We start from the raw sequence: 115,343 nt of genomic DNA on the forward strand, positions 1-115,343 counted from the left end.
CTGGTGGAGGTCGGTGTCGGGGACCACGGCGACGAACCGCGCGACGTCGCGGCCCGCGACCGTGGTGTCCCCGGTGTAGCGCAGGGGCACGGTGCGCCGGGTCGTCACGTCGAAGAAGGTGTGGTCGGCGGTCGACACCCCGAACGGCATCAGGTACGTGTAGCCGTCGCGGTCGGGAACGCGGACGGGTGCCGAGTTGTTGTCGTACTGGATCTCCGAGCTGCCCTGCTGGCCGGCGGCGGCAGTCAGATCCGGGAGCGCGGTGACCCGATCGAGGGTGATGCGGTCGCGTACGGCACCCATGATCGGATCGGTGCACGACGACGCGCCCGCCGCCGGTTTGGCGTCGCTGCCCGCACGCGGGGCCTCGGGATCGACCTCACGGCCGTCGATCGTCAGGTGTTCGGCCCGCACCGACGTCCCGGCCTGCAGCGTCACCCGGTCCGCGTCGGCGGGGCGCACCGCCACGAAGCGTTGCTGCCGGGTCAGGTCGGCGTCGACCACGCGGGCCGTCGGGGAGGCCAGCGAACACCGGTCCAGGACCCGCGCCGGTGAGGTGGCCGGTGCGACGGTCGTGACGTCGGTGCTGAGCGGGATGGTGCGCAGGTTGTCGACAAAGAGCGTCGGGAGCGCGATGGCGGCCGCCAGCAGGAATCCGCCGACGAAGATCAGCACCGGTCCCACGAGGTCCTTGGTCGAGAGTCGGTTCGGTCCGGATGGCGTCAGATCCTCCGCTGACGACGCGCTTTCCGGCGACGACAGACCATCTGGCGACGACGTTTCCCCCGCTGACGACATAACGGCGAGCGTACTGGCCGCCCCGACGAGCACCCCAACCCGCCGATCGTGCCCAGTTCCGCGCCGATCGTGCGCAGTTTCGCGCCGATCGTGCGCAGTTTCGCGCCGATCGTGCGCAGTTTCGCGCCGATCGTGCGCGGCCGGTCGATCCGACGACGCGGGTCGGTACCCTGGTTGACCAGCATGACCACCACCGCCAGCAGTGCCGACCACACTCCCGACGTCGTCGGCGAGACCCGACGCTTCTTCCCGCAACTCGAGGGGATGCGCGCCCTCGCCGCCATCGGGGTGCTGACCACGCACGTCGCCTTCCAGACACGCGCCGTGGAGTTGCCCGCCGTCGGTCCGGCGCTCGGTCGCCTCGACCTCGCGGTGGCGCTGTTCTTCGGGCTCTCGGGGTTCCTGCTCTGGCGGCCGTGGGTGGCCGCCGCCAACACGACGCTGCCGCGGCCTGCGGTCGGCCGTTACCTCGCCCATCGGGTGATCCGGATCTGGCCCGCCTATGTCGTCGTGGTGGTCCTGGTCCTGACGCTGTTGCCGGACGCGAAGAACGCCGACCTCACGGTCTGGCTGGCCAACCTCACGCTGACGCAGGTCTTCGTCCCGCTGTCGCTGACGGCAGGGCTCACGCAGATGTGGAGCCTGTCGGTGGAGGTGGCGTTCTATGCGCTGCTCCCGCTGATCGGCTTCGCCCTCGTCCGGCTCCGGGTGCGCGACGACGGCGTCGGGCGGGTCCGCCTGCGGATTCCGGCGCTGTTCGTACTCGGGCTGCTGAGTCTCGGCTGGGCCTGGGTGGCCATGACACTGCCCGTCCCCGCCGGCGTGGAACCGAAGAACTGGGTGTTCGGACACCTGCCGTGGTTCATCGCCGGGCTGATCCTGGCCGAGCTCGTCGGGGCGATCGAGCTGCACGAGCATCGGCCGGTGGCGCGGTGGATGCGCGTCGTGGCACGCCTCGGTGCGCGACGATGGCTGATGGCGGCGGTGCTGGTGGTGACGTATGCGCTGGCCTGCACTCCGCTCGCGGGACCGACCGGGCTGGGGGACCTCTCGTCGCTGCAGTTCGCCACGAAGATGGTGCTCGGCGCGATCTGCGGCCTGGCGATCCTGGCGCCACTGGTGATGTCGCGCGGTCCGTTCCGGCTGCTGAACTCGCCGCCGATGCTGGCCCTCGGCCGCTGGTCCTACGGGATCTTCATCTGGCATCTCGCCGTGCTCGCGGTGGTGTTCCCGCTCTTCGGCATCGTCCCTTTCGGCGGCGACTTCCTGCTGGTGTGGACCATCACGGTGGCCCTGACCATCGGTGTCTCGGCCGCGAGCTATGCCTTCGTCGAAGAACCGGCGCGCCGATGGCTCCGCAGCCGCGAGAGAAGACGCGTCCGCACGGATTCACCATCGAGCGTGACCAACCAGACCGTCAGCGACACCGCGATCAACGCCGGAAGCTGAACCCACCAGTCGAAGCCGTGGTAGCCGCCCGTCGCGTGCCATGGCCCGCTCGCCAGGCCCAGGGTCGCGAGCAGCATGGCGGCGAACACCGCCGTGACACCGATCCGCGGGCGCAACCACAGGGAGACGCCGCCCACCAGGACCGATACCGCCAGACCCCACCAGCCGGTGAGGAGCCAGGAGGCGCCCAGCCACGACACGACCGCGGTCGCGGTGACCCACGCCGGGGTCGCTCGGTCCGCCGGGTGGTCGTCCGGCGACTCGACGCCGCGGCGTGGCCACCAGGCGAGCGCGAGGAGGAGCGCGACCAGCGCCAGCCCGACCCCGAGCGACCACCGGTAGAGCGAGTCGAAGCGATACGTCAGCGTGACGGTGCCCGCCGCGCCGGGCGGGACCAGCCAGCCCTGCTGCCAGCCGTTCATCACGACGGGCTTCAGCGACCGGCCGTCGAGACTCGCCTGCCATCCGTCGTTGGTGCTCTCTGGCACGACCAGGACACGCTGGCGTGCACCGGATTCCACCTGCACGGTGCGGTGCGTCGACGACCAGTCGGTGACCTTCGGGACCACCGGCGACGACCCGCTGTCGTCGGCCGCGCCGTGGACCGGTAGGGCCACCTGGTCGACGGTGAACGCCGACCCCGGGTTGACCGACAACTCCTGCTCGCCGCCGCCGAGTTTCAGCGTTGCGGGCGAGCACGGCCGCGCGACCACCGGTTCACCGGCCCGCAGCGCCGCCGCCGTGGTGCGCACCGACATCCCGATCACCTGTCCCGAGACGGTGAGACCGATGCCTGCGTCACAACCGATCTCGACGACCCGATCGTCGGTGGGCGGTGCCTGCGGTGCCGGGCTGATCTGCACCTCGCTGATCCCCGCCGGTGCCGGCCGGGCGAACCCCAGATTGTTGACGTCGATGAGGTCGGCGGTCTTGGTCACCGTGAGGTCGATGCGGTCGGTGACCGTCGGGTCCAGCTCGACCACACCGTCCCGCCCGACGTCGCGGACCTGGGGCCCGGTGCCGAGGTCGATGCTCACCCGCCGCGGGGCCGCGGGATAGCGCTCCGGCGCGACGATGCGCAGCCGGTCGACGCGCTGCGCGTGCGGGAGGCGGATCACCAATTCCGGTTTGTCGCTGCGCTTCTTGTCCCCGGAGGCCCGGTCCGTCGAGGAGCCGGAGGACGTTTCCGGTGCGGTCCACGTGGTGCCGACGTCGCCGTCGACCGCGGCGCCTGCATTGCCGCGCGGGTCGTCGACCCCGGTCGGTCCGTCTGCGGTGATCTGCCCGGGTGCGGAGATCAGACCGCGCAACGCGTCCCCGGATTTCGGGCGTAGCACCACACTCGGGTCGACCTCGGTCGGGGCGGGCACCGACAACGAGCGGGTGAAGATCCCCGGCGTCTCCGGGTTCAGACCGAGACCGGGAGCGCATCGCTGCGAGTCGCCGTCGGCCACACACGCCGACCGGCCACCGAGTTCTTCACCGAGCAGCCACCCCGACACCCTGGTCCCGGCGGGTGGCGGTGGCAGCACCACACGATGCCGGATGGTGAGTGGCGTGTGGCTCGACAGATCGGCCAGCGACAGCTCGCCGATGGCGAACTGGTTGCCGCCCCGGCCATCTGCGGTGCTGATCGCCCGGATCTGCATCCATCGGGTGGGACCGCTCGGCGCCGTCACGGTGACCGGCTTGCCGGGCTCGACGCCCTGCGTGACGGAACTGCCTGCCTCGGTGGACACCAGGATGCCGCTGACGTCGGAGCCGAGGGCCTTGCTCGTCGTGATGTTCACCGCGAGGTCGGAGCGCGGCTCGGTGAAGTCCAGTCGCATCCAGCGGCCGACGGCCGAGTCGAGGCCGCTGCTCACCCAGGCCGTGTCCGGATCGCCGTCGAATGCCGAGGCCGGCGAGTTGGCCGGCGACGTCTGTCCCAATTGTGTTGCATCCGAGGCTGACCCGGACGTCGACACCCGGACCTGTCCCGGCTGGTTGTTCAGGAGCCACTGGCCCTCGACGAGGGGTTGACCGGCGACCGGGTAGTCGGGTGCCGCATTCTGGGTGCGTCGCGAATCCCCGTCGGCGCGGATCGCCGAGCTGTGGTCGTCGACCCGGCCGAAGTCGGTTTCCCGGTCGGTCGGGGTGTCGGTGAGCAGGACGCCGCGGCCGTCGGCGAGGCCCGCCCGGCGCGCGTCGGCGTCGAGGACTGCCGGACCCAGTGGTGGGAGTCCCGTGCGGGCGCGCTGTTCCTGCACGGCGGCAAGTGCTTCCGGTCCACCGGCCACCCGCGGCGTCGCGTCGGCGTCGACGAGGACGGGACCGGTACCGGGGAATCCTGTCGGGCTGTGCACCGCGTAGATCTGGATCGCCGGCAGGAGCGGCCGTAAACCGTTGTCGCGCACCACCCCCGGCACGCTCGGCTGGCCCACGTCGGCGCCGAAGGTCGCTACCCGGTCCAGCCCGGGCGAGTTGTCGACGGCCTGCTGGGCGACGAGCGGTCGTGCGGATCGGGACGTGTCCGGATCGAGATCGGCACGCAGCACCACATATCCGATGCCCTGTTGGGCGAGGGTGGCGGCGAGGCCAGGGGAGCCCCGGCCGTCGGCGATGTCGCGCTGTACGGAGTCGAGGGCCCGGATCGCGCCCGGCGGGGTGAGTGGGATCGCGTCGCGCACCGCCCACGGGTCCTCGGCGAGGGGTTGCATCGGTTCGTCGCGGGTGAGGCCCCAGAGTTGGTCGGCGAACGGCGCGCCGGGGACCACGAGGCTGCGGACCGGTGCGGTACTACCCGGTGGGCTGCCGTGTGCGGACAGCCATTTCGACGCAGCCGACCAGTGATCGGGGATCGCGCGGTAGGTGCCGGCAGGCGCCAGTTGTCCGGTCCAGATCAACGAGCCCGCGCCGATGGCGGCAACCGCCACGACGATCGCGGCGGCCACCGGACGGGAACGCTGCGGGTGGGCGAAGGCCGCCGACATCTCTCGCAGGGAGGCCGTGCCGGGCAGCGGTACGCGGGCGAGCAGGTGCGCGGTGCCCAGGACCAGCGGGATACGGATGAAGGGTTCGAACTTGTGGATGTTGCGCAATGGCGCGCCTGCACCGTCGAGGAACACGCGGACCGGTTCGGCGATCGGCGAACCGAGCTCGCCGGCGAATCCAAGGCACATCAGCAGCAGGCCGATCACCAGCACGGTGACCAGGCGCCCGCGGAACGGCATGTGCCGCATACACAATCCGACGAGACCGGCGGCGGCGAGTACGCCGGTCGCCAGCACGGCGGCCGGCTGGTCCACCAGCACCGCGCCTGCGACGCGTTCCGGCGACACGAACGGGGTCCACGAACTGGTGCCCCGCAACACCTCGGTGAGGGAGGTCCACTCGGTGGTGACCCGCGACGACTCGATGAAGTCGAGGAACGGCGGGCTCACCCGCGACAGGATGAGCAGCGGCACCACCCACCAGGCGCACGCCATGGCCATTCCGAGGGCCCACCACGCCCCGAACCGCCACCAGCGCCCCGGGGCGACAGAGCTGAGGGCGGGCGCGTGCAGCAGCCACCACACGACGCCGACGCCGAGCGCGGCGAGTGTCGCCACCGCGTTGACGGCGCCCATCAGCGCGACCGCCGCAGCCGACTGCAATGCAGGCCGCCAGAGCGGTCCGCGGGCGCGGTGCAGGACGCGGACCAGGGGCACCAGCACCCACGGAGCCAAGACCATCGGCAGCGTCTCCGACGAGATCGAGCCGATGGTGGTGAGGACGCGAGGGCTCAGCACGAAGATGAGTCCGGCGATCACCCGCGATCCCGGCGAGCCCACGCGGAGCGCCTCGGCGAGGCGCACGATGCCGACGAAGCCGATGACGAGGAGCAGCGCCCACCACGTGCGCTGGACGATCCAGGGCGGGATGTGGACGAGGTCGCCGAGCGCGAAGAAGGCGCCGTGCGGAAAGAAGTAGCCGTAAGCCTGGTTCTGCACCTGACCCATCGGCGCATTGGGGGTCCACAGATGCGCGGCGCGGCTCAGGAAGCCGATCGGATCGGCGGTGAGATCGAGCTTGGTGTCGGCGGCGATCCGCCCGGGAGACTGCAGGAACGAGACGACGAGCGCGCAGACCGTGGCGACGGCGACGCCGCGCTTCGACAGCGTCCGGTCGAGGGCGGGATCGCGGATCCGTGCCGGGTCGGACCGATCGACCGCGGTGGTCAGGTCAGGCCCGAAGGTCAGTTGTCGGCCCCGGCATCGCCCCGGGTGCCGTAGTCGACCGAGCCCTGGACGAAACCGCTGTTCGGATTGACGCTGTTGACGTCCGTCGACGGGCTCGTCTCGGTGGACAGGAACCCACCGAGGAACACGGCGCCGAGTCCCACCAGGATGCCGGCGACTCCGGCCACGGCTCCGGCGACGAGGCGGTTGTTGGTCATGGCGACGAAAATACCATTCGGTGCTGATCATCTGATGAGGACGGCGTGGGTTCGCGACCATGGATTGTCCCGGATGCGCGGAGTAGCGTCGTGGCCACGCGCCAGGCGAATCGAGGCACGATGCACGAAATGGCGATAACGCAGGCTGTGGTCGACGCCGTGTGTGAGCATGCCGCCGGCCGCCGCGTCCACCAGGTCACCGTCGAGGTCGGCGCGCTCTGCGCGGTGGAACCCGATGCCATGGATTTCTGCTTCTCCCTCGCGACCGACGAGACGGTGGCCGACGGCGCGGTGCTCGACATCGTCGTCACTCCCGGACTCGCACGATGCCGGGCATGTCACGCAGAGCTGACCCTCGAGGGCCTGATCCTGTTGTGTCCCTGCGGTAGTGCCGATCTCGACGTGACGTCTGGTCGCGAGCTCCGGATCAAATCGATGGAGGTGAGCGACGAATGTGCGCAACATGCGGGTGCGGCGACGACGCGCAACCGGTGATCACGGTTCCCCATCAGCACGACCATCCTGACCAGCACGACCATCCCGACCATCCCCACCGGCACGACCATGACGGGCACCACCACCACGACCACGCGGCCGTCACCGAGACGGTCACCCTCGAACAGAAGGTACTGGCCAAGAACGACCTCATCGCCGAACGCAATCGCGCCTGGCTGCACGAGCGCGCCATCGTCGCCCTGAACATGACGAGTTCGCCCGGTGCGGGCAAGACCTCACTGATCGAACGAACCATCCGCGAGATGTCCGGTCGGTTTCCCGTATCGGTGATCGAAGGCGACCAGGCGACACTGCTCGATGCCGATCGCATCGCGGCGACGGGCTGCGACGTGGTGCAGGTCAACACGGGCGCCGGCTGTCACCTCGATGCACAGATGGTCGGTGACGCGATCGGCGAGCTCGATCCACGGCCGGACTCGCTACTGCTGATCGAGAATGTCGGCAACCTCGTGTGTCCGGCGCTGTTCGATCTCGGCGAACGCCTGAAGGTGGTGGTCATCTCGGTGACCGAGGGCACGGACAAACCGGCGAAGTATCCGCACATGTTCGCCGCCGCCGGTCTGGTGGTGATCAACAAGATCGACCTGTCGCCGTACGTCGACTTCGACGAGGCGATATGTCGGGCCCACATCGACTCCCTGAATCCCGGGGTGCCGGTGCTGGCACTGTCGGTGACCAGCGGGATCGGGATGCCGGAATGGTACGCATGGCTTACGACATCGTTCGAGGTCACGGCGGGGACGGGCCGCGATTGACATAACCTCCACTGCGGCGTAAACCGAGTGACTAACGTCACACAAGCGTGCCGATGGTCGACTCCGGTGACGTGAGGGGTCGGTGCCGGACCCCGGGAAGTGGCATTTCATGCCTACCGATGCTGCGCTGAAAGCGGAAGAAACGCTGATCCACGTTCTCTGGATCAACGCAGGACTCAGTTGTGACGGGGATTCGGTCGCGCTGACCGCGGCCACCCAACCCAGTATCGAGGAGATCGCGCTCGGTTCGTTGCCGGGCCTGCCGCGGGTCGCGGTCCATTGGCCGCTGATCGACTTCGAATGCGGTCCCGCCGGGGGCGCCGACGACTTCCTCGAGTGGTTCTGGAAAGCCGACCGCGGGGAACTCGAACCGTTCGTTCTCGTCGTCGAGGGATCGATCCCCAACGAACAGCTCCACGACGAGGGCGGGTATTGGTGCGGCTTCGGGAACAAGCCGGGCACGGATCAACCGATGACCACCAGCGAGTGGCTCACCCGGCTGGCCCCCAAGGCCACTGCGATCGTCGCGGTGGGCACCTGCGCGACCTACGGCGGTATCCATGCCATGGCGGGTAATCCGACCGGGGCGATGGGCGTGCCGGATTTCCTCGGCTGGGACTGGAAGAGCAAGGCGGACATCCCCATCGTGTGCGTTCCAGGATGCCCGATCCATCCCGACAACCTGTCGGAGACGCTGACCTATCTGCTGTACATGGCGACCGGTCAGGCTCCGATGATCCCGCTCGACGAATCACTGCGTCCCACCTGGCTGTTCGGTGCCACGGTCCACGAGGGGTGTGATCGCGCCGGCTATTACGAGGAAGGTGATTTCGCCACCGAGTACGGCTCGCCGAAATGCATCGTCAAGCTCGGGTGCTGGGGACCGGTCGTCAAATGCAATGTGCCCAAGCGGGGTTGGATCAACGGGGTCGGAGGGTGTCCCAACGTCGGCGGGATCTGTATCGGGTGCACGATGCCGGGCTTCCCCGACAAGTTCATGCCGTTCATGGATGAGCCCCCGGGCGGCAAGCTCTCGTCGACGGCGTCCGGACTGTACGGAACAGTGATCCGGAATCTGCGACATGTCACCGGGAAGACCGTCGAGAAGGAACCGCGGTGGCGTCACAAGGGTGAGCTGCTGGAAACCGGAGCAACCCGCACCTGGTAGGAGCAAGCGACGATGACAACCATCATCCCCGACCCGTCACACAAGAAGATCGAGCCCGACAGTCTCGTCGAGATGGCGTGGGACCCGATCACCCGAATCGTGGGCAGCCTCGGCATCTACACCAAGATCGACTTCGAGAATCGTGAGGTGGTCGAGTGCCACAGCACGTCGTCGATCTTTCGCGGGTACTCGATCTTCATGCGTGGCAAAGATCCTCGCGACGCGCATTTCATCACCAGCCGGATCTGCGGGATCTGCGGGGACAATCACGCGACCTGCTCGTGCTACTGCCAGAACATGGCCTACGGGGTGAAGCCGCCCCACCTCGGCGAATGGATCGTGAATCTCGGCGAGGCCGCAGAATACATGTTCGACCACAACATCTTCCAGGAGAACCTGGTCGGCGTGGACTTCTGCGAGAAGATGGTCGCCGAGACCAACCCGGGGGTGTTGGCGAAGGCGGAGAACACCGAGGCGCCCCACGCGGGAGATCACGGTCACCGCACGATCGCCGACATCATGCGGGCACTGAACCCGTTCACCGGCGAGTTCTATCGGGAGGCACTGCAGGTCAGTCGGTACACCCGAGAGATGTTCTGTCTCATGGAGGGTCGTCACGTCCACCCGTCGACGCTCTATCCGGGCGGTGTCGGCACGGTGGCGACCATCCAGCTCATGACCGATTACATGACCAGGCTGATGCGCTACGTGGAGTTCATGAAGAAGGTCGTCCCCATGCACGACGACCTCTTCGACTTCTTCTACGAGGCACTGCCGGGGTACGACAAGGTCGGGCTGCGCCGCACCCTACTGGGCTGCTGGGGATCGTTCCAGGATCCTGAGGTCTGCAACTTCGCCTACCGGGACATGGAGGAGTGGGGGCGCAAGATGTTCGTCACCCCCGGCGTGGTGGTGGACGGCAAGCTGGTCACCACGTCGTTGGTCGACATCAATCTCGGAATCCGAATCCTCTTGGGGAGTTCGTATTACGACGATTGGACCGACCAGGAGATGTTCGTGAGGAACGACCCGCTGGGAAACCCGGTCGATCGTCGGCATCCGTGGAACCAGCACACCAACCCGAAGCCTGCCAAACGCGACATGGACGACAAGTACAGCTGGGTGATGTCACCACGCTGGTTCGACGGCACCGATCACCTCGCGCTGGACACCGGCGGTGGGCCGCTCGCGAGGTTGTGGGCCACGGCGCTCGCCGGACTCGTGGACGTCGGGTATGTGCAGTCCACCGGTCACAGCGTCAAGATCAACCTCCCGAAGACAGCGCTCAAGGGCCCGGTCGAGCTCGAATGGCACATCCCCGCGGCGGGCAGCAACACGATCGAGCGCAACCGCGCACGCACGTACTTCCAGGCATATGCGGCCGCGTGCGCACTGCACTTCGCGGAGAAGGCCCTCGAGGAGATCAGGGCCGGGCGAACCAAGACCTGGGAGAGCTTCGAGGTCCCCGACGAGGGCATCGGATGCGGCTTCACCGAGGCCGTCCGAGGGGTGCTCTCCCACCACATGGTGATCCGCGACGGCAAGATCGCGAATTACCATCCGTATCCGCCGACTCCGTGGAATGCGAACCCGCGCGACAGTTTCGGGACGCCAGGGCCCTATGAGGACGCGGTACAGGGACAACCGATCTTCGAGGAGAACGGCCGCGACGACTTCAAGGGCATCGACATCATGCGTACGGTGCGCAGTTTCGACCCCTGTCTGCCGTGCGGCGTGCACATGTACCTCGGCAAGGGGCAGACCCTGCAGAAATTGCACTCACCCACGCAGGCGTTGACCGGGGAATGACCCGGCACCGCCGACCTGACAACCGCGAGGAGGAGGCGATGCCGGACAGCTCGGGACCCGCGGAGGTCGACGAGGGTCGATGGCGCGCGGCAGGCGACCGGATCGAGACCCTGCTGGATGCATCGGCGACCGGTGGCGCCGTGGCCCGGGAACGAGCGGAATCACTCGTCCGGGAGGTGGCCGACCTGTACGGCGAGGGCCTCGCGCGCATCCTCTCCCGCCTGGACCGCGAGAGCGTCGAATCCCTCACCGCCGACGAACTGATCGCGAGTCTGCTGCTCGTGCACGGCCTCCATCCGCACGATGTGCGCACCCGGGTCGACGGGGCGATCGAGAGCGTGCGACCGTATCTCGGATCGCATGGTGGAGACGTGCGGGTCCTGGGGGTGTCCGACGACATCGTGCGGCTCGAACTCGAGGGCAGTTGCCGAAGCTGCCCGTCGTCGTCGGTGACCCTCGAACTCGCCGTGCAGGAGGCGATCCGGGCGGCGGCGCCGGAGATCGTCTCGATCGAGGTCGTCGCGGCAGAGCCGGCGCCGGCCGGACTGATCCCCGCAGACAGCCTGCTCAGTCGCGTCCACGAGGTCGAGCGGCCCGGCGCGCAGTGGGAGCCGGTTCCCGAACTCGCGGATCTGAAACCGGGTGAGGTGGGCGGCTATGCGGTGGCCGGACTGCCGATACTGGTCTGCCGCCTCGCCGACGGCTTCTTCGCGTACCGCGATCATTGTCCGGTCTGCCAGAACTCGCTGGCCGGCGTCGTGATGCACAGTTCACCCCAGGGTGTCGCGATCCTGCGTTGCCCCACCTGCGGTGCGCGCTTCGACGCCGTGCATGCCGGCACACAACTCGACGGCGACGACCACCTGGAGCCGCTGCCTTTGCTCACCCGCGACGGCACCCTCGCCGTCGCGGTGCCGTCCGGAGCGGTCCGATGACCACCCCTTTCGACGTGATCCGGCGGATCACCACGACTCGCCCCGCGACGGCGGGCGGCGAGCGCTGCGAGATGTGCGCCGAATCGATCGGCGACGACCACCGGCATGTGGTCAACACCGAGGGGCGCGCGCTGATGTGCGTCTGCCGGGGCTGCTACCTGCTGTTCACCGATCAGGGAGCGGCGCTGCGCTATCGCGCGGTCCCTGACCGCTACCTCAACTTTCGTGATCACGCGATCGACCACGCGGACTGGGAGTCCCTCGAGATCCCGGTGAACCTGGCCTTCTTCTTCCGCAACTCCGGACTGGGACGGGTGGTGGCCTTCTATCCGGGTGCAGGCGGCGCGATCGAGTCGGATCTGTCGCTGGCGGCCTGGGATTCGCTCGTCGCCCGCAATCGGGCACTCGAGATGCTGACCGACGATGTCGAGGCGGTGCTCATCCGCATGCCGGAACGCGGCGGTGACGGGGGAAACGGTGACGGGGACGGTACGGCGACCGGTTGCCTGCTGTTGCCGATCGACGTCTGCTACGAGTTCGTCGGTCAGGTCCGAATGCGATGGCGTGGCTTCGACGGCGGAGCCGACGTCCACAACTACATGGATGAGTTCTTCACGTCGATGTCGGCGCGAGCGAGGGCCGTGGGGTCGCGATGATCGAGGCCATCGACGACATCGACATCCGGGTGATCGACGTGAGCCCCGAACCATATGCGTTGAGCCCGACGCTGATCGCACGAACGCAGCTCACCCTGCCGGACGGTGCAGGAGCACACGCCGTGGCGTTGCGCGCGCAGGTCCGCATCGAACCGACGCGCCGCCCGTACACGGATGCCGAGGCGGCCGGACTCGTCGACCTGTTCGGCCTTCGGGAGCGATGGTCGGCGACCCAACGCGCCTTCCTGTGGATGCACAGCACCACGATGGTTCCCGGATTCACCGGCGACACGGTCGCTGATCTGCCGCTTCCGTGTACCTATGACTTCGAGGTGAGTGCGTCGAAGTACCTCCATGCGTTGGCCGATGGCGCGATTCCGCTGCTCTTCCTTTTCAGCGGGACAGTTTTCGTCAAGGGCACCCCCGGACTCACGGTGCAGCAGATCCCCTGGGACCGCGAGGCACGCTTCGAGCTCCCGGTCCGGGTGTGGCGAGATCTGATGGCGATGTGTCACCCGGGTACCGGATGGTTGCGGCTGCGCGGCGAGACCATCTCCGCGCTGACGGACTACAAGTCGGCGCACGGACTGCTCGACTACGACGAGGCAGTGACCGCCCTGTTGTCCGCGGCGGTGGCCCGATGACCGTCCATGACGTCCGGGCGGTCGCGGACGCGGTGCTGTACGAGGGATATCTGCTCTATCCGTACCGGTCGACCTCCGCGAAGAACCAGTCGCGCTGGCAGTTCGGGGTGCTGGGCCCCGAGGGTGCCGCTCGGGCCGGACTCGGCGAGGAGTCGTCGTTGTCCGCGCAATGTCCGGTGCGCGGCGGTGACCGGGCCTCGCTCACCTTGGCCGTCCGCTTCCTGCAGTTGCAGCACCGGCAGGTGCGCGACGCCGGGTCCACACCTGTCGACGACCTCGTGCTGGACGGGCAGCTGTACGTCACGTGGGATGAGGCCGTCGCCCACGACCTGCCGATCGGGCCCCTGGAGGTATCGCAACTGTTGCGCGAGAACATCGTCCGGTCGATCGACGTCCCGGCCGCGGAGGAGACCGAGGAACTCCCCGGTGGGACTCTGGTCCGGACTCGCGCGGCCCTGCACGGACGGGTCACCGTGTTCGCGCGTCGAGACGGTGACGCCATTGTTCTCACCGTCTCGGTGACAAACGTCGGGGCACCACCCATCGACCGCGACGCCGCCATCGCGCGGTCGTTCATCGGGGCGCACGTGATCATCGAGCTCGACGCAGGCTCGTTCACCTCGCTGATCGACCCTCCCGCTGCGGCGATCGCCGAAAGATGCTTGCACCACAGGGTGTTCCCGGTCCTGGCCGGATCGCCGGACACCGATCACGTGATGCTGCTGTCACCGATCATCCTCTACGACCACCCCGAGGTCGCAGCCCAGAGTGAGGTGGCGCTCTTCGACGCCACCGAGATCGACGAGATCCTCACCCTGCGCGTGCTGACGATGACCGACGAGGAGAAGGCGCAGGCCCGGGCGACCGATGCCCGCGCCGCCGAGATCCTCGACCGGTGCGAGTCGATGTCCCCGGACGCGTTGGCACGCTTGCACGGGGTCCGCCGAGACCCGGCCGATGTCGCGACGCCGTCGTCACGCACCGCGGCGGATCCGGCCGCGCGCCTCGTGCCGGAGATTCCGGACGGCGTGGACTGGTGGGAACCGCAGGCCGACGACGCGGTCGAGCCGGAGTCCGATGCCGTGCTGGTCGACGGTGTCACGGTGTCCCGCGGCAGCCGCGTCCGCCTCCGGCCGTCGCGCCGGGCCGACGCGCACGACCTGTTCTTCGCGGGAATGGCCGCACGTGTGATGACGGTGCACGCCGACGTCGACGGACAGACACACGTCGGCGTGGTGATCGAAGACGACCCCGCCGCCGACCTCCACGAATCCTACGGGCGCTATTTCTATTTCGCGCCCGACGAAGTCGAGCCTCTCGACAGCCGGTGAGGCAGGAAGGAAGTGCACCATGCGCAGAATCGGACAGGTGGCCACCCTGGTCGGGCTCGCGGCGGTGGTCGCCGGCCTGATCGTCGGCATTCGCTCGATCCCGGACCTCGAGCGGTATCTACGGATGCGTCGAATGTGAGATGACCACTGCGGCGCCGACCGCGACCGTGCTGGTCGCCGGGATCGGCAACATCTTCCACTCCGACGACGGCTTCGGGCCGGAGGTGGTGCGGCGACTGCCGCGCGCCCCGGAGTCGGTGCGTGCCGTCGACTACGGCATCCGGGGACTGCACCTCGCCTACGACCTGCTCGATCCATGGGACGCCCTGGTCCTGGTGGATGCGATACCCGACCGGGGCGACCCCGGCCAGGTCGAGGTGATCCGGGTGGACCCCGCCGTCGACACGAGCGGCGTCGAACGAGGTGGCCCCGACCTCGATGGGCACGGGATGGATCCGGCGGCGGTGTTCGCCGGGGTATGGGCACTGGGCGGCACGCTGCCACCGACCTACGTCGTCGGCTGTCAGATCGAGTCCGTGGCCGAGGGCATCGGGCTCTCGGGTCCGGTCGCCGCCGCGGTGGAAACGGGCGTCACGGCGGTTCTCGACGTCGTGGAGCGGCTGACCGGCGAGCGGCGGGAGTGAGCCGATGTGTCTGGGTATCCCGGGACAGGTCATCGAGATCCTCGACGGCTACGGTGGTCAGATCGCGCTGGTCGACGTCACCGGGGAACCGCGCAAGGTGAACATCGGTATGCTGGAGGAGGATTCGGCACTCGACGCGGGCGACTGGGTGATCATCCACATGGGCTTCGCCGTGGAGAAGACGAACTCGGACGGCGCCCGACAGGCGCTCGCGGGCCTGAAACTGATGGGGCGAGGTGACGCTCCATGATCGCCGAACGGGTGCGTCGCCGCCTGCTGGTCACCGGCCTGGTCCAGGGTGTGGGTTTCCGGCCGTTCGTCTATGCGACGGCGACCGAGCTGGCGCTCTCGGGCGGCGTCCACAACGACTCGTCGGGCGTCGTCATCGAGATCGAGGGAAGTGCCACGGCAGCAGACGCTTTCGTCGATCGTCTGCGGATCAGCCCGCCGCCGCTGGCGGTGATCGACACCGTCATCGAGACGTCTGTCGACATCTGTGGGGGCACGGGTTTCCGCATCGACGTGACCAGCGACGGCCGGCCCGGCCGGACCCTCGCCTCCCCGGACGTCGCGATCTGTCCCGACTGCGTTGCGGAGCTGCGGGACCCGGCGAACCGGCGCCACCGGCACCCGTTCATCACCTGCACCAACTGCGGGCCCCGGTTCACCATCATCGAACGGCTGCCGTACGACCGTCAGAACACGTCCATGGCCGACTTCCCGATGTGTGCGGCCTGCGCCGCGGAGTACACCGACCCGGCCGACCGTCGATTCCATGCGCAGCCCATCTCCTGCCACGACTGTGGTCCGTCGCTGCGCTACGAGGGGCCGGGCGCGGGACCGGACCCGATCGGCGCGGCGCGCTCGCTGCTCGGTGCGGGAGGCATCCTGGCGGTGAAGGGGATCGGCGGCTACCACCTCGCCTGCGACGCCCTCGACGACGACGCGGTCGGTCGATTGCGCTCGCGAAAACGCCGCGGCGACAAGCCGTTCGCCGTGATGGTCGCCGACCTCGATTCGGCGCGTCGGCTGGTGGCGGTCCACGGCGCCGCCTGCGCCCTGCTGAACAGCCCGCAGGCGCCCATCGTCATCCTGCCGCGGTCCGACGATCCGGTGGCCGCCGCGGTGGCTCCCGGCAACCCGGACCTCGGTGTGATGCTGGCCCACAGTCCGCTGCACCTGCTCCTCTTCGGGCTCGGTGACGATCCACCCGGGCCGCGGGTCCTGGTGATGACGTCGGGGAATCTGGGTGGCGAGCCCATCTGCTACGAGGACGACCAGGCCCACAACCGGCTGGCGGACCTCGCTGACGGGTTGCTCCGACATGACCGGAGGATCGTCGTGCCCTGCGATGACTCGGTGATCCGGATGGTGGCCGGGGAGACGATACCGATCCGTCGCTCCCGAGGGTATGCACCGATGCCGCTGGCACTTCCGGTGCGGTCGGCGCCGATGGTGGCCGTCGGAGCCGACCTCAAGAACACCTGTGCGGTGGCCGACGGGCGGTATGCGTGGTTGAGTCAGCACGTCGGCGACATGGACGATCTCGCCACCCTCGATGCGTTCGGCGCCGCCGAACGCCATCTCGAGGCGGTCACCGGTGTCACGCCGCAACTGCTGGCCGCCGATGCGCATCCTGCCTACCGCTCGGCGGCGTGGGCGCGTCGGCATGCGGCGGGGCGCGAGGTCCGCGCCGTGCATCACCACCACGCGCACGTGTCGGCGGTGATGGGTGAGCACGGGATGGGTCCGGAGGACAGCGTCGTCGGAATGGCCTTCGACGGAACCGGATTCGGCACCGATGGTGCGATCTGGGGTGGGGAGGTGCTGCACGCGAGCTACAAGTCGTGCGAGCGGCTCGCGCACCTGCGGTATGTACCGTTGCCCGGTGGTGACATGAGCGTCTATCGCCCGTACCGAATGGCACTGGCGCACTTGTGGTCCGCCGGGATCGACTGGTCGGATGCCCTCCCGCCGGTGCGGGCCTGTCCGGTTGGCGAACGTCGCGCGCTCGCTCATCAGCTCGAGACGGGGTTCGGATGTGTTCGGACGTCGAGTATGGGCAGGCTCTTCGACGCGGTGTCCGCACTCGCCGGGATTCGACAGGTCGTCGATTTCGAGGCGCAGGCGGCGATCGAGCTCGAGGCAGCGGCACGCGGAAACGACGGCGCCGGCATCCACTACCGATTCGCCGTGTCGGACCACCGGGGCGTGGACGAGCTCGCTACGGTGATCGATCCGTCTCCGGTGATCGCCGCCGTCGTGAACGATGTGCTCGCCGGGGTGATGTCGCGGGTGATCGCCGCCCGGTTCCACGCGGCGGTGGCATCGATGGTGCTCGAGGTCGCGCGTCTCTTCGGTGAACGGTCCGAGAAGGTCGCCCTCACCGGCGGGGTTTTCCAGAATGCGCTGCTGCTGTCGTCGGTGCGGACCCTGCTGAGCGACAACGACTTCGAAGTGATCACCCATCGACTCGTGCCGCCGAACGACGGCGGTGTGGCATTCGGGCAGCTGCTCGTTGCCGGTGCGGGATGAACGGAAGGAGGAGGGCTGATGTGTCTGGCGGTACCGGGCAAGGTCGTGTCCATCGATGACGACGCCGACACCCTCATGTCGATCGTCGACTTCGGCGGGCTCCACAAAGAGGTGTGTCTGCAATACATTCCGGACGCCGCGATCGGCGACTACGTGCTGGTGCACGTCGGTTTCGCCATCCAGCGCCTCGACGAGGAGTCCGCCCTCGCAACGCTTGCGGAGTTCGAGCACCTCGGCGTGCTGTCCGAGGAATTCGGTGACGGCTTCGCCCGCGCCGCCGAACAGGCCGGGGTGGCCGACCCCCGGCGAACAGATGGCGACCGCGACGAGACAGAGGTGACACGATGAAGTATCTCGACGAGTTCAGCAACCCGGACCTGGCGGCCAAGCTGATCGAGGAGATCCGCGCGGCGACCGATCATCGGTGGGCGATCATGGAAGTGTGTGGTGGTCAGACGCATTCGATCGTCCGCCACGGGATCGACCAACTGCTTCCCGAGCAGATCGAAATGATCCACGGGCCCGGCTGCCCGGTCTGTGTGACGCCGCTCGAGGTGATCGACAAGGCGCTGGAGATCGCAGCGACCCCCGGGGTCATCTTCTGCTCGTTCGGAGACATGCTGCGGGTACCGGGTACCGAACGTGACCTGTTCGCGGTGAAGAGTGCCGGCGGCGATGTCCGGGTCGTGTACTCACCGCTGGACGCGCTCACTCTCGCCAAGGAGAACCCTGAACGGGAGGTGGTGTTCTTCGGTATCGGATTCGAGACGACCGCACCGGCGAATGCGATGACCGTCTTCCAGGCCCGGCGTCAGGGCATCACCAACTTCTCGATGTTGGTGTCGCATGTGCTGGTGCCGCCGGCGATTGCTGCGATCATGGAGTCGCCGACGTGCCGGGTGCAGGCCTTCCTCGCGGCCGGCCATGTCTGCAGTGTGATGGGCGTCGGCCAGTATCCGCCGCTGGCACAGCGGTATCGGGTGCCCATGGTGGTCACCGGTTTCGAGCCGCTCGACATCCTCGAGGGGATACGGCGGACCGTCATCCAGCTCGAGGCCGGACGGTACGAGGTGGAGAACGCCTACCGTCGCGCGGTCCCGGCGGAGGGGAACCCGGCCGCGCAAGCGATGCTGGCGGATGTCTTCGAGGTGACCGATCGGACCTGGCGAGGCATCGGGATGATCCCGGACAGCGGCTGGCGCCTGTCGGCCCGATATCGGGACTTCGACGCGGAGTACCGGTTCCACGTGGACGGGCTGCATGCCGAGGAGTCGGCGATCTGCCGGTCGGGCGAGGTCCTGCAGGGGCTGATCAAACCGCACGAGTGCGCGGCGTTCGGCACCGAGTGCACGCCGAGACATCCACTCGGCGCGACGATGGTGTCGTCGGAGGGCGCGTGTGCGGCCTATTACCTGTATCGCCGGCTCGATCTCCCGGCCGACGCGGCACATTCGGCGGCGTCGCATGCCTGAGGCGATCCGGTCGACGGCCCGGCACGCACGCAACGTCGACATGGAGAACTGGGTGTGCCCCCTTCCGCTGCGCGACTCCCCGAATGTGGTGATGGGACACGGTGGCGGGGGTGCGATGTCACAGCAACTCATCGAGCATCTGTTCCTGCCGTCCTTCGGCGCGGCCGCCGACGCGGGCATGGGGGACTCCGCCGTCCTCGACGTCGGCGGTGTCCGCCTGGCGTTCTCGACGGATTCGTTCGTGGTACAGCCGCCGGAGTTCCCGGGCGGGTCGATCGGCGAACTCGCCGTGAACGGCACGGTGAACGATCTCGCGATGGCCGGTGCGCGGCCGCTGGCCCTGTCGACGGCATTCATCCTCGAGGAGGGGACACCGCTCGCCGACGTCGCACGCGCCGCCGAGGCGATGGGGAGCGCGGCCCTTGCCGCGGGCGTCTCACTCGTGACCGGTGACACGAAGGTGGTGGACTCGGGCTGCGGTGACGGCATCTACATCAACACCGCGGGCATCGGGATCATCGACGACGGCGTCGACATCGGACCCACCCGCGCGCGCGTCGGTGACGTGGTGATCGTGAGCGGGGACATCGGTGTGCACGGCGTTGCGGTCATGAGCTGTCGTGAAGGGCTGGAGTTCGGCACGTCGGTGCGCAGCGACACGGCGTCGCTGGGCGGCCTGGTCGCGGCGATGATCGCCACCGGCGCGGACATCCACACACTGCGCGATCCGACCCGCGGCGGACTGGCCGCCGGGCTGAACGAGATCGCGACCACGGCCGACGTCGGAGTGGTCCTGCAGGAGAGCGCGATTCCCGTACCCCAGGAGGTTCGCGATGCGTGTGGTGTGCTCGGCCTCGACCCGATGTACGTGGCCAACGAGGGAAAGCTGATCGCATTCGTCGCACCCGAACACGCCGAGTTGCTCCTGGCCGCGATGCGGGCCCATCCGCTGGGCGCCGGTGCGGCCGTCATCGGCGACTGCGTACCCGACCACCGGGGGATGGTGGTGGCGCGGACCACGCTCGGCGGCACCCGGGTGGTCGATCTGCCAGTGGGCGAGCAGCTGCCGAGAATATGTTGACGCCCGACCGTCGGACTCGTCGCGTCGATGATCCCGGTGTCACCACGTTCGCGCGGTATGCCTTCGCGCCCAACGAGCTCGGCTATTGCGGCCCCGAGGATTTCGTCGAACTGCTGCACGGGGAACCCAGTCGGATTGCCGAACGCGCGAACGAGTTCGAGGGTGCCTGGGCGTATCTCGTCACCCTCGCCGAGGCGATCGGGAACCGGGATCCACTGGATGCGGCCATCGTGCACGCCTATTGGGTCGGCGACGACCTGCTGGCGCAGGTCGATCCGCAGGTCCTGTTGGACAATCTCCGGGCTCGCATCCGGGGACCGGCGACCGGGCTCCTGCATTCCGTCGCCGCCGCGGCGAAACCACCCGCACATCACAACTTCCACGTGCTGGCCGTGTATCCGTGGGTCACGCTGCTCCATGTCGACGACACCACGCCGCTGTCGATCCTGCAGAACTGCTGTATCCGAGCGGGGGAGGTGGAGTCGGTGCACGGCGACGTCGCCCGGGTCTCGCGACGGGAACTGTCCTTTGACGGGGCGCACCTCTCGCTGGGCAGCCCGACCACCGCACCGGCACGCTGGCGGCTCCCAGGCCACGAGATGATCGCCGAGCCGGTCGCGGGACTATCGGTGTCGCTGCACTGGGACTGGATCTGCGGGGTGCTCGAGCCGTCCGAGGCCGCGCAACTCGAGATGATCACGCAGCGCGTCCTCGACATCGTCAACCCATGTCTGGATGCACTGCGGGACGGTCGGCGCACAAAGTGACCTCGGCAGGGATGACCGTTCAGAGGGTCAACGGGGGTTGCTTCTCGCATTGGGCGGGCACGATGAACACCGGACGATGGCAATGCTTCAGCACGGCCTCGGCCACGCTCGACCGCAAGAGCGCCTTCAGTCCCGAGGCCCCGCGTGTCCCGGTGACCAGCAGATCCACGTCGAGAGCATCGGCGGCGGCGACCAGCGCTGCCCATACCGTCGACTCCACCTCGACCAGTGATCCGTGCGCATCCATCCCGACCGAGACGGCCAGTTCCACACCGGTCTTGTTGAGGGTCTCCGCTTCTTCCTTGAGCGCGTGGTCGACGCCGGCCTCGAGCTGGGTGTCGAGGAATGGCTGCATCCCGCCGGAGAGCGTGGACAGACGTGCCGGCGACATCCCGCCGGGCTGCCAGGCGGTCACCACGTGCGCCGTCTCGGCGCGGAGGAATTGTGCGGCGTAGCGGATCGCGCGATCGGCATTCGGCGAGCCGTCGTAGGCGATCATCAGCGTCTGGTGGACACCCTGGTCCATGGGCCCAGATTACATGCCAGACTCGAGGCATGGGCTCATCTCAGCGAGGTCGAGGAGTGCGTGGCGTACTGGCGGTGATGACGGTCGCGGCCGTCGTCGTAGCCGGTGCGGGTTGCGCGTCGGAGCAGTCACCGGGTTCCGCGGACAGCGCGACGTCGGCGTACAGCAGTTCGTCGGCGGCCTCGTCGCCGTCGTCAAGCGCCGTAGCCGCGCCGGTATCAGTCTGTGGCACAGCAGAACTCGCAAAGATGACCTTGCGTCAGAAGCTTGCGCAGATGCTCGTCGTCGGGGTCACCGGGGCGGCCGATGCGCAGGCCATCGTGAACAAGGAACAGGTCGGCGGGATCTTTGTCGGCAGCTGGACCGACATGTCGATCCTGTCCAGTGGCGCGGCCGCCCGGATCTCGCGGAACAGCAAGATCCCACTGATGGTCACCGTCGACCAGGAGGGCGGGCGCGTATCGCGCTTGTCGTCGCTGGGTATCGACAGCCCGTCGGCCCGCGAACTCGCGCAGACGAAGACCCCTGCCCAGGTCCGGGCGCTGGGTCAGTCGATCGGTAGGCAGTTGCGGCAGATCGGCGTCACCGTCGACTTCGCGCCCTCAGCGGACGTGAGCGCCGAGGCCGACGACGAAGTGATCGGCGACCGGTCGTTCAGCAACGATCCGGCCGTCGTGACCGAGTACGCGGGGGCCTTCGCCGCGGGTCTGCAGTCGGCGGGGATCACCCCGGTGTACAAGCACTTTCCCGGGCATGGACACGGTTCCGGCGACTCGCATCTCGGCGTCGTAGTGACGCCGCCGCTGTCGTCGCTGGAGAAGAGCGACCTGGTGCCTTATCGCACGTTGCTCAAGAACCCGGGCAATGCGGCCGTGATGGTCGGCCACCTGATCGTCCCGGGGCTGACCGGCCCGGAGACCCCGTCCAGCATCAGCCCGCGGGCGATCGGCATGTTGCGGACCGGGCAGCCCTACGGCGGACCGCCCTTCAACGGCGTCGTCTTCTCCGACGACCTGTCCGGCATGGCCGCCATCAGCGCTCGTTATCCCATCGAGCAGGCGGTCCCGATGGCCATCAAGGCGGGCTCCGACATCGCGTTGTGGCTGGCGACCGACCGCGTGAGCTCCGTTCTCGACTCTTTGCAGCGCGAGGTCGCGGCCAAACGGCTCACCGTGGACCGGGTGAACCGCTCGGTGGTGCGGATCTTGCGGTCGAAGGGTGTTCTCACCTGCTGAACTTACCGGCTGGTAAGTAATCCGGTAAGCTTCTGACACTCAAGGGTGTGTGGGTGTGGGTGTCGAGGAGGAGTGATGGCAGGCGGGACCAAACGGTTGCCCCGCGCGGTGCGGGAGCAACAAATGCTGGACGCCGCCGTCAAGGTCTTCTCCGAAAACGGCTTCCGCGAGGCGTCGATGGATTCCATCGCCGCGCAGGCCGAGATCAGCAAGCCGATGCTGTACCTCTATTACGGCTCCAAGGACGAGCTGTTCAGTGCCTGCATCGCGCGTGAGTCCGGCCGCTTCATCGATGCGATGAGCGTCGGTTTCGATCCGTCGTTGCGCCAGCGCGAGCAGGCCCGCACCGTCGTCAAGGAGTTCCTGCGCTACGTCGACGAGAACCGGCAGTCGTGGAAGGTGCTCTATCGCGTCGCGGTCGGCACCGCGAGCTTCTCCCACTTCGTCTCCGACAGTCGGGCCCGCGTCACCGAGATGGTCACCGAACTGATCCGCGCAGGCACCACCGTCGAGGGTGCCCGCGACATCGACTTCGAACTCACCGCCGTCGCGCTGGTCGGCGCGGGTGAGGCCGTCGCGGACCGGATCACCGAGGGCGACGTCGACCTCGAGACGGCGACGGATCTGCTGGTCGGTATCACTTGGCGCGGTCTGAAGGGTGTGGGGACCGCCGACGTCGTCGCGGAGTGAACCGCTCTCTCCCCCGCAAGCTGTCCCCCGCAAGCTGTCCCCCGCGAGAACACCCAGGTCAGTCTCGCGAGGCGTCAGCCCGAATGTCACACCCACATCAGAACGGCGGCGGATTCTCCGCGTTCCAGCGGTCGATTTCACGTTTGTCGGCGCGTTTCACCGATTCTGCACGGCGTGAACGTATCTGGGCGATGCGTTGTCGCGCGAGGTGGTCCGTCGGTTGGTCGGGCGGTGCGAGACTGGTGAACAGATCGCGGCCGGTGTAGGCGTTGCCCTGGTACATGTGGCCGTCCGGTGATTGGAAGAACACGGTGCCCATCTCGTCTTGGTAGTCGCGCCATCCTGAGTCGAAGGTTTTGAATCTGTGGTGGAATCTGCACAGCGGCTTGAGGTTTCGCCGGATGGTTTTGCCGCCGGCCTTGCCGTGGGGTGTTGTGTGGTCGAGGTCGGCGCGCCAGACGGGGTTGGTGCATCCGGGGAAGGTGCAGCACAATTCGCCGCACCTGATCAGTTCGGCCAGCTTGCGGCCCGGCTTGTAGCGACGTGCGGCCCTCGCACGCCGGGCGTGAGCAGGATTGTGCCAGTGATCGTCCGTGTCCGTGTCCTTGTGTCTGTGGTCGTCGGTGTTGCTGTGGTCGGTGTGGACGTAGGACCGGTGGGCCTCGGCCAGCAGATCGCGAGCGGTCTCGGCGTCGATGACACCGTGCCCGTCGAGGAACGCCGGGTTGTCGTCGCGTCCGAGCAGGGTGGACAGATTCACGACGATGTGGAATGTGGGTCGCGGTGCGCCGTCAGGCGGTTGGGTCGAGGATGCATCAGGCTCCGCGACTGTGCCGTCGGCGGGCGTCGGCACGCCCGTTGTGGCGTCGAACGATTCGGTCGCGTCGAACGGGTCGACGGTGTCGGGTGCACCGCTCACGCAGTCCTGGCAACGGCATTCGAGCACCGTGTGTCCGGCTGCCAGGGCCACGAGTCCGTCGAGGCGCCGTTGCGCTTTGGTACGCGGGTCATCGTCGTGGACGCCGGCGGCCATCGCGTCGAGTTTCGCGTTGACGGCAGCAGCATGTTCGGCGGGTAGCGTTGCCGACATCCGCGACTGGCCCGGCGTGTGCCGATCCGAGCGCACCGTGATCGCCCGATCCTTGGCGACAACCTCGCGACGTTTGCGGGTGGCACCGGCATCGGTCCGGGCGATCGTCGCGTCGAGCATCGTCAGGAAACGTGTCATCGACATCGGTGGACGATTCTCGATCTCACCCACCAATGCCGTATCGAGTGCCCCCATCTTCTCCTGATCGACCGGCTCGCTGCGTTTGACGACCATCAGGAACCGCGGCAGGTCGATGCGTCCGATGGCCAACATGCCACCGACGAAGGGCAACTGATTGCGCATCACACTGCCTCCGACGATCAACTCCCGCGCCCGCGCGGGTGTGACGGTCAGGGCCGCACCGACTTCGGCGATTGTCCTTTCCAGCCCGTTGGGGCCGTAGCGTCCGCGCGGGTCGTCGCCGGCACGGCCGAGCATCGCGGTGGCCGCGACGGTCTGTGGGTCGGCCTCACCCGAACCGACCGCGGCGGCCACCGTCGCGAGGTAGTCCTCCTCGTGCTCTTCATGAATCAGGCTGATGGCCTGCAACATTCGGAAGTCGGCAGAGGCGCTCACCGCCACGCAGTGGTGTAACACCTCGATCAACTCGGCAGCGCAATGATCCTCGTCGGTACGCAACTGCTCGAGCAGCATTCCCTGGGACATGAATCGAACGTACATTCGACCACCGACAGGTTTTGTTTGCCCTGTCGTAGCCGGGATCCGAGCTGCCTGTCATCTCGCCGGCGGATTTCCCACGCCGGATTTAGCAGATTTGTACCTCTCCTTTATTCAGAAGATTGATCAACAAGGGGGAGCAATGTCGGATCTGGTGGTCGATCCAGCTGCCGTCGGTTCGGCGGCGACGGAGATATCACGTTGCGCCTCGCGGCTGATGGCGCTCGAACTCACGTCGTACGCGGGCCTCGAGGGGACCACGTCGACTTTCAGCCAGCTGGCGGGACAGTTCGAGGGCGCGACGAGCGATATGTCCGCGGTCGCCGCGACCGCGGACCAGAAGATCTCTGCGTCACTGGCTAACGCGTCTGGCGCGGTTTCGGCGTTCTCGGAACTGGTCGTCGGCTTCAAGAACACGACTGTCGACACCGACGAGCAGAACGCGGGAAGGCTGCGGGATGCCGTCCCGTATCCCGCTTGTCAGGGGCAACAGACAGACCGTACGGTCCCGATCGACGTCTTGCTCTCGGTGAAGTAGCGAATGCCACCCAGCTACAACGAGGTGATGGCATGGAATCCTGACGTCCTGACCTCGATCGCACACGGAATCGTCAAACTTCAGGCCCATCTCGAGGTCGAAGCGCCGAAGGCCGGAAACCCGGTCCTCGACCTGACGGCCACACAGTGGGCGGGGGAGGCACGCGGGCCCGCCGACAATCGGGCCGCCGGGATCACCCGATGGCTCAAGGGAGTGGCCGACGAGTACGGCGACCTGGCTGCCGCGCTCAACGCGGGCGCGCCCGAGATTCGCGGGGCGATGACCGCACTGGCGAATCGGACGACGCTCGCCGATGCGGATGGCTACATCCTCGACCGAGGCAGCCGTAGCTACACCGTGAGTTTCCAGCCCGATCGCGCGCCCGACGGCGCCGAGTTCGACGCCGGCACGGCACATGAGCATCAGACGGCCCTGCACAACCTCGGCACTGCTGCGGATACCGCCGTGACGAACGCCAGGAATGCGATCAACGCGGCGCTCTCTGAAATCGGGGGCATCACGCCGGCCTCGATCGCCGCCAACCGCGGAGCGATCGACCCCACGCTGGCCGCCGGTGACAGCGAGGCAATCCGCAATGGCACCGCCACCCCACAGCAACGCGGACGATTCGCTCGAGCGATGAGCCTCACCCCTGAGCAGTTGACCAAGCTGCAGGCGGGCGAGCCGGTCGACATCGATCCGTCACGGCTGGCCAACATCAAGAATGCGTTGGCGGCGGACCCTGGGAACGGTGATCTGGCGAGCCCGGCAGTGACGGCGGCCATGGCTGCCGCTGAACAGCGAGGTAAAGATATCCGCGATGCCTATAGTCGGCCCAGGAGGTCGGTGGGTCAGGCGGGGATGAGTGCTGACGATATCGCCCGGCTCAATGGACTGGGTAAAACCATGGCGCGCGGTTCTGGTCTCCTTGGAGTAGCCGTCACAGGGTTTGACGAATTCAGCAAGTACGACAGGGGTGAGCAGGACGGAGGCGACGCTGCCGCCGCGACGGGCGGGGCGCTCGCCGGCGGTATGGTCGGCGGTGCGGCGGCTGGAGCGGTGGTCGGGTCTTTCGCGGGACCCGTCGGCACCGCGATCGGTGCCGGTATCGGTGCCGCAATTGGCAGCAAGGCGGGATCTGATGCGGCGAAGGTCGTGAAAGGGTGGTTCGACTAGTGGTGACTCGCAATACCAAGAAGCGCACGCGTGAACCTCGACATCTTGCGAAGTCGTTTCCCCGTGGGTTCTCGTACTACACCGCGGAGTTCATCAGCTTCGTCACCAACCGCTTGGTGGTATTGCCGACCGGTCTCGCGTTCATCGTCGGACTGTACTTCGGCGATGCGCTGTTCCACTGACGTAAGGAATCGTGACGACTCATGATTGCCGCCACCGAATATGCGATCGCCCGCTTCGGCTGCACGGTGACCTTGTGCGCGACAACGGAATCGCTGGACTTCACGCCTCCGCCCGCCTGGTACGAGCTGGATTCCGAGTCGGCGCACGCCGCGATGGCGAGTCGAGTGCTGTTGCGCTCGACCACTCCGACCCCGAGGTTTGTTCCCAACGTGGCCGTCCAGTACTTCGACCTCGGCGCGACGGACGTGATAGACCTCGCGGAGATCGACACCGGTTTCGACATCGGCGCCCTCGACAGTGGCACGATCCTGAATCATGACGTCCGACCTGACGGAAACCTCAGCGTGGACGAGGGCACCTATCGGGCCGACGGCGGGGAACTACGTGTCCGACGTTCGCAACTCGCCTACCTCACGCCGGTTGGCCACTCCATGTTGTCGATCGTGACGGCCACCACCGCAGTCGACGATTGGGACAGCACGGAATTCGAGATCAGAGACATGGAGGAGCGTTGGATCAGGACGACAATCCCAACAAGTGGCGTCAGATGAAGACGTACTTCACCGGGAAGGTTTCGATGCTCGTCACCTACCCGATCCTGGGCTTCGGTGCCGGCATGCTCATCGGCTACGTCACCGGCTGATCTGTGGTGCGCTCGGGGGTGCCGGCACCGGCCACGAGTGCTGTCGAAGGGCGGCCCAGTATCCTCGATCAGTGCACGTAATCGCCGACTGGCTCGTCGAGCTGGTGGAATCGGTGCCGTCGTGGGCGGTGTACCTGGTGACGTGCGCGGTCGTCTACGCCGAGACCTCCACCCTCATCCTGGGGCTGATCCTGCCCAGCGAGGCGACACTGCTGGCGGCAGGCGTCGCCGCGGCCGTCGGACCGACCTCGATCGGCGCCCTCGTGGTGGCGGTCTGCGTGGCCGCCGTCGCGGGCGACGTCACCGGCTACTGGATCGGGCACACCTCCGGGCATCGGGTGAAGGCGTCGCGAGCGGGGCAACGGTTCGGCGAGGAGCGGTGGAAGAGTGCCGAGGCGCGGATCGACCGGGACGGCATGGTCGCGGTCGCCACCGGACGATGGATCGGGTATGTGCGCACCCTCGTGCCACCGGTGGCTGGGATGACCCGGATGCGCCCGCTGCGTTTCGGCATCGCCGACGTCATCGGCGCCACCACCTGGGCGACCACCGTGCTGCTGGTCGGCTACTTCGCCGGCGCCGCGCTCGGCGCGACATTGCTGCTCTACGCCACCGCGGCGCTCATCGTCGGCGCGGGCGGCTGGTACATCTGGCGGAAGTGGCGGGCGCGGCGGTCGGCCTGAGGCACGGAGAACTCCCACCCGCACGCAATGCATCGCGTGTGGGTGGGAGTCTTGCGTGTTGTTGGCGTCAGGCGCCGCGGGTGGTCGCGGTCAGGTGCGGATACCCCTTGCGCCGGTTCAGGATCGACAGATCAAAGTTCCCAGCACCATCGATCCGCCGGGTGTAGAGATTCACCTTGGCGGGCAACAGGATCGGCTTGCCGAAGCGCACCGTGTAGGTGACGTCGTCGGGCAGCTGGGCCTCGACGTTGGCGATTGCCGCTGCGGCACTCCACATCCCGTGTGCAATGGCCTTCGGGAAGCCGAATGCCTTGGCCGTCAGGTTGCCCATGTGGATGGGATTGCGATCACCGGACGCCTCGGCGTACTGGCGAATGCTTCCGAGGTCCACGGACAGCACCGCGTCCGGGGGCGGCGGCGCGATCTCCTTGGGCGCAGGCCCGCGCGGTTCGTCGGACAGGCTGGTCCGCTGCTGCTTGAGGAACGTCGCCACCTGGGTGGTCACGAGTTCCGAACCGACGCTGACCTCCGAGATCATGTCGACCAGCAGGCCCTTGCGGTGCTCGCGCAGGTTCTCCGCATGTGTGTCGATGGTCAGGGGCTCGTCGACGCCGATCGGCCGAAGGCGGTGGATGCTGTTCTCGACATGCACCGAACCGACGGCGCCGAACGGAAAGTCGTTGTCGGTCATGACCTTCATCGCCAGCGGGAACTGCAGCACGAACGGATACGTGACCGGGAGCGTCGAGCCGAACCGTTGCCCGGTGACCCGCGTGTAGGCGTGCAGCCGTTCGGCATCCACGCGGACGTTCTCCAGGCGGTAGTGCCGGTCGGGGATGGTGGCGTCAGCGCGCACCGTGGCCGGCTTGCCGATGACCGGCAGCATGGCGCCGACCGCCTTGGAGTAGACCTCCGCGGTGCCCGGCGCGCTCGGGAGCGTGATCGTCTTGGCCATCACGCACCCAGGAATCCCTGGCCGCACACGCGGACCACGTTGCCGGTGATGGCGCTCGACGCCGGGCTCGCGAAGTAGGCCACGGTCTCCGCGACGTCGACGGTCTGGCCGCCCTGCTGCAGCGAGCTCATCAGGCGCCCGGCCTCCCGCGTGGCCACCGGGATGGCCGCGGTCATCTTGGTCTCGATGAAGCCGGGGGCCACCGCGTTGATGGTGATGCCCTTCTCCGCGAGGATCGGCGCATACGTGTCGACCAGCCCGATCACACCCGCCTTGGACGCGCCGTAGTTGGTCTGACCGCGGTTGCCTGCGATGCCCGCGATGGACGACACGTCGACGACGGAACCGCCCTCACGCAGCGCGCCCTTCTCCAGCAGGTCGTTGACCAACCGCTGCGGTGCGATCAGATTGACTCCGATGACCGAGTCCCAGCGCGATGCGTCCATGTTGGCGAGCAGCTTGTCGCGGGTGATGCCGGCGTTGTTGACGATGATGTCGATGCCGCCATGACGCTCGAGTGCGTGGTCGGCGAGCTTGGTGCCGGCGTCGTCGGCGGTGACGTCGAGCGGGAAGGCGGTGCCCTTGATCTTGTTCGCGGTCTCCGACAGGGCCTCGCCTGCCTGCGGGACGTCGGCGGCGATCACGTGGGCGCCGTCGCGGGCCAGCACCTCGGCGATGGTGGCGCCGATGCCGCGGGCGGCACCGGTCACCACGGCGACCTTGCCGGCCAGCGGCTTGTCCCAGTCGGCTGGGGCCTTCGCATCGTCGGCGCCGACCCGGATGACCTGCGCGTCCACGAATGCCGACTTCGCGGAGAGCACGAAGCGGACGGTCGACTCCAGCCCGGTCAGCCCGGTCTTGGCGTCGGGGGAGACGTAGACCAGCTGGACCGTCGCGCCCTTCTGCAGTTCCTTGCCCACCGAGCGGGTGAAGCCCTCGAGTGCGCGCTGCGCGACGTGCTCGTTCGGATCGCTGATCAGCTCGGGCGTGGTGCCGATGACCAGGAAGCGCGCCGACGGCGCGAGTGAGCGCATGTTCGGCGCGAAGAACTCGAACAGCTCACGCAGCTCTGCCGGCGAGGTGATCCCGGTTGCGTCGAAGACCAGGGCGCCGTACTTGTCGGCGCTGCGGCCGGTGGTGGCGTTCTGGATCACGTCGTAGTCGGGCGAGGTGAGGATCTCGCGCAGCGGCTCCACCACGCGGCCGGCGCCGCCGAGCAGCACGGGGCCCGGCAGGGCGGGTTCGGACGGCTTGTACCGACGCAGGGTGGGTGGGACCGGCAGGCCCGCCTGCTTGGCGATGAACGAACCGGGGGCGGAGTGGACGAAATTCGAGTACAGGCCAGTGGCTGCCACGGGATATCTCCTCAGGTTTCTTCGGCAGGTCGGTCAGACGGTGCGGTATGTGCGACGACGCCTGAGTGAGCGTCGTTCGACAACTAACTTACTCATGAGTAAGAATAGCTCATAGACATCGAACTACACCCCCTGGGAGATCGAAGTGGCTCAAGCACCCAAGACCCGCAGCACGCGTCCGGTCGCGATCCTCGGCGGCAACCGGATTCCGTTCGCCCGCCAGGACAAGGCCTATGCAAAGGTCAGCAACCAAGAGATGTTCACCGCAGCCCTCGACGGGCTGGTGAGCCGCTTCAACCTGCAGGGCGAGCAGCTCGGCATGGTCGCCGGCGGCGCGGTGCTCAAGCATTCGCGTGACTTCAACCTCATCCGTGAGTGCGTGCTCGGCTCGGCGCTCTCGCCGTACACCCCGGCCTTCGACATCCAGCAGGCGTGCGGCACCGGCCTGCAGGCGATCGTCGCCGTCGGCGACGGCATCGCGTCCGGTCGCTACGACGTCGCGGTCGGTGGCGGTGTGGACACCACCTCGGACGCGCCGATCGGTGTCTCGGAGTCGATGCGTCGTCAGATGCTCGAGGTCAACCGGGCCCGCAGCGTCAAGGACCAGGCCCTCGCCGCCCTGAAGCTGCTCCCGAAACTGGGCATCGAGATCCCGCGCAACGGCGAGCCGCGCACCGGGATGTCGATGGGTGAGCACGCCGCCATCACCGCCAAGGAGTTCGGCGTCAAGCGTGCCGATCAGGACGCGCTGGCCGCGGCCAGTCACCAGAACATGGCCGCCGCCTACGACAGCGGCTTCTTCGACGACCTGATCACGCCGTTCCTGGGTCTCACCCGGGACCAGAATCTGCGTGGCGACTCCACCGCGGAGAAGCTCGCCAAGCTCAAGCCGGTGTTCGGGGTCTCGCTGGGCGACGCGACGATGACCGCAGGCAACTCCACCCCGCTCACCGACGGTGCCTCGACGGTGCTGTTGTCGAGCGACGAGTGGGCCGACGCGAAGGGTCTGCCGGTGCAGGCCTATCTGGTGGACAGCGAGAGCGCGGCCGTCGACTATGTCAACGGGCCCGACGGTCTGCTGATGGCACCGACCTACGCGGTGCCGCGTCTGCTCGAGCGCAACGGACTCACCCTCCAGGACTTCGACTTCTACGAGATCCACGAGGCATTCGCCTCGGTGGTGCTCGCCACCCTGGCCGCGTGGGAATCCGACGAGTACTGCAAGGAGCGCCTTGGCCTCGACAACGCGCTCGGTGCGATCGACCGCACCAAGCTCAACGTGCACGGATCGTCGCTTGCCGCGGGCCACCCGTTCGCGGCCACCGGCGGCCGGATCATCGCGCAGGCGGCCAAGACGATCAAGGAGAACGGTGGCGGTCGTGCGCTGATCTCGATCTGTGCGGCCGGCGGTCAGGGCGTCACCGCGATCGTCGAGGGGTAGGCGCCACCAGCCCCCGACATCGATCCGATCACGCTCGGTGAAAAAAATTCTGGGATAGATGTAACGCGACGCAAAGTAGCGTAGATATACGAGTAGCTCCGGCTGAGCTGCCAGACCCCCGACCCGGCAGCTCGGCCGGGGCGCCTACTTTTCTCGGCGCCTCTCGCCACCACCCTTTTATAGTTCTCCACATATGGTTGATTTCGTGAGCACGTTTCCGACAGCGCGTACTGCGGTGCGCATCATGGTCGGTGCTCTCGCCGTCGTGAGCGTGGTACTTGCCACGGATCTCCTTCTGACCAAGGACAACACCGCACGCGGCGCTGTCGTGGCCGGTGTGCCCGCGGGCCATCTCGACCGTGACGAGGCCCAGGGGGTCATCGACGGTCTGTCGGCCCGCACCACCGAACCGGTCTGGCTGCGCACGGAGTCGGGCACCGCGATGGTCGACGCCGAGGCCCTCGGACTCACCTTCGACCCCGACGCGACGCTGGACCGGCTGATGGAGCAGACGAAGAACCCGTTCACGCGGCTGGCGGGCATGGTCGGCATGTCTCAGACGATCGACCCCGTCGTGCACATCGATCGGGCGGCCTTCGACAGCACGATCGACGAACAACAACCGACCCTCGAGAAGGCAGCCGTGGAGGGTGCGGTGCGGTATGAGGGCACCACTCCGGTCGAGGTGATGCCCATCGCGGGCGAGCGAGTCGCCCACGATGCCGCTGCCGCCACACTTGCCGAGAGGTGGTTGTACGGGCAGCCGATCGATCTGCCGGTCGAGGATTTCGACCCGACGGTCTCGGCCGACGTGGTCCGCGAAACTGCTGCCGGTCCCGCCGTCCGCGCCGTCGCCGGACCGCTCACGCTCAAGGGCTCCGACAACGCGACCGTGCGCCTCGCGCCCGCACAGCTCGGCTCGATCCTGTCCTTCGGCCCCGACGGCCAGGGCGGGCTGAAGCCGGTCATCAACCCGAAGAAGGGTGTTGCGCTGCTCGGTCCCCGGTTGGCGGCCACCGAACGCAAGCCCGTCGACGCCACGTTCTCGCTGCGCACGGGCAGCCCAACCGTCGTACCGGCCCGTGACGGCGCCCGGGTCGACTGGACGAAGACCTTCGCCTCGATCGCGGCGGTGACGACCGGTGCCGATGCCTCGGACGAACGTGTCGTCGAGGTGGCCTACCAGCCTCTCCCGGCACGTCTGACGACGGACGACGCTCGCAAACTCGGTGTCCGCGAGGTGGTCGGCGAGTTCACGACGTCGGGATTCACCAGCGCATCCGGTGAGAACATCCGCCTCGTCGCCGACGAGGTCGACGGCGCGCTGATCCTGCCGGGCAAGACGTTCTCGCTCAACACCCACACCGGACCCCGCGGGACCGCACAGGGCTACGTGACGTCGACGATCATCGACCACGGTCACGCCGCCAAGGCGGTCGGCGGCGGCATCTCGCAGTTCGCGACGACGCTCTACAACGCGTCGTACTTCGCGGGTCTCGAGGACGTCGACCACACCGAGCACTCCTATTACATCTCCCGCTATCCGGAAGCACGCGAGGCGACCGTCTTCGAGGGGGCGATCGACCTCGTGTTTCGCAACAACACGCCGCACGGGGTCTACATCGAGACGAACTGGACGCCGTCGGACGTGACGGTCCGGATGTGGAGCACCACCACCATGGACGTCGAGTCGATCACCGGCACCCGCCACTCCTACACCGAGCCGCCGCTGGTGAAACTGCCGAAGGGCGACGACTGCATGGCCTCGAGCGGCAGTCGCGGATTCACCACGTCCAACACCCGGGTGATCTCCGACGCGAAGAGCGGCGCGGAGGTGCGCCGGCACACCCGCACCGTCAAATACGATCCGGAACCGAAGGTCGCCTGCGTCTGACGGTCTGCTGGTGAGTGCCACCGAACAATCGCTCGGTGGCGGGTGTCGGCGATGCCATCCTGCGATGTAATCTCCACCTCGTGGATATCAATGGAGCAAGTGCAATTGTCACGGGCGGCGCATCCGGTATCGGTGCGGCGGCGGTTCGCCAGCTGGCGGCCAAGGGGGCCAAGGTCGTCGTCGCCGACCTGCAGGCCGACAAGGGCGAGGAGCTGGCCAAGGAAGTCGGGGGCACCTTTGTGCGCGTCGACGTCACCGACACCGCGCAGATCGAGGCGGCCGTCACCAAGGCCACCGAACTCGGCCCGCTGCGGGCCCTGGTGAACTCGGCAGGCATCGGCTGGGCCCAGCGCACCATCGGCAAGGACGGCGAGTTCTCGTCGGCCCACGATCTCGATGCCTACAAGAAGGTCATCGCCATCAACCTGATCGGTACCTTCGACTGCATCCGGCTCGCCGCGACCGCGATGAGCCGCAACGAGCCGCTCGAGTCGGGCGAACGCGGTGCGGTCGTCTCGATGGCCAGTGTCGCGGCCTTCGACGGTCAGATCGGCCAGGCCTCGTACTCGTCGTCGAAGGGCGGCGTCGTCGGCATGACCCTGCCGGTCGCGCGTGATCTCGCCGCGGTGGGCGTGCGCGTCAACACCATCGCCCCCGGCCTGATCGACACCCCGATCTACGGTGAGGGAGAGGCCTCGGAGGCCTTCAAGGCGAAGCTCGGCGAGTCCGTGCTGTTCCCGCATCGTCTCGGCAAGCCGGACGAACTGGCGTCGATGGTCGTCGAGCTGGTCACCAACTCGTACATGAACGCCGAGGTCATCCGCGTCGACGGAGGCATCCGGATGCCACCGAAGTAGTCGTTCCCGTACTCGGACCTGCCCCCGGCTCGCGATGTCGAGCCGGGGGCAGTTCTCTGTTGGGCGCCTCGTCGTCGACGAAGCCGATGCCATTCGAATGGTAGCTTCGATGCCATGAAGACCACCATTGATCGGTCGGGGCGGATCGTCGTTCCCAAAGAGCTGCGCGACCGCGTGGGGCTCGTGCCCGGAGAGGTGGAGATCACCGTGTCGGGGAGCGGCCTCGTCCTCGAGCCCGTGGCGACCGACGAGTTACTGGCCGACGACGACGGTCTGCTGATCCTGCCTGCCGGTGGTGCCGAATTGTCGAGCGACGACATCCGTGAGTTGCGCCTTGGCGACCAACGCTGACACGATCCTGCTCGACACGAGCGCGGCTATCGCACTCGTTCGTCCGGAACAGTCCGGGCACCGGGCTGTTCGCGCGGCGGTGCGAGGCCTCGTGCTGGGCCTCAGTGGGCATGCCGCCTTCGAGACCTACTCCGTGCTCACGCGATTACCGCCGCCGCAGCGTCTGACAGCGTCGGCCGCCGCCCGGCTCATCAAGACCGACTTCCCGTTCGAGTGCCATCTGGCTCCGGGAACCGCGGCACAGCTGATCGAATCATTCTCTGCGGCAGGCATATCCGGGGGCGCGGTATACGACGGTCTGGTCGCCTCCGCGGCAGTGGCGGCGGGGCTCCCGTTGGTCAGCGTGGACCGTCGAGCCGAACACATCTATCGGTCTCTCGGGGTGCAGCTCCGCATGCTGTGAACTCGGTCGATGCCCCGCGGTCTGTCCCCGAAAACAGTTCTTCCCCCGGCTCTGCGTTCTCTCCCCGCATGCATGCGGAGGATGAGAACGGAACCGGGGGAAGAACTTCGGTCAGGTGAGGTGACGGCCGATCAGAAGACCGCTTCGTCGATCTCCATGATGTCCGCGTCGATGTTCTCGACGGTGCCGCGCACGGCGGTCAGCAGCGGGAGCATGGACTTCGCGAAGAAGCTGGCGACCGCGACCTTGCCCTCGTAGAAGGACTTGTCGTCGTCCGAGGCGCCGGCGTCGAGAGCGGAGAGTGCCACCTCGGCCTGACGCAGCAGCAGCCAGCCGATGAGGAGGTCGCCCACCGACAGCAGGAAACGCACCGAGCCGAGGCCCACCTTGTAGAGCTCCTGCGGGTTCTCCTGGGCGTTCATCAGGTAGCCGGTGAGGCTCGCGGCCATGGCCTGCACGTCGTCGACGGCGGTCTTGAGCAGCGCCCGCTCGGACTTCAGGCGACCGTTGCCACCCTCGGCATCGAGGAACTTCTGGATCTCTCCCGAGACGTGCGCGAGGGCCTGGCCCTTGTCGCGGATGATCTTGCGGAAGAAGAAGTCCTGCGCCTGGATGGCCGTGGTGCCCTCGTAGAGCGAGTCGATCTTCGAGTCACGGATGTACTGCTCGATCGGGTAGTCCTGCAGGAAGCCGGAACCGCCGAGGGTCTGCAGCGACTCGTGGCCGAGGGTGCCGTAGGCGCGCTCGGAGCCGACGCCCTTGACGATCGGCAGCAGCAGGTCGTTGACCTTGTGCGCCATCTCGGCATCCGCGCCCGAGACGATCTGAGCGGCAACGGGATCCTGATGTGATGCCGTGTAGAGGTAGATCGCGCGCAGACCCTCGGCGTAGGCCTTCTGGGTCATCAGCGAACGACGCACGTCCGGGTGGTGCGTGATGGTGACGCGCGGCGCGGTCTTGTCGGTCATCTGGGTCAGGTCGGCGCCCTGCACACGCTCCTTGGCGTAGTCCAGAGCGTTGAGGTACCCGGTCGACAGGGTGGAGATGGCCTTGGTGCCCACCATCATCCGCGCGTGCTCGATGACATCGAACATCTGCGCGATGCCGTCGTGCACCTCGCCGACGAGCCAGCCCACGGCCGGCGTGCCGTGCTGGCCGAAGCTGAGCTCACAGGTGGCCGAGGCCTTGATGCCCATCTTGTGCTCGACGTTGGTCACGAAAACGCCGTTGCGCTCGCCCAATTCGCCGGTCTCGTGGTCGAAGTGGAACTTCGGCACGAAGAAGAGTGAGAGGCCCTTGGTGCCCGGCTTTGCGCCCTCGGGACGCGCGAGCACCAGGTGGAAGATGTTCTCGGTCATGTCCTGGTCAGCGGAGGTGATGAATCGCTTCACACCGTCGATGTGCCAGGTGCCGTCTTCCTGCTTGACGGCCTTGGTGCGGGCCGCGCCGACGTCGGAGCCTGCATCCGGCTCGGTGAGCACCATCGTTGCGCCCCAGCCACGTTCGGAGCAGATGGCGGCCCACTTCTTCTGCTCCTCGGTGCCGTTGTCGAAGAAGATGTTCGCAAAGCCCGAGCCCGCCGCGTACATGAAGACAGGCGGGTTGGCGCCGAGGATCATCTCGCCGATGGCCCAGTAGAGCGACCGCGGCGCTGGCAGGCCGCCGAGTTCCTCATCGATGCCGATCTTGTCCCAGCCACCCTCGACGAGGGCGTTGTAGGACTTCGTGAATCCCTCGGGGATCGCGACGCTGTGCGTCTCCGGGTCGAATACCGGCGGGTTCCGGTCGGCCTCGGTGAACGACTCGGCGATCGGGCCCTCGGCCAGTGTCTTGACCTCGCGAAGCATGTCGACGGCCGTCTCGTGGTCGAGATCGCCGAAGTCGCCCTCTTCGAGCACCTTGTCGAGGTCGAACATCTCGAACAGGTTGAAGTGGAGGTCGCGCATGTTGCTCTTGTAATGGCCCATGAAAGTTTCCTTCTCTGACAAGTCTGGGTGGGCTACGAGTCGTTCGGCGATCGCATAAGTTACTCGCCGGTAACCTAAGGATACCTCCGATCTCGTGCGCAGACCAACTCGATCCGGGTGTGATCAGCACTGACGGCTGCCAGCAGGGATTTCGGCCGTGACGTTCGGACGAAACGGACGGCGTTCGCGTCGTCGGCCGGGGCGAACGACGGCGATCGTGGCACCCAGGGCGACGGTGAGTCCGATGATCGTCGTCGGCGTGAGGGGTTCGCCGAACATCGCCGCGCCCCAGAGGGTGGTGACCGGCGGCATGAGGAACATCAGCGCGTTGACCGAGGTGACGCCGAGTCGGTCCACCAGGATCCAGTAGAGGCCGTATCCGCCGAGCGTCGACATCCCGATGAGCCACGCGATCGCCAGCCAGAATCCCGCGGCGGCCGGCGGCGTCGCGGTGCCGGTGACCAGGCAGATAGCGGTGAAGATGATCGCCGAGGTGGTGCAGTGGACCGCGAGCGACTCGGTACGGGTCAGCGTGGTGGTCGCGCGTCGATCCAGAAAGGTGGCCGCGACCAGGCTTGCCATCCCGGCGAGGGGGACCAGATAGGCCCACCAGGGTGCGGCCGTGGCCGACGTGGTGGCATCTGTCCACGTCACGATCGCCACTCCGGTGGCGCCGAGCAGGAGTCCGATCCACTGCCGGCCGCTCACGGCGGCGCCGAGGAGTGGTCCGGCCAGCACGGCCACTGCCAGCGGTTGCACGCCGTCGATCAGCGCGGTGGTCCCGGTGCTGACGCCGAGTCCGATCGCCCAGTACACGGTCAGGGTGTATCCGCACTGCGACAGCGCCCCGACGCCGACCTGGGCCGCCCAGCCGTGCCGCGCCCGGCGGGTGCCGGGTGAGCGGCGTGCGAGGACTGCGGCGACAACGGCGAGGGCCAGGGCGATGGGCACGAAGCGCCACATCAGCAGCGTGGTCGCCGGAGCGTCGGACGCTCCGAGCTTGGCCCCGATGAACCCCGACGACCAGGACGCGACGAACAGGATAGAGAGGCCGGTGCTCATCCACGCTGCTGATCCGGTGGCGGGTATACCGATCGGTGAAGTTCGCATGAGATCGACTTTACCGATCGGTGTAGTCTCTGTCATGTGACCACCGAGATCGATTGGACGCCGAAGGCGAGGGCGATTCTGGACGCCGCGTCGGACCTCTTCTATGCGCAGGGGATCCACGCCGTCGGCGTGGAGGCGATCGCCGAGCGGGCGGGCGTCACCAAGAGGACGCTCTACGACCGTTTCGGGTCGAAGGAGCGACTCGTGGTGGAGTACCTGCTCGCCCGGGACGCCTCATGGCGAGCATTCCTGGCCGACCGGCTGGCGGCCGCCGACAACGGTGTCGTCGCGCAGGTGTCCGCCGTCTTCGACGCGAGCCGCGGCTGGGCCGCCGAGCGAGGTCCCAAGGGCTGCAGCATGATCAACGCGCATGCGGAGATCAGCGACCCCGCGCATCCCGCCTATCCCGTCATCGTCGGACAGAAGCGGTGGATGCTCGAGCTCTTCACCCGGATCGTCGACACCGCGGGGACGCGGGTATCCGAGGCGATCGCCGCGCGCCTGATGCTGTTGCACGAAGGGGCGCTCGTCGCCGCGGGGATGGGTGTCGTCGAGGACGCGTTCGACGAGGCGAGATCGCTTGCCGTCGAGCTGCTGCGGTCAGAGCGCGTCGCGTAGATACCTCAGGTCGTCAGGAATGCCGTCGGCGGGCGTCTCGAGGATCACCGGCGCGTCCGCGGCCTTGGCGACCGCGGCCAGGACGGCGGGTTCGATGTGGCCGTCGCCGAGATTCGCGTGCCGGTCCCGCCCGGAGTCGAACTCGTCGCGCGAATTGTTGAGGTGCACCAGGTCGATGCGGCCGGTGATGCCCTTGACCCGTTCCACGAGTCCGACGAGGTCCTCGCCGCCTGCCCAGGCGTGGCAGGTGTCGAGACAGAAGCCTGCCTGGTCGAAATCGCCCACCGACTCCCAGAGACGGTCGATCGCCTCCAGCGTGCGGGCCATCGCGTGGTCGCCACCCGCGGTGTTCTCGATCAGGATCGGCACGCCGAAACCGCCCTTGTCGACCTGGCGATCGAAGAGCTTGCGCCAGTTGGCGAATCCCTCTTTCGCATCCTCGCCGTCGCGGAGATGGCCGCCGTGCACGACAAGTCCGAACGCGCCGAGCTCGGCGGCGGCCGTGGCCTGCTGCTCGACCGCTTTGCGCGACGGCATTCGCAGCCGGTTGTTCAGACTCGCGACGTTGATCTGATAGCTCGAATGCACGACGACGTCGATGGCCGAATCGCGGATCGCCTCGGCATCCGGTCGGGGCGCGGGCTTCTTCCAGCCCTGCGGATCGGTGACGAACATCTGGAAGACGTCGATGCCGAGTTCGTTCGCGGTGGACAGCGGGTCGGTGTCCTCACGCAGATGTGCTCCGATACGCATGGGTCAACGATAGTGTGCGCCGGCCGTCACTCGCCGACGGCCGGCACCGTCTCGATCGTGATCGGGACTCCGGTCGCGATGAGGAGTCGGCACGGGGCCTCGGAACCGTTGTAGAGACTGAGCCATTCGTGGCCGCGGCTGCCCTCGGCGTACACCGAGTCGAGGGCGCGATCGAGTCTCGCCTCGGCCTCCTTGGTGATGATGTAGCGCTGGTCGCCGTATCGAAGGTAACGGTCGGGCACGGCACTCCTCCCCAGGTCCGGTTGGTGTGATACCGATCACGATCCTAGGGGAAATCAGCGGCAACGACGGGCGCGCGGCGGTTTGCTGGTCACCAAACGCCCGATGATCACTAGGCTGACGGCAAGTGAATACGCAGGGTGCCCCGAGCGGGGGCGTGGGTGGGCAGGAATCTCGGGTGAGCATTGACGACGCGGTCGACGTCCAGGACTCGGACGATGATGCGGGATCGAAGGCTCGCCGTGCCGTGAGCAAGAAGTCCGTGGAGGACCCCGCCGGGACCAGCGGATCGGAGAACTCCGAGGCCGAGACCGCAGAGCCCGAGACGGGCGAGACGTCTGCGCCGGAAACCGAGCCGTCCGGCGTGGAACCGGTGCTCGACGACATCGCGGCCGCTGCGTCGACCGATCCCGAACCCGGCAGTCGTCGAGACCTCACCATGGTCCGACGCGTCGCGATCGCTGCCTGGGTCGTGTTCATGGTCGTCGAGGTCGCCCTCAACGGCCTGGCCTTCGACCGTACCCAGCTGATCGTCCTGCTCTGTCTGGGCATGCTGGCCGCCACCATCGGGCGGCGCAAGGCGATCAGCGTGATCATCGACTGGCTGCCGTTCGCATTGATCCTCGTGCTCTACGACTGGACCCGCGACGTCGCGCGCATCGTCGACATGCCGACACAGTGGCATCTGGCACCCGACGTCGACCATGCACTGTTCGGCGTCAATCCGACGGTGTGGCTGCAGGAGCACCTGAAAGGCGCGTCCCCGCCCTGGTGGGAGGTCATCACCAGCGTCGTCTACATGTCGTACTTCATCGTCCCGTATGCGGCCGCGGCCGTGCTCTGGCTGCGCGATCGGTCGGCATGGCGCCGCTACGCTGCGTGCTTCGTGGCGACGACGTTCCTCGCGCTCGTCGGCTACACGCTGGTCCCGGCCGCACCGCCGTGGGCGGCCGCTCGGTGTACCGCCGAGCAGGTGGTCGACCACCCGCGTGAGCCGATGTGCATGACGAACGAGGCAGGCGCCCCGGGCGGCGGCGTCCTCGGTGACGTCACGCCCACGCAGCCCGGCGCGGCGCCGTATGTGGAGCGGATCTCGGCCCGCGGCTGGAACGTCCTGAACATCCACGCGGCCTCGACGCTGGTCGAGGTGGGGCAGGGCAAGGCAAACCTCGTCGCGGCGATCCCGTCGCTGCACGCCGGTCTCACGATGTTGCTGGCGTTGTTCATGTGGCCGAGGGTCAAGGCGCTGGGCAAGACGTTGTTCATGGGTTACGCGCTCGCGATGGCCTTCACGCTGGTCTACACCGCCGAGCACTACGTCTTCGACATCCTGCTCGGCTGGGGGTTGGCGGCGTTCGTCATCGTCGTCGCGAATCTGGTCGACAAGTACTGGCTGATCCCGCGAAAGCAGCGACGTGAGGCGGCCGAGGCCCAGACGGAGGTCGGGGCAGAGGCCGAGGTGACTGCGCCCCGGTAGGCTCGTCGGCGTGTCGATCGCCCGTCTCCGCCGGCTGCCCCGCAGCGCGCCCGGAGCCGGTCTGTTGCTGACCATCGCGATGGCGATCCTGATCATGCACACCGTCGTCGCCCATTGCGCGACCGGTGGCGGTCATCATGAACCGTCGGCCGCCGACCATCCGCCGTCCTCGTCGGTGATGCAGGCGGCACAGCAGGGGATCCTCGACGACACCACGATGAGCGGTACCGACTGCGGGCTGCATCAGCATGCGTGCGTCTTCATCCGTGCCGGTGATCCCGACGTCATCATCCTGGCCGTCCTCGTACTGGCCTGGGGTTTCCCCATCCCGCCGTTGCTCCGTTCGGTACGCGGGCGGCTGCGTCTCCGGGCGGGCCGACCACCTCCATGGGCCATGCCGACACATCTGCGATTGCAGGTGATCCGCTGCTGATGGGCTCGTGCCGGACCGTGTGTCCGGTCGCCGATCAGTTCCGCCTGCGCGCACCCACACGGATGCCGCGCGGGTCGGATTCACCACTCCTGCAGAGGATTCTTCGATGAAACGACAGACAACCGCATGCTCGATCCTGCTCGCCGCCGCCCTTCTCGGGGCGTGTTCGACCGGCACAGACGACCCGGCGACGAACTCGCCTGCGACCTCGGCCTCCGCTTCGGCTGCCGCCGGGTCGGAGTCGGTGTCGCACAACGACGCCGACATCGCCTTCAACCAGATGATGATCCCGCATCATCGTCAGGCGGTCGCGATGGCCGAACTCGTGGACGAACGCACCACGACGCCGGCCGTCCGTGCGCTCGGAGAGCAGATCGAGAACGCGCAGCAACCCGAGATCGACCAGATGACGACCCGCCTCACCGACTGGGGCGTCCCGGCAGAACCGGCCGATTCGAATGAGCACGGCGGTCACGGCGGCGATGGCGGCCACTCGATGTCGGGCATGATGACCGACGACGAGATGGCCGCGCTCACCGACGCGCGCGGAACGGAGTTCGACCGATTGTGGCTCGACGGGATGATCCGCCATCACCTGGGTGCGGTCGCGATGGCCGATGACGAACTCGCGCGGGGCATCGACGGTCCCTCACGGGCTCTCGCGCAACAGATCAAGGCCTCTCAGCAGGCGGAGATCGGCGAGATGAAGCAGTTGCTCGGGCAGTGATCCGTAGGCCGGGTGCCCCGCCACGGCGGGGTGCCCGGCCGTGGAGGCCCGATGTGGATCCCGCGTCAGGGCTTGTTCAGCGGAAGCCGCATCAAATAGACCTGATACCCGGTGTAGATCGAGTACGTGAAGTACAGCGAGCTGCCCTTCGACCACGGGTGGATGAAGGGTGCATACCCCGAGTACGGGTCGTTTGCCGGCACCACGATCTCACCGGAGCTCCACGGGCCCCATGGATTGTCGGCGGTCCGCAACACCACACCGTTGTCCTTGGTGCCGAGCGAGATGTACTTGCCGAGATAGTCGTTCCAGGCGACCGACAACTCGCCGGTCGGCGCGCCCATCACCGGGGTGGCCGACTCCGGGTTGTTCTTGACCCAGCGACCCCACGAGAAGTACTCGTATTTGCCGAGATGTTCGATGTCCTTCTCGTTCACCCGCGCCAGGTAGACCGAGCCCCAGCGTCCGTCGGGGGTTCCGTAGGTGTAGACGGTGTCGCCCACCTTCAGGTAGGCGGCCATCTGGAACTTGTGGTTGCCACCGCCGTTCGGCCGGAATGCGTTCACCGCTTTCCAGTTCTGGCCGTTGTCGGTGGACGCCGCGAGACCGGACCAGTTGGTGAACCAGATCCCGGGAGGTCCCCAGTGCTTCACCGACATGACGTTCATGTACTGCTTGCCGTTCGCCGCGACACCCGCGGTCGGGATGATCGTGACCTCGCGGCGCAGGTTCGGCTTCAGCAGTCGCTTGGCGTTGCCCGGGCTGCCGGCGTGGCCGGTGAACGTCATGCCGTCGGAGAGATTACGGTCGGTGCTGCGCAGCAGGACGTTGGAGCGCCAGTACCAGAGCTGGCCGTAGAGCAGTGACCACCCGTTGAACGACTGGGTGTCCCCGAAGGCGGTCATGATCTCGCCGCGACCGTTGTCCCACATGACACCGAGGTCGGTGCCGACGATGTTGTATCTACCGACCGTGTCGTTGATCGAACCCGGCCCGGTGAGGCGTGCGACGACCTTGCCGTTACCGGCCGCGACAGGGAAGGCCTCGGCGGATGGCGTGGTCGCCAGGCCCACCGTCAAGGTGGTCGCGAGGGTGGAAACCGCGAATACCGTTCTCCATCGTCCTAGACGCCGCATCATGAGCGAGACCCTATCAAGACCTGATAGTCATCGGAGCGCGACATAAGGCCTGTCAGCCTTCGGCATACTTTTCGCCGGGTTTCACCGACGTGAAATCGATGGTCGCCGCCGCGTTCTCCACGCCCGTGACCATGCCCACCCCGAATTGTCCGTCGACGTCGTAGAGGTTGGCGGTACTCGTCGAGATCCCGTCGGTCTCCAGGTGGGTGGCCGCCTCGACGCCGATCCGGCTGCCGACCGGCAGTCGGGACAATGCGACGGTCAGATCGCAGTTGATATAGGCGATGCCCGCGGTGCCCCAATTGCAGACCAGGCTGGTCGACTCCCCGCTGATCACCGCGCGCTGGAAAGGCGTCGGGTCCTCCCCGACGACGGTGCCGACGGCACGGGTCCACAGCCATTTCCGCTGCCCGTGCTGGTGAGCGGCCATGTCCTGGCTCCAGACGATCTCGCCGCCGTGTTCCGATGTGGTCCCGTACCAGGGGAAGTGGTCGTCGGCATCGGTCTCGGGCGGCCGGAACCGGGTCGCGTCGGCAGGCCGGCGCCAGCGTTCCCCCGGCGGATCGGTGCTCTCCCTGACGAACACGGTGGTGCTCCGCGCGACGATCACCTCGACACCGTCCGCGGCCTGGATCACGTCGACCTCGGCGACCTTGATCCGCCTGCCGTCGCGGACGAGTCGGCCCCGCGTGACCGTGACGGTGTCCCTGGCAACCTTGAACAGTTCGATGGTGAACCGTGCGGTGCGGAATCCCTGAGTCGCGAACTCGTCTTCGGCGGCGCGGGCGGCGAGCGCGCACACCGCGGGACCGTTCAACGTCGACGGCGCCCAGAGACTGGCCGCGAAGCGGGTGGGGGTGTATCCGCGGGATTCTTCCGCAGCGGAATCGGCCGTCCCGGAATCGTGGGAGAAGAATGCGATCAGCGACACTGATTTTCCCTTCTGTTCGGCGGGTGAATGTGGTGTCGCACCCTCCGAGACGTACTAACCTGCCTCCATGACAATTGCAGATTACGCAAAGCAGATTCCGAACGAATTGGTGAATGCCGTTCGCTCGATGATGATCGCGACATCCATCGTGGGAATCGTCCTGGGAATCATCGCGCTGATATGGCCGGGCGCGACGCTGCTCGTGATCGGTGTCCTCTTCGGGATCTCGTTGATCGTGGCCGGGCTGTTCCGGATCTATACGGCGTTCGCGGCCAAGCTGTTGTCCGGTGGCTGGCGGTTCGTCCTCGGCCTCGTCGGGGTGCTGATCCTCGCGGCGGGCATCATCGCATTGTTCAATCCCGAGGAGTCGCTGGTGTTCCTGGCGATCTTCATCGGTATCGGCTGGATCTTCCAGGGTGTCGCCGATCTGGCGCACGCGGTGGCCGGTTCGGTGCACACGCCGCGGTGGCTGTTGGTGCTCTCCGGTGTCGTCGCGATCATCGCCGGCATCGTGATGATGGTGATCCCCGGTCTCGCGCTGGCCACCTTCCTGTGGGTGGCCGCGATAATGCTGATCGTGGTCAGCGTGGTCACGCTGGTGACACTGCCCAAGAAGATCGAGGACCCGACCATCTGAGTCGGACGATCTGAGCCGGCCGGCTCGTCGTCGCCGATACTCCTTCAGGCGATGGCGAGCCCGTCGAAGGTCACCGACGCCCGCGCCGACTCCGCGTTGGCCGGGAGTTCGTTCACGAGCCGGTTGATCATCACCAGCACGTCGTGGCTGTGGGTCAGCCGGGCACTGTCGATGAGTGCGGTGTCGGCGGAGATCATCGCCAGCGGATCGGCCTCGGTACGGTGGGCGACCGCGGCCGCCAGCAGCCGGCGGGCCTGGTCGGGGTCGGCATCCCACAGCGCGTCGGCGGTGGTCAGGTAGAGACGGACGGCGGGCGGATAGTCGTGCAGGTTGAGCAGTGCCCAGGCCCAGTGCTTGGCCACGTCCACGGTGTCGGTCTGGGCCGGTCCGTGGGTCCGGACGTACTTCCCGTGGAGTTCACGGCACAACGGCGTCGAGTCCGCCCAGAGATGCAGCTGTGACATACACCGGACGCAGTCGTGGAGATTCGACAGGTACTTGATGGAGTACGGACCCTCGCGACGGGACCGGATCTCGCGGAGCACCGAGAATTCGGCGAGGGCATGGGTGTATTCGCCCGCCGAGAGGAGGGCCTCGGCCTCGTCCTGCATCTCCTCGATCATTCCTCGATTGTCGCGGATATCGGCCGGTCGCGGGGGAACTTCGTCGAAAGATCCACGCTCCGACGACGACCCGGCCGCCGCCCCACAGGGCGACGGCCGGGTCGGTCCGGATGTGTGAACGCCGAGATCAGTACTGCTGATTCGGCGGGTAGGGCGGCGGCGCCGCAGCGGCCATACCCGCGGCCGCGATCTGCCCGCCGGTGAAGAACCGGTATGCGTAGGTGCTCGCGATCATGGTGACCGGGATCGACACCAGGAGGCCGACGAGGCAGAGGATGGCGCCGACGATGTTGAGTCCGATGCTCGCCAGGGCCAGCAGGAACAGCGGACCGGCGTTCTTGCTGATTACCGAGAAGCTCGCCTTGATGCCCGCGATCGCGTCCAGGTCGCGATCCACCACGAAGGTGAGTGACCAGTAGGCGAGGAAGGCGAAGATGATGCCCGGGATGATGAGCAGGATCAGGCCGATGTAGGTGCCGATCGCCACCAGCAGCGCGGTGATGATCACCGGTCCGAAGTTGAGCCGGAAGAAGTTCCCGATCGCGGGCTTGCCGCCGTCGAGTTCGTCCAGTGCGCCGCGGACGAACGCACCCTGGAACACGTAGCCGACGATCGCGCTGACGATGCCGAAGAGCAGATTGATCCAGAGGACCCGGCCGTAGTCGGACGATACGTTGCCGATCCAGCCGATCACGCCCGAGACGACAAGCGCGATCAGGATCATCAGGATCCAGGGAAGTGCGTTCTCCTTGTACCGATTCCAGCCGTAGCTGATCGCATCGCCCACGGAGAACTGTGATGTCGCGGGTGCGCCGTAGCCCGAGGCCCCGGGTGCCGCGCCGTACGCACCGCCCGGGGGCGGACCGTAACCACCTGGGGGTGGCCCGTATCCGCCCGGCTGACCACCGGGGGGCGGGGGAGGCGGGTAACTTCCGCCGGGCGGTGGGTAATTGCCACCCGGAGGGGGATATCCCGATCCCGGGGGTGGTGATCCGGGCGGGGGTGAACCGGGGGGCGGGTACGAGCCGGGCGGGGGATAGCCGCCGCCGGGAGGCGGAGGCGGCGACCCGGGTGGTGGACCCGACCCGGGCGGGGGAGATCCCGGTGGGGGCGATCCGGGGGGTGGGTACGACCCGGGAGGCGGGTAGGAGGGAGGCGGATTCCCGGCGGCAGGTTCCGGGGCCTGTCCGGGGTACCCGGCGCCGTCGTCGGGCTCGGGGTTGCCGGGATTGCGTGGATCGGGCGGTGTGGTCATGGGTCGCAGGATACGGAACCCCGGCCGCGGACCACGGTGTTTCCGGTTTGCCGCGGCGTGTCAGCGGCAAGAATGCTTCGGACGCTCGACGACAGCCCATGCCTGTCGTGTCGACCGTGCGACGATTCTCCGTCGCGGTGGATCCCGCCCGTCGGGACTGGCATCGTGAAGGTCGTGAGTGACATCGGCAGCACCCCGGAAGGGTCCGACGGCGAATACAGCCTCGACGACGACGACCAGCTCCAGCCCGAGGACACCCTCGACGATCGTGGTGTCGACGATGTCCTGGACGAGGGCTACTCGCCGCCGGATCACCGTCCGAGCGGCGCTCGGCGAGGGCTGACCGCGCAGGAGCAGCGGGACGGCGAGACCCTCGACGAGCGGCTCTCCGAGGAGGAACCCGACATCGATGCGAGCGACCCGCTCGACGACATCGAAAAAGACTGGCGCTCACATGCTTCGGACCGTGACGACGCGTACGACGACAACGATCAGGCAGGTGGCGGCCGGGCCGGCCGGCTGATCGCGCCCGACGAGGGCACCGGGGTGGACGACGAGCAGGAGTCCGTCGCCACCGACGCCGGTATCGACGGGGCGGGCGCCTCGGCCGAGGAGGCCGCGGTGCACTACATCGACGTCGACACCGTCGAGGAATCCGAAGAGGCCGACCGGGACGGCGACTGACCTCGGTTCACTTCGTGAACTGGGCGAGGGTCTCCTGGATGAAGGTCCGTGCCGGCTCGACCTCGACGCCGAGAGATTGCAAGGTGGCCGCGACCGGCGGGTCCGTGAACAGCGCGAGCAGGAGATGCTCGGTGCCGACATAGTTGTGGCCCATCTCCAGCGCGATGCTCACCGTCGTCTCGAGTACCGCCTTCGACCGCTCGTCGAACGGTACGAGTGACTTCTTGTCGCCGTCGGTCTCCTCCGCAGCCCGGGTCGCCGGCGTGCACGCGGCGGCCAGCGCCGTCAGTTCGACGCCCTGCGCACGCAGAGTCAGGTCGGCCACCGACTCGGGCGCGACAGCCAGGCCGCGGGCGAGGTGTTCCGGGGTCACCGAATCGCTGTACTCGCCGATGGCGAGGTTGTTGGCCTCGGCCACCACGTTCCGGGCCCGAGGGGTGAAGCGCCCGAACGGGTTCGACTCCTCGGAGAGTGGTGTGTCCGGGGTGCGCGGGACGAACCGCTTCTGTGCGGCTTGCTTGCTGACGCCCATGCTCGACCCGATCTCGGTCCACGACGCCCCGGCGCGGCGGGCCTGGTCGACGAAGTGTCCGATCAGGTGATCGGCGACCTCGCCGAGGTGTTCGGCGGTGACGACGGCGGAAGCGAGCTGGTCGAGCGGATCGTCGTGCACGGTCCGGATGCCTGCGATCAGGTCGTCGAGGCGGGTGTTCTGCAGGACGATGGGCTTCTCTGGTTTCGCCATGCGTCAACACTAGGTTGACGAAGGGCGGCAGTCAACCCTGAGTTGACGATGAACGCAGTCGCCGCGCATCCCGGTGACCCGATCTTGTCGGTGCCATGTGATGCGATGGGTTTCGGTCCCGGCATCTTCGTTGACAGCGGCGCACACCGTCGCAACGATGGATGCCAGGGTTGCCCGTCCTCCCGGTCGAACAGGTGCCGGGGCACACAGACAAACGGGAGGTACCAGTGAGCATCACCAATCGTGTGACACCGACGTCGACGCCGACCCAGGCAGGCAGATTCCTCGACGTCCGGGCCTTGACGGATGCCTTGACCGCGAACTTGTCCGCCGAGGACCAGACGCCGCAGTCGATGACCGACGCCAGCCCGGCCAAATGGCATCGCGCGCACGTGACGTGGTTCTTCGAAGAGTTCATCCTCCGCGCCGACCCGTCGTACGCGGTTTACGACGAGACCTACCGGTACCTGTTCAACAGCTATTACGAGGCGGTCGGTGCCCGGCATCCGCGGCCGGAGCGTGGGTTGGTGACGCGTCCCGGGGTCGCCGACATCGCCCACTACCGCGAATACGTCGACAGTGCGATGGTTGACGCGCTCGAGCGGGGCGCCCTCGACGACGACCTGCTGGCGTTGGTCGAGCTCGGGTGCAACCACGAGCAGCAGCACCAGGAACTGTTGCTGATGGACATCAAGCACCTCTTCTCCACTCATGCCTTCGCCCCTGTCTATGTCGATCGCGAGGCCGACGACGCCGACGTCCGGGAGCCCCTCACGTGGCGGTCACTCACCGGCGGGATCACCGAGATCGGCGCTCACCAAGGACCCGACGCAGCGTTCGCCTATGACAACGAGGGACCGCGCCACCGCGTGTTCCTGGAGGACTTCGAGATCGCCGAACGAGCGGTGACCAATGCCGAGTGGCTCGAGTTCATGGCCGACGACGGTTATCGCCGACCGGAGTTGTGGCTGTCCGACGGCTGGGCACACATCCGCGAAACCGGTTGGCAAGCACCGGAGTATTGGCAGTTCAGCGACGGCGAGTGGACCACGTTCACACTGTCCGGCCGTCGTCGTCTGGCGCTCGACGAGCCGGTCGTACACGTCTCGTTCTACGAGGCCGACGCCTACGCCCGATGGGCGGGCGCCCGTCTGCCGACCGAATTCGAGTGGGAGGCAGCTGCGGCCACCGCGGGGGAGGCGCGCGGGCAACTGCTCGATCCGGCGCGATGTCATCCGGGCCGGGCCGGGACCTCGATGGTCGGTGACGTCTGGGAATGGACCGCCAGCGCCTACCTGCCGTATCCGGGCTTCGTCCCGGCCAACGGCGCGGTCGGCGAGTACAACGGAAAGTTCATGTGCGATCAGCATGTCCTGCGTGGCGCGAGCGCGGTGACGCCGCCGGGCCACGAGCGGGTGACCTACCGGAACTTCTTTCCGGCCCATGCCCGGTGGGCGTTCTCCGGCCTGCGGCTGGCCCGATGACCGTCAGCATCGACGACGCACTTGCCGTCGACGCCGTGGCAGGCCTGTGGGCCGATCCGCCGACCCTCCCGACGAAGTGGCTCTACGACGAGCGCGGAAGCCTGCTGTTCGACGAGATCACGCGAGTACCCGAGTACTACCCGACCCGTCGGGAGACCGCGATCCTGCGGGCGAGCAGTGCCGACATCGCGGCGGTGACGGATGCGGCCATGATGGTCGAGTTCGGCTCCGGCACCTCGACCAAGACCCGACTGCTGTTGCGCGCCTTCGCCGAGCGGGCCGCCTCCGCAGGACGGTCGTTCACGTACGTGCCGCTCGACGTCAGCACCGAGATCCTCGAGTCGTCGTCGGCGGAACTGGCTCTCGACTATCCGGACATCGGCGTCGAACCCATGGTCGCCGATTTCACGAGTCCGGACCTCACGCTGCCGGCCGCCGCCGGACCGCGAATCGCCGTATTCCTCGGCGGAACCATCGGCAACTTCGACGTACCCGAGCGCGCGGCATTCCTCCGCACACTCGCGGATGCGTTGGCGCCCGGTGACTACTTCCTACTCGGGGCGGATCTCATCAAGGACACCGGCCGACTCGTCGCGGCGTATAACGACAAGGCCGGGGTGACCGCAGATTTCAATCGCAACATGATCGAGGTGCTGCGTACCGGACTCGACGCGCAGGGGCTCTACGTCGACGACTTCGATCACATCGCGCGATGGAATCCCGCCCGCCACCGGATCGAGATGTGGCTTCGGGCGCGCCGCAACATCGATGTGTATTTCGCTGCGCTGGACCGACGGTGGCGGTTGCCGCGGAGTGCCGAGGTCCTGACCGAGATCAGCACGAAGTTCGACCCGGCCGATCTCGCCGACGAACTCGCGGGCGCGGGCCTCGACGTGGTGAAGACGTGGACCGACGACGCGGGAGACTTCCTGGTGACGCTCAGCCGTCGGTGAGGTCGCCGGGCGGTGCGTCGCTGCGCCGTCGGCGCCCGCAAGTCCCGACTCGGGGTGAGCGAATCCTCGTCAAGCCGTGCCCCTGAGTACGGGCTGTGAGAAGCTTTTGGCGGGCCGGCGATCCCCGTCGGGCCGACATTGACATGCAAGGAGCATTTCCCATGTGGGACTCGTTCTGGGACTTCATCTGGTACACGATCGTCATTTTCGCGTTCGTGGCCTACCTGATGGTCCTCTGGTTCATCATCACCGACCTGTTCCGCGACAAGAAGGCGTCCGGCTGGCTGAAAGCCGTGTGGGTGGTCTTCCTGATCATCCTTCCGTACATCACCGCGATCGTGTATCTGCTCGTGAAGGGCCGCGGCATGTCGGAGCGGCAGGCCGAGGCGGCCCAGCAGGCCAAGCAGGCCACCGACAGTTACATCCAGTCGGTCGCCGGCAAGAGCCCGGCCGAGCACATCGCCGATGCCAAGGGACTGCTGGACGCCGGGACCATCACGCAGGAGGAGTTCGACGCCCTGAAGGCCAAGGCGCTCTCCTGATCTAGGGACAGCCCGATCTAGGGACGGGTTCCTCGAGTTCGCGCCGAGAGAACCCTGTTTCTCGTCGACAGCACCCGCTCCTCTCCGGAGTCGGGTGCTGTCGGCGTATTCGGGGTTGCTGTCGGCGTATATCGGGTCGCGGTCAGCTGCGGAACGGATCCTGGGTGTGGCCGACCAGATCGGCCACCGAGCCGATCACCTCGGTCGGGCGGTAGGGGTACAGCTCCACCGACGCAGGCGTGGAGATGCCGGACAGCACCAGCAGCGTCTGGAGACCGGCTTCCATCCCGGCGATGACGTCGGTGTCCATCCGGTCGCCGATCATCAACGTGTGCTCGGAATGAGCGCCCATCTGCCGCAGCGCCGACCGCATCATCAGCGGATTGGGTTTGCCGACGTAGTAGGGGTCGCGTCCGGTGGCCCGGCTGATCAGGGCGGCAACCGCGCCGGTCGCCGGCAGCGACCCGCTGGTGGACGGACCGGTCGCATCCGGGTTGGTCGCGATGAACCGCGCGCCTCGCTCGACGAGCCGGATCGCGGTCGTGATGGCCTCGAACGAATAGGTCCGCGTCTCGCCGAGGACCACATAGTCGGGGTCCGAATCGGTGATCACGTAGCCGATCTCGTGCAGCGCGGTGGTGAGGCCGGACTCGCCGACGACGTAGGCCGATCCGCCCGGGCGCTGCGAATCGAGGAATCGCGCGGTGGCCAGCGCCGACGTCCAGATGGCCGATTCCGGGATGTCGAGACCGATGCGGAGCAGGCGGGCCCGCAGATCCCGTGGCGTGCGGATGGAGTTGTTGGTGAGCACGGTGAATGGTGTGCCGTTGGAGGTCAGTTCGGCGAGAAATGCGTCGGCACCGGGGATCAGGTGCTCCTCGCTGGTGAGCACGCCGTCCATGTCCATGAGGTAGTTCCAGGCCATGGCCCGATTATGGTCGCGCTGAACACCGCGCCGCGCGGAACCCGGCGAATCGGCCGTCGCGCTGACACAATGGGTCGACTGCGGCCGGTTCAGCCCCGGCCGGGACAGCCCGAGTCAGAGGTCGTAGGTGATCGGATATCTGTGCAAGCGCATCGCCGCCTGGGCGGTCCTTGTCTTCGTGGCGACCAACCTCACGTTCTTCCTGGCGACCTGGTTTCTCGATCCTCGGTCGAACTATGCCGAACGCAAACCTCCACTGCCTCCCGAGGTCGTCGACAACACGCTGACGAGTTACAACCTCAACGACAAGACGCCCGTGCTCGAGCGATGGTGGACCTGGCTGACCGACATCCTGCTGCACTGGGACTGGGGTTCGACGCCGGTGGGCACCAGCGTCAACGCGCAGGTGGGTTTCCGGATCTGGTCGTCGGTGCAGCTGCTCGCCGCGGCCACCGTGCTGGCGACGCTGCTGGGCATCGCGCTCGGCGTCTACACGGCCCTGCGCCACTACCGATTGGCCGACCGCGCTTGGCAACTGGTCTCGATCGTGATGATCAACATCCCCGTCGCGGTGGCCGGCCTTGCGGTGGTGCTCCTCGGCATCGCGGTCAATCAGCGGGTGGGGCACACGGTGGTGTACGTGGCAGGGTCGTCGAGCATCGACGTGCACGGATTCTTCCCGGTGCTCGCCGATCGGCTCAAACACCTGATCCTGCCGACGATCACACTGGTCGCCGTGCAATATGCGGGACTGCATCTCATGCAGCGCTCGCTGTTGCTCGACACGATCGATGCAGACTATGTCCGAACCGCCCGCGCCAAGGGGCTGACTCGCGGGGTCGCGGTGCGACGACATGCGTTGCGTACCGCGATCATCCCGGTGGCCGTCGGAGTGGCCTTCGCGATCCCGGCGGTCTTCACCGGCGCCGTCATCACCGAGACGATCTTCGGGTGGGAGGGGATGGGCCGATACTTCGTCACGTCCATCAACACCAACGACGTATACGGGGCAGTGGCCGTGGCCGCCTTCGGCGCCCTGGCCACCGCCGTCGGCGCGATCCTCGCCGATCTGGCGGTGGTCTACCTCGATCCACGAGTGCGGGTGACCTGACATGGTGATGATGCCTCCGGAACCGTCACGCAACGACCGGTCCCGTGACCCAGATTCGAAGCGCTTCCGCGGCAGGGGTGCCCATGACCCGACGGCCACCGCGCCCATCATGGGTGAGACAGGTGGGCTGCTCGCCGACGGTGTCGGTCCGGTCGAGGACAGCATGCAGACGCCGATCGCCCGGCGGCGCCTGGGGCGCGCCGGACTCATCGCGCGACGGTTCGCGCGTCATCGTTCGGCGCTGGTCGGCCTGGTGATCTTCGCGATCCTGGTCTGCTTCGCGCTCTTCGGCGGACTGTTCAGCGCGTACTCCTACACCGACACCGATTTCCTGGCGATCGGGTTCCCGCCGTCGTCCGGGCATTGGTTCGGCACCAACGACGCGGGCAACGACCTGTACGCGCAGGTCGTGCACGGCCTGCAACGGTCACTCATCATCGCGCTGTCGGTCTCGTTGGGCACCACGGTGATCGCCGCGTTCGTCGGTGCCCTCGCCGCGTATTTCGGTGGTTGGGTGCAGCGGGTCATCCTCGGTGTCATCTACCTGCTTCTCGTGGTGCCGACCTTCCTGATCCTCGCACTGATCTCCAACAAGACCGGCGGTGACTGGCGCTGGCTCATCGTGGTCCTCACCCTGACCGGCTGGATGATGCTGGCGCGCATTATCCATTCCATGGCGCAGTCGATCCGGGAGCGTGATTACGTGTCGGCCGCACGGTATCTGGGGGAGCCGCCCCTCACGATCGTCGCCCGTCACATTCTGCCCAACCTCGCCTCGTTGCTGGTGATCAACTTCGCGCTCGGCGTGGTGGCGACGGTCCTCGCCGAGACCGGTCTGTCGTTCCTCGGCCTCGGCGTGAAGATCCCCGACGTCACCCTCGGCGCCCTGCTCCAGTCCGGCACCGGAGCGCTGTTCGCATCGCCCTGGCTGTTCTATTTCCCCGCCGCGGTGCTGACCTTGCTGACCGTCTCGCTGGCGCTGATCGCCGACGGACTGCGCGACGCCTTGGATCCGACGTCCGGATCGGGGGCCCGCGCATGAGCACCTCGACCGACCCGGCATCCGCACCGGTGCTGTCCGTGCGGGATCTGCGGGTGTCCTTCGGCTCCGAGGCGGGTCGGGTCGATGCGGTCCGCGGCCTCTCGTTCGATGTGTCCGCGTCGTCCACGCTCGCGGTGGTCGGCGAGTCGGGCTCCGGGAAGTCGGTGTCCGCGTTGGCGATCCTGGGGCTTCTCCCGGATTCCGCGGTGGTGAGTGGATCGGTCACCCTGGGCGGACGTGAACTGCTCGGGCTGGGCGACAAGGAGATGTCGACGGTCCGGGGGCGGGAGATCTCGATGATCTTCCAGGATCCGCTCTCGTCGTTGACGCCCGTCTTCACTGTCGGTGCCCAGATCGTCGAGGCCCTCAAGGCGCATCGGGACATCGGTAGCAAGGCGGCGATGGCACGGGCCGTCGAACTGCTCGATCTCGTCGGTATCCCGGACCCCGCTCGACGGGTCAAGGCGTTCCCGCACGAGCTGTCCGGTGGTATGCGCCAGCGCGTGATGATCGCGATGGCCATCGCGAACGACCCCGCGGTGATCGTCGCCGACGAACCGACCACCGCCCTCGATGTCACCATCCAGGCACAGATCATGTCGTTGCTGCGGACCGCGCAGGCCGAGACCGGTGCGGCCATCGTGCTCATCACCCACGATCTCGGGGTGGTGGCAGGCGCCGCCGACGACGTGGTGGTGATGTACGGCGGCCGGGCCGTCGAACGCGCCGCCGCGGAACCGCTGTTCGACGCTCCACGGATGCCGTACACCATCGGGTTGCTCGGTGCGGTGCCGCGAGTGGACCGGATCGCCCAATCGCTCACGCCGATCCCGGGCACCCCGCCGGTGCTCATCGAGCCGCCGTCGGCCTGCCAGTTCGCCCCGCGCTGTCCGATCGCGATCGACGAATGTCTTCGGCACGAACCGGAATTGACACCCGTCGGCGGTGACGACGTGGCCGGGGCGAGTGCACATGCGGCGGCGTGTATCCGGGCAACGGAGATCGGCGATGACGCCACCATCGACGGACATCCCGTCTATGGCGAACCCGTCGTCGGGACCCGCGGGGCGCCCGTGCCGGGCAGCGAGGACCGGCCGGTGATTCTCGAAGTCGCCGGCCTGCGTAAGGAGTTCCCGCTCACCAGCGGGCTCATGAAGCGCCGGGTCGGGACCGTACGGGCCGTGGACGGGGTCTCCTTCGACATCCGCCGCGGCGAGACCATGGCGATCGTCGGCGAGTCGGGTAGCGGGAAATCCACCACACTGCTCGAGGTGATGGATTTCGGGCAGCCGGCGGGCGTCGTCCGACTGTCCGGGACCGACCCGGCCGAACTGTCCCGACGACGCGCCCGGGTTCTGCGTCGCGAGATGGCGATCGTCTTCCAGGACCCGTCGGAAGCACTCGACCCACGCTTCACCGCCTTCGACGTCGTCGGAGAACCATTGCGCGCGTTGGGACTGTCCAAGCCGGACACCGAGGACCGAGTCGGCGGACTGCTGCGACGGGTCGGACTCGATCCGGCGCACGCGGACCGATATCCGTCGGCCTTTTCGGGTGGACAGCGTCAGCGCCTCGCCATCGCGCGGGCACTGGCGACCGATCCCAAACTGATCATCCTCGACGAGCCGCTCTCGGCGCTCGACGTCTCGGTGCAGGCCGACGTCGTCAATCTCATCCGTCGACTGCAGGCCGACGGCGACGTCGCGTATCTCGTGGTGGCACACGATCTCTCGGTGGTCCGGCACATGGCCGACCGCGTCGCGGTGATGTACCTCGGCCGGTTCGTCGAGGTGGGTCCGACCGTCGCGGTGTTCGACGAACCGAGACACCCGTACACGCAGGCGCTGTTGTCGGCCGTCCCGATTCCGGACCCACGTGCCGAGCGGGCCCGCACCCCGATCGTGCTGCACGGCGAGCAGCCGAGCCCCACCGACGAGATCGTCGGCTGTGCGTTCGCGGGCCGGTGCCCGCTGTATCTCACCCTCGGTGAGTCCGAGCAGTCCCGGTGCCGGGAGCAGGAGCCCGCCCTCACCGGCCCCGGCACCGACCACCGTGCGGCCTGCCATTTCACCGACCGGATGCCGATGTCACAGGAGGCGTCGTGAAGCGGATCGTCGTTTCGATTCTCGTGATCTCCCTGGCGATCATGGGGCTCGCCGGTTGTGGCGTGCGACTGGACGACTCGGCGATCTCGACGACCGGTGCCGACCTCAATCCGCAACCGCGGGAGAATGTCCGGGACGGCGGGAGCCTGACCACCGCGATCACGGAGGTGAGCCCGCAATGGAACACCTTCCAGGCCGACGGCTCCGCGTACACCCTGCTGCTCTGGCGGTGGTACAACCCGACCTTGGCCTACTTCGCACCCGACGGCACCTACTCGTTCAACCGCGATTACCTCACCGACGTCCGCAAAGAACTGGTGGATGGCAAGACCGTGGTCACCTACACCATCAACCCGAAGGCCCACTACAACGACGGCGCCCCGATCGACTATCGCTCCTTCGTGAACACCTGGCGCTCGAGCAGTGGTGCCGATCCGAATTACATCGTGAGCTCCACCGACGGTTATGACCAGATCGATTCGGTCACCAGGGGAGTCGACGACCGGCAGGCGGTGGTCCGGTTCAAGGGCGTCTGGGCGTGGCCGGACGGGCTCTTCAACTACCTGCTGAACCCGAAGGTGAGCACCGCGGATCTGTACAACCGCGCATACCTGCAGAATCCGCACCCGGAATGGGGTGCCGGGCCGTACACCATCGATTCCTACGATCAGAACACCGGCGTCGTGGTCTTCAAGCGCAACCCGCGGTGGTGGGGCAAGCCCGGCAAACTGGATCGTCGCGTGTTCCGCCAGCTCGAAGACCAGGCCGCCATCAACGCTTTTCGCAACGGGGAGCTCGATGCGATCGGGGTCGGCAGCAAGGACTCCCGCGCCCAGGTGATCACGATGGGTGGCGTGACGATCCGGACGGCGGCCTCGCCGCAGCAGTCACTGCTGGTGGTGAACCTGGACACGCCGATCCTGGCAGACCGGCGGGTGCGCGAGGCGGTGCTTCGCGGTGTCGATCGGAACACGTTGGCACGCATCCGATTCACCGGGCTCAACTACACCGAGCCGCTGCCCGGGTCCTTACAGATGTACTCGTTCCAGCCAGGCTACGAGGACAACGTCAAGGGCGTCGTCGACTACGACCCCGACCGCGCGCGACGGCTCCTCGACGATGCAGGCTGGCGCGTTGGGGATGACGACGACGGCATCAGGACGAAAGACGGTCGGCGACTGTCGTTGACACTGCCGATCCTCTCCGATTCGCCTGCCATCCAGAATCTGGGCCGTGCATTTCAGGCCATCCTCAAGCAGATCGGGGTGGATGTGGTGATCTCCCAGCGACCGTCGTCGGACTTCTCGAAGGTCGTCGTCAACAAGGAGTTCGATCTGTTCCTGATGGGTTTCTCGTCCAGTGACCCGTTCGGGATGGCCTACCTCTGCCAGACCTGGTGCGAGGGATCGCAGCTGAACAAGGCCGGTGCCGGCTCTCCGGAACTCGATGCCGAGATCGCCCGGGTGGCACAGATCCCGGAGCCGATGGCACAGATCTCCGCAGGCAACAAGGTGGAACGGCAGGCGTTCGGCCAGTACTCCGATCTACCGCTGTTCAACGGCCCGGCGATGATCGCGGTCAAGGAGAAGCTCGCCAATTACGGCGCCGGACAGTTCTACATCGGTCCGGTGGAGGACGTGGGCTGGCAGAAGTAGCCCCGCCCCGCCGCCGACAGCAACCGCCCTCCCGCCGACAGCAACACGAATCGCGTCGACAGCAACACGAATCCCCGCCCACAGCAACACGAATCCTGCTGACAGCAACGCGCCGAGGTGTCGGAGCGATATCCGGGTTCCGTTGCGCTCTGGTGGGCACGTTGCTCTCGACGAGATTCGCGTTGCTGTCGGCGAGATTGCGGTTGCTCTCGACGCGATCCCGGTTGCTGTCGGCGAAAATTGGGTTGCTGTCGGCGGGGCGGGGCGGCGCGGGCCGTGGACAGGGTGGGCGGTCAGCGGCGGCTGACCCGCCAGAGCGGGTTCACCGGACCGTGTCCGGCGCCGAGAGGGTAGGCGGATTCGAGCCCGCGGGTGACCCATCGCTTGGCGAACGATACGGCGTCGGGCACCGAATAGCCGTGGGCGAGGGCACTCGCGATGGCGGCGGCCAAGGTGTCGCCAGCCCCGTGATCGTGGGTCGTGGCGATCCTCGGGTGGACGAACTCATGGAACTCGTCGCCGTCGAACAGCAGGTCGGGACTGTGCTCGGACGATCGCAGGTGTCCGCCCTTCACCAGAGCCCACTGCGCTCCGAGGTCATGCAGGGCCTGGGCCGCCGCGCGCTGGGACGTCGCGTCGACCACGTCGATCCCGGTGATCAGGCGGACCTCGTCGAGGTTCGGCGTGACGACCGTCGCCAGCGGGATCAGCTTCGACCGCAACGTGTCCAGGGCTTCGGTGGCCAGCAGCGGATCGCCGTGCATCGACGCGCACACCGGGTCGACGACGAGCGGGACACCGCCGTCGCGTCCGATGTCCAGGTCGATGCACGCGCCGGCCACCGCCTCAATGATCGGCGCCGACGCGAGCATGCCCGTCTTGGCTGCCCCGACCCCGATGTCGGTGACCACGCTGTGCATCTGCGCGGCGACCGTCTCCGGCTCGATTTCCTGAAATCCCTGGACTCCCAACGAGTTCTGCACGGTCACCGCGGTCACCGCCACACACGCGTGCAGGCCGAGCAACGCAAAGGTGCGCATATCGGCCTGGATGCCGGCACCGCCGCCCGAGTCCGACCCCGCGATCGTCAGGACGCGCGCCGGTGTGACACCCGGTGCGGCGGTGGGCAGTCCGAGATCGTCACTCATCTGGCGGCAGAACCTCCGGTCGTCGCCTCGAGCGGCAGGTAGACATGTTTTCCTGCCTCGACGAATTCCGCCGACTTCGCGGCCATCTCCTCGGCGATCTTGCGGTCGATGTCCTCGGCCGTCACGAGCCCGTTCTCCTCGGCGTAGGTGCGGACGTCCGCGGAGATCCGCATGGAGCAGAACTTCGGTCCGCACATCGAGCAGAAATGAGCCGTCTTGGCCGGCTCTGCGGGCATCGTCTCGTCGTGGTACTCGCGGGCGGTGTCCGGATCGAGCGCGAGGTTGAACTGATCGGTCCAACGGAACTCGAAGCGTGCCTTGGACAACGCGTCGTCACGTTCCTGCGCTCCGGGGTGGCCCTTGGCGAGGTCGGCGGAGTGGGCGGCGATTTTGTAGGTGATCACACCGACTTTCACGTCGTCGCGGTTCGGCAGTCCCAGATGCTCCTTCGGCGTGACGTAACACAGCATCGCGGTTCCGGCCTGCGCGATGAGTGCTGCGCCGATCGCCGAGGTGATGTGGTCGTAGGCGGGCGCGATGTCGGTCGCCAGCGGACCGAGTGTGTAGAACGGCGCCTCCTCGCAGAGCTCTTCCTCGAGCCGCACGTTCTCCGCGATCTTGTGCATCGGGACATGGCCGGGACCCTCGATCATCACCTGCACGCCATGCGATTTCGCGATCTTCGTCAGCTCGCCGAGCGTCCGGAGCTCGGCGAGCTGCGCCTCGTCGTTGGCGTCGGCGATCGATCCCGGCCGCAGACCGTCGCCCAGGGAGAAGGTGATGTCGTAGCGTCGGAAGATCTCGCACAGCTCGTCGTAATGGGTGTAGAGGAACGACTCCTCGTGGTGCGCGAGGCACCAGGCGGCCATGATCGATCCGCCGCGCGAGACGATGCCGGTGACCCGGCGTGCCGTCAGCGGCACATAACGCAGCAGCACTCCCGCGTGCACGGTCATGTAGTCGACGCCCTGTTCGGCCTGCTCGATCACGGTGTCGCGGTAGATCTCCCACGTCAGCTTGGTGGGGTCGCCGCTGACCTTCTCGAGCGCCTGGTAGATCGGCACGGTGCCCACCGGAACCGGCGAGTTCCGCAGGATCCACTCGCGGGTCGTGTGGATGTCCTTGCCGGTGGACAGGTCCATGATCGTGTCGGCTCCCCAGCGCGAGGCCCACACCATCTTCTCGACCTCCTCCGCGATCGAGCTGGTGACCGCGGAGTTGCCGATGTTGGCGTTCACCTTCACCGCGAACGCCTTGCCGATGATCATCGGCTCGGATTCCGGGTGACGATGGTTGGCCGGGATCACAGCTCGGCCGACGGCGACCTCGTGGCGGACGAGCTCCTCGTCGGCGCCCTCGCGAGCGGCGATGAACCGCATCTCGTCGGTGACGATGCCTGCACGTGCCCACGCGAGCTGGGTCGATGCACCGTCGATCGCTGCCGGACGGTGCCAGGAATCCCGGGTGGGTGTCAGTCCGCGCTCGACGTCGATCGTCGCGGTCGCGTCGGTGTACGGGCCGGACGTGTCGTAGACGTCGAGGTGCTCACCGTTGGTGAGTTCGATGCGCCGCTGGGGAATCCGCAGGTGATCGAGTTCGCGGTAGTGCTTACGGCTGCCCTCGATCGGACCGGTGGTCACGACGGATTCGGATACAGGTGTTCCCATGATGGCTCCCTACGCCGGCATTATCCGGACAGGTTCGGGCGGTCGGCGACCGCCTGTCGCCATCTCAGCCCCCGGTGATCGTGGGAGCCCCCGCGTTGTGCAATTGTGCGGCCGATCGGCCTATCCGACACCCTACGTGCCGACCGGCGACGGCGACCAGTGACACTCGCGCCACGGATGCTTACCAACGCGAAAAACCTTCGCCGGTTTCCCGATACCTACGGGATCGTAGGGTAGGGTGTGTGACCGGGATCACAGAACGGTTCCCGAGCTCGCTGGTGGGAAGGGGAGTCCTGTCATCGGGTTCCCTCGTGATGCGCCGGAGGGGCTCATGCAACGGAAACATCGATATCGGCCACCGCAGTCTGCGCAGGCAATCCTGCAGCAGATATCGCAGGTCGTGCACAACCCGGTCCGGGAGCGCTTCGAGCTGTGGGTGGCCGGCGACCTGGTCGGCGTCCTCGGATACAGCACCGACTGCGTGGACGGCAAACGGACGATCACCATCCTGCACACCGTTCTCTACGACGAATACACCGGTCACGGACTCGGCACGCGTCTGATGCGCGGTGCCGTCGACTACGTCCGCGCCCAAGGTGCCCGACTGCGGCCGGTGTGCTCGTTCACCAAGAGCTACCTCGACGCCCATCCCGGTCTGGTGCCGCTCGCGCCCGCGTGATCCTCCGCCTGAGGGGTGGGCGAGATAATTAGCGTAGGCTACCCTGACAGTGATTGCTGTGCTGTTCTCCGAGGAGGGGTCGTCCAGATGGCGGAAATGACGAAGACGAAGTCGCGCGGCTGGCAGGGGACCGTCCTCAAACTGCTGGGCGCTGACGATTACGAGCTCACGGTCACGAGCAACGAGAAGGTGACCGACGAGTACATCCGACTCGGGTTCACCGGGGGTGGCCTGCTCACCGACCGTCCGGTCCACCCGACCATGTGGGTCCGGATCTGGTTCGAGAACAAGCACGGCAAGCTGCATCAGCGCGCCTATACCCTGGTCGACCCGGATCCGGCGACCGATTCGTTCTACCTCGAGTTCGCGATCCACGACGGCGCGGCGACCCGCTGGGCTGAGGCCGCGGAACCCGGGGACACGATCTCGTCGACGTTCATGGGGTCCAAGTTCGCCATTCCGGAGCCCGCACCGGCCGGCTGGCTGATAGCCGGGGACACGGCCGCGTTGCCCGCGATCAACTCGCTGCTCGACGCGATCTCGGCGTCGCCGAATCCGTCCACCGCTGCCACCGTCTGGTTCGAGTACGCGCACGAGTCCGACAAGTCGCTGCCGTTGCGGCTTCGCGACCAGGACACCATCAACTGGATCAAGCGGGACCGCGGTGGAGATGCCCTGGTCGAGGCCGTTCGCGATGCGGCGTTCGACGCGACGGGCCATTTCGGCTGGGTCGCACTCGACATGAAGGCCACCCGAGCGGTATCGGCCTCGTTCAAGAACGACTACAGGCTGGGCAAGTCGAGTGTGAAGGCACAGGCGTACTGGCGAGCGGGCGCGCCGGAGTCCTAGGCGAATGCCCGGTACTCACGGGCGCCCTGACTGACAGTTGGGGCCAAGTCGTCTGGCGGCGGCGGCTGCCAAGGTCGCCTGAGTCGCGACCGTGATCGTCAGTCGCGAGCCGGGGCGACGACGCGATCCCGGGCGATCCTGCGCACGATCTCCCCGGACCGCACGGCCACGTTGGACAGCAGCGACGACGACAGCCCGTGGGTGTGCTCTGTGCCGCCCTGGAGGTAGATGCCGCCCGGCAGCTCACGGTTCATCTCGACACGGTAGTCGCGGTTGACCCGTGGACCCTCGGGATCGGTGACGACGTGGTCGGCGAGCCCGCCGAGGGAGCTCCGCAGGTTCATCTGGTGGAAGCCCGTGGCGCAGACCACCGCGTCGCACGACAACACTTCGGTGAGTCCGGTCGGTCCGTGCGACACGGTCACATCGACGCCCGTGGGCGTCTCGGTGATTCCCGCCAGATCTGATGCACCGTGCATGAAGAGTCGCCGGTGCCCGCTCACGCGCTCGGCATACTCACGTCCGTAGAGTTCCTCGATCAGGGGGAGATCGACCGCGGAGTAGTTGGTCGCGCGGTGATAACCCAACAGCCTGCGGCGGAATTCCGGCGGCGCCGAATGGAAATCGTCGACGGCGCCGGGGTCGAAGATCCGGTTGGCATACGGGCTGTCGTCGGCGGGGGTGTATCCGTACTTCGCGAAGACCGCGTGCACCTCGGCCTCCGGATATGTGGTGTGGAGGTACTCGACGACCTCGGCAGCACTCTGTCCGGCTCCGATCACCGCGAATCGGTTGTGCCGGAGCGGTGGCATGTCCTCCAGGTGGTTCAGCAGGCGGTGGTTGTGGAACACGCGCCGCGACGCCGAGACCCCGTCCGGTAGTCGTGCCGACAACCCGGTGGAGACCACCAGGTTGCGAGCCCGGAGGACGCCGGGATACCTGCCGTCGAGATGGACCGCAAAGTGATCGTCCTCGATCTCGACGTCGATGGCACTCGTTCCGTACAGCACGTCGGCATCGACGGACTGCGCCGCCCACTCGAGATAGTCGTGGAACTCGTGACGAGACGGAAAGAAGGTCTGATGGTTGATGAAGTCGACCAGCCTGCCTTGGTGCGCAAGGTAGTTGAGGAATGTGAAGCGGCTCCGCACGTTTCGCTGAGTGGCGAGATCCTTGAGGAAGGAGATCTGCATGGTGGTGCGCGGCAGCAGCATTCCCGGATGCCAACTGAAGGTGCTCTGCCGCTCGACAAACCGGGCCGTCAGCGGCGTCACCTGACTGTCGTCGAGCTCCGAGACGGCGATGGCCAGGCCGAGGTTCGACGGCCCGAAGCCGATTCCGCCGATGTCGACGATGTCGGTCGGATCGAAGCGATGGCTGTGTGAGGTCGTGCGGGTCATCGGTGAGTCCTTGCGTCGGAGGTGATGGTCTGCTGGAGCGCTCGGTTCGGCCCGGAAGGATCGTGGAGGCCTCGGTGCCGGCTGTGGAAGGTGTTCCACAGCCGCGTCAATTCGCCCCCCGCGCCGATGAGCGTGTCCGGAGGGCCGTGTTCGGTGATGACGCCATCGGAGATGATCGCGACGGAATCCGCGGTGAGCGCCTGGGACAGTCGATGGGCGATCACCAACGTCGTGCGTCCCGCCGTTGCCGCCAGGGCCGCCCGATCCAGATCGGCCGCCTGGTCGCTGTCGGCCTCCGCCGTCGCCTCGTCCAGGATCGCGATGTCGGGGTCGGCGAGCACCAGACGGGCCAGCGCGATCTGTTGTGCCCGGGCGTCGCCGAGACGGGACCCGCCTTCGCCGACGACGGTGTCGATCCCGGATGGCAATGTCCGCACCCATCCGTCGGCGCCGACGGTGGCCAGCGCCTCGAAGGCCTCTGCGCGGGTGGCGTCGGGCGCTGCCAGGCGCAGGTCGTCGATGAGGGGGCCGGCAAACACGTGAACGTCTTGGCTGATGGTGAAGACCTGCGCGGCAGCGGGGGTGCGTATCTCTCCGTGGTCACACACGAGGGTGCCGTCGATCAGGCCGCCGACCGTCGACTTGCCTGCCCCGCTCGCGCCGACCAGCGCGAGTCGATGGCCCCGGGGAATGTCGAGGTCGAGACCACGCAGAACCGCATGATCGGATGTGTAGCCGAACCAGATGTCGCGCAGGGTCACCCCCGACTGGGGGACCGGTGACAGGGGCGGATCGACCGCGGAATCCACATCGGGGGCCGACGACTTCGTCTCGACCACGCCGACCAGTCGGGTGAGCCCGGCGCCCGCCAGCTGCAACTCCGCGGAACTGTAGAGGATCATCCCGATCGGGTTGAACAGACGATGGAAGAGCAGGGCGGCCGCGGTCGTCGCCCCGACGGTGACGTTGTCGGTGGAGACGAGCCAGAAGCCGATCGAGAGAATCGCTGCCAGACCGACGAACTCGGCCCTGTTCACCCGGCCCACCAGGCGGGTGAACAGGGTGAACACCGAGACCGCGAGGTCGCGGGTGCGTGCCGAGGACGCCTCGATGCGGTCGAGCTCACGTGTCTGCAGGTCATACGCGAGGACGGTGTCGCGACTGGTCGCCGATTCGACGATCGCTTGGGCGCGCTCGGCAGCGGCGACGCGTTCGGCGGCGTACACGGGCGCCGAACGGGGGACGTACCACCGCAGGGCCACGATGTAGAACGGGATGGCACTGGCGCCGGCGAGACCCAGGCGCCAATCGAGTCCGGCCATCGCGATCACGCTGACCACGGTGAGCGCCGCCGCGGTCACGACTGTCGGGATCACCGTGGTGACCGCACGATTGATGACGGTGACGTCGTTGTTCACGCGCGAGAGGACGTCGCCGCGGCCGGCCTTCTCGATGGCGGCACGCGGGAGGTGCAGTGCGGCGTCCACGGCCTCGGCGCGCAGATCGGCGATGACGTCGGCACCGAGGCGAGCCACCACATACATGGTCGCTCCGGCGGCCAGCCCACCGACGGCCGCGGCCCCCGCGGCCAGCAGCGCCACCGGGATCAACGATCCCGCGGTCGCGTGGCTGCTCACCCGATCGACCAGAATCCCGAGCGCGAGTACGGGAATCACCGCACAGACGGCCGTCACCGTGCAGAGCATCGTGACGGTCGCGGTCAGCATGGGCCGACTCCGCACGGCCCTGAACAGCCACCGTGAGGTCTCCGCTCGATCGGCGACCCGCAGCGCTGTCATGACGTGGGCTCCGTGGCGCACCCGGGAAGGGCGACCACACGATCCGCCACCCGGAGCCACGCGGGACTGTTGGTGATCACGGTCGTCGAGCGGGTCGCCCCCCGACCGTGCCGATGCCGGTACACGGCCTCGGCGATGACGCGTTCGGTCATGGCGTCGACGGCAGTTGTCGGATCGTGGAGAACGAGGGTGTCCGGATCCCGGATGAGGGCGCGCACCAGCGCAAGTCGCTGTCGCTGGCCTCCGGAGAGTGACAGCCCGCGATCGGAGACCGGGGTGTCGAGAGCCTCGATGCCGCCCCCGCTCAGGATGTCCAGGCTGCCGAGTGCCTGCAGTAGCTCGACGACTGCGGCCCGGGGCGGTGCAGCGTGTGGGTCGACGACCAGATTCGACCAGATCGTCCCGGTGAACAGGTCGACCGAATGTGGTTCGACGAGCAGGTCGGATCGGTGATCGGAACCGATCGTGCTCGCATATGCGCGAGCGGCGGTGGAGTCCGGGGACCGCACGGCCACGAACTCTCCCGGATACGGCACCGTCGTCGAGTCGTGGTCGGTGGGGCCGGCGGTCTCCTCGGCGAACGCAGGGCGGGCGGTCAGCGTCGAGATGCGTTCGGCCGATGCGCGGGCCGTCGCGACGCGGCCGGGCAGCATCGCGGCGATCGCGAGCGGTTCGGTCAGGAACTGGGCCACACCGAGGACGGTGATGAGTGCGCCGACGCTGATCTGGTCGGACAACGCGAACCAGCCCGCCAGTGCGGCGACCCCGACCGCGATCAGACCGGTCACGCCGGTGGCGGCACCGAAGAACGCGCCGTGTCCGATGGCCGCGCGCCGCATCGCGAGTCGGGTCCGGCCGTCGGCCTCCCGATAACGATCGGACGCGATGTCGAGTGCGCCGATGCCCCGCAGCGTGCGCATCCCGGTCACGAGATCGGTCGCGAGCGCGGTGGAACGGCCGATGTGATGCTGTTGCGCACCGATGAGACGCGTTGTGAACGGCGACAGGAGCTGTACCACCGAGAGGGCCAGGGGGACCGCGATCAGGACGGTGACGCCGAGAGTGGTGTCGATGCCGATGAGCACTGCGGCGCAGGCGATCAGCGCCACGACGGCCGAACCCGCCTGGGGCACATAGCGGAGCAGGTTCCCGGTCTCGTCGGCATCGGAGTTGGCGATGCTCAGCATCTCACCGTCGCGCAGCTCCGTACCGGTGGCCGGGGTGTCGCCGACGATGGTCGCCGCACATCGCATGCGGAGTCGGTGTGCCTCGCCCTGCGCCGCCGTCATGGCGATCCGGGCGCCGTACCGATACGCGACGGTCAGGACGAGGAACACCAGGGCAAGGACCGTCAGCCACCGGACCAGCGATGCCACGTCGGCATGGCCGAGCGCGCGATCGACTGCCACACCGATGAGGACGGGGACCGACACCTCGCAGAGCTGATGCAGCGACAGGAGCGCGGTCGAGGCGATCAGGGAGCGTCTGTTGTCCCGCACCGAGCCACGCAACACCCGGGCGCCGTCTGGTGTCCGGCCGCGGTGGTTCACCGGTGCCAGGTCGACGTCGCTCATGGCGTCGCACGTCCGTTCCGGCGCGCCGGCTCGGATCGACCGAGGTATCCCTCGACCGCCGGACCGATGGCGCGCATCGCGGCGTAGGAGCACATCTCCCAGTGCGTGCACCGGACCCGGAGTTCGTCGACATGCCCGGCGATGGGGCCCGTCCAGCTCGACTTCGCGGTCGAGCCTGCGGTGCCGTCGGGATCGGCGGTCACGAACAATGCGTCGCCGTCGTACACGGGCGGCACGTGCCGTCGGAGAAGTCTGTCCGTGTGCGCGGCCGCGTCGATCAGGTAGTACACGATCTCGGGCTGCAGGCCCGGCGGCATGTCCTCCACCTGTGCCAGCAGGTCGTCCACCGATGCCCGCGTCACGGGTGCGTGGTCGTCGCCGAGCGCCGCGATCGGGTGATCCTCGAGGCCGAGTGCACTGACCAGATCCGTCAGTCGCATCGTGTCGTCCCGGTCGGGTATCGCCGACGGCGTCACGCTGTCCAACAAGGTCAGCGATGCGACGACGTTTCCGGCGGCCGCGATCCGGGCTGCGATCGAATGGGCGATCACACCACCCAGTGACCATCCCAGCAGGTGGACGGGACCGTGCGGCACCACGTTTCGGATCTCCCGGAGATAGCGGTCCGCCAGGTCGTCGATCGTGTCGTAGGCGAGCACCGAGTCGTCGTCGACCACACCCGGGATCTGGAGGCCGTACACGGGCCGGTCGGCGTCGAGATGGCGGAGCAACCCGGCGTAACCCCACGACAACCCGATGGCCGGATGGACGCAGAACAGCGGCGCGCCGGCGCCGGACGGGCGGATCGGCAGCAGGACGCCGAGTGCCGCATCGTCCGCGACGGGATCGGGATCGTCGAGTCTGCGGGCAAGTGCGCGCGGTGTCGGGTCGTCGAGAACCGCGGCGATCGGCAGGAGGGAACCGGTCCGATCGCGAAGTCGGGCAACCATCGCGAACGCGGACAGCGACGTGCCGCCCAGGAGGAAGAAATCGTCGTCGGCGCCCACCCGCTCGATGCCCAGCTGCAGTGCGAACTCGTCGACGACGATCTGCTCGGTCGGGGTCGTCGGCGCGGCGTAGGCGGTCATCGACACGAACTCCGGGTCGGGCAGGGATCGCTCGTCGACCTTGCCCGACGGTGTCGCCGGGATCGCGTCGAGGACGACGATCGTCGACGGCACCATGTGCCGTGGGAGGGTTCGGGCGAGCTCGTCGCGGATCTCCCGGGGGTGCGGTGCCGCGCCGTCGGTGTGTGAGGAGTCGTGCCCGACGACGTACCCGACGAGCACCGTATGACCTTGCGGACCGGGCTTGCCGACCGCCACGGCCTGCCGGACCGCCGGATTCCGGAGCAGGGCGGCCTCGATCTCGCCCGGTTCGATCCGGTGCCCGCGGACCTTGACCTGCCGGTCCGCGCGACCGAGATACCGGATCGAGTCGTCCTGGGCGAGCGATACCAGATCGCCGGTCCGATACATCCGATCACCGGGTCTGCCGAACGGGTTCGCGACGAATCGATCGGCGGTCAGCGTCGGCCGGCCGTGATATCCACGCGCGAGAGCAGGGCCGGCGACGTAGAGCTCGCCCACCGCGCCGCGCGGGACCGGGCGCATCGCCGGATCGAGGACGACCATCTCGAAGCCCCGGACAGGGCGACCGATCGGGACCGTGCCGGTCGCCGGGACCGTGTCGGGTTCGAGTGAAGCGACGGTGGCGATGTCGGTCGCCTCGGTGGGACCGTACCCGTTGCGCATCGTCCGGCCGGGCGCCCAGCGGGACACCAGCTCACGTCCGATCGCCTCGCCGCCGACCCCGAGGACGCGAACCCCTGCGAGAGCTTCGGGGTCGATGGTGGCCAGCGCCGTCGGCGTCAGCAGGGCGTGGGTGACGCCCTCGCGGCCGACCAACTCGGGCAGCAACGTCGGGCTTGCCTCGGGGTCGCTGATCACGAGTGTCGCGGACGCGGACAGGGCCGCGAGCTGTTCGCCGACCGACATGTCGAAGCTCGGCGAGGTGTTGTGGAGGAATCGCGAATCCTCGTCGACGAGGTAGGTGTGCCGCCGCTCGCTCACCAGATTGGCGAGGCCTCGGTGAGACACCACGACCCCCTTGGGGATGCCGGTGGAACCGGAGGTGTAGATCAGGTATGCGGGGTGATCGACGTTCTCCGTGAGGTCGATTCGCTCTCCCGTACGCTGCGGAGCGCTCTCCGGTCGTGTCGGCCGGTCGTCGAGGACCAGCCACTCGATCGAATCCGGGAGGTGCGGGCGCGTCCGGCGATCCGTGATACCCACGCGGGCACCAGAGTCCTCGAGGAGCAGGGCGATGCGGTCGGCGGGGTAGGTGGGGTCGACGGGCAGGAATGCGGCACCGGTCTTCGCGACGGCCCATACGCTGCGGACCGAATCGGCCGACCGTCGAAGGGCGATCGCGACATAGTCCTCGGATCTCGCGCCCGCCGTGGACAGCAGAGATGCCACCTCGTCGGACCACCGGTCGGCCTCGGCATAGGTGATCGATCGGCCGGACGAGCGGATGGCGATTCCGTCCGGGCGTCGGTCGACCGCGCTGCGGATGATCTGTCGCAGGGTCATGGCCGGCTCGGCCGGCAGGCCTCGGAGCGGAACCGTCTGCTGCTCTTCGGATTCGGTCAGGGCAGGCAGAGTGCCCACGGCAACCGACGGGTCGGCGCACACGGTGCGCAGGAGCCGATCGAAACGCTCGACCACAGCCGTCAGCGCACGTGCGTCGACAACACCGGTGCGTGCGCTGAAGACGAGTCGGGGGTGCGGTTGCATCTCGACGGTCAGGCTGAGGGGGTAGTGGGTCGCCTCGTCGATCGCCACGTCGACGACCCGCACCCCGTCGACACCGTTGGCGGTGTCGAGTGCTTCGGTGTCGATCGGGTACGACTCGAAGACGACCAGCGTGTCGAATCCGGAACCCGGGCCTGCCGCATGCCCGATCTCGGCGAGTCCCAGATGGTGGTGGTCGATCAGGCGGGCCTGCTCGTCGTGGATACGTTGCCAGACGGTGGCGATGGGTTCGCCTGCCTCGGCGCGCACCCGGACCGGCACCGTGTTGATGAACAGCCCGACGGTCTCATCGACCCGGTCGAGCTCTGCGGGCCGGCCCGAGACGGTCGCACCGAAGGTGACATCCACGCCACCGCGCGTGGCATCGTCGCCGGGTATGAGTCGTCCCAGGAGCATCGCCCAGAGCGATTGCACAACCGTGTTCGCCGTGACACCGGCATCGTTGGCGCACTGAGCGATTCGGGCCCATCGCGCGGAGCCGAGTTCGATGGCCGCGCGCCGCGGAGGCGAGGGATCGACCGGCGTGGCGGCAGCAGGGGCGAGCAACGTGGCGTGCGCCCGACCCTCGAATGCCTGTGACCAGGCGCTCCGCGCCGCATCCCGGTCTCGGTTCGAGAGCCATACGAGGAAGTCGCGGTAACTGGGTGCGTCGGGGAGCGCCGCGTCCGAACCGTGTGTCGCATAGAGGACGAGGAGGTCGCGGAGCAGCAAGGGCATGGACCAACCGTCGACGACGATGTGGTGGACGGTGACCACGAGTGCGAACGACTCGGGGGCGGTGCGGACGAGGCCGAACCGCAGTAACGGGGCATTGCCGAGTGAAAAGGGCCGTGCGCGCTGACGATCTCGGATTCCGGCGAGGCGCCCGGACTGCAGTCCGGGTTCCAGATCGGTGAGATCGTCGACCTGCCAGCCGGGTTCGGCGGCGGCGTCGAGCAGCGCCACCAGGTCGCCGTTGTCGGAGGTGGTGAATGCCGTGCGCAGGGCGGGATGTCGCGCCACCACCGCACGCGCAGCGGCGTGGAGACGGTCGGCGTCGACCGGGCCGTCGAGGGTGATGGTCGCCTGCGAGACGTAGATGTCGGATGCCGCGAAGGCCGAGGTGGATTCCGAGGCGAGCGCCGAGTGGAAGGCGAATCCCTGTTGCAGAGGTGAACTCGGCCAGATGTCCACCAGGTTCGGATACTGAGCGACCCACCGGTCGAGGTCCCGCTGGGTGACGCGGGCGGGGGCGACGTCGGACGGCGTCCATCCGTGCGTGCCCTCGCGAACAGCGTCGGCCAGCGCAGTCAGTATCTGTTCCCACCGCGCGAGGACGCCGGTGACGGTGCTCTCGTCGATGATTCGTGCGACATGGTCGATGGTGGCGGTCAGCTGCATACCGGTGCTCGGCGTGCCCGTCACGATGGCGTTGACGTCGAGGGCGGCCACCGCAGGCATGCCGGCGTCCGGCGTGACGGGGAGCGTGCCCAGCTCTTCGGTTGGCAGCCACCCGAGGCCGGCGAACTCGGCGGGTATGGCGTCGGCCGAGACCCGGCCGAGGTAGTTGAGGCTCACGGATGGCGTGACGTCGGCGAGTGTGGCGATCGCGCCTTCGTCTGTCGGCGCCAGGTGTCGGATGATCCCGTAACTGGCTCCACGTGAGGGTAATCCGCGGATCAGCTCTTTGACGTACTTGACCGCCTCGATCGCCGACGGTCCGTCGGGAGCGGTCCCCTGGCTCGTGCGCAGGCGGTCTCGGTCGATGCACAGCGGAAAGGCCGTGGTGAACCAGCCGACGGTGCGCGAGAGATCGGCACCGGGCAGCAAGGACTCCTCGCGTCCGTGCCCTTCGAGCTGGACGACCAGCGAATCGGGGGTCGTCGCAGACGATGTGGCCAGCGCCAGGGCGAGGGTGGCGACGAGGATGTCCTCGGTGGTCGCGCGGAACGCCGTGGGAATCGCCTCGACCACCGAGCGTGTCAGATCCGGGCCGAGACGCAATTCGCGGCGGACGAGATCGGCGACGTGGTCGCGGGCGGGATCGATCTGCCAGGTCCCCGCCGGCGAAACGGCAGCGAGTGCGGTGGTCCAACGATCGGTGTCGGCCTCGGCGATCGCCACGGAGCGTTCCGTGAGGCCATGCGCCCACCTGCGAAGTGAGGTGCCGACGGGTGCGAGCGCGGCGGGCCGTCCCGCGTCGACCGCCGACCACGCGGTCATCATGTCGGGCACAAGGATTCGCCACGACACCCCGTCGACCGCGAGGTGGTGGATCGCTGCGATGAGCAGGTCGTCGCCGGATTCCCGGTGAAGCCAGACGAATTGGTTCATGATGCCCGCGCGCGGGTCGAGCCGGCCCAGGGCCGCGTCGAGAGCTGCGCGCGCCACCTCGGCGAGGTCCGCGTCGGAGTCGACGTCGACGCGTCGGATCAGGGAGTCGACCGGCACCGCGCTCTCGGGGTCGACGCTCAGCGCGGTGTCCTGGTCGACGAGCCGGGCCCGTAGGGCGTCGTGATGGGCGATGACGGCCGAGAGTGTCTCGGCGATTCTCTCTCGCCCGATGCCGGCAGGCAATCGCAGGACGAGATGCTGTGCGTAGCGGTCGATGCCACCCGGCCGGGCGACCAGCCAGCGCATGATCGGGGTCAGCGGCACGCGGCCCACGCCCCCGCCGGGGAGTTCGTCGAGGCCGGGTTGTGCGGACTGGGTGGCCGCGATGCGTGCGAGTGCTGCGACGGTCTTCCGCTCGAATACGTCGCGAGGAGTGAGGTTCAGTCCGACCGTACGGGCCCGGGAGACGAGCCCGATGGCACCGATGCTGTCGCCGCCGAGCGCGAAGAACGAGTCGTCGGCACCGACGCGATCATGCCCCAGCACTTCGCCGAAGAGCTCGGCCAGCATCTGCTCCTCGGACGTTCGGGGTGCGCGGTAGGGCTTCTCGGCGGTGAAGGTCGGCGCGGGGAGCCTCGAGATGTCGAGCTTGCCGTTGGGAGTGACGGGCAGTTGCTCGAGGACCACGACGCCGTCGGGAACGAGACCGGCGGGCAGACGCTGTTCGCACCACGCGCGCACCGCATCCACATCGACGACCGCGTCGGGTATCCCGACGAGATAGGCGACCAGCCGGTCGCCTGACGCGGTCTCGCGCACGGTGACCACCGCGTTCCGCACGACGGCGAGTTGCACGAGGGTCGCCTCGATCTCGCCGAGCTCGATGCGGCGACCCCGGATCTTGACCTGATTGTCCGATCGCCCGTGGTATTCGAGGTATGGGGTGTCGAGGTCGCCCGGTACCCACGACACGACGTCGCCGGTGCGGTACATCCGGCCGCCCGTCGCGAGGGGGGAGGCCACGAACCGTGACGCGGTGAGCGCGGCCAGGCCGTGGTATCCACGCGCCAGACCCGGGCCGGACAGATAGAGCTCTCCTCGTACGCCGGGGGGTACCGGCCGCAGCCATGAGTCCAGGACCACGACCTCGAAATCGTGGACCGGGCCACCGATGGTCACCCGCGTGTCCGCGGTCAGTGCGGCGACCGTGGCGATGTCGGTTGCCTCGGTGGGCCCGTAGCCGTTTCGCATCGCGCGCCCCGGCGCCCATCGCCGGACGAGATCCGCGTTCACCGCTTCGCCGCCGACGCCCAGCACCCTCAACCCGGTGAGCCGCTCGGGTGTGAGGGTGGACAGCACCGTCGGAGTGAGCAGTGCGTGGGTCACGTCGGCGCGTGTGATGACATCGGCGAGTTCGTCGGGGGTCAGCCCGGGCGCGGCGACTACGAGTGTCGCCGACGCCGACAACGCCGAGACCTGTTCGCCCACAGCCATGTCGAAACTCGGTGACGTGTTGTGCAGGAATCGGGAGTCGACGGTGACGTGATAGTTGTGGCGCCGTTCGGCGGCCAGCGCGGACAGGCCGCGGTGAGTCACGACCACCCCCTTGGGCGTGCCGGTCGATCCCGAGGTGTAGATCATGTAGGCGGCATCGTCCACATGAGCGATCTGTGGTGTCGCACCGGCAGATTCACGCTCGTCGAGATGGTCGCGCACCGCATCGGGGTCGTCGAGGTCGTCGAGGACCAGCCAGTCGACGTCGTCGGGCAGGCGGTCGCGAAGCGCCCGGGTGGTGATACCGATCCTCGAGCCGCTGTCGGTGAGGATGTGACCGATCCGATCGGCCGGATAATCCGGATCGACCGGAACGAATCCGGCGCCCGAACGTGCGACGGCCCAGACAGATCGGACGGAGTCCAGTGATCGCTCGACCGCGACGGCGACGAAGGCGCCGGGTCGCGCACCACGTCGGACCAGGTGATCTGCGACGGCCGACGCCCAACGCCCGGTGTCGCGGTAGGTGACCCTGCCGTGCTCACCTGTGCCTTCGTGGTAGGTGAATGCGATGTTGTCAGGGGCTCGGGTCACGGCCTCGTCGATGATCTCCCCGAGGGTGCGCGCAGGCGGGGCGATCGGGCCTCGTGCCGGCACCAGGGAGGCTCGCTCCGTCTCGGTGAGCGTGTCGACCGAGAGCACCTTACGGTCCGGATCGCCGTCGGCGAAGGCCTCGAGCACCCGGATCATCCGGTCATGGTGGCGGCCGAGCGTGTCGGGATCGTAGAGGTGATGGTTCGCGAGGATGTCGACCCGGGTGCCGTCGGCCGCCGGATAGAGGTTGACCATCATGTCGGCGATGGGGCCAGAGGTCAGAACGTTGAAGTGTCCTGCGACAGAACCTAATTCGAGATCGGTCGGGAAATTCATCACGTTGATGGTCGGGCCGTACAACCCGCCGATCTCGACGCCTGCGGTGGCGCGTGCGGGGTCGGCGGCGGCGAGGTCGGCGTGGAGGTCCTCGCTGCGATAGCGCTGATGCCGGAGTGCGCCGGTGAGTTCGAGGCCGGTGGCCTTCACCAGTTCGCCGACCGTGGTGGCCGCCCCCACCTGCATCCGGATCGGTACGACGTTGGACACCATGCCCGCGCCCTTGCGTAGCACGGCGTTGGTGCGGCCGGTCACGGGAAGGCTGAGCACCACGTCGGAGGTGTTGGTGGCGATGGCGAAGTAGGCGGCGACGGCGGCGATGGTGACGGCGGCGTCGATGCTGCCGTAGCGCTCGGCGGCACTCGCGAGGCGACCCGACAGGTCGGGTGCGAGCAGTCCGCCACCGCGCAGCGGGGTGATGTCGGGAGCCCCGGTCGCGCCGGCAGGGGACAACGGCGCAGGCAGGTCGCGCGCCTTGGCCATCCAGTGGTCGCGATCGGTCCGGAAGCGTTTCGAGTCCCGGTACTCGGAGTCGGCGGTCACGAGATCCTCGAGCCGGGATGCGGTGTAGCTCTCCTCGGACTCGCCGGTCCCGGTGAGTTCGGCGGTGTACAACTCGGCGGCACGATTCATGAACCGGATAGCGCCGTATCCGTCGACGACGATGTGGTGGATGCACGAATACCAGTAGTGATGGCCATCGGCGAGACGGATGACGGCACCGCGGATGAGCCGATCGGAGAGCAGGTCGAAACCTGCGGTGTAGTCGCGGACCATCCACTCGTGGGCGGCCGCGGAGGGGTCGTCGTGACCACTCACGTCGACGATCGGGAAGTCATCGTCGCCGGAACGGTCGATGACCTGGTGCGGGACCCCGTCGACCTCGCCGATCCGGACCAGGCACTCGACCTCGGTCAGGCCGCGACGGCATACGCGATCGAGCAGATCGATGTCGAGGTCGCCGTGGAGTTCCACATAGGTCGCGATGACGATCGGGGTGTCCGGGATCAGTTGCTGAGCGAACCACAGTCCCCGTTGGGCCGCGGTGAGAGGCAGGCGACGCGACGCGACGTCATCGGTTTGACGTGATTCGGGCAGCCGTCCACCGGCACCGACCTGATCATCGATCGTTCCTGGGTTCAACGGAGGTTCCTCGCGGCCATGTCGAGGCTCGTTTTCACAGAGCCAGGGTGATGAGGTTACGCTTACCTCACTTATTTGAAATGAACCATCCGCACGCTGTCAAAACCTGGCGATGTCCCCCACCGGTCGTCACCGCGTCGATTGCCGTGCGCCACAGGGAGGATGAACCGGATGCGGATCGTGACCTTCGGCTACCAGACCTGGGGCCATCGGACGCTCGAGGCGCTCATCGAATCGCCGCACGAGGTGGTGCTGTCGGTGACGCACCCGCCGAGCGAACACGCGTACGAGACCATCTGGTCGGATTCGGTCGAGGATCTTGCTCGTGAACACGGCATACCGGTTCACCTGGCACAACGCCCCGACGATGAGTTGATCGAGCGGGTCAAGCACCTCGAACCCGACATCATCGTCGCCAACAACTGGCGCACGTGGCTGCCCCGGGAACTGTTCGACCTGCCGCCCCACGGAACTCTCAATCTGCACGACTCGCTGTTGCCGAAGTTCACCGGCTTCTCGCCGGTGATCTGGGCGCTGATCAGTGGTGAGACCGAGGTCGGCCTCACCGCGCACCGGATGGACGACGGCCTCGACACCGGCGACGTCGTACTCCAGCGAGCCGTTCCGATCACGTCGACATCCACGGCGACAGAACTCGTCGCGGCGACGATCGACCTGATCCCCGGCGTACTCGGTGATGCGCTCGAGCAGATCGAAGCAGGCACAGCGGTCTGGACCCCGCAGCGCCTCGAGGACCGCACGTTCTTCCACAAGCGATCCGAGACCGATTCGGCGATCAACTGGAACTGGCCTGCCGACCAGATCGATCGACTTGTGCGGGCCCAGTCCGATCCATATCCGAACGCGTACACCCACTTTCGCGGTCAGCGGTTGAGGGTCACCAAAGCGTCTGTGTCCCGGTGTGTCTACGGTGGCACGCCAGGACGGGTGTTCATCCACGAAGGCGACGGCATGGTGATCGTCGCCGGCTCAGACGCACACCTGGGACGTAACAAGGGTCTGGTGATCGAACGGCTGCGCACCGACGACGGAGTCGAGCACGCCGCCAAGGACTTCTTCCCGCACGGTGGCGGATACCTCGGCTGAACGAGGTCGATCCGTCCGGTCCGGGGTCAGGCGCCCGGCGACGGCTCCCGTAGTGCCGCCTTGTCGATCTTCCCGACAGCGGTGAGCGGGAGTGCCGGGACGACCCGGAGGGCATCCGGGAGTTTGAACGCCGCCATGCCCCGTTCGGTCAGGAAGGCGCGGACGGCGGGCAGTTCGAGCGGCTCGCCGCGCGGGTGTTCGTGGGACAGCACGACGACGGCACAGATCTTCTCACCCAGCGCGTCGTCGGGGAGTCCGATCACGGCGGCCTGCCGAATCGACCTGTGCGCCAGCAGATTCTCCTCGACGTCGTCGGCAGCCACGTTCTCGCCCGCGCGGACGACGGTGTCCTTGATACGACCGGTCACGGCGAGATGCCCGGAGGGCAGGCGGCGTACCTTGTCGCCGGACCGGTAGTAGCCGTCCGACGTGAACGACCGCAGGTTGTGCTCGTCGGCGCGGTAGTAGCCCCGGATCGTGTACGGACCGCGGACCAGGAGTTCGCCCTCGGTTCCGTCGGGGACGTCCTGGCCGTCCTCGTCGACCACGCGGATCTCGTCGTACTCCGACATCGGTGTGCCCTGAGTGGTGTGCACGAGTTCCCGAGGATCGTCGAGGCGGGTGTAGCAGATCAGTCCTTCGGCCATGCCGAACACCTGCTGGACGACGTCGCCGAGTGCGGCATCGAGGGCCACCGCGTCCGGTGCCGCAAGTTTTGCGCCACCGACCTGCAGCAGACGCAGCGAGCTGATGTCGGCGGGCTCCCATTCGGTGGCTGCGCACCACACCTGCGCGAGAGCCGGCACCAGCGCGGTGACGGTGACGCGATGGCTCTCGATGAGATCGAAGGTGTTGTCGGGACTCGGATTGTCGGTGAGCACGACGTGCCCGCCGACCGTCACCATGCCGAGTATCCCGGGGCAACAGAGCGGGAAGTTGTGGGCGCCGGGCAGCGCCACGAGGTACGTGTCGTCGGCGTGGAGCCCGGCGATCTCCGCCGAGCGGCGGGCGTTGTAGGCGTAGTCGTTGTGAGTCCGCGCGATGAGCTTGGGCAGGCCGGTGGTGCCGCCCGAGATCAGGAACAGGGCAGGGCCGTCCGGGTCGATGTCGTCCTCGATCGGTAGCGACACGTCGGCGGGATCGGCGTCGGGCAGAGCCGCGAACGGGCCGGGGTCGCCGTCGATGAAGACCGTCTGTATCGACGGCACCGCAGCCTGTACCGCGATGGCGAGCTCACGGTGGTCGAATCCGCGGCGATCGTCCTCGGTGACGTAGGCGACGGCTCCGGAGCCTGCGGCGAGGTGCACGATCTCGGCACTGCGGTGTGCGGGCAGCGTCATCACCGGGACGACGCCCGCGCGCAGCAGGCCGAAGAGGTTGATCGCGAATCCGGCCGAGTTGTGTTGCTGGAGGATCACCCGATCACCGGGGCGCAGTCCTGCGCTCGTGAAACCGGCGGCGCGTCGGGTCGCTGCCGACTCGAACTCTGCGTAGGTCAGGGTGACGGGACCGTCGACAGAAGCATCGGTCAGCGCCGGCGTACCGGGCCGCTGCGAGGCTGCGTCACCGAGTACGTGCCACAGTGGCCGTCCAGGAAACACTCCGGACTCCCGATAGCGGCTCGCTGCGGACGTGGGGTGCGGTGCGAAGCCGACGGTGAGGTCGGACGCGACGGCGTCGGCTGTCGGGTTCTGCACGCTGGGGCCTTTCTGCGGCGGGACGGCATGACGTCTGTCGAGGGATCTCCGATGCTCGGTCGAGCACAGTGAATTAGGTTACCCTTATCCGCAATCGGCGGGCGAAGAGGCATAGTTTAGGCTGTCCTAATGCATTAGTCCTCGATTTCCACACACGAAGGAAGTCCGCATGTCGTTGACTGTCGACTCGCACGCCGCAGGCGCGCCTCGTCGCCCTCGGTTGTCCCCGGAGATCGCTGCCAGAGTCTGTGCGACGTGGGCCGCATCCGGTGAGTTCGGCGAACACGTCGTGTACGAGCGCGATCGTCGGTGGACGTTCGCTGCCGGGGTGGCCGCGAGGATCGTGGTCACCACGACCGCGGTGATCGTCACCGAGGCCGGTCGACAGGTGCGCACCCCGTGGCACGGTGACCCGTCGGCGGCCGTGGCCGAAGCGCTGGATGCGCTGACGGACGCCGAATGGCGCGTCTACGGCTGGATCGGGTTCGATTACTGCGCGCCGTTCCACGGCCTTGTCGACAGCGTCGGAGAAGGCGTCGTCCTCGCGCACCTGATGGTGCCGGAGTTCGAGGCGTTCGTGGACGGCTCCGGTATCGACACCGGAACCGCCGACGACGTCCGGGCGGCGCGCCTGCGAGAGCTCGCGGCAACCGCGACGACACCCCCGGGGCCAACGCACGTCGACGTCGACGTGGACCACGACGACTACCGCGGGCGCGTCGCCCAGGCCATCGACGAGATCACCAGGGGCGACTACCAAAAAGTGATCATGTCCCGTCGTGTCGACGTCCCGTTCGAGGTCGACATCCCGGCGACCTACGCGCGGGGCCGGGCGGGCAACAATCCGGCGCGGTCGTACCTCCTCGATCTCGGGTCGTTGTCCGCGGCCGGTTTCAGCCCGGAACTGGTGCTGGCGACCGAACCCGACGGTACGGTGATCACCGAACCGCTGGCCGGTACACGGGCATTCGGGCGGTCGGCGGAGCTCGACGCCGCCGCGCGCGCCGACCTGCTCGCCGACGCGAAAGAGATCGCGGAGCACGCGATGTCGGTGCAGGCGTGTTTCGAGGAGATCGCCTCGGTATCCCTGCCCGGCACGACCGTGGTCAGCGAGTTCATGGTTGTCCGCGAGCGCGGCAGCGTCCAGCATCTCGCATCGACCGTCCGCGGCGAGCTGTCGCCGGAGGCCGGGCCGTGGCAGGCGCTGGCGGTTCTGTTCCCGTCCATCACCGCGTCGGGAATTCCGAAATCGGCTGCGCTGGAGGCAATCTACCGCCTGGAGCCCGATTATCGAGGACTCTACTCCGGTGCCGTGCTGGTGGCGTCGTCGGCAGGCGACCTCGAGGCAACCCTGACCCTACGGAGTATCTTCGCGGTCGGGAACCGGGCGTGGCTGCGCGCCGGTGCAGGCATCGTCGGCCAGTCGAACCCAGACCGCGAGTTCGAGGAGACGTGCGAGAAGCTCGGCAGCGTGGCCCCATACGTGGTCCGGCGGCATGCAGAGGGGAGTGACAGATCATGAGCAGCCATCGTCACGAGGTCACCAGCGCGATCGCCGACGCGCTCGACATCGCACCGGAGGACGTCCGGTCCGACACCGATCTGATCGAACTCGGGCTGGATTCGATCAGGATGATGAAGATCGCGGGCCGGTGGCGCAAGCGCGGGCATCGACTGAATTTCGCGCAGCTCGCAGCCGAGCCGACGGTCGAGGCGTGGGCGGCGATGCTGGCCGCGACCGATCCGGACGCCGACACCCCGGAGGCCGTCGTCGAGAGTGATCCCGACACGGCGGATGCGGCAGAAGACGGTGCCGCACAGTCGGAGCCGTTCGCCCTGGCTCCGATGCAGCACGCCTACTGGATCGGGCGGACCGAGGTGGCCGATCTCGGTGGCGTGGCCGCGCATCTGTACGTCGAGTTCGACGGCGTGGGGCTCGATGCCGACCGACTGCGCTCCGCGATGCAGTCGCTGGTGGCCCGTCATCCGATGCTGCGTGCGGAGTTCCGGCCGGACGGGACGCAACGCGTTCTCCCGTCGTTGTCGCGCGAGTTGTTGGCCGTCGACGACCTCCGATCTCTCGGCGCCGCCGAGATCGACGCCGCCCTCGCGCAGACCCGCCGAGCCAAGAGTCACCAGATGCTCGACGTCGCGGCCGGTCAGGTGGTCGATCTGACCCTCACGCTCCTGCCGGACGGCCGCCATCGTGTCCATCTCGACATCGACATGCTGGCCGCCGACGCGATGAGTTACCGTGTGCTGCTCGCGGATCTGGTCACCCTCCACGACGGCGGGACCCTGCCGTCCCTGGACTACACATACCGCGACTACTTACAGCACCGGGCGGCGCATCCTGATCCGGCCCGCGCTCGCGACCAGGCGTGGTGGGCCGAGCGGATCGCCGATCTGCCATCGGGTCCGGCACTACCCACGCGGAGTGAAGGTTTCGGCGAGCCTGCGGACGTTCGTCGAGTGGTCCGGCATCACCACTGGGTGGATCCGGAGGCGAAGGAGACGCTGCTCGCAGCGGCGCACGAGCGCGGCGTGACACCGGCGATCGCCCTGGCCGCGGTCTTCGCGGCCACCATCGGCGCGTGGTCGAGCGACGATCGATTCCTCCTGAATGTCCCACTGTTCCATCGGGAGCCGGTACATCCCGACATCGAGCTGGTGTCGGGTGACTTCAGTTCGTCGATCCTGATCGACGTCGATGTGCGACACGCACAGTCCGTCCTCGACCTCACCCGTGCGATGCAGAAGACGATGCACGCCAACGGATCACACTCGAGTTACGGTGCGCTCGAGGTACTTCGGGATTTGGGCAGGGCGCGGGGCGAACAGGTGATCGCCCCGGTCGTCTACACGAGCGCGCTGGGTCTGGGTGAACTCTTCTCCGATGCCGTCCTCGAGCGGCTGGGGGAGCCCGCCTGGATCGTGTCGCAGGGGCCGCAGGTCACGCTCGATGCGCAGGTGACCGAACTGCGCGGTGGGCTGCTGCTCAACTGGGACGTACGGGAATCGGCATTTCCGCCCGGCGTCGTGGAGGCGATGTTCGCGCAGTACACCGCGGCCATCGACAGGCTCGGTCACGGCGACGCGGGGTGGATGGGGACGTCGGCGCCGCAGCTGCCGACCGAACAGCGGGCAGTGCGCGCGCGTGTCAACGCAACCGCGGGCGAGACGAGCGGCCGGGTGCTCCACGAGGAGTTCTTCGCGCGTGCGACTCATGAACCGGACCGGACCGCCCTCATCTGGCGCGACGGGTCCCTCTCCTACGGGGAGCTCGCCCGCGAGGCCTTCGCGGTGGCCGGTGCGCTTCGCCACGCCGGCGTGCTGACCGGAGACGCGGTCGGTGTCCAACTCCCGAAGGGGCCGGAGCAGGTGGTCGCCACACTCGGCGTCTTCGCGGCGGGGGCGATCTGGGTTCCCATCGGACACGACCAGCCGCCGGCCCGGCGGGCGACGATCCTCGACACCGGTGAGATCAGCGCGCTCGTCGGCAGCGGTGCGTCTCTCGATGACATACCGGACGGGGTGATCACCGTCGATCTCGATCAGGCACGGCGCCACGGCACGCCGTTCGCCGAGGCGGTCCTGCCCGATCCGGAGTCGGTGGCCTACATCCTGTTCACCTCGGGCTCCACCGGCACGCCGAAGGGCGTCGAGGTGCCGCACCGAGCCGCCATGAACACCATCGATGACATCAATGACCGGTTCTCGGTCGGTCCGGACGATCGGTCGCTCACCGTCGCCGCCCTCGAATTCGACATCTCGGTATACGACATCTTCGGGCTCTTCAGCGCGGGCGGCGCCGTGGTCGTCGTCGATGCCGATGCCGCGAGGGACCCGGCGGCCTGGCTGCAACTCCTCCGTGATCATCGGGCGTCGGTCCTCACCTGCGTCCCCAGTGCACTGGACATGTTGCTGACCGTGGCCGAGACGGAAGCGGGCGGACTCGGGGATTCTCTGCGCGCAACGCTTCTGGGCGGCGACTGGGTGGGCGTCGATCTGCCGCGGCGCCTGCACGCGTTGGCACCGGCGGCCCGATTCGCGGGACTCGGTGGAGCGACCGAGATCGCCATCCACGGCACCGTGTGCGAGATCATCGATCCGCTGGCGCACTGGACGTCGGTTCCGTTCGGGACCCCGCTGCGCAACGTCGCGTGTCGGGTGGTCGATTCATCTGATCGCGACTGCCCGGACTGGGTCACCGGCGAACTCTGGGTCGGTGGGGCGGGCGTCGCCCGCGGCTACCGAAATGACCCGGTACGCACCGCCGACCGGTTCATCGAGCGTGAGGGGCAGCGGTGGTATCGCACCGGCGACCTCGCCCGGTACTGGCCGGACGGCACGATCGAGTTCCTCGGACGCGCCGACCACCAGGTGAAGGTCCGCGGCTTCCGGGTGGAACTCGGTGAGGTCGAAGGCGCGCTGCGATCGGTGGACGGTGTCCGCCACGCCGTCGCGACAGTGGTCGACGGCTCGGGCGGACCGCGTAATCTCGTCGCCGCCATCGTCGTCGACGATGCTGCGGCGACGCCGTCGACGATCGAGTCGGAACTGCGCACCCTGCTGCCCGCGTACATGATCCCGTCACGAATCGAGATCGTCGACACGCTTCCCCTCACCTCGAACGGGAAGCTCGACCGCACGATGATCGACGGACTGTTCGACGTTGGCGAGCTCGTTTCCGAAAGCATTGCTCCTGCAGACGATCTGGAGAAGGCGCTGCTCGGTATCGTGGCCGAGACGCTGTCGGTCGACCGGGATCGGGTCGGCGTCACGGATGACTTCTTCGCGATCGGTGGCGATTCGGTGCTGGCCACGACGGTCGTCGCCCGCGTGCGCGAATGGCTGGATGCGCCGCACGTCGGGGTCGTCGACATCTTCACGGCCCGATCGGTCCGCGAACTCGCCCGTCGCATCGACGAAGCAGATGAGCGACCCGGGCGCCTCGAGCAGGTTGCCGCCCTGTATCTCGAAGTGGTCGAGATGGATGACGAGGCCGTCGACGCGGCGAGCCTCGACAACGAACTGACGGAGACCCGCCGATGACCGTCCGACAACCGGAGACGATGATCATCGTCGGTGCGGGCCCCAAGGCGCTCGCGGTCGCGGCCAAGGCGAAGGTGATGCGTGACCTGGGCCTCCCGGCGCCGAGGGTGCGTGTGGTCGAGGCCCATGCAGTGGGCGCCAACTGGCAGTCCATCGGCGGATGGACCGACGGGCGCCACCGACTCGGCACCAGCCCGGAGAAGGACATCGGCTTCCCGTATCGGTCCGCGGTGGCCGGCCGCGGAGACGGCACGATGAACGCCGAGATCAGCAGGCGGATGCTGGATTACAGCTGGATGTCGTTCCTGGTGGAACATCAGACCTACGCCGAATGGGTGGATCGCGGACGTCCGAACCCGCACCACAACGTGTGGGCCCGGTACCTGCAATGGGTGGCGACCCGCATCGAGCTCGATGTCACCATCGGTACCGTGCGGTCGATCTCGGCTGACGAGGACCAGTGGAGTCTCGATGTCGTCGGGGCCGACGGCCGTCCGAGCGAGATCGTCGGGGACGGTCTGATGGTGACCGGACCGGGGTCGAGCGGAAGCGCGATGATCGACGACGAGCGGGTGCTCTCGGTGTCGGCGTTCTGGGACCTGGTGTCGCGTAGAGGATTGCCGGTCGCGTCACGTGCTGCGGTGATCGGTGGCGGTGAGACCGCAGGCTCCGCACTCGATGAACTCGTGCGCCATGAGGTGATGACCGTCTCGGTGATCTCGCCGGGCGCGACGATCTACACGCGCGGCGAGAGCTATTTCGAGAACGCCATGTTCAGCGATCCGACCGGCTGGCCGAGTCTGTCGCCGGAGGAGCGACGTGACGTGATCCGACGCACGGATCGAGGGGTCTTCTCGGTCACCGTGCAGGAGAATCTGCTCGGGGACAACAGGGTTCACCACCTCCAGGGGCGCGTGGTATCGGCGCGACGCGCTGAGGACCTGATCGCGGTGACACTGCACAATCCCGGCCGGCCTGCGCAGACCCACTCCTTCGATCTCGTGGTGGACGCGACCGGTGGTCAACCGCTCTGGTTCCTCGACCTCTTCGATGACGCCGCCGCCGACATCCTGGAGCTGACACTGGGCTGGCCTCCGACGCTGGAGCGCATCGAGTCGTCGATCGGACACGACCTGGCGGTCACCGGGCTGACACCCAAGCTCTATCTGCCGAACCTCGCCGGCTTCGCCCAGGGGCCGGGCTTCCCAAACCTCAGCTGCCTCGGTGAGGTGTCGAATCGCATTCTGCGCCTTGCTGTCCGGCAGGGGCGCGGGGCCCGTGAATCTCGTGTCGACGAGGCCCGCTGATGGGTGGCAGGAGGCTCCGAGTCGGCGGCAGTGTGAGATCAGATCTTCGGCACGTCGGCCGCGGTGCGTCCGAGCACGTGCAGCGCGATCCGTCGATCCGGCCGCACATCGAACTCGCCGAGGTCGGTCCAACCGCGTTTGGTCAGCGCTCGGCGCATCCGCTCGTTTCGTGCATCGGGTTCGAGAACAACTCGGCGGCAACGAGTATCGGCGCGAAAGAGGGCATCCGCCAGCTCGGCCATCCATGCCGACATCACACCTCGGCCGATGAGTCCCGGCTCCGCGGTCGCGATGTGGAGGCCCATGTCGTGCGGATCGGCCGGGTACAGCGCGGCGATCTCGTCGCGCGCAGGTCGGTAGAGCTCGATGTATCCGATCTCCGTGCCGTCGAGAGACACGATCAGCGGCCGCGAGTAATCGCCGGCCAGCCGATATGCCGAATCGGCGCGCCAGCGCTCCGGCGTCCATTCCTGTTCCCAGGTCTCGACGAGATGCGGACGGGCGAACCACGAGACGAGGAGCGCGGGGTCATCGCCGTCGGGATCGACCGGCCGCAGCGTGAACCGACCCGTCGTATCCGGGACCACCGGAGGGCCTGCGGCGTCGACTTCCGCAGTGACATCAGTGATCTCGCGCCCGATTGTGTAGGGGGCGCCCGATCGGGTGTCGGCGGTGTTCATCAGCGGCGCTCCATTCGACCTCGTAGAGACATTCGAGCACAGGCTAGCCTACGCTCAGCACTCCAGTGGAAATGATGAGATGACAAGCAATCAGAACGCCCAGTCCCGACCCGCCCTCGGCGCGTTGCGCCAGTTCCACCAACCGTTGCGGCCCGGATTGCCGCCACTGCTCGTCTTTCCGCACGCGGGGAGCGGGGCCTCGGCGTACCGAACGCTCTCGGAGCTGTTCAGCCGGGAGTTCACCGTCCTGATCATGCAGTACCCGGGTCGGCAGGACCGCATGCGTGAGCCGGCCGCGGCCGGGCTGCACGCTCTGGCGGCCGAGGCCTACGCCGAGTGCTCGAATCGCGCCGATCTGGCCGACGTGCCCCTGACGGTATTCGGCCACAGCATGGGTGCGCTGGTCGGCTTCGAGTTCGTCCGGCTCGCCGAAGAGAACTCGACGCCGATCGGGCGACTGGTGGTGTCCGCGGCAACGGCGCCGAGCCGGGTCGCGGAGCTGCCTGGGCACCCGACCGACGACGAGGGGCTGATGGCACACCTATCGGTGCTGGAGGGGACCGGCGGCGGCGTGATGGGCAGCGACGCCGTGATGCGGATGGCCCTGCCGGTGTTGCGTGCCGACTACCAGGCGTTCGACGCGTATCAGGCGAGCGCTGACCACCGGATCGCCGCGCCGATCGCCGTCGTCGGTGGCGCCGACGATCCGGTGATCAAACCGCACGATCTGCACACGTGGTCGATCCACGCCGACGATGTGGACGTCAATGTGTTCGACGGCGGACACTTCTACCTGCACGAGAACGGTCCGGGAATCCTCGACGTACTGACCGAACCCGTGGTGAGCGGACGCCGATGATGTCGTCGCCGGAGCCGATCGTCATCGCCGGAATGGCGGTCGAGGCACCAGGAGGGATCGAGACGCCCGCGGACTTCTTCACCGCGCTCGCCGACGGTGTCGAGCTCGTCGAACCGTTTCCCCGGGACCGGGACTGGCCCGTCGATCAAGTCCTCGCTCTCGGTTCGATCGACGGGTGGGGCGACGTCGCCGACGCGGGCGGATTCCTCCGTGGCGCAGCTGAGTTCGATCCGATGTTCTTCGGGATAAGCCCCCGCGAGGCGATCGCGATGGACCCACAGCAGCGCGTGGCGATGCGGGTGGCGTGGCGTGCGGTCGAGAATGCCGGCATCAACCCGACCGCTCTCGAGGACGAGGAGGTCGGCGTGTACATGGGGGCCTCGATGGCCGAGTACGGTCCGCGGGCCGCCGCCGTCAACGAGTTCTCCGGGCACCGGATCGCGGGCACCGCGCTGGGTGCGGTTGCCGGTCGCATCTCGCACGCACTCGGCGTGGTGGGGCCGTCGATGACTGTGGACACCGCGTGCGCGTCGTCGCTCACCGCCCTGCACCTGGCCGCGAACGCCATCCGCAGCGGTGAGTGTTCCTGGGCGATCGCCGGTGGGGTCTGCGTGATGGGCTCGCCGGCCGCCTTCTTCGAGTTCGCCAAGAACAACGGTCTCGCCGCCGACGGCCATTGCCGCTCGTACAGCGCCTCGGCCACCGGCACGCTCTGGGGCGAGGGTGCGGGTGCCGTCGTGGTCGAGACGGAGGGGCGTGCGCGACGGCTGGGTCACCGGATCCTGGGGACGGTGCTGGCGACGCGGGTCAATCACAACGGGCGGGGCGCGCCGATCGTGGTGCCCAGTGCCGACGCCCAGCAGCGACTCGTGGAGCGCACGATCGCGGCCGCGGGTGTGTGCCCCGCCGACATCGATGTGGTGGAAGGGCATGGGACGGGCACGCCACTCGGCGACCCGATGGAGTTGCGGGCATTGCAGAACACCTACGGCGCGGCGCGGTCGGCGCAGGAACCTGTCCTGCTCGGTTCGGTGAAATCGAATGCCGGACACGCACAGGCCGCCGCCGGGATGATGGGCCTGATCAAGGTGCTGCTCTGCGGCCGCCATGGGATGACCGTGCCCAGTCTGTTCGCCGACGATCCGACCGACAAGGTCGACTGGGACCGTGGTGGGCTGCGGCTGTCGACCGAACGCGCGCACTGGCCGGCGCGCGCGGGCAGGAGGCTGGCAGCGGTGTCCAGCTTCGGGGTGGCCGGAACCAACGCGCACGCCATCGTCTCGATGCCCGCGACCGACAGAGAGATCGATCATGTCTGAGACCCCGCCCCCGGCTGCAGAGCAGACCGGGCCTCGTCTGCCCGATGGCCGCGCAGCGGTTCTCGTCTCCTCCGACGTTGCTGACCTGGTCACCCAGGAGGCCGATGCAGTGCTGGCCTACGTGCGGGCTCATCCGGCCGTCACCGTCGGTGCCATCGGTTCCCACCTCATGCGGACGCGGCCCGCGCGCCGGCACCGAGCGCTCGTCCTCGCCGGTGACCGGGACGAACTCGTCGACGCGCTCGAGGCCTTGGCGGACGGTCGCGCCCACCCCGCGGTGGTCCGCGGTACCGGAGCGGCGACGGCGCGACGGGTCGCCTACACGTATCCCGGACAGGGCAGCCAGCGTCCGGGAATGGGACGGAGCTATTACGATCTGTCGGCACCGTTCCGACAGGCCGTCGACGCGTGTCATGAGCAGTCGTTGCGACTGTTCGGATCGTCCCCACGGGACTACGTTCTCGGCACCATCGATCCCGACGATCCGTCGGCGACCGATGTCCGGGTCATTCAGCCGGCATTGTTCATGCAGATGGTCGGACTGACCGCGATGTGGGATGCCGCAGGTGCCACACCGTCGCTGACGGTGGGGCACAGCCAGGGTGAGATCGCCGCCGCGGTGCGGAGCGGTGTGATGACCTTGTCGGACGCACTGACCATCGTGACCATTCGGGCTCGCCTGGTACACGACATCTCGCCGCGCGGTCACACGATGGCGGTCGTCGGGATCGACATCGACGAATGTGACGACATGCTCGCCCGGCACTCGGGGTGGGCGCAACTCTCGGTGGTCAACTCCGCGCACATCCTGTGCGTGTCGGGCAAACGCGACACCGTCCTCGAGATGGTGGATTCGCTGAGCGCACAAGGAAAGTTCGCGAAAGAGATCCGCGTCGAATACCCCGCCCACACCAGCATCGTGAGCGAGTATCAGCCGGCCTTCCTCGACGCACTCGGTACATATCTGGACAACTCCGCAATGCTCGCCGGTGACCTGCCGTGCATCGGTGCCACCCTCGGCGCCGCGGTCGACGAGTCGATGTCGCTGGGGGACTACTGGTTCTGGAATCTGCGCAACCGCGTCCGATTCGACAAGGCCATCGCCGGCGCCGCTGTGGAACACCGTGCCGACTTCTTCATCGAGATGTCCGAGCACCCGACACTGTTGCTGGCGATGGGCGAGACCCTGTCGGACATCGATGGCGACGGTCTCGCCGCACGGCCGGTGATCGGGTCCTCGAGGCGCGATGCCGACGGTCTCGACGAGTTCACCCGCAATGTCGCGGCGCTGGCCGTCGCCGACTCCGGATTCCGTTGGGATGCACTGATGGTCGAGTCCCGGAATCCGATCCCGTCTGTGCCTCTCGAGGACTTCCCCAACACGGTCATGCGTCGCACCCACCTCTGGGCGGATCGGGAGTCCGGGCTCGCGGATCCGATCAACTCGCCGGAGTGGGCGGCGCGGCGCGCAGGTCGATCGGTGCACCGTATCGTCAGTGGCTGGTCTCCACTGTCCAGGCGAAAGATGCTGTCGCCAAGGAAGGTTGCCGTTCTCGACCCGACGGGTCGAGGTGCCGGGCTGGCGATCGCGATCCAGGCGGCGGCCCCTGGACAGGGTGCGGTGGTGACCGTGGTCGGCCCCGGCGACGATCCGATACCGGCAGGCGACGTCGACACCGCGGTGCTGCTGACCGGAAGCGCCGAGAGCTCGCCGGATGCCGCGCCGGAGTTGCTGGCGGATGTGCTGGCCGATGCGCGCTGGCGGGCCGGACTCGAGACACTGCCCGAACAGTTCTGGTGGGTCACCGTGGGCGGTGAGCAGGTCACCGATGCCGACCCCGCACCCGACCTGGTCCACGGATCGATCACAGCGGCCCTGCGGTGTGCTGCGGCCGAGCATCCCACGACCCGCTTCCGTCACCTCGACCTGGAACCGTCCGGGGGCGAGCCCGCCGCCGACGCGATCGTCGCCGCACTGCACATCGCGGGCGAGCCCGAGCTCGCGATCAGGGGCGGATCGGTTCATGTGAAGCGCTGGGCCAGCACGGATTCGGTGGCACGCGGGCCCCAGCCGAAGCTCGACCACGTGTTGATCACCGGCGGTACGGGCAAACTGGGCCTCGAGTTCTGTGAGCACTACGCGACCGCCGGAGCAGGCCGGATCACCCTGGTGAGCCGGACCGGCGGGTCCGCCGACGCCGTGCGCAGGATCGAGGCGCTGCGGCGGCGGGTCGACTCGGTGATCGACGTCGTGCCCTGTGATGTCACCGACGAGGCTGAGGTGGATCGTCTGGCGCAGACGCTCGCCGAGCCGGTGACACTTCTGCTCCACGCCGCCTTGAATTACGTCTCGACGTCGATCGACGAGATCACCCGGACCGCCGTCACGGACTCGATCGGCGCCAAGGTCGCCGGGCTGCGGAACGTGGTGCGAGCAATTCCGGTCGCCGACGGAGTGTCCGTGGTGGTGTGCTCGTCGCTGGCGGCCTCACTCGGCGGTCGGGATCAGGCCCTGTACGCGCTGGCGAACCGCATGCTCGGGATCGCGGCGGGGCAGCTTCGCGACGAGGGCATCGCTGCCACGTCGATCGAGTGGGGACTCTGGCGCGTGCAGGGTCCGCTCGACGCGGACGGGGTCGCCGCGGTGGAGGGCGCAGGCGTGGTGCCGATGGCCCCCACTGCGGCCATGACGGCCGGGTTGACCGATCTGACCGGCGACAGCATCGTGTTGTCGGCGGACTGGACCGAGCTGCGTGATCTGCTCGGCCTGTTCGGGTATCAGCCGGTGCTCGCCGACCTGCCGGATCTGTCCACCGACGTCGTGGTCCCGATCTCGGCCGAGCATCCGGCGGTCGAGGCCGGCGGTGTCGTCGTCGGCGGTGTGGTCGATGAGCGCAGCGTCCCGATGGCGTCGCGAGGAGCCGACGTCGCCGAACCGGTGTCGCAGGTGGCAGGCCGCGACTCGGTTGCCGATCTCCTCCGAGCCGAACTCGCCGTCACGATGGGTCTGCAGGCCCAGGATGCCGACGTCGACCCGGATATGCCTCTGGTCGCGCTCGGGCTCGATTCACTCCAGGCTCTCGACTTCCGCAAACGTGTCAAGACCGCTCTCGGCCAGGACCTGCCTGTGGAGGCAATTCTCGGTGGCGCGTCGTTGCACGAGGTCGTCGATCTCATCGGATGAGTGCGCCGCACCGTCCGTAAAGTAAGGTCAGGCTAATCGGCCTAATAAGGGGAAGTGGTCTCATGGCGACCGACTACGAAACAACGGGAACGCACACGCAGATGCCGTCAGGTTATGACGACACCGATACCGGGCCCATCGGCCCGCAGGCATATTCGGCAGCTGACGGCGCCGATCTCGACGACACCGCAGGTGACGCCGCCGGCAGTGGCGGCGGTGGGGGCAGTGGGGTCAACTGGCCGACCGTGATGATGGCCGGCGGCATCTCCGCGATCATCTCCGCGGTGGTCGTGACGATCGGCGTGGTGGGGCTGCTGCTGTCCGACATCGGCCGCAACGGCGACGCGGCCGGAGGCGCCCAGCCGACGGTCGTCAACCTCGGCTCGGCACAGAGCGCCGCGCCGCAAGGCGCGGCGGCTCCACCGGCGTCCGCGGCGAATCCCCAGGCCCCGGCGCAGGGAGCCGCACCGGGTGCGGCCGCCGCTCCGGCGGGCGAGGGCAGCAGCGCGGATCTGCCTGCCGGGGGAGGTGCGTCAGGGGGCGGGATGCTGCCGGGCGCCGCGCCGCAGGCGGCACCGCAGGCCGTCCCGCAGGCGCCCGCTGCCCAGGCGCCTGCCCAGCAGCAGTCTGCACATCCGGCGAAGTCCCCGGCGCAGTTGCAGAACGATCTCGACACCCTGACGGGCAACGGCTCGACGGCCGCGAAGGCGCAGCGGCTCGAGGGCGGAGCGAAGGCCGTGCGTCAGGCGCAACCCATCGCGACGCTGCTGCAGCGGTTCCGCCCGATGGGCATGACCTACCGCATCACCGGGCCGGTGACCGTCACCGGCAACACCATGAAAGCAACACTCGAACTCCGTTCTCCCGGTTGGCAACCCGCGCGCATGCCGCTCTACTGGGTATGGCAGGGCGGGCAGTGGAAGCTGTCCAACCGATCGATCTGTGACCTGGGCGCCTACGGCGGCATTCCCTGCTCTCTGTGACTCGGGTGTCGTCTCGTCCGATTCGCAGGCCGAGGCGCCCGGGTTAGGGTTGCCTATGTAAACTGAGCGGCATGGCTGACGACCTCTTGCAGCGAAAGAAAGAGTTGCTGCGACAGCGACTCGCGGCCGACGGACTCGGGCGGGACTCCGGCGGGGGACGTGTCGCCCTTCCGGCCCGGCCTGCGGGGTCGACCTCCCCGTTGGCGTCCGCGCAACGTCGACTCTGGTTCGTGTCCCACCGCGATCCCACCGATACATCGCTGAACGTCGGTGTCGCGTATCGCCTCGACGGTCCGCTGGATGCCGGGCGTCTGCGCGCGGCATTCGACGGCGTGGTTGCCCGGCACGAAACGCTGCGCTCCACTTACGAACTGGGGCCAGACGGTGAACCCGTGGTGCGTCATCACGCGCCCGGTGCCGTGCCGTGGCAGGAGGTCGACCTCGCCGAGCTGACCGGGCGGGCCCGTGACCGGCGGTTGCAGGTCCTCGCGCGGCGTGAGTTCGGCACGGCCTTCGACCTCACGTCGCAGTTTCCCATCAGGTTGCTGCTGGCCCGCCTCGCGGACGACGAACACATCGTGATGCTCACCGTGCATCACATCTGCTGGGACGACGAATCCTGGTCCGTCCTGTTCGACGAGGTGAACTCGGCCTACCACGCAGCCGCCGGGTCGTCGACACGGCCTGCGCTCGCACGACAATATGCGGACCTACCATCCACCGACCCCGAGTTGGTGTCCGACGATCTGCGCTACTGGCGCGACCAGCTGAACCCGATGCCGGAGCCCCTCGCCCTGCCGGTCGGTACGCATCCCGCCCGGGTGGAACGGGCGAGCGGATGTGTGACCCGGGCGCTGCCTGCCGACCTGAGCCGCCGGGTGGAGGATTTCGCCCGAGCGTCGTCGGTGAGCCCGTTCACGGTCCACGCCGCCGTCACCGATGCGCTGATCCACCGGACCACCGGGGCGATCGATTTCACCGTCGCGGTACCGGTCACCGATCGTCCCGGCGACGCCGCGGACCTGATCGGCTACTTCGGCAACACCATTCTGACCCGGACCCGCCTCGTGCCGACCGACTCGCTGGCCGTTCTGACGGCGGCCGCGGGTGAGCGTCTCATCAGTGGCTTTGCGCACCAGAACGCGCCGGTGGATGCCGTGGTCGGAGCGATCAACCCGGACCGCGGGGCGGGCGGTGACGGCCTGGCGCAACTCGTGTCGGTGAGCTTGAGTACCCGGCGTCAGGCGAGTGGACTCGCCCTCGACGGCATCACCGCGACCTACCTCGACGAGCTCGGCACACCGAACGCCCAGCTGCCGCTCGAGTTCGCCGTCATCACCGGTGACCAGGCGCAGATCGAACTGCAGTACGACGCGGCCCTGTTCGCCGACGACCTCGCAGCGGGGATCGCGGACGCCTATGTCCACCTGCTGGACCAGGCCCTCGCGGCACCGGACCGGCCGATCCGTGACCTCGAGATACTCGACCCTGCCGCGTTTGCCCGCGTGTTGGAGGCATCGACCGGGCATCGCGCGCACGTTGCGGACACCACGGTCGTGGACCTGTTCGCCGCTGCGGTGCTGACTCGCGCCGACCACGAGGCGGTGGTCTCCGATGACGTGGTGCTGACCTATCGACAGCTCGACGAACGATCGAACCGGTTGGCCCACTGGATGCTCGCATCGGGCGTCGAGACCGAGGACCTGGTCGGTCTGCGTCTCGGCGGGTCGGTGGGATTCGTGGTGGCGGCGCTGGCCGTGCTCAAGGCAGGTGCCGCCTATCTGCCGATCGACCCGGATTACCCCAGCGATCGCACGCAGTTCCTCATCGACGACGCCGCGCCACGTCTTGTCCTCGACGCCGACGCACTGGCCGCTGCCGAGACCGAAGCCGCAGAGTGCCCCGCGGTCGTACCGGATGACCGGATTCGTCGGACCCCGCTGCGGCCGGACAATCTCGCGTACGTCATCTACACCTCCGGCTCCACGGGTACCCCCAAGGGGGTTCCGGTGGCGCACAAGGCGATCGCAGATCATCTGATCGGCTTCGGAGCCGGCGAGGTGCTCTCACCGGATGACCGGCTGGTGCAGACGTCGTCGGTGAGTTTCGATGCGTCGATGTTCGAGGTGTTCTGCACCCTGGCGGTCGGGGCAACGTTGGTTATTCCCAAACCGCGTGCAGTGCAATATATCTCGTACATGGCCGATCTGCTGGTGCGACAAAGGGTGACCGTGATGCACATGGTGCCGACCCTGCTGTCGACACTGCTGATGGTGCCCGAGGTCAAGCAGTGGACGATGCTGCGGACGGTTCCGGTCGGTGGTGAGGCGTTCTCCGGTGAGGTCGCCGACTCCTTCACCACCACATTCGACGCGGCACTGTCCAACAACTACGGGCCGACCGAGGCGGTCGTCGCCGCCACGCACTACCCCGTGGACGGGCCGCAGGGCAGTTCGATCGTGCCGATCGGCACGCCGAACACCAATGTCACGAGTTATCTGCTCGATACCGGTCTGCACCTCGTGCCCGACGGTGTGGTGGGTGAGATCTACCTGGGCGGCTCGCAGCTCGCGCGCGGGTACCTCGGGCGGGGCGCCCTGACCGCGTCCCGATTCGTCGCCGACCCGTTCAGGCCGGGTGGACGGCTCTATCGCACCGGCGATCTCGCCCGGCGCAACGGCAACGGAGATCTGGAATTCGAAGGACGCGCCGATGAGCAGGTGAAGGTGCGCGGATATCGGATCGAACTCGGTGAGGTCGAGGCGGCGCTCGTGGATCATCCGGACGTCGCGCATGCGGTCGCGGTCGTCGATGCCGCCGATTCCGGCGCACGCCTGCTCGGCTATGTGATCCCGGAGGCTCATGCCGGGGCCGCGATCGACCTGGACGACGTCCTCCGCCATGCCCGCACCACCGTGCCGGATCATCTGGTGCCCGCAGCGCTCGCGGTGATCGACGAGATCCCGCTGACCACACACGGCAAGCTCGACCGTGCCGCGCTGCCCGTCATCACCGCCGTCGTGCGGCCCGATCGAGCACCGCGCACGCCGACGGAGCGTCGTGTGGCGGCGGTCTACGCCGAGCTCTTCGGACGCGACGACATCACGGCAGGTTCCTCGTTCTTCGACCTAGGCGGCCATTCGCTGCTGGCGGCGCGGTTGGTGACGACCCTGGTCACCGAATTCGGAATCGAGGTGGATGTCCGTCTTCCGCTCGACAATCCGACGGTGGAGGGGCTGGCCGCAGCGGTGAACACCGCTGTACGCGAAGAGTTCGGCATCGAGCTCGACGAGCTCGGGGATCTCGACGATGTGGAGGCCGACCTGCCATCGACGGTTGGCGGGACGTCGTCGGTCTCCACCGGTCGGCCGCCGCTGGAACACGTCGAGCGCCCCGAACCCGTCCCGCTGTCGTTCTCGCAGCTGGCCATGTGGTTCCAGCATCGCTTCGAGGGGCCGGGCGCCGCGGGGAACATCCCGCTTGCACTCCGGGTCGACGGTCCGCTGGATGTCGCCGCGCTCGGAGCCGCACTGTGCGACGTGGTCGACCGACACGAGTCGTTGCGGACGACCTTCGTAGAGCGCGACGGGCTGCCCACGGCTCTGGTGGGTGAGCGGCTGGAGATCGATCTGCCGGTTGTCGCGGTCGGCGGCGCCGAGGAGCGCGCCGCGGCGCTGACAGCCGCGCGTGAGCACGTGTTCGATCTTGCGGCGGGTCCGTTGTTGACGCCGATGTTGTTGCGGGAGAACGAGACGACGCACGTCCTGTCGCTGGTGATCCACCACATGGTCATCGACCACTGGTCGACGGATGTGCTGATCTCCGATCTCGTGGCCGCATACCGTGCGCGCGCGGCGGGCACACGACCTGAGTTCGCAGCGCCGACGCTGACCTACACCGACTATGCCCTGTGGCAGCATCAGGTTTTCCCGGTCGGGGCCGACACCGCCGAGGGGGCAGGCGGCCCAGCCGATTTCGGGCGCAGGCAGATCGACCACTGGCGCACTGCATTGGCCGGCCAGCCGGACGAGATCACGGTCACGCCCGACCGCCCACGTCCGCAGGCCCTCACCAAAGCCGGTGTGCTGGCCGACCTGTCCGTCACGCCCGCGGCCCGGCAGCGTCTCCGGCGGGTGGCCGACGACAGCGGTGCGACCGAGTTCATGACCGTGACCGCGGCGCTCACCGGGCTGTTGAGCCGACTCGGTGGTGGCGACGACATCGCGGTGGGAACACCCGTGGCGGGGCGGGTCGATCCGGGTACCGACGATCTGATCGGCCTCTACGCGAACATGGTGGTACTGCGCACCCGCACCGACGGCGCCCCGACCGTGAGGGAACTGCTCGCCCGCAGCCGGGACGCCGTGCTGGGCGCCTTCGCAAACCAGGATGTACCGATCGAGCGGCTGGTCGAGGCGATCAACCCACGCCGCACACGATCGCGGAACCCGCTGTTCCAGAGCATGATCCACTTCCGTGATCGGGATCAGAACGCCTGGGGCCGTCCGCTGGATGCCGAGGGCAGGACCACCGTGACGTTGTTGCCGGTGGAGCAGGACACGTCGTTCCTCGACCTCAACGCGATCCTGACGGTCACCGAGGACGGGGGACTCGAGGGACGCGTGGTCGGCAGCGCGGATCTCTACGATCAGGAGACGATCGACGGGATCGCGGCGGCCTTCGCGGCGATGCTCGAATCCTTCGGTGCCGGCCCGGATACGGCCCTGACGGAGATCTCCCTGCCTGCCCTTCCGGGGGTTCTCACGGCCGACCAGCACGGCGACGACCCGGCCGCGCTTGCGCGTCTGATCGTCGCCGAACGTCCGCGCCGTGTGCACGCGGCGCCGCGGACGCTTGCTGCGTTGCAACACACCGGGTCCACCGACCTCGGGTCGGTCCGAGAATGGATCGTCACCGAGGCGGGGGCCGGTTCGTCGCTGGCCGAATCGCTTGCGGCCCTGTCCCCGGGCTCTCGTCTCACCGATCCGTACGGGCAGGTTGCGCCCGCGGTGGTGGCGATGGCGCAGACGGCCGGGGGTGGTGCGCAGACACCGACCGAGGAACGACTGATCGGCATCCTCGCCGACCTGCTCGGCGTCGACGGTCTGGGCCGGGACGACAACTTCTTCGCCGTCGGCGGGGACAGCGTCATCTCGATCCAATGGTCGGCCCGCGCGGCGGCCGAGGGACTGCCGCTGGCACCCCAGCAGATCTTCGACCACTACACGATCGCCGAACTCGCGGCTGCGGTCGATGCCGCCGAGGACCAGGAGACCGACGGTGGCGGCATCGACGACGCGGAGGCGGCGCCGATGAGTGCATCCGGCCTGAGCGACGACATGTTGCAATCACTCGGGACTGCATGGAAGTCCCAGAGGTGAGCGCCACACCGGAGATCGAGGACGTCCTGGCGCTGAGCCCGCTGCAGGAAGGCCTATTCGTCCTGTCCGAGATGTCGGGCGACGGGATCGACCTGTATTCGATGCAGTTCGTCGTGGAGATCACCGGCCCATTGGACCGGCAGATCTTGCGCCGCAGTGTGGATGTGATCATGGAGCGGCACCCCAACCTGCGGGTGTCGCTGTGGGACAAGGATCTCCCGAAACCGGTGCAGATCGTGCCGTCCCACGTGGAGGTGCCGTGGGAGGAACTCTCGGCCACCGCGGCGGACTTCGACGACATCGCGGCTGCCGAGCGCGCCGACCGTTTCGATCTTCGGCGCGGACCGTCGCTGCGGGTCAAGCTGATCGACCTGCCCGGGGGACGCTCCCGCCTGCTGGTGACCGCGCACCACATCCTGATGGACGGCTGGGCGATCGCGCTGTTCTTCCAGGAGCTGCTGGCCATCTATGCCGCGGGCGGGTCGGCGCAGGGCCTGCCGCCGGTACGGCCCTATCGCAATTACATCGCCTGGCTGGCAGCGCAGGACGGGCCGGCCGCGCGGGCGGCATGGGCGACGTATCTGGACGGGGTGGAACCGCTGATGCTGGCCGCGCCGGGAGTCGCCGCGACCGAGCCGGTCCGCTCCCGCCATGAGCTGTCGGCCCGGGCCACCGAACGTCTGGTCGCGTGGACGCGCTCGGCCGGGCTCACGGTCAACACCGCGGTCCAGTTCGCCTGGGCCACCGTGCTGGGCCGCCTGTCCGACCGTGACGACGTGGTGTTCGGCACTACCATCTCCGGCCGCCCGCAGGGTCTGGCCGGTGCCGACGAGATGATCGGACTCTTCATCAACACCGTGCCGTCCCGCGTCCGGCTCGCCGCCGCGGGCAGCGCCGCCACCGTCGCGGCAGATTGCGTTGCCCTGCAGCGTGAATCGAGCCGGATGCGCGATCAGGGCTACCTCGGCCTCTCCGAGATCCAGCGGTCCGCGGCGCACCCATCGCTCTTCGACACGCTGTTCGTGTTCGAGAACGCGCCGATCGGGACGGCGACCGAGCCGATCAGCGCACCGGACGGCACGCGGTTCCTCCCACTGGCGATGGAGAGTCTCGCGCACTACCCCCTCACCGTCGTCGCCTACCTGCTCGACGGTGAGCTCGTGGTGATGACCGAGGTCATCGAGGACGCACTCGGCGGTATCGTCCCCGGTGACGTGGCACAACGCGTGGTTCGGGTGCTCGAGCAGATGCCCGACGCCGCCGACCGGCACCCCGATCGACTCGATGTCGCGTTGCCCGCAGAACGTGCGCTGGCATCGTCGGCGGCCGCGGAACGGAAGGTCGGTGACGCCGTCGAACTCGCACCGACGGTGGTCGACGCCTTTCTGGCGCAGTGTGATCGCACACCCGAGGCCACCGCGCTCGTCGCCGGCGGCCGGCCCTACACCTACCGAGAGCTGGCGGACCGAGCCATCCGATTGGCCTGCGAGCTGACCGATGACGGTATGACCACGGAAGCGGCAGTGGCCGTGGCGATCCCGAGATCGGCGGATTCGGTGGTCGCAATCCTCGGGGTGTTGATCGCGGGCGGCGCGTATGTCCCGATCGATGTCGCCCTGCCGGATCAGCGCGTGGCCAACATCATCGGTCAGGCGGGTATCGAACTGGTGATCACCGATCTCGCCCACCGTGACCGGTTCGCCCCGCTCGCGAAGCCGCTGGTGCTCGACGATCCCGAGACGGCGGTACGTATCGATGCGCGGCCCGTTCACCTCGCCCCGACGGGCATCCGTCCGTCGAACGCGGCGTACATCATCTTCACGTCCGGCTCGACCGGCGAGCCCAAGGGCGTCATCGGTACCCACCGCGCGCTGGTGAGTTACTGCCGCGATCATCGTGACCAGATGCTCGCGCCTGCCCGCGATCGACTCGGCCGCCCGCTGCGCATCGCACATGCGTGGACGTTCAGCTTCGACGCCTCATGGCAGCCGCTGGCCGGTCTGCTGGACGGCCATGCCATACATCTCTTCGACGACGACGAGATGCGTGATGCCGGCCGGCTGGTGGCGGGTCTGTCGGAGCGGGAGATCGACATGATCGACACGACGCCCTCGATGTTCGGTCAGCTGGCCGCAGCGGGATTGTTGGGCGATTCCGGTTCGGGGCGTGCGCATCTCACCGTGCTGGCGCTCGGCGGTGAGGCGATCGGACCCGCGTTGTGGAAACAGCTGGCCGGTCTGCCGGATACGTCGGTGTACAACTGCTACGGACCGACTGAGACAACGGTGGAGGCGGTCGTCGCACGAATCTCGGATTCGCCGTCGCCGATCATCGGTGCCGCCACGGATCGTATGAGCGCGCACGTTCTCGACTCCCGGCTGCGTCCGGCACCGACCGGTGTGCCCGGCGAACTCTACTTGTCCGGCGCGCAGGTCACCCGTGGCTACCAGGGCAAGGCCGCGTTGACGGCGGCGAGCTTCGTCGCCGATCCCGATCGAGTCGGCGAACGGATGTACCGGACCGGAGATCTGGTACGCCGCAACGCCCGCGGTGATCTCCTGTTCGTCGGTCGCAGCGACCACCAGGTCAAGATCCGCGGTTACCGCATCGAGACGGGCGAGATCGAAGCCGCGATGCGGCGGTTGGCCGGTGTGACGAATGCCGCCGTCGTCGTGGTGGAACGGGCGGCGGGCCCGGCGCTCGTCGGTTTCGCCGCAGGTGCGGATCTCGACAGCCGTCGGCTCCGCGGTGAGCTCGCCGAGGCGATCCCCGCACACATGGTGCCTTCCCGGATCCTCTGCCTCCCGGTGTTGCCGATGAACAGCAACGGGAAACTCGACAGCCGGGTGCTGGCCGAGTCGGCCGCCGAATCGTTGCGAGCCCGCAGCGCAACGGCCGTGGCCGACCTGTCCGCCACGGCGACGATCGTACGGTCGGTGATCGTCGATGTGCTCGGGTCCGCACCCGGCGCAGACGAGGACTTCTTCGACCTGGGCCTGGACAGCATCGTGGCGATGGCCGCGGTCAACGCGCTGCGCGATCGTGATCTCGTGGTCACGCCCCGAATGGTGTTGTCGCATCCGACCATCCAGGATCTCGCCGATGCCGTCGACCGGGCCGGAGATGCCGTGATCGCCTCCGCATCGGGGTACGGGCCGGTGCCGGCGTTGCCGGTGGTCGAGTGGATGTACGAGTATGGCAACTACCGCCGCTTCACCCAGACCGTGCTGTTCGCCGTGCCGCGGGGTCTCCCGGACGACCGACTCGTCGACCTCCTCCGGTCGTTGATCGACGGTCACGACATGCTGCGATCCCAGACCTCCGCGGACGGTCTGTTCACCCGCGAACCGGGAACGGTCGATGCGGCGGGCGTGCTGATGGCTCTGTCGGTCGATGACGTCGGGCCCGGGGTCACCGAGGCGGCACGTCGGGCAAACGACGCGATCGACCCGGCGGCGGGGCGGATGCTGTCGGCGGTCCGCCTGCGCTGCAATGAAACCGGCGATCTACTGCTGCTCGCGATCCATCATCTCGCGGTCGATGCGGTGAGCTGGCAGGTGATCTTCGGTGATGTCGCGACCGCAGGCCGCGCGATCGATGCGGGTGTCACCCCGGTTCCGCAGACCGAGTACAGCGACTACCGGCGGTGGTGTGAGTACGTGTCCGGCCGAAGCGGCCGCGAGGATGTGCTTGCCCAGCAGTCCTATTGGGTGAGTGAGGTGTCCGGACCCGATCCGGCGATCGGGTCCCGCAGGCCGGAACCGGAGACCGACACCTGGTCGTCACTGCGCGCGGCGGTCACGCACACCGGGGTCGACACCACTGCGGACGTCCTGCGGGCGATCGACAAGCGCATCGGTATGCGCGAGTTCCTGCTGACCGCTCTGACACTGACAATCGCCACGTGGCGTCGTCGGCGCGGTGAGGATGCGACAGGTGGGGCCTACATCGCTCTCGAGGGGCATGGTCGGGAGGATCCGCTGGCGGGGCCCGACGTCGACACCACGCGGACGCTCGGATGGTTCACCACCGTGTTCCCCGTCCGACTGGGGGCAGGACGCGACTGCGACATCGATGGCGTGACCGCGGACCCGCGGATCGGCACCGAACTGCTGGACGAGATCGCCGCCCACATCGGGCAGATCCCGTCGACGGGGCTCGATTTCGGCGTGCTGAAGTACCTGTCCCGGGTGCCGGAACTGCTCGAGGCCCCGGAACCGCAGGTGGAGTTCAACTACCTCGGCCGATTCGATCTCCACACACCGGGCGCGCAGGGTGCGGCGGGATGGGAACCGTGGTCGCCGATCACCGACCTGGAGATCAACGAGCACCTGCCGACCGATCCCGAACCCGATCTGCCCCTGCGTTACACGCTGGACGTCGTCGCGGTGATCAGGGCGACCGACGCCGGTCCGCAGCTGGTGACCAACTGGCGCTACGGAGCCGATCTGCTCTCCGCGGCGGAGGTCGACGTGCTGACCGGGCTGTGGGAGGAGGCGGTGACTGCGCTTGCGGCGTCACTGGGAAGCGTAACGGCCTGATCGTCGGCCGGGCCGATCAGCAGTAGGGTCGGGGCGCCGCCCGAGACGGCACGCTCAGCGTGGTGTGCCGACGACGAAACTCCCGACGTTGCACTCGGTGAGCTCGTCGGTCCCGGTGGCCTCGGCGAACGCCGCCGTGTCGCCGTATCCCTGTGCCACTCCACCCAAACCCATTGCGGTGGAGGTGAGATAGAGCGTCTGGGTGAGGACCCCGACATGCTTGAGGATCACCGCGTACGGCATCTGCTCGTAGGTCCACATGATCCGGCCGGGTCGAGCGGCGAGGACGAGGAGCACCTGCGGGAGCTGGCCGTCGGCGAGCGTGAGGGAGGCGGGTGCGACGAGCCTGCGGACGGCGGGACTGTCGTACGGCGCCACCGGACGTAACACGTGGTCGAAGGAATCGTAGTGGTACATCCCGGCCGGGATGCCGTCGGCGATGCGCACCACCGCATACACCTCGAGTTCGTAGAGTGACCCACCCGAGGGGAACGGTCGCGACGGAAGTTCCTCGGGGACTGCGCGATTCGCGTTCGTGGTACGGACCCCGCGGGTTCGGGCGCACCGGTGGAGGAGTTCGCCGAGTTGTTCGGCGGTCAGCGGATGCCGATCGTCGAAGTCACGCACCGACTTGCGGTCCTCGACGACGGCGGTCAGCGGGGCGTCGTCGTGCCGCAATGCTGCGAGGTCGGGTGTGGGAAGGGAGATGGGCTCGCCGTCGTAGGGTTCGCGTCGCGCCGGCAGCGGCTCGAACTCACCGTCCGCCCACCGGGTCGGTCCGAAATGTGCCCAGCTGGTGCCGCGATCTCCGACGGTGCTCCGCCGGTGGAACCACAGCTCGTGCGGACTCCAACTGCGCGTGGCGAAGTCGTGGTCCTCGGCTCCCGGCTCGATCGCGTGACCCGACCACGCCAGATCGGCGGCCAGCCGGTCGCGGATCTCCGCCGGGAGGGCGGACGATCCGAGCCCGACGAGTGTCGCGAGGGTCTCCGGGTCGTGGACGCGCGACGTCGCACCACGATCGAGGGTGCTCGGCGACGACGTCGGTGCCGTTGCGCCGCACCACGGTGAACCGTGACAGCTCGAACGCGTCCGAGCATGGGGCCGGGCGTGGCTGCGGTGGTCGGCGAAAGGGGCGCAGTGAGTACAGGTCCCGCTGACCAGCGGTCACGATCAGCGACACCACCCCGGCGTCGACCAGGCGGTCGAGCAGGTCGATGGTGTCCGCGTCGGCGTCGTCAGCGATCCAGAGTGGTCCGCCGTTGAGTGTTCGCAACGTCGCGATCTGACCCGGTGACAATCCGTCGAGCCGCTGTTTTGCCGGTAGCAGGACGGCGACACCGCCGCCGCCGAGCAGGCAACGCGCGCCCTCGGTGAGGGTGTAGACGGTCTGTGGCGCAGTCGCCGATGTCGGGTTCGTCATCGGGTCGTCAGCCGGCAGCCTTTTCCATCGCCGGATGCATCTTGTCGAGCAGGTACGGGATGGACAGCGGCGTCGGCTCGTTCAGTCCGCCGATCTCGGCGACCGTCAGACGACTCACGGCACCGCTGCGCACCGATCGCAGATTGCGGTAGCCGGGCAGTTTCTGCAGCGACGACATCAACTGATCGGTGTTGGCGGTGATGACCAGCAGGTCGGAATTGAGCAGTGGCACGTTCTCGGTGGAGATGGGGTATCGCGGCTGCCCGCTGCGCCGGTAGCCGGCGACCAGAGCGGGGGCGATGTTCATGCCGAGCGAGCTGAACAGGGAGGTCGCGCCGTCGGCTGGATCGCCGAGGACCTGGATCTGATCGTTCGAGTACATGTAGGCCATCGTGTACGTCTTGCCGTTGAGGCCGGGGAGCTCGTTCTTGGTCGCATCGACCTTCGAGTCGACGCCACTGGTGATCTCCTTGGCCTTCTCCGGCTGCCGCAACACGGTTCCCAAGAAGGTGACCATGTCCTGCCAGGGGTCGATCTGCTTGCCGGTGATGCCGGGGATGGTCGGCGCGAGTTTGGAGATCTGGTTGTACATCTCGGGCTGGCCGTCGGCCATGTACGAGGTCGCCAGGATCAGATCCGGTTTCGCCTTGGCCACCTGGGCGACCACGTCGTCGGTGCTGATCGCCGTCGAATCCTTGAGCTTGTCACTCGACCACGGCGCGGGCTTGCCGGTGAGGATCTGGATGTTGTCGAGATAGGCCACCGGTGTGACGCCGAACGAGAGTGCGACGTCGATCCACTGCGCGCCGAGGGCGACGATTCGCTTGGGCACGCCGTTGATGGTGACCGAACCCTTGGACGTGTTGACCTGGATGGGGGCACCGCCCCCATCGGATTCGTCTGGCGCACTACAGGCGCTGACTGCCAGCATCGTCGTCACCAGGACGGTGATCATCACGAAGAAAACACGCAACGGACGAGTCATGCGAGCAGCTTAGCCTAAGCTCACCACGGCTTTTCCGTCGCTGGTCGTGATCGCCGTCCGGTCCTGGCCCGCGGCGCTCAGATCTCCAGGACGACCGGGGCATGGTCGCTGGCACCCTTGCCCTTTCGGGCGCTGCGGTCGACGAAAGCGCCGCGGACCCGGTCGTCGAACGCGGGGGAGCAGAGCAGGTAGTCGATCCGCATGCCCTCGTCACGCGGGAACCGGAGTTGGGTGTAATCCCAGAAGGTGTACGCATCGGCGTAGGGGCGGGCCGAGTCGTGGAATCCGGCGTCCCGGATCGCCTGCAGGGCAGCCCGCTCGGGTTCGGACACATGGGTCCTGCCGTCGAACTGCGCGGGGTCCCACACGTCGTCGTCGGTCGGGATGATGTTCCAGTCACCGGCCAGGACGATCTGCGCCGCTGGGTCGTGGGCCAGCCAGAGTGACCCGATGTCGCGGAGTCTGCCCAGCCAGTCGAGCTTGTACCGGTAGTGCGGGTCGTCGAGGGCCCGGCCATTGGGTACGTAGAGGCTCCACACCCGTATCGCACCGCACCGCGCGGAGATTGCGCGGGCCTCCCGCGCCGGTGCGGTGTGCTCGGTTCCGAAGTTCGGCTGACCTTCGAAGCCGATCTCCACCTCGTCGAGCCCGATCCGGGAGGCGATGGCGACCCCGTTGAACCCGCCGGTGCCGATGTGGGCGACGTCGTAACCGCCGGCCAGGAAGCTCATCAGCGGGAACTCGTCGTCGCGGCATTTCGTCTCCTGCATCGCGAGCACGTCGATGTCGTTGCGTTCCATCCAGCCGACGACGGCCTCCGAGCGCGCACGGATGGAGTTCACGTTCCAGGTGGCGATGCGCATGTCAGCTCTCGATCAGGGCGACCGGCGAGCCGGCGTCGTGCCAGCGTGTCTCGACCCGTCGACGGAGGGTGGGTGGACTCAGCAGTGCGACGGCGAAGGCGGCGGCCGGGTCGGCGACGTCGCGGTAATGGTCGCGGTAGAACTCGAGAGATCCTGCGAACCAGCGCAGATCGTCGGGTTCGTGACCCAGCAGGCGCGGCGCGTTCTCGATCACGGTGAGGTAGGCCGCCGGCGGGCTCACGTCCGGCGGGCTCACGTCCGGTTGACTCTCGTCGAGGTGACGCATGCACTCGTCGAACGCGTCCCGGTTGTGCCCGAAATGATCCGGAAACGTCCAGGCCCGGGCGAATTCGTCGAACAGCGCAGCGACGGTGGTCATCCGGTCGGCGTCGACGGACCGCACGACGAGGTTGTGCGGGACCCACGACAACCGGGGCCCGGTCAGCACGCCCGCCACCGGACCGAAACGCCCGGCGGCAGAGATGAACTGTGCCAGCGGGATCGGGGTGTGCTCGGAGCTGGTCACAGGTCGGGCCCCCGGATCTTGACGAAAGTGCGGTAGTGGTCGGCCGTGTACCAGGCGCTGCCTTCGCCACCGGTGACGATCCGCTCGGCGTCGCGGCTGCGCCCGGGTTCTTTCGGGTTGACGTCCCACTCGCGATACGTGATGCGGCGTCCGCGGCCGTCGGTCGCCGGCAGGTTGCCCTCGGAATTCCGGAAGATGTCCCCGCCGCGGGTACCGGGGGCATCGGCGGCCTCGGGCCATGTGCCCGCGTCGATCAGAGCGAGGGTGTGCAGGACGTGTGCGGGTACGGCTCCCGGCGCACCGGAACTCGATTGTCCCGATGCGGCCGAGGTCACCGTCGTCGACGAGTCGGCGGTCGTCGACCTGTGGTCGTCTGCGCCGCTGAGTGCCCAGGTCAGCGCCGCAACGACGGCGATGGCCACCACGGTGGCCACCGACAGGATCGCCTGCCGCCGCTTGCTCGCGCTCGCCGCCACCACGTTTTTACCCTACGAGAACATCAGATCTCGACGTACCGGTACGTGTGATGCAGTCCGAAACCGAGGGTGCGATACCAGTTCCCGGCGATCCGGTTGTCGGCCTCGACCTGTACGTAGGTGCGCTGCGCGCCGTGCTCGGCGCCCCAGCCGACCAGACCCGAGAGCACTGCTCGGGCGAGCCCTTCGCGGCGCCGGGCCGACGAGGTCCACAGCGCGGTGAGACCGAGCCACCGGGTGCCGTCCGTCGATTCGGTGACCGTGGCGCGACCGATGGACACCGGATCGTCGTCGTCGCCGATCGATGCGAAGGTCACCGGTCCGCGCGACCCGGCCACCACCGCCGCGGCGACCTCGACGTCGACGTCGGCGCCGCGATACGCGCGCAGCCAGGGCGTCGTCGGTGCGTCGGCCAGCCGGACGGGCACCTCCGAGGTGGCCGTGGGGACGCCGGCGACGTCGCGGACCAACATCTGCACCTCACCGCTGCGCGACCGGCCGTCGATGTGTCCGGCGGGGATGAGTCGCTCGGGCAACGCGATCATCGTCGGCAGACCGCGGGCCGAGTACCAGCCGCGCATCGCGGCGATCGCGTCGGCATCGGTGTCGGCACCGAACTCCACCGGCACCGCCGAATTCGCGCGTCGGGTGAATCCGCCGCCCGCCCGCAACAGCCAGCCCGACACCATCGCCGATTCGGTGCCCGGCCAGGCCGCCGCGGCGGCCGCCTCGACGGCCCGGATCTCCGAGTTGCGGACGGTCACCCGGGACAGGAGCCGGACGGACGTGACCGCCGCCCGCGGGATGGATTCGTGTGTGCCGTCCCGGTCGATGACCAGCGGATCCCCGTCCTCGCGCAGGATTCCCGTCACGTCCGACTGCGCGGCCGCCGGATCGCCGCGCCAGTCCGCGGGGGTGGCGTCGCCGAGGCGGTAGCGCACGACGATCCGGTCGCCGACGAAGGGCTCGCTCATCGGCGCGACGGCCCGGTCACGGCATCCACGCCTCAGTCCTCGTCGTCGTGCCCGAACGGGTCCTCGACGGCCCCGGGTAGCCAGGTCAATCCCGGCACACCCCAGCCCTGACGCTTGATGGTCTTCTTCGCGGCCCGGGCGTTGCGGCCGATCAGCACGTCGACATAGAGAAAACCGTCGAGATGGCCGACCTCGTGCTGCAGCATGCGGGCGAAGAATCCGGTGCCCTCGACGACGACCTCGTCGCCGTTGCGATCGACTCCGGTGACGCGAGCCCAGTCGGCACGCCCGGTGGGGAACTGCTCACCCGGTACCGACAGACAGCCCTCGTCATCGTCGTCGGGATCGGGCATGGTCTCCGGGATCTCCGACGTCTCGAGTACCGGGTTGATCACTTCACCGCGCCGCCGCGCCTCGTGCCGTTCGCCTTCGGGGCAGTCGTAGACGAACATCCGTTTGGCGACCCCGACCTGATTGGCGGCCAGACCGACGCCGTTGGCCGCGTCCATGGTCGCGAACATGTCGTCGAGAAGCGTCACGAGCTCCGCCGCCGGACGACGCTGCGCATCGAGCTCGACGAGTTCGGTGGGGTGATGCAACACCGGCTCGCCGACGATGCAGATCGGGAGGATTGCCATGCCGGACAGATTACCGAGCGACCTCACGCGGCTCATCCGCGTGTCGCCGTGGCGACGGGAGTGGCAGTGAGCGTGCCACATCCGGTGAACGGAGTGTCGTGGCGAGTCACACCACGAACCGGCTCGCCGATCGTGGTTAGATGATCACCGAACCACATTGCTGTGATTTGTTCGGCGACCTGAATATCCGGTTCGGTGGAGTTTTGTTCGGGCCGGTGGGTCGGGGGACCATATCCCGCGATGTGATGTGCACGAGGCGATCTTGAGGGAGCGAGATGGACGGCGCAGCTGCGCGAAGCCAGAAGCAGGGCGATCAACCCACACCCACAGACCCCACCCAGACAGACGCTGCCGCCGAAGTGACCAATCCCGCCGATCCGCACGAGGTCGGTCCGGATGGTCTGTCCCGTCGTGAGCACGACATCCTCGCGTTCGAACGGCAGTGGTGGAAGTACGCGGGAGCCAAGGAAGAAGCCATCAAGGAACTCTTCGGGTTGTCGGCCACGCGCTACTACCAGGTGCTCAACGCCCTCGTCGATCGGCCGGAGTCACTGGCCGCCGATCCGATGCTGGTCAAGCGTCTGCGGCGGTTGCGGGCGTCGCGTCAGAAGGCTCGCGCGGCCCGTCGCCTCGGCTTCGAGATCACCTGATCGCATCGGCCTCGCGGCAGCGGCGACCGCGCCCGGCGCACCATCGGATGTGAAGTAAGGTTCTCGGTGATGAATCCTGATCGTGAACCGAGCCGGCTGCCGCTCCGTGCCGGTGCCATGCTGTTGCTGGCGTTGGCCATCGTCTGCATCGGACTGGGCTGGCATTCCGCTGCGACCAGCGGCGACAATCCCGAGCAGGACCTGCAGGAGGCCCAGCGCCAGGTGACGTCGGCAGCGGCACCGAGCACGGCATCGGCCTCCGCGTCGCCGTCGGCCAGCGCGTCGGCCGACACGCCGGAACTGTGCGTTTTCAACGCAGGTTCGGTGTCCGGCCTGGCAGGCGAGGTCGCCGACGATCTGAAGACCAAGGGTTTCCAGACCGCATCACCCGGCAACATCACCACATCGTCGATCACGGAGAACACGATCTTCTACGACGACGGCCAGAAGTCGGCCGCCGACGAGGTGGCCGCCGCACTCGGCGGGGACCCGAGCGTGGAGTCCCGCCCGTCGTCGTTCACGCAGTGCGCGGACGGTATCCCGGTCATCGTGGTCACCCGATGACGCCGGCTCGACCCGCGCCCCGATGACAGTCCGCCAGACCAGGGTCCGTTCAGATCACAAGGAGTGACATGACCGTCAGATCGAAACCCGGCAATTCGACCCGTCGCACGCTGGCCGTGCTGGCCGCAGCCGGCATCGTCGGCGCGGCGTTGGCCGCATGTACTCCCGACGAGCCGGCGACCGACACACCCGGCACCACCCCGTCGGTGGTGACCGGGAACCAGGCGCCTCCCGGTGAGGTCGACGACGCCGACGGCGCCGGCAATTCACCCCAGGAGGACGCAACCGCGAACCTGATCGACGACAGCGGTAAATCGATCGGCGAGGCGACGTTCGCGCCGAGCGGGTCGTCGGTCAAGGTCACGGTGCGGCTGAACGCCGAGAGCGGGATCCCGGCAGGCTTCCATGGCATGCACATCCACCAGAACGGTGTGTGCACGACCGGTGGCAGCGAGGCGTTCTCGAGCGCAGGCAGCCACCTCCAGGTCGACGGGCACACCGGTCATCCGTCCAGCGGAGACCTCGTGTCCATCAACGTCCTGAAGGACGGCACCGGCGAGACGGTCACCACCACCGACGCGGTGGACCTGGGGCAGATCGTCGGCAAGGCGATCGTCATCCACGAGAAGGCGGACAACTTCGCCAACATCCCCACCCGGTACGCACCGGCGCCGGACGAGCAGACGATGAAGACCGGCGATGCGGGTAATCGGCTGGCGTGTGGGGTCATCGAGGCCCACGAGTGATCCGATGCGGTTCTGATCCGCTGTCATGATCACCCCGATCGAGTTCGACGGCTCGCCGACCCCGTCGCTGGGGGTCGAATGGGAATTCGCCCTCACCGACAAGGTGTCCGGCGATCTGTCGAACTCGGCCGCGGATCTGTTCGCGCTGGTGTCCGAGCGGGTGCCGGACCGTCGCGGCAAGGTCCACAAGGAACTCCTGCGCAACACCGTGGAGATCGTCACCGGTGTCTGCCGTGACACGCCCGAGGCGATCGCGGATCTGTCCGCCACGCTCGACGGCGTCCGAGGCCTCACCGAGGAACTCGGTGTCGATCTGTACGGTGCGGGCACCCACCCGTTCGCCGAGTGGTCGACGCAGCTGCGCACCGAGGGACACCGGTACGCGGAGCTGATCGAGCGCACCCAGTGGTGGGGACGTCAGATGCTGATCTGGGGCGTGCACGTGCACGTCGGGATCAGTCACCGCGACAAGGTGTTACCGATCCTCGGCGCCCTGCTGAACTACTACCCGCACCTGCTGGCGCTGTCGGCGTCGTCGCCCATGTGGGCAGGGCAGGACACCGGTTACGCCAGCAACCGCGCGATGATGTTCCAGCAGTTGCCGACGGCAGGACTGCCGTTCCAGTTCGGTACCTGGGCCGAGTTCGAGGGCTTCGTCACCGATCAGATGACCACCGGCATCATCGATCACCTCAACGAGATCCGATGGGACATCAGGCCGTCGCCGCACCTCGGCACCATCGAGGTCCGGGTGTGCGACGGTATGACCAATCTCGGCGAGCTGTCGGCGCTGGTCGCGCTGATCCACTGTCTCGTCGTCGATCTCGATCGGCGACTCGAGGCGGGCGAGGACCTGCCCCAGATGGCGCCGTGGCTGGTGCAGGAGAACAAGTGGCGCGCAGCGCGATACGGGCTGGACGCCATCGTCATCCTGGATTCGGACTGCACCGAGCGCCTGGTGACCGACGATCTCGCCGACGTGCTCGCCCGGCTCGCACCGGTGGCCCACGACCTGAACTGCGTCGACGAACTCTCTCGCGTCGCCGACATCGCCGCCCGCGGTACGAGTTACCAGCGCCAGCGCGAGGTCTATCGACGCACCGGTGACCTGCGCGCCGTGGTCAACTCGGTGGTCGGCGAGTTGGAGTGACCGTGCCATGCGCCGATCGTGCGTACGTTGTCGTCGATCGTGCGCAGAACCTCGCCGAGCGGGTACAGAACCTCGCCGAGCGTGCGCAGTATTTCGCCGACTGTGCGTGCGCGTCTTTGTGAGCGCACGATCGGCGAGGAAGTGCGCACGATCGGCGGGAAAGTGGGCCCACTCGACGGGTGGGACTAATCCCGGGTGCCGGACTCCATGTCCTCGCGTGCGATGAGACCGTCGCGTGCCCGTTGCTCCTGATAGACCAGCCGGCCGATGCGGTGTGCGATCACCGGGGCGGTGATGAGGGCGAACAGGCAGGCCAGGACCAGCATCCCGACGTCGACGTTGCGGCCGAGGCGGATCATCGCGCCGATCAGGACCAGCAGCAGACCGAAGGTCTGCGGCTTCGTCGACGCGTGCATCCGGCTCAGCGTGTCCGGGAAGCGCAACATGCCGATCGAGGTGGTCAGCGCCATCGTCGCCCCGAGGAGCAACAGCACCGACGAGATGATGTCACCGATCATGTCTCGTCATCCCTCACTCGGAAACGGGCGATGGCCACCGACCCGACGAAACTCACCAGCGACAGCGCGACGATGGCCGGGACCACGGTCGAGTCGCGGCTGTACGCGGCCCACGCACCGAGCCCGCACATACACAGCGCGATGACGGTGTCGAGCGCTACGAGCCGGTCGAGCGTGGTGGGACCGCGCAGGACGCGAATGGTGGTCAGCACCGCGGCGATCATCAGCAGCGCACTCACGATCACCCAGACGTAGGTCATCGCTCACCCCCGTTCGCGCGTGCGACGCGGTGGTAGTCCTCGTCGATCCCGTGGTACGGACTCGGATGCCACTCGCTGTCGCGCTCGAATGCTCGGATGAACGCCCGCTCGACGAACTCGACCTGCTTGCGGAACGCCGCGAGGCGCTTCTCGTTGCGGACGTCGAAGACGTGGATGTAGAGCATGCGCCTGCGGTGGTCGATCTCGAGCACCATGGTGCCGGGCACCAGGTTGAGGTAGTCGACGGCCAGGGTGAGGACCAGATCGGATTTGATCGCCAGACGGACCCGCACGACCGCGCCGAGCGGCGGCTTCCCCGGCCGGATCGCTGCCCACGCCACCTGGGCGCTGGACATGAAGAAGTCGACGATCAGCCGTCCGATCAGGACCAGCAGCCCGATCGGGTGGATGCGGCCCTCGACCGGCACCCGCGGCAGCGGCAACAGGGTGACGATGGCGGTCGCCAGCACCAGACCGCCGATGATGTTGGCCCACGAGATGGTGCCCCAGAGCAACACCCAGACAAAGGTGAGCCAGGCCAGACTCCAGAGCCGGACCGCGACCTCGCGGCCATCGCTGCCGAGCCAGCGCGGGATGCGGACCCGATCACGGACCCAGACGTAGCCGCTCACCACATTCCAGAAGATGAACAGCAGAGACACTCGCCAGGCGGTGATGATGCGTGCGCGCACCGGACGCGCCGCGGACCGGTTCTTCATCGGCCGTCACCTCCGAGTACAGCCTGCATGTAGATGCCACGGTCGGCGATGTCGGCGGCCGCCCGGTCGGTGAAACCGATGATCGGGCCTGCCCACAGGGTCAGCACGAGTCCGGCGGCCACCATCACCGCGGTCGGGATGACCATGCCGATCGGCATCCGGCCGACGTCCGCCCGGTCGTCGAAGGCGATGTCGGTGCTCTCGTCGATCAGGGCCGACGGGCCCTTGTCGGCCAGGTCGCCCTCCGGCGCGTCCGCGCGGGCACGCCAGAAACCCTTGGTCCACACACGTGCCATGACATACAGCGTGAGCAGGCTCGTCACCACCGAGCCCGCGACCAGGACCCACGCCAGCACCGAGCCGTCCTGCGCACCGGCCTCGAGGAGCGCGACCTTGCCGATGAAACCGGAGAACGGCGGGATGCCACCGAGATTCAGGGCCGGGATCAGGAACAGCGCGGCCAGCACCGGGGTCGCGATGAGCCCGCCCAGCCTGCGCAGCGACGACGACCCGGCCTGACGTTCGATGAGTCCCACCACCAGGAACAGCGTGGTCTGCACGAGGATGTGGTGGGCGACGTAGTAGATGGCCGCCGACAACCCGAACCGCGACGACAACGCGATGCCGAACACCATGTAGCCGATGTGGCTGACCAGGGTGAACGACAGCAGTCGTTTGATGTCGGATTGTGCGATCGCGCCGAAGATGCCGATCAGCATGGTGAGCAGACCCGCGATCAGGAGCACGTTGTCCATCGACCCGCCCGGGAAGAGCAGGGTGTGGGCCCGGATGATCGCGTACACACCGACCTTGGTGAGCAACCCAGCGAACACCGCGGTGACCGGCGCGGGTGCGGTCGGGTAGGAGTCGGGCAGCCAGGTGGACAGCGGGAACACGGCGGCCTTGATGCCGAAGGCCACGAGTAACACGGCGTACAGCGCGTTGCGGGTGCCGTCGGGCACGTGATCGAGGCGGGCGGCCATCTCGGCGAGGTTGAGCGTTCCGGTGGTCGCGTAGGCGAAGGCGATCCCGGACAGGAAGATCAGCGACGAGACCATCGACACCATCACGTACGACGCACCGGCGCGTACGCGTTCGGGACTGGCGCCCAGCGTGAGCAGCACGAAGCTCGCCGCCAGCAGGACCTCGAACGACACATACAGGTTGAACAGGTCGCCGGAGAGGAAGGCGTTGCACACACCGGCGGTCAGGATCAGGTAGGTCGGCAGGAAGATCGACACCGGCTGCTGCGACGTCCCGTCGCGAATACCCTGGCCGACCGCGTAGACGACGACGCACAGCAGCACGATGGTCGACACCACCAGCATCAGGGCGGCGAGCTGGTCGACGACGAGCGTGATGCCGAGTGGTCCGTTCGGGAAGCCCTTGTCGCCCCAGCCGCCGATGGTGACGGCGAACGTGCCGTGCGCGTTGGTCAGGTAGAGCAGCATGCACGACGCGATGAACGCCACCGAGATCGCGCCGACCGCGATCGCGCGCTGGAACCGCGGGCTCCGGCCACCGAGCAGGGTGAGAGCGGCCGCCACGATCGGCACCAGCGTGGGCAGGGTGATGAGCACCGGGACCCACGACGTCTGCGGGATCATCGGTGGGCTCCATCGGTCGGGTCGGAGGTACTGCTCGCGGATTCGCTGTCGGCGACGTTCTCGTCGACCACGTCGGCGTCCTCGGGCATCAGGTCGGTCTCGATCATCTCCGCGTGCCGGGCCGCGAACTCCTCCGGTGTGAGCGGATTGCCCTGGTCGTCGTACAGATCGCCCGCTGCGGTGTCGGCCAGGGTGACCGGGTCGTCGCTGCGGTCGCGGTCAGGGGCGGTGTTGAGCGACCCGCTGAGGATCTTCACGTCCTCGGTGTCGTCGTCGAGGTCGTCGTCGTCGCGGTTGATCACGAAGAGGCGGTAGACCAGCGACAGCACGAAGGCGGCGACGCCCATGGTGATGACGATGGCGGTCAGGATCATCGCCTGCGCCAACGGATCGGCGTCGGCGGCACGGCTCTCCGACGACCGCCCCAGGATCGGCGGGTTTCCCATGCCGCCGGACACCACGAGGATCAGCAGATTGATCGCGTTGCC

At 67.7% G+C, this 115,343-nt stretch carries 95 protein-coding genes, 2 pseudogenes and 1 riboswitch (2 of these 98 only partly in view); of the genes and pseudogenes, 58 read left to right on the forward strand and 39 right to left on the reverse strand.

Features of this window, described 5'->3' with window-relative positions:
* Both OVA31_RS13350 and OVA31_RS13355 read right to left on the reverse strand, forming a co-directional pair.
* Positions 1-684 carry the 5' portion of a DUF3068 domain-containing protein gene (locus OVA31_RS13350; RefSeq protein ID WP_267627130.1) on the reverse strand. The gene continues 462 nt to the left of window position 1, outside the view, so 684 of the gene's 1,146 nt are visible here — the first part of the coding sequence; it begins with the start codon at positions 682-684; its stop codon lies off the left edge, out of view.
* Positions 685-722: 38 nt separating this feature from the next.
* The gene (locus OVA31_RS13355) at positions 723-983 is read right to left on the reverse strand and encodes a hypothetical protein (RefSeq protein WP_267627131.1); all 261 of its coding nucleotides are present in this window, start codon (positions 981-983) and stop codon (positions 723-725) included.
* A gap of 79 nt (positions 984-1,062) precedes the next feature.
* Here OVA31_RS13355 and OVA31_RS13360 point away from each other — a divergent pair.
* A pseudogene (locus tag OVA31_RS13360) lies at positions 1,063-2,106 on the forward strand (acyltransferase family protein); the annotation flags it as partial.
* An 11-nt stretch (positions 2,107-2,117) separates the two neighbouring features.
* Here OVA31_RS13360 and OVA31_RS24760 read toward each other — a convergent pair.
* Together OVA31_RS24760 and OVA31_RS13370 are read right to left on the reverse strand one after the other, a co-directional pair.
* Positions 2,118-6,386 carry a DUF3367 domain-containing protein gene (locus OVA31_RS24760; protein ID WP_267631520.1) on the reverse strand — a complete coding sequence of 1,423 codons (4,269 nt, stop codon included), beginning with the start codon at positions 6,384-6,386 and terminating at the stop codon, positions 2,118-2,120.
* Positions 6,387-6,463: 77 nt separating this feature from the next.
* Entirely contained in the window at positions 6,464-6,664 is a 201-nt protein-coding gene (locus OVA31_RS13370) for a DUF2613 domain-containing protein (protein WP_161060666.1), read from the reverse strand.
* A 120-nt stretch (positions 6,665-6,784) separates the two neighbouring features.
* Between OVA31_RS13370 and OVA31_RS13375 the strand changes: the two genes are divergently transcribed.
* The 16 genes from OVA31_RS13375 (at position 6,785) to OVA31_RS13445 (ending at position 20,977) form a co-directional block, all read left to right on the forward strand.
* Positions 6,785-7,159 carry a hydrogenase maturation nickel metallochaperone HypA gene (locus OVA31_RS13375; RefSeq protein ID WP_267627132.1) on the forward strand — a complete coding sequence of 125 codons (375 nt, stop codon included), beginning with the start codon at positions 6,785-6,787 and terminating at the stop codon, positions 7,157-7,159.
* Positions 7,117-7,935 carry a hydrogenase nickel incorporation protein HypB gene (hypB, locus tag OVA31_RS13380; RefSeq protein WP_267627133.1) on the forward strand — a complete coding sequence of 273 codons (819 nt, stop codon included), beginning with the start codon at positions 7,117-7,119 and terminating at the stop codon, positions 7,933-7,935. The genes OVA31_RS13375 and hypB overlap by 43 nt, the downstream gene beginning before the upstream one ends.
* Before the next feature lie 109 nt (positions 7,936-8,044).
* On the forward strand, positions 8,045-9,103 hold the full coding sequence (locus OVA31_RS13385) for a hydrogenase expression protein HypE (protein WP_267627134.1): 1,059 nt from the start codon (positions 8,045-8,047) through the stop codon (positions 9,101-9,103).
* A gap of 12 nt (positions 9,104-9,115) precedes the next feature.
* Complete coding sequence (locus OVA31_RS13390; RefSeq protein WP_267627135.1) at positions 9,116-10,912, forward strand: nickel-dependent hydrogenase large subunit; 1,797 nt, start codon at positions 9,116-9,118, stop codon at positions 10,910-10,912.
* A 38-nt stretch (positions 10,913-10,950) separates the two neighbouring features.
* Entirely contained in the window at positions 10,951-11,847 is an 897-nt protein-coding gene (locus OVA31_RS13395) for a NifU family protein (RefSeq protein ID WP_267627136.1), read from the forward strand.
* Positions 11,844-12,503: a DUF5947 family protein gene (locus tag OVA31_RS13400; protein WP_267627137.1), complete on the forward strand. Its 660-nt coding sequence runs from the start codon at positions 11,844-11,846 to the stop codon at positions 12,501-12,503. Before OVA31_RS13395 ends, OVA31_RS13400 begins: the two co-directional genes overlap by 4 nt.
* Positions 12,500-13,147, forward strand: a complete 648-nt coding sequence (locus OVA31_RS13405) for a DUF6084 family protein (protein WP_267627138.1) — start codon at positions 12,500-12,502, stop codon at positions 13,145-13,147. Before OVA31_RS13400 ends, OVA31_RS13405 begins: the two co-directional genes overlap by 4 nt.
* Positions 13,144-14,478, forward strand: a complete 1,335-nt coding sequence (locus tag OVA31_RS13410) for a hypothetical protein (RefSeq protein WP_267627139.1) — start codon at positions 13,144-13,146, stop codon at positions 14,476-14,478. The genes OVA31_RS13405 and OVA31_RS13410 overlap by 4 nt, the downstream gene beginning before the upstream one ends.
* A gap of 19 nt (positions 14,479-14,497) precedes the next feature.
* On the forward strand, positions 14,498-14,617 hold the full coding sequence (locus OVA31_RS24765; RefSeq protein ID WP_420714028.1) for a DUF6893 family small protein: 120 nt from the start codon (positions 14,498-14,500) through the stop codon (positions 14,615-14,617).
* 1 nt (position 14,618) lies between these two features.
* Positions 14,619-15,122, forward strand: coding sequence for a hydrogenase maturation protease (locus tag OVA31_RS13415; RefSeq protein ID WP_267627140.1), 504 nt, complete (start codon positions 14,619-14,621; stop codon positions 15,120-15,122).
* Between the two features lie 4 nt (positions 15,123-15,126).
* Positions 15,127-15,372, forward strand: coding sequence for a HypC/HybG/HupF family hydrogenase formation chaperone (locus tag OVA31_RS13420; protein ID WP_267627141.1), 246 nt, complete (start codon positions 15,127-15,129; stop codon positions 15,370-15,372).
* The gene (hypF, locus tag OVA31_RS13425) at positions 15,369-17,657 is read left to right on the forward strand and encodes a carbamoyltransferase HypF (protein WP_267627142.1); all 2,289 of its coding nucleotides are present in this window, start codon (positions 15,369-15,371) and stop codon (positions 17,655-17,657) included. The genes OVA31_RS13420 and hypF overlap by 4 nt, the downstream gene beginning before the upstream one ends.
* Positions 17,658-17,675: 18 nt before the next feature.
* Positions 17,676-18,005 carry a HypC/HybG/HupF family hydrogenase formation chaperone gene (locus OVA31_RS13430; protein ID WP_267627143.1) on the forward strand — a complete coding sequence of 110 codons (330 nt, stop codon included), beginning with the start codon at positions 17,676-17,678 and terminating at the stop codon, positions 18,003-18,005.
* Positions 18,002-19,129 carry a hydrogenase formation protein HypD gene (gene hypD / locus OVA31_RS13435; RefSeq protein ID WP_267627144.1) on the forward strand — a complete coding sequence of 376 codons (1,128 nt, stop codon included), beginning with the start codon at positions 18,002-18,004 and terminating at the stop codon, positions 19,127-19,129. The genes OVA31_RS13430 and hypD overlap by 4 nt, the downstream gene beginning before the upstream one ends.
* The gene (hypE, locus tag OVA31_RS13440) at positions 19,122-20,210 is read left to right on the forward strand and encodes a hydrogenase expression/formation protein HypE (RefSeq protein ID WP_324290099.1); all 1,089 of its coding nucleotides are present in this window, start codon (positions 19,122-19,124) and stop codon (positions 20,208-20,210) included. Before hypD ends, hypE begins: the two co-directional genes overlap by 8 nt.
* Positions 20,204-20,977, forward strand: coding sequence for a DUF6390 family protein (locus OVA31_RS13445; protein ID WP_267627145.1), 774 nt, complete (start codon positions 20,204-20,206; stop codon positions 20,975-20,977). The genes hypE and OVA31_RS13445 overlap by 7 nt, the downstream gene beginning before the upstream one ends.
* A 19-nt stretch (positions 20,978-20,996) precedes the next feature.
* Here the strand turns inward: OVA31_RS13445 and OVA31_RS13450 are convergent, their stop codons facing one another.
* Entirely contained in the window at positions 20,997-21,503 is a 507-nt protein-coding gene (locus OVA31_RS13450) for a universal stress protein (RefSeq protein WP_267627146.1), read from the reverse strand.
* 40 nt (positions 21,504-21,543) lie between these two features.
* Positions 21,544-21,735 (reverse strand): hypothetical protein, encoded by a 192-nt coding sequence (locus tag OVA31_RS24770; protein WP_420714029.1) that lies wholly within the window; start codon positions 21,733-21,735, stop codon positions 21,544-21,546.
* A gap of 16 nt (positions 21,736-21,751) precedes the next feature.
* Between OVA31_RS24770 and OVA31_RS13455 the strand changes: the two genes are divergently transcribed.
* Both OVA31_RS13455 and OVA31_RS13460 read left to right on the forward strand, forming a co-directional pair.
* Positions 21,752-22,738: a glycoside hydrolase family 3 N-terminal domain-containing protein gene (locus OVA31_RS13455; protein ID WP_420714030.1), complete on the forward strand. Its 987-nt coding sequence runs from the start codon at positions 21,752-21,754 to the stop codon at positions 22,736-22,738.
* A gap of 75 nt (positions 22,739-22,813) precedes the next feature.
* Complete coding sequence (locus OVA31_RS13460) at positions 22,814-23,428, forward strand: TetR/AcrR family transcriptional regulator (RefSeq protein ID WP_164308208.1); 615 nt, start codon at positions 22,814-22,816, stop codon at positions 23,426-23,428.
* 97 nt (positions 23,429-23,525) lie between these two features.
* On the opposite strand, the gene OVA31_RS13465 is transcribed toward OVA31_RS13460, so the two are convergent.
* A complete protein-coding gene (locus tag OVA31_RS13465) occupies positions 23,526-25,184 on the reverse strand; it encodes an HNH endonuclease signature motif containing protein (protein WP_267627147.1) in 1,659 nt (552 codons plus the stop codon).
* Between OVA31_RS13465 and OVA31_RS13470 the strand changes: the two genes are divergently transcribed.
* The 5 genes from OVA31_RS13470 to OVA31_RS13490 all read left to right on the forward strand — a co-directional run bounded on the left by OVA31_RS13470 (position 25,183) and on the right by OVA31_RS13490 (position 28,419).
* Positions 25,183-25,734, forward strand: coding sequence for a hypothetical protein (locus OVA31_RS13470; RefSeq protein WP_267627148.1), 552 nt, complete (start codon positions 25,183-25,185; stop codon positions 25,732-25,734). The two genes, OVA31_RS13465 and OVA31_RS13470, sit on opposite strands and share 2 nt — an antisense overlap.
* A 213-nt stretch (positions 25,735-25,947) precedes the next feature.
* Positions 25,948-26,910 (forward strand): hypothetical protein, encoded by a 963-nt coding sequence (locus OVA31_RS13475; protein WP_267627149.1) that lies wholly within the window; start codon positions 25,948-25,950, stop codon positions 26,908-26,910.
* A gap of 2 nt (positions 26,911-26,912) precedes the next feature.
* Positions 26,913-27,092, forward strand: a complete 180-nt coding sequence (locus OVA31_RS13480) for a hypothetical protein (protein ID WP_267627150.1) — start codon at positions 26,913-26,915, stop codon at positions 27,090-27,092.
* A 21-nt stretch (positions 27,093-27,113) separates the two neighbouring features.
* The gene (locus OVA31_RS13485) at positions 27,114-27,644 is read left to right on the forward strand and encodes an acetyltransferase (RefSeq protein WP_267627151.1); all 531 of its coding nucleotides are present in this window, start codon (positions 27,114-27,116) and stop codon (positions 27,642-27,644) included.
* Between the two features lie 163 nt (positions 27,645-27,807).
* Positions 27,808-28,419 (forward strand): DedA family protein, encoded by a 612-nt coding sequence (locus OVA31_RS13490; protein ID WP_267627152.1) that lies wholly within the window; start codon positions 27,808-27,810, stop codon positions 28,417-28,419.
* 67 nt (positions 28,420-28,486) lie between these two features.
* On the opposite strand, the gene OVA31_RS13495 is transcribed toward OVA31_RS13490, so the two are convergent.
* Both OVA31_RS13495 and OVA31_RS13500 read right to left on the reverse strand, forming a co-directional pair.
* Positions 28,487-29,374 (reverse strand): MaoC/PaaZ C-terminal domain-containing protein, encoded by an 888-nt coding sequence (locus OVA31_RS13495; protein ID WP_267627153.1) that lies wholly within the window; start codon positions 29,372-29,374, stop codon positions 28,487-28,489.
* The gene (locus OVA31_RS13500; protein ID WP_267627154.1) at positions 29,374-30,729 is read right to left on the reverse strand and encodes a 3-oxoacyl-ACP reductase; all 1,356 of its coding nucleotides are present in this window, start codon (positions 30,727-30,729) and stop codon (positions 29,374-29,376) included. Before OVA31_RS13500 ends, OVA31_RS13495 begins: the two co-directional genes overlap by 1 nt.
* Positions 30,730-30,874: 145 nt before the next feature.
* Between OVA31_RS13500 and OVA31_RS13505 the strand changes: the two genes are divergently transcribed.
* The 5 genes from OVA31_RS13505 to OVA31_RS13525 all read left to right on the forward strand — a co-directional run bounded on the left by OVA31_RS13505 (position 30,875) and on the right by OVA31_RS13525 (position 35,675).
* A complete protein-coding gene (locus tag OVA31_RS13505) occupies positions 30,875-32,170 on the forward strand; it encodes an acetyl-CoA C-acetyltransferase (protein ID WP_267627155.1) in 1,296 nt (431 codons plus the stop codon).
* 193 nt (positions 32,171-32,363) lie between these two features.
* Positions 32,364-34,064 (forward strand): VanW family protein, encoded by a 1,701-nt coding sequence (locus tag OVA31_RS13510; protein WP_420714031.1) that lies wholly within the window; start codon positions 32,364-32,366, stop codon positions 34,062-34,064.
* Positions 34,065-34,144: 80 nt separating this feature from the next.
* Positions 34,145-34,921: an SDR family NAD(P)-dependent oxidoreductase gene (locus OVA31_RS13515; protein ID WP_164308217.1), complete on the forward strand. Its 777-nt coding sequence runs from the start codon at positions 34,145-34,147 to the stop codon at positions 34,919-34,921.
* A gap of 114 nt (positions 34,922-35,035) precedes the next feature.
* The gene (locus OVA31_RS13520) at positions 35,036-35,272 is read left to right on the forward strand and encodes an AbrB/MazE/SpoVT family DNA-binding domain-containing protein (RefSeq protein ID WP_267627156.1); all 237 of its coding nucleotides are present in this window, start codon (positions 35,036-35,038) and stop codon (positions 35,270-35,272) included.
* Positions 35,256-35,675: a type II toxin-antitoxin system VapC family toxin gene (locus tag OVA31_RS13525; RefSeq protein ID WP_267627157.1), complete on the forward strand. Its 420-nt coding sequence runs from the start codon at positions 35,256-35,258 to the stop codon at positions 35,673-35,675. Before OVA31_RS13520 ends, OVA31_RS13525 begins: the two co-directional genes overlap by 17 nt.
* Positions 35,676-35,806: 131 nt before the next feature.
* Here OVA31_RS13525 and OVA31_RS13530 read toward each other — a convergent pair whose 3' ends face one another.
* Positions 35,807-37,642 (reverse strand): acyl-CoA dehydrogenase, encoded by a 1,836-nt coding sequence (locus OVA31_RS13530; protein ID WP_267627158.1) that lies wholly within the window; start codon positions 37,640-37,642, stop codon positions 35,807-35,809.
* Between the two features lie 123 nt (positions 37,643-37,765).
* Positions 37,766-38,704 carry a DMT family transporter gene (locus tag OVA31_RS13535; protein ID WP_267631524.1) on the reverse strand — a complete coding sequence of 313 codons (939 nt, stop codon included), beginning with the start codon at positions 38,702-38,704 and terminating at the stop codon, positions 37,766-37,768.
* A gap of 84 nt (positions 38,705-38,788) precedes the next feature.
* Here OVA31_RS13535 and OVA31_RS13540 point away from each other — a divergent pair, with 84 nt between their 5' ends.
* Positions 38,789-39,370 carry a TetR/AcrR family transcriptional regulator gene (locus OVA31_RS13540; protein ID WP_267627159.1) on the forward strand — a complete coding sequence of 194 codons (582 nt, stop codon included), beginning with the start codon at positions 38,789-38,791 and terminating at the stop codon, positions 39,368-39,370.
* Here the strand turns inward: OVA31_RS13540 and OVA31_RS13545 are convergent.
* Entirely contained in the window at positions 39,353-40,123 is a 771-nt protein-coding gene (locus tag OVA31_RS13545; RefSeq protein WP_267627160.1) for a deoxyribonuclease IV, read from the reverse strand. The genes OVA31_RS13540 and OVA31_RS13545 overlap by 18 nt on opposite strands.
* 26 nt (positions 40,124-40,149) lie before the next feature.
* Complete coding sequence (locus tag OVA31_RS13550; RefSeq protein ID WP_267627161.1) at positions 40,150-40,365, reverse strand: hypothetical protein; 216 nt, start codon at positions 40,363-40,365, stop codon at positions 40,150-40,152.
* A 176-nt stretch (positions 40,366-40,541) separates the two neighbouring features.
* Here OVA31_RS13550 and OVA31_RS13555 point away from each other — a divergent pair, with 176 nt between their 5' ends.
* The 3 genes from OVA31_RS13555 to OVA31_RS13565 all read left to right on the forward strand — a co-directional run bounded on the left by OVA31_RS13555 (position 40,542) and on the right by OVA31_RS13565 (position 43,000).
* Complete coding sequence (locus OVA31_RS13555) at positions 40,542-41,840, forward strand: phosphatase PAP2 family protein (RefSeq protein ID WP_420714032.1); 1,299 nt, start codon at positions 40,542-40,544, stop codon at positions 41,838-41,840.
* Between the two features lie 10 nt (positions 41,841-41,850).
* Positions 41,851-42,273, forward strand: coding sequence for a hypothetical protein (locus tag OVA31_RS13560; RefSeq protein WP_267627162.1), 423 nt, complete (start codon positions 41,851-41,853; stop codon positions 42,271-42,273).
* Positions 42,274-42,379: 106 nt separating this feature from the next.
* Positions 42,380-43,000 (forward strand): DUF305 domain-containing protein, encoded by a 621-nt coding sequence (locus tag OVA31_RS13565; protein ID WP_267627163.1) that lies wholly within the window; start codon positions 42,380-42,382, stop codon positions 42,998-43,000.
* 65 nt (positions 43,001-43,065) lie between these two features.
* On the opposite strand, the gene OVA31_RS13570 is transcribed toward OVA31_RS13565, so the two are convergent.
* Both OVA31_RS13570 and OVA31_RS13575 read right to left on the reverse strand, forming a co-directional pair.
* Complete coding sequence (locus OVA31_RS13570) at positions 43,066-44,139, reverse strand: DUF4185 domain-containing protein (protein ID WP_267627164.1); 1,074 nt, start codon at positions 44,137-44,139, stop codon at positions 43,066-43,068.
* A gap of 52 nt (positions 44,140-44,191) precedes the next feature.
* Positions 44,192-45,070: an acyl-CoA thioesterase domain-containing protein gene (locus tag OVA31_RS13575; protein WP_267627165.1), complete on the reverse strand. Its 879-nt coding sequence runs from the start codon at positions 45,068-45,070 to the stop codon at positions 44,192-44,194.
* A gap of 67 nt (positions 45,071-45,137) precedes the next feature.
* On the opposite strand from OVA31_RS13575, the gene OVA31_RS13580 reads away from it, so the two are divergent.
* On the forward strand, positions 45,138-45,707 hold the full coding sequence (locus tag OVA31_RS13580; protein ID WP_267627166.1) for an HdeD family acid-resistance protein: 570 nt from the start codon (positions 45,138-45,140) through the stop codon (positions 45,705-45,707).
* A gap of 44 nt (positions 45,708-45,751) precedes the next feature.
* On the opposite strand, the gene OVA31_RS13585 is transcribed toward OVA31_RS13580, so the two are convergent.
* Positions 45,752-46,330: a hypothetical protein gene (locus OVA31_RS13585; RefSeq protein WP_267627167.1), complete on the reverse strand. Its 579-nt coding sequence runs from the start codon at positions 46,328-46,330 to the stop codon at positions 45,752-45,754.
* 127 nt (positions 46,331-46,457) lie between these two features.
* Complete coding sequence (locus tag OVA31_RS24710; RefSeq protein ID WP_324290101.1) at positions 46,458-47,117, reverse strand: hypothetical protein; 660 nt, start codon at positions 47,115-47,117, stop codon at positions 46,458-46,460.
* Between the two features lie 633 nt (positions 47,118-47,750).
* On the opposite strand from OVA31_RS24710, the gene OVA31_RS13595 reads away from it, so the two are divergent.
* Positions 47,751-48,269: a DUF5709 domain-containing protein gene (locus OVA31_RS13595; RefSeq protein WP_267627169.1), complete on the forward strand. Its 519-nt coding sequence runs from the start codon at positions 47,751-47,753 to the stop codon at positions 48,267-48,269.
* A gap of 7 nt (positions 48,270-48,276) precedes the next feature.
* On the opposite strand, the gene OVA31_RS13600 is transcribed toward OVA31_RS13595, so the two are convergent.
* A complete protein-coding gene (locus tag OVA31_RS13600; protein ID WP_267627170.1) occupies positions 48,277-49,014 on the reverse strand; it encodes a Clp protease N-terminal domain-containing protein in 738 nt (245 codons plus the stop codon).
* A gap of 227 nt (positions 49,015-49,241) precedes the next feature.
* Here OVA31_RS13600 and egtB point away from each other — a divergent pair, with 227 nt between their 5' ends.
* The 3 genes from egtB to OVA31_RS13615 all read left to right on the forward strand — a co-directional run bounded on the left by egtB (position 49,242) and on the right by OVA31_RS13615 (position 51,993).
* Entirely contained in the window at positions 49,242-50,498 is a 1,257-nt protein-coding gene (gene egtB, locus OVA31_RS13605) for an ergothioneine biosynthesis protein EgtB (RefSeq protein WP_267627171.1), read from the forward strand.
* A complete protein-coding gene (egtD, locus tag OVA31_RS13610) occupies positions 50,495-51,451 on the forward strand; it encodes an L-histidine N(alpha)-methyltransferase (RefSeq protein ID WP_267627172.1) in 957 nt (318 codons plus the stop codon). Before egtB ends, egtD begins: the two co-directional genes overlap by 4 nt.
* 161 nt (positions 51,452-51,612) lie before the next feature.
* The gene (locus OVA31_RS13615) at positions 51,613-51,993 is read left to right on the forward strand and encodes an SHOCT domain-containing protein (protein ID WP_267627173.1); all 381 of its coding nucleotides are present in this window, start codon (positions 51,613-51,615) and stop codon (positions 51,991-51,993) included.
* Between the two features lie 142 nt (positions 51,994-52,135).
* Here the strand turns inward: OVA31_RS13615 and OVA31_RS13620 are convergent, their stop codons facing one another.
* Entirely contained in the window at positions 52,136-52,918 is a 783-nt protein-coding gene (locus tag OVA31_RS13620) for an HAD-IIA family hydrolase (protein ID WP_267627174.1), read from the reverse strand.
* Positions 52,919-53,045: 127 nt separating this feature from the next.
* On the opposite strand from OVA31_RS13620, the gene OVA31_RS13625 reads away from it, so the two are divergent.
* The 4 genes from OVA31_RS13625 to OVA31_RS13640 are packed head-to-tail and all read left to right on the forward strand — an operon-like array spanning position 53,046 to position 58,831.
* Positions 53,046-54,029: an ABC transporter permease gene (locus OVA31_RS13625; protein ID WP_267627175.1), complete on the forward strand. Its 984-nt coding sequence runs from the start codon at positions 53,046-53,048 to the stop codon at positions 54,027-54,029.
* A 1-nt stretch (position 54,030) separates the two neighbouring features.
* A complete protein-coding gene (locus tag OVA31_RS13630) occupies positions 54,031-55,071 on the forward strand; it encodes an ABC transporter permease (protein WP_420714033.1) in 1,041 nt (346 codons plus the stop codon).
* Entirely contained in the window at positions 55,068-57,176 is a 2,109-nt protein-coding gene (locus OVA31_RS13635) for an ABC transporter ATP-binding protein (protein WP_267627177.1), read from the forward strand. Before OVA31_RS13630 ends, OVA31_RS13635 begins: the two co-directional genes overlap by 4 nt.
* The gene (locus OVA31_RS13640; RefSeq protein ID WP_267627178.1) at positions 57,173-58,831 is read left to right on the forward strand and encodes an ABC transporter family substrate-binding protein; all 1,659 of its coding nucleotides are present in this window, start codon (positions 57,173-57,175) and stop codon (positions 58,829-58,831) included. The genes OVA31_RS13635 and OVA31_RS13640 overlap by 4 nt, the downstream gene beginning before the upstream one ends.
* A 293-nt stretch (positions 58,832-59,124) precedes the next feature.
* On the opposite strand, the gene thiD is transcribed toward OVA31_RS13640, so the two are convergent.
* Positions 59,125-59,979 carry a bifunctional hydroxymethylpyrimidine kinase/phosphomethylpyrimidine kinase gene (thiD, locus tag OVA31_RS13645; RefSeq protein WP_267627179.1) on the reverse strand — a complete coding sequence of 285 codons (855 nt, stop codon included), beginning with the start codon at positions 59,977-59,979 and terminating at the stop codon, positions 59,125-59,127.
* Positions 59,976-61,646 carry a phosphomethylpyrimidine synthase ThiC gene (thiC, locus tag OVA31_RS13650; protein WP_267627180.1) on the reverse strand — a complete coding sequence of 557 codons (1,671 nt, stop codon included), beginning with the start codon at positions 61,644-61,646 and terminating at the stop codon, positions 59,976-59,978. The genes thiD and thiC overlap by 4 nt, the downstream gene beginning before the upstream one ends.
* Positions 61,636-61,750: riboswitch (TPP riboswitch) on the reverse strand. (Overlaps the previous gene by 11 nt.)
* A 227-nt stretch (positions 61,751-61,977) precedes the next feature.
* Between thiC and OVA31_RS13655 the strand changes: the two genes are divergently transcribed.
* Positions 61,978-62,325 carry a GNAT family N-acetyltransferase gene (locus OVA31_RS13655; RefSeq protein ID WP_267627181.1) on the forward strand — a complete coding sequence of 116 codons (348 nt, stop codon included), beginning with the start codon at positions 61,978-61,980 and terminating at the stop codon, positions 62,323-62,325.
* A gap of 87 nt (positions 62,326-62,412) precedes the next feature.
* Positions 62,413-63,174: a siderophore-interacting protein gene (locus tag OVA31_RS13660; protein ID WP_267627182.1), complete on the forward strand. Its 762-nt coding sequence runs from the start codon at positions 62,413-62,415 to the stop codon at positions 63,172-63,174.
* 98 nt (positions 63,175-63,272) lie between these two features.
* On the opposite strand, the gene OVA31_RS13665 is transcribed toward OVA31_RS13660, so the two are convergent.
* Genes OVA31_RS13665 through OVA31_RS13680 form a run of 4 tightly spaced genes read right to left on the reverse strand, consistent with a single transcriptional unit; the run spans position 63,273 to position 76,643 of the window.
* Entirely contained in the window at positions 63,273-64,574 is a 1,302-nt protein-coding gene (locus OVA31_RS13665) for a lysine N(6)-hydroxylase/L-ornithine N(5)-oxygenase family protein (RefSeq protein ID WP_267627183.1), read from the reverse strand.
* Positions 64,571-66,373, reverse strand: a complete 1,803-nt coding sequence (locus OVA31_RS13670) for an ABC transporter ATP-binding protein (protein ID WP_420714034.1) — start codon at positions 66,371-66,373, stop codon at positions 64,571-64,573. The genes OVA31_RS13665 and OVA31_RS13670 overlap by 4 nt, the downstream gene beginning before the upstream one ends.
* Positions 66,370-67,947 carry an ABC transporter transmembrane domain-containing protein gene (locus OVA31_RS13675; RefSeq protein ID WP_267627185.1) on the reverse strand — a complete coding sequence of 526 codons (1,578 nt, stop codon included), beginning with the start codon at positions 67,945-67,947 and terminating at the stop codon, positions 66,370-66,372. The genes OVA31_RS13670 and OVA31_RS13675 overlap by 4 nt, the downstream gene beginning before the upstream one ends.
* Complete coding sequence (locus OVA31_RS13680) at positions 67,944-76,643, reverse strand: amino acid adenylation domain-containing protein (RefSeq protein WP_267627186.1); 8,700 nt, start codon at positions 76,641-76,643, stop codon at positions 67,944-67,946. The genes OVA31_RS13675 and OVA31_RS13680 overlap by 4 nt, the downstream gene beginning before the upstream one ends.
* Before the next feature lie 171 nt (positions 76,644-76,814).
* On the opposite strand from OVA31_RS13680, the gene OVA31_RS13685 reads away from it, so the two are divergent.
* Positions 76,815-77,750, forward strand: a complete 936-nt coding sequence (locus OVA31_RS13685; RefSeq protein WP_267627187.1) for a methionyl-tRNA formyltransferase — start codon at positions 76,815-76,817, stop codon at positions 77,748-77,750.
* A gap of 26 nt (positions 77,751-77,776) precedes the next feature.
* On the opposite strand, the gene OVA31_RS13690 is transcribed toward OVA31_RS13685, so the two are convergent.
* Entirely contained in the window at positions 77,777-79,447 is a 1,671-nt protein-coding gene (locus tag OVA31_RS13690; protein WP_267627188.1) for a (2,3-dihydroxybenzoyl)adenylate synthase, read from the reverse strand.
* A 169-nt stretch (positions 79,448-79,616) separates the two neighbouring features.
* On the opposite strand from OVA31_RS13690, the gene OVA31_RS13695 reads away from it, so the two are divergent.
* From OVA31_RS13695 to OVA31_RS13705, 3 genes are read left to right on the forward strand one after another with little or no spacing between them, the layout of a single operon-like run.
* Positions 79,617-80,969 carry a salicylate synthase gene (locus OVA31_RS13695; RefSeq protein ID WP_267627189.1) on the forward strand — a complete coding sequence of 451 codons (1,353 nt, stop codon included), beginning with the start codon at positions 79,617-79,619 and terminating at the stop codon, positions 80,967-80,969.
* The gene (locus OVA31_RS13700) at positions 80,963-84,502 is read left to right on the forward strand and encodes an amino acid adenylation domain-containing protein (RefSeq protein WP_420714212.1); all 3,540 of its coding nucleotides are present in this window, start codon (positions 80,963-80,965) and stop codon (positions 84,500-84,502) included. Before OVA31_RS13695 ends, OVA31_RS13700 begins: the two co-directional genes overlap by 7 nt.
* Positions 84,499-85,809 (forward strand): SidA/IucD/PvdA family monooxygenase, encoded by a 1,311-nt coding sequence (locus OVA31_RS13705; protein WP_267627191.1) that lies wholly within the window; start codon positions 84,499-84,501, stop codon positions 85,807-85,809. Before OVA31_RS13700 ends, OVA31_RS13705 begins: the two co-directional genes overlap by 4 nt.
* A 38-nt stretch (positions 85,810-85,847) precedes the next feature.
* Here the strand turns inward: OVA31_RS13705 and OVA31_RS13710 are convergent, their stop codons facing one another.
* Positions 85,848-86,489 (reverse strand): GNAT family N-acetyltransferase, encoded by a 642-nt coding sequence (locus tag OVA31_RS13710; RefSeq protein WP_267627192.1) that lies wholly within the window; start codon positions 86,487-86,489, stop codon positions 85,848-85,850.
* Between the two features lie 79 nt (positions 86,490-86,568).
* Here OVA31_RS13710 and OVA31_RS13715 point away from each other — a divergent pair, with 79 nt between their 5' ends.
* The 6 genes from OVA31_RS13715 to OVA31_RS13740 all read left to right on the forward strand — a co-directional run bounded on the left by OVA31_RS13715 (position 86,569) and on the right by OVA31_RS13740 (position 102,756).
* Complete coding sequence (locus tag OVA31_RS13715; RefSeq protein WP_267627193.1) at positions 86,569-87,348, forward strand: thioesterase II family protein; 780 nt, start codon at positions 86,569-86,571, stop codon at positions 87,346-87,348.
* A complete protein-coding gene (locus OVA31_RS13720) occupies positions 87,345-88,667 on the forward strand; it encodes a polyketide synthase (RefSeq protein WP_420714035.1) in 1,323 nt (440 codons plus the stop codon). The genes OVA31_RS13715 and OVA31_RS13720 overlap by 4 nt, the downstream gene beginning before the upstream one ends.
* Positions 88,660-91,851 (forward strand): nocobactin polyketide synthase NbtC, encoded by a 3,192-nt coding sequence (nbtC, locus tag OVA31_RS13725; protein ID WP_267627194.1) that lies wholly within the window; start codon positions 88,660-88,662, stop codon positions 91,849-91,851. Before OVA31_RS13720 ends, nbtC begins: the two co-directional genes overlap by 8 nt.
* 62 nt (positions 91,852-91,913) lie before the next feature.
* On the forward strand, positions 91,914-92,834 hold the full coding sequence (locus OVA31_RS13730) for a hypothetical protein (protein ID WP_267627195.1): 921 nt from the start codon (positions 91,914-91,916) through the stop codon (positions 92,832-92,834).
* Between the two features lie 71 nt (positions 92,835-92,905).
* Positions 92,906-98,215: a non-ribosomal peptide synthetase gene (locus OVA31_RS13735; protein WP_267627196.1), complete on the forward strand. Its 5,310-nt coding sequence runs from the start codon at positions 92,906-92,908 to the stop codon at positions 98,213-98,215.
* Positions 98,197-102,756 carry an amino acid adenylation domain-containing protein gene (locus OVA31_RS13740; protein WP_420714036.1) on the forward strand — a complete coding sequence of 1,520 codons (4,560 nt, stop codon included), beginning with the start codon at positions 98,197-98,199 and terminating at the stop codon, positions 102,754-102,756. The genes OVA31_RS13735 and OVA31_RS13740 overlap by 19 nt, the downstream gene beginning before the upstream one ends.
* A gap of 54 nt (positions 102,757-102,810) precedes the next feature.
* Here OVA31_RS13740 and OVA31_RS24775 read toward each other — a convergent pair.
* The 7 genes and pseudogenes from OVA31_RS24775 to OVA31_RS13780 form a co-directional block, all read right to left on the reverse strand.
* Positions 102,811-104,179: pseudogene (locus OVA31_RS24775) on the reverse strand (SagB family peptide dehydrogenase).
* Positions 104,180-104,186: 7 nt separating this feature from the next.
* Positions 104,187-105,164 (reverse strand): ABC transporter substrate-binding protein, encoded by a 978-nt coding sequence (locus OVA31_RS13755; RefSeq protein ID WP_267627200.1) that lies wholly within the window; start codon positions 105,162-105,164, stop codon positions 104,187-104,189.
* Positions 105,165-105,241: 77 nt separating this feature from the next.
* Complete coding sequence (locus OVA31_RS13760) at positions 105,242-106,027, reverse strand: exodeoxyribonuclease III (protein WP_267627201.1); 786 nt, start codon at positions 106,025-106,027, stop codon at positions 105,242-105,244.
* A gap of 1 nt (position 106,028) precedes the next feature.
* Positions 106,029-106,553, reverse strand: coding sequence for a barstar family protein (locus tag OVA31_RS13765; RefSeq protein ID WP_267627202.1), 525 nt, complete (start codon positions 106,551-106,553; stop codon positions 106,029-106,031).
* Positions 106,550-107,032, reverse strand: coding sequence for a ribonuclease domain-containing protein (locus OVA31_RS13770; protein WP_267627203.1), 483 nt, complete (start codon positions 107,030-107,032; stop codon positions 106,550-106,552). Before OVA31_RS13770 ends, OVA31_RS13765 begins: the two co-directional genes overlap by 4 nt.
* A gap of 20 nt (positions 107,033-107,052) precedes the next feature.
* Entirely contained in the window at positions 107,053-108,003 is a 951-nt protein-coding gene (locus tag OVA31_RS13775) for a GNAT family N-acetyltransferase (protein ID WP_267627204.1), read from the reverse strand.
* Between the two features lie 32 nt (positions 108,004-108,035).
* Positions 108,036-108,641, reverse strand: a complete 606-nt coding sequence (locus tag OVA31_RS13780) for a peptide deformylase (protein ID WP_267627205.1) — start codon at positions 108,639-108,641, stop codon at positions 108,036-108,038.
* 275 nt (positions 108,642-108,916) lie between these two features.
* On the opposite strand from OVA31_RS13780, the gene OVA31_RS13785 reads away from it, so the two are divergent.
* From OVA31_RS13785 to OVA31_RS13800, 4 genes are all read left to right on the forward strand, one after another.
* Positions 108,917-109,291 (forward strand): DUF3263 domain-containing protein, encoded by a 375-nt coding sequence (locus tag OVA31_RS13785; RefSeq protein WP_267627206.1) that lies wholly within the window; start codon positions 108,917-108,919, stop codon positions 109,289-109,291.
* 69 nt (positions 109,292-109,360) lie between these two features.
* Complete coding sequence (locus OVA31_RS13790; protein ID WP_267627207.1) at positions 109,361-109,855, forward strand: LytR C-terminal domain-containing protein; 495 nt, start codon at positions 109,361-109,363, stop codon at positions 109,853-109,855.
* A 68-nt stretch (positions 109,856-109,923) separates the two neighbouring features.
* Positions 109,924-110,601: a superoxide dismutase[Cu-Zn] gene (gene sodC / locus OVA31_RS13795; RefSeq protein WP_267627208.1), complete on the forward strand. Its 678-nt coding sequence runs from the start codon at positions 109,924-109,926 to the stop codon at positions 110,599-110,601.
* A gap of 28 nt (positions 110,602-110,629) precedes the next feature.
* Positions 110,630-111,751, forward strand: a complete 1,122-nt coding sequence (locus tag OVA31_RS13800) for a glutamate--cysteine ligase (RefSeq protein ID WP_267631527.1) — start codon at positions 110,630-110,632, stop codon at positions 111,749-111,751.
* A gap of 185 nt (positions 111,752-111,936) precedes the next feature.
* Here OVA31_RS13800 and mnhG read toward each other — a convergent pair whose 3' ends face one another.
* The 5 genes in view from mnhG to OVA31_RS13825 are tightly spaced (each overlapping or abutting the next) and all read right to left on the reverse strand, a layout consistent with a single transcriptional unit that may run on beyond the window.
* Positions 111,937-112,269: a monovalent cation/H(+) antiporter subunit G gene (gene mnhG / locus OVA31_RS13805; RefSeq protein ID WP_164307737.1), complete on the reverse strand. Its 333-nt coding sequence runs from the start codon at positions 112,267-112,269 to the stop codon at positions 111,937-111,939.
* A complete protein-coding gene (locus tag OVA31_RS13810) occupies positions 112,266-112,529 on the reverse strand; it encodes a monovalent cation/H+ antiporter complex subunit F (protein ID WP_267627209.1) in 264 nt (87 codons plus the stop codon). The genes mnhG and OVA31_RS13810 overlap by 4 nt, the downstream gene beginning before the upstream one ends.
* Positions 112,526-113,248 carry a Na+/H+ antiporter subunit E gene (locus OVA31_RS13815; protein WP_267627210.1) on the reverse strand — a complete coding sequence of 241 codons (723 nt, stop codon included), beginning with the start codon at positions 113,246-113,248 and terminating at the stop codon, positions 112,526-112,528. The genes OVA31_RS13810 and OVA31_RS13815 overlap by 4 nt, the downstream gene beginning before the upstream one ends.
* Entirely contained in the window at positions 113,245-114,855 is a 1,611-nt protein-coding gene (locus tag OVA31_RS13820; protein ID WP_267627211.1) for a Na+/H+ antiporter subunit D, read from the reverse strand. Before OVA31_RS13820 ends, OVA31_RS13815 begins: the two co-directional genes overlap by 4 nt.
* A protein-coding gene (locus tag OVA31_RS13825; RefSeq protein WP_267627212.1) for a Na(+)/H(+) antiporter subunit C crosses the window boundary here: on the reverse strand, positions 114,852-115,343 show its 3' portion. Its footprint extends 111 nt past the window's final position; the window shows 492 of its 603 coding nt (coding positions 112-603); its start codon lies beyond the right edge, outside the window; its stop codon occupies positions 114,852-114,854. Before OVA31_RS13825 ends, OVA31_RS13820 begins: the two co-directional genes overlap by 4 nt.

Origin of the sequence: Gordonia sp. SL306 (assembly GCF_026625785.1) — a bacterium.
In the GTDB taxonomy this organism is placed as follows: Bacteria; Actinomycetota; Actinomycetes; order Mycobacteriales; family Mycobacteriaceae; genus Gordonia.

Excerpts from the sequence above, each read along its gene's own strand:
- OVA31_RS13710 (WP_267627192.1), bottom strand. The coding sequence starts at position 86,489 with ATGAACACCGCCGACACCCGATCGGGCGCCCCCTACACAATCGGGCGC.
- OVA31_RS13635 (WP_267627177.1), top strand. The coding sequence starts at position 55,068 with ATGAGCACCTCGACCGACCCGGCATCCGCACCGGTGCTGTCCGTGCGG.
- OVA31_RS13460 (WP_164308208.1), top strand. The coding sequence starts at position 22,814 with ATGGCAGGCGGGACCAAACGGTTGCCCCGCGCGGTGCGGGAGCAACAA.
- OVA31_RS13615 (WP_267627173.1), top strand. The coding sequence starts at position 51,613 with ATGTGGGACTCGTTCTGGGACTTCATCTGGTACACGATCGTCATTTTC.
- OVA31_RS13545 (WP_267627160.1), bottom strand. The coding sequence starts at position 40,123 with ATGCGTATCGGAGCACATCTGCGTGAGGACACCGACCCGCTGTCCACC.
- OVA31_RS13785 (WP_267627206.1), top strand. The coding sequence starts at position 108,917 with ATGGACGGCGCAGCTGCGCGAAGCCAGAAGCAGGGCGATCAACCCACA.
- OVA31_RS13395 (WP_267627136.1), top strand. The coding sequence starts at position 10,951 with ATGCCGGACAGCTCGGGACCCGCGGAGGTCGACGAGGGTCGATGGCGC.
- OVA31_RS13520 (WP_267627156.1), top strand. The coding sequence starts at position 35,036 with ATGAAGACCACCATTGATCGGTCGGGGCGGATCGTCGTTCCCAAAGAG.
- OVA31_RS13620 (WP_267627174.1), bottom strand. The coding sequence starts at position 52,918 with ATGGCCTGGAACTACCTCATGGACATGGACGGCGTGCTCACCAGCGAG.
- hypE (WP_324290099.1), top strand. The coding sequence starts at position 19,122 with ATGCCTGAGGCGATCCGGTCGACGGCCCGGCACGCACGCAACGTCGAC.
- OVA31_RS13585 (WP_267627167.1), bottom strand. The coding sequence starts at position 46,330 with ATGATCGAGGAGATGCAGGACGAGGCCGAGGCCCTCCTCTCGGCGGGC.
- OVA31_RS13730 (WP_267627195.1), top strand. The coding sequence starts at position 91,914 with ATGGCGACCGACTACGAAACAACGGGAACGCACACGCAGATGCCGTCA.
- OVA31_RS13740 (WP_420714036.1), top strand. The coding sequence starts at position 98,197 with ATGGAAGTCCCAGAGGTGAGCGCCACACCGGAGATCGAGGACGTCCTG.
- OVA31_RS13495 (WP_267627153.1), bottom strand. The coding sequence starts at position 29,374 with ATGGCCAAGACGATCACGCTCCCGAGCGCGCCGGGCACCGCGGAGGTC.
- OVA31_RS13415 (WP_267627140.1), top strand. The coding sequence starts at position 14,619 with ATGACCACTGCGGCGCCGACCGCGACCGTGCTGGTCGCCGGGATCGGC.
- hypB (WP_267627133.1), top strand. The coding sequence starts at position 7,117 with ATGTGCGCAACATGCGGGTGCGGCGACGACGCGCAACCGGTGATCACG.
- OVA31_RS13760 (WP_267627201.1), bottom strand. The coding sequence starts at position 106,027 with ATGCGCATCGCCACCTGGAACGTGAACTCCATCCGTGCGCGCTCGGAG.
- nbtC (WP_267627194.1), top strand. The coding sequence starts at position 88,660 with ATGTCTGAGACCCCGCCCCCGGCTGCAGAGCAGACCGGGCCTCGTCTG.
- OVA31_RS13775 (WP_267627204.1), bottom strand. The coding sequence starts at position 108,003 with ATGAGCGAGCCCTTCGTCGGCGACCGGATCGTCGTGCGCTACCGCCTC.
- OVA31_RS13565 (WP_267627163.1), top strand. The coding sequence starts at position 42,380 with ATGAAACGACAGACAACCGCATGCTCGATCCTGCTCGCCGCCGCCCTT.
- OVA31_RS13510 (WP_420714031.1), top strand. The coding sequence starts at position 32,364 with ATGGTTGATTTCGTGAGCACGTTTCCGACAGCGCGTACTGCGGTGCGC.
- OVA31_RS13470 (WP_267627148.1), top strand. The coding sequence starts at position 25,183 with ATGAATCGAACGTACATTCGACCACCGACAGGTTTTGTTTGCCCTGTC.
- OVA31_RS13755 (WP_267627200.1), bottom strand. The coding sequence starts at position 105,164 with ATGACTCGTCCGTTGCGTGTTTTCTTCGTGATGATCACCGTCCTGGTG.
- OVA31_RS13535 (WP_267631524.1), bottom strand. The coding sequence starts at position 38,704 with ATGAGCACCGGCCTCTCTATCCTGTTCGTCGCGTCCTGGTCGTCGGGG.
- OVA31_RS13810 (WP_267627209.1), bottom strand. The coding sequence starts at position 112,529 with ATGACCTACGTCTGGGTGATCGTGAGTGCGCTGCTGATGATCGCCGCG.
- OVA31_RS13675 (WP_267627185.1), bottom strand. The coding sequence starts at position 67,947 with ATGAGCGACGTCGACCTGGCACCGGTGAACCACCGCGGCCGGACACCA.
- OVA31_RS13400 (WP_267627137.1), top strand. The coding sequence starts at position 11,844 with ATGACCACCCCTTTCGACGTGATCCGGCGGATCACCACGACTCGCCCC.
- OVA31_RS24765 (WP_420714028.1), top strand. The coding sequence starts at position 14,498 with ATGCGCAGAATCGGACAGGTGGCCACCCTGGTCGGGCTCGCGGCGGTG.
- OVA31_RS13420 (WP_267627141.1), top strand. The coding sequence starts at position 15,127 with ATGTGTCTGGGTATCCCGGGACAGGTCATCGAGATCCTCGACGGCTAC.
- OVA31_RS13685 (WP_267627187.1), top strand. The coding sequence starts at position 76,815 with ATGCGGATCGTGACCTTCGGCTACCAGACCTGGGGCCATCGGACGCTC.
- OVA31_RS13665 (WP_267627183.1), bottom strand. The coding sequence starts at position 64,574 with ATGACCCGCACGACCTCACACAGCCATCGCTTCGATCCGACCGACATC.
- OVA31_RS13375 (WP_267627132.1), top strand. The coding sequence starts at position 6,785 with ATGCACGAAATGGCGATAACGCAGGCTGTGGTCGACGCCGTGTGTGAG.
- OVA31_RS13720 (WP_420714035.1), top strand. The coding sequence starts at position 87,345 with ATGATGTCGTCGCCGGAGCCGATCGTCATCGCCGGAATGGCGGTCGAG.
- sodC (WP_267627208.1), top strand. The coding sequence starts at position 109,924 with ATGACCGTCAGATCGAAACCCGGCAATTCGACCCGTCGCACGCTGGCC.
- OVA31_RS13820 (WP_267627211.1), bottom strand. The coding sequence starts at position 114,855 with ATGATCCCGCAGACGTCGTGGGTCCCGGTGCTCATCACCCTGCCCACG.
- OVA31_RS13705 (WP_267627191.1), top strand. The coding sequence starts at position 84,499 with ATGACCGTCCGACAACCGGAGACGATGATCATCGTCGGTGCGGGCCCC.
- OVA31_RS13370 (WP_161060666.1), bottom strand. The coding sequence starts at position 6,664 with ATGACCAACAACCGCCTCGTCGCCGGAGCCGTGGCCGGAGTCGCCGGC.
- egtD (WP_267627172.1), top strand. The coding sequence starts at position 50,495 with ATGACCGTCAGCATCGACGACGCACTTGCCGTCGACGCCGTGGCAGGC.
- OVA31_RS13695 (WP_267627189.1), top strand. The coding sequence starts at position 79,617 with ATGTCGTTGACTGTCGACTCGCACGCCGCAGGCGCGCCTCGTCGCCCT.
- OVA31_RS13735 (WP_267627196.1), top strand. The coding sequence starts at position 92,906 with ATGGCTGACGACCTCTTGCAGCGAAAGAAAGAGTTGCTGCGACAGCGA.
- OVA31_RS13790 (WP_267627207.1), top strand. The coding sequence starts at position 109,361 with ATGAATCCTGATCGTGAACCGAGCCGGCTGCCGCTCCGTGCCGGTGCC.
- OVA31_RS13570 (WP_267627164.1), bottom strand. The coding sequence starts at position 44,139 with ATGATGCGGCGTCTAGGACGATGGAGAACGGTATTCGCGGTTTCCACC.
- OVA31_RS13815 (WP_267627210.1), bottom strand. The coding sequence starts at position 113,248 with ATGAAGAACCGGTCCGCGGCGCGTCCGGTGCGCGCACGCATCATCACC.
- OVA31_RS13385 (WP_267627134.1), top strand. The coding sequence starts at position 8,045 with ATGCCTACCGATGCTGCGCTGAAAGCGGAAGAAACGCTGATCCACGTT.
- OVA31_RS13655 (WP_267627181.1), top strand. The coding sequence starts at position 61,978 with ATGCAACGGAAACATCGATATCGGCCACCGCAGTCTGCGCAGGCAATC.
- OVA31_RS13580 (WP_267627166.1), top strand. The coding sequence starts at position 45,138 with ATGACAATTGCAGATTACGCAAAGCAGATTCCGAACGAATTGGTGAAT.
- OVA31_RS13390 (WP_267627135.1), top strand. The coding sequence starts at position 9,116 with ATGACAACCATCATCCCCGACCCGTCACACAAGAAGATCGAGCCCGAC.
- OVA31_RS13530 (WP_267627158.1), bottom strand. The coding sequence starts at position 37,642 with ATGGGCCATTACAAGAGCAACATGCGCGACCTCCACTTCAACCTGTTC.
- mnhG (WP_164307737.1), bottom strand. The coding sequence starts at position 112,269 with ATGATCGGTGACATCATCTCGTCGGTGCTGTTGCTCCTCGGGGCGACG.
- OVA31_RS13445 (WP_267627145.1), top strand. The coding sequence starts at position 20,204 with ATGTTGACGCCCGACCGTCGGACTCGTCGCGTCGATGATCCCGGTGTC.
- OVA31_RS13630 (WP_420714033.1), top strand. The coding sequence starts at position 54,031 with ATGGTGATGATGCCTCCGGAACCGTCACGCAACGACCGGTCCCGTGAC.
- hypF (WP_267627142.1), top strand. The coding sequence starts at position 15,369 with ATGATCGCCGAACGGGTGCGTCGCCGCCTGCTGGTCACCGGCCTGGTC.
- OVA31_RS13660 (WP_267627182.1), top strand. The coding sequence starts at position 62,413 with ATGGCGGAAATGACGAAGACGAAGTCGCGCGGCTGGCAGGGGACCGTC.
- OVA31_RS13450 (WP_267627146.1), bottom strand. The coding sequence starts at position 21,503 with ATGGACCAGGGTGTCCACCAGACGCTGATGATCGCCTACGACGGCTCG.
- OVA31_RS13780 (WP_267627205.1), bottom strand. The coding sequence starts at position 108,641 with ATGGCAATCCTCCCGATCTGCATCGTCGGCGAGCCGGTGTTGCATCAC.
- OVA31_RS13405 (WP_267627138.1), top strand. The coding sequence starts at position 12,500 with ATGATCGAGGCCATCGACGACATCGACATCCGGGTGATCGACGTGAGC.
- OVA31_RS13715 (WP_267627193.1), top strand. The coding sequence starts at position 86,569 with ATGACAAGCAATCAGAACGCCCAGTCCCGACCCGCCCTCGGCGCGTTG.
- OVA31_RS13485 (WP_267627151.1), top strand. The coding sequence starts at position 27,114 with ATGATTGCCGCCACCGAATATGCGATCGCCCGCTTCGGCTGCACGGTG.
- thiC (WP_267627180.1), bottom strand. The coding sequence starts at position 61,646 with ATGGGAACACCTGTATCCGAATCCGTCGTGACCACCGGTCCGATCGAG.
- OVA31_RS13670 (WP_420714034.1), bottom strand. The coding sequence starts at position 66,373 with ATGACAGCGCTGCGGGTCGCCGATCGAGCGGAGACCTCACGGTGGCTG.
- OVA31_RS13355 (WP_267627131.1), bottom strand. The coding sequence starts at position 983 with ATGCTGGTCAACCAGGGTACCGACCCGCGTCGTCGGATCGACCGGCCG.
- OVA31_RS13600 (WP_267627170.1), bottom strand. The coding sequence starts at position 49,014 with ATGGCGAAACCAGAGAAGCCCATCGTCCTGCAGAACACCCGCCTCGAC.
- OVA31_RS13410 (WP_267627139.1), top strand. The coding sequence starts at position 13,144 with ATGACCGTCCATGACGTCCGGGCGGTCGCGGACGCGGTGCTGTACGAG.
- hypD (WP_267627144.1), top strand. The coding sequence starts at position 18,002 with ATGAAGTATCTCGACGAGTTCAGCAACCCGGACCTGGCGGCCAAGCTG.
- thiD (WP_267627179.1), bottom strand. The coding sequence starts at position 59,979 with ATGAGTGACGATCTCGGACTGCCCACCGCCGCACCGGGTGTCACACCG.
- OVA31_RS13465 (WP_267627147.1), bottom strand. The coding sequence starts at position 25,184 with ATGTCCCAGGGAATGCTGCTCGAGCAGTTGCGTACCGACGAGGATCAT.
- OVA31_RS13455 (WP_420714030.1), top strand. The coding sequence starts at position 21,752 with ATGACCTTGCGTCAGAAGCTTGCGCAGATGCTCGTCGTCGGGGTCACC.
- OVA31_RS13430 (WP_267627143.1), top strand. The coding sequence starts at position 17,676 with ATGTGTCTGGCGGTACCGGGCAAGGTCGTGTCCATCGATGACGACGCC.